The sequence below is a fragment of the Candidatus Thalassolituus haligoni genome (genome assembly GCF_041222825.1).
In the GTDB taxonomy this organism is placed as follows: domain Bacteria; phylum Pseudomonadota; class Gammaproteobacteria; order Pseudomonadales; family Oceanobacteraceae; genus Oceanobacter; species Oceanobacter antarcticus.
This window is the reverse complement of record NZ_CP139482.1, coordinates 57,672-150,000: the sequence shown is the minus strand read 5'-3', so window position 1 is coordinate 150,000 and position 92,329 is coordinate 57,672. Positions and strand designations below refer to the sequence as shown.

Here is a 92,329-nt window from a genome sequence, read left to right as displayed (position 1 = left end):
GCGCGCTCAGCCAGTTCGGCAAAATCGTAGGACTGCAACAACATATAGGTGAATTCGGTGAAGGAAATGCCAGCCCCTTCTCGATCAAGCCGCTGTTTGACTGATTCCTTCTGAATCATGTTGTTCACTGAAAAATGCTTGCCAACATCGCGGAGAAAATCGAGCACTGTCATGTCCCCGACCCAGTCGAGGTTGTTCACCACCTCGGCACTGTTCTCGCCACAATCAAAATCAATAAATTGACTCACCTGGGATTTCAGTTTTTCAACCCATCCGGCGACCACTTCGGGGCCGTTCAGCTTACGTTCCTGCGCCTTGAAGCTGGGGTCACCAATAAGCCCCGTCGCGCCACCAACCAGTGCAAAGGGGCGATGCCCGGCCAGTTGGAAACGTTTCAGCATCAACAAGGGAACCAAACTGCCGATATGCAGACTATCTGCGGTCGGATCGAATCCACAATAAAGTGTACGCATGCCAGATTCGAGATGTTGAATCAGTTCTTCGTCGGCGGTTGCCTGGTTTAGCAACCCACGGGCTTTCAAATCTTCGATCAATGCAGCTGTCATGACGTACTCAAGAGGTGTCTGATAAATAGGGTAAATGAAAATACCTGATCGATGTGCAAAATCAAGCGCACTGGTTAAAATGCCCACAGCCGCTAATATGCAGATATTCGCTCGTACTATCGTTTCAGGAATCATTTACTCGTTATGGCTGAGCCAAGCAGACTTCAATATTTTCCCGCCACCCACCTGGCTGGAGTAGTTATCGCACTTGTTCTTATTCTTTCTATCCTGCTCTGGCCTTCAGGTAACAACCGCCAGATAACCAGTCTTAAAATCGCCCTGCCAGATTCCCCAGCACTGCCCGCCGACGCAGACAGGGAAGACAAGTGGGAACAGGACAAGGTGAAGTCTGGAGACAGCCTGTCGACCTTGTTCAGTCGTAACAACCTGAGTGCATCCGATGTGGTTGATATCGCCAGCAAGGTACCGAAAGAGGCCATTCGGCTTTATCCCGGACAAGAAATACGCTGGGAAAGGAACTGGGACGGTCGCGTCAAGTCCCTGGAAATCCCGCTGTCGGCACTGGCTCACCATCGTATAGATAGAGCTGAAGATGGTGCCGTCAACTACCAGCTGGTCGAACGCGATGCCGAATACATCCCTCACTTCGCCAGCACCACCATCGAAAATTCGCTCTTTTTGGATGGTGAACGGGCCGGGGTGCCGGAGCAAATTCTGATCGAACTGGCAGGTATTTTTGGCTGGGATATCGACTTTGCGCTGGATATCCGCAAGGGCGACTCTTTCAGCCTGATCTATGAGGATGTCTTTCTGGACGGTCTAAAAATAGGTAATGGCAATATTCTGGTTGCCCGTTTCAGCAATCAAGGCAGGGATATAACCGCCATACGCTACGAAGATAAAGACGGCAACGCCAGCTATTACACCCCAGAAGGGTTGAGCATGAGAAAGGAGTTCCTGCGTAACCCCATCGATTTTGCCCGCATCAGTTCACGCTTTAACCTTGGCCGCAAACACCCGGTGCTGAACACTATTCGGGCCCACAAAGGTACCGACTATGCCGCCGCCACAGGCACTCCGATCAAGGCGGCCGGGGACGGCAAAATCATTTTTGCCGGGCGCAAGGGCGGTTACGGCAATGTGGTGATTATTCAGCATGGCACTCGCTACCAGACACTCTACGCGCATATGAACAGTTTCCATCGCAGTGTTCGCAAGGGCCGTTCAGTCAAACAAGGGCAAATCATTGGCTATGTCGGCAGTACCGGGCTGGCTACCGGCCCTCATCTCCACTACGAATTCCGGGTTGATGGCGTCCATCGGGACTCCTTGCGCGTCAAATTACCCAAAGCCCAGTCCATCTCTGCGGTGGAGAAACCCGCATTTCTACAACGATCTCGTGCCATGCTGACCTGGCTTGATGGCTATCGCGTCGGGATGGTGCAGTGATGCCAGCGACCACGGCGCGCTTGTTTATCGGACTAATGTCTGGCACCAGCGCCGACAGCATGGACGCGGTACTGACTCGCAGCGACGTCAGCGGCTTTACCACCTGCGGGTTTGTGTCCCTGCCCTACGCCCGCGATAAACAATACTGGCTCAGACACTGTGCGGTTGCTGAACAGCTGCCGGTAAACGAGATGATGCGTCTCGACCGCTTTATCGCCGCAGCCAGCGTGACGGCCGTGCAACAACTACTGGAAAACTGTCATATTCTCGCCGCTGACATAACCGCGATTGGCAGCCATGGCCACACCCTGAGACATCAGAGCCAGCCCGATGGCATCACCTGGCAAGTGGGAGACCCGTCATGGATCGCAGAACACAGTGGTATTTGCTGTGTTGCGGATTTCAGACGCCGCGACGTCGCCGCAGGAGGACAGGGCGCACCACTGGTGCCGGCATTCCACCAGCTGGTATTTGAACAGCCGGGGCATCGACGTATGGTGCTGAATATTGGTGGTATTGCCAATCTGACCGTTCTCGCCGGAAACAACACCCTCGGATTTGACACCGGGCCAGGCAACGCCTTGATGGATGAATACTGCCAGCGTTACCTGAACCAGCCCTGCGATCAGAATGGTGATATCGCCGCAATCGGCCAGATCAACCAGACATTAGTTGCCGAATGGCTGTCCCACCCCTTCTTTGCCCTATCGCCGCCCAAAAGCACCGGTCGGGAACTGTTCCTGCTACAGCACCTTGAACACCAATTACACACGCTGACCGCTGCCGATGCACTCGCTACCCTGACCGAGTGGACAGCCCGGAGCATTGCGATCGCCGTGCAGCGTTTTGGCCATATGCAAGGAGAACTGCTGGTATGTGGGGGGGGGATTCACAACCGCTGTCTGATGGAACGAATTACAACCCATTTGCCAGACCATCACGTTATCAGTACAGCAGACGCCGGTATTCACCCGGATTGGATAGAAGCCGCAGCTTTTGCCTGGCTGGCCAAACAGACCCTGGATTTGCTGCCAGGCAATCTGCCGTTGGTAACCGGAGCCAGTGGCCCAAGAATTCTGGGGGCCATTTACCCGGCTTGAAGCGCACGATGGACAGTCATTCAGAAAAAGGCGTAACCCGACGACTGCAGACGCTGGACTTCGTGATGGCCATCGGTGACATAGTCAATAAAGGCAGGGAAGTCAGCACGAGTCAGACGATGGCTGCTGAGCCAGGATTCACACACCTTGAGATCAACCACTTCAAAAGCGGCCAGTCGTGCGGCAAGATCGACCATACTGCGGTTAGCTTCATAATTGGCACGAGTAAACAACGCAACCTCTGGCCCTTTTAATACAAAGGCAACTGGCTCGCGTCGAGGATAGACCTTGTTTTCCAGCACCAGCCGTTCAGCCTCCTGTAACAGACGTTCAAGTTCCGCAGCAGAGTGAAGCTCAATATTGGCCTGATACCGGGGGGAAAGAAGAGAATTGGACTGCATCACTGGTTCCTGGACTTCAGCTCCAGGGCCAGCCCAGACCCATGGTGCCGCCAGTAAACCAGCAGCCGACAGCAGTTGGACAAAAAACGTCCGATAGAATGTCAGCATCAGACAGAAAACGACGAACCGCAACCACAGGTTGCCGTTGCAGCCGGGTTGTTAACAACAAACCGGGAGCCTTCCAGACCTTCTTGATAGTCGATAACCGAACCCGCCAGGTAACTGTAACTGAGAGAGTCAACCAGTACACGAACGCCATCCCGCTCGATCAGGCAATCATCCTCGGCCCGCTCATCATCAAACGTAAAGCCATACTGAAATCCGGAACAGCCCCCACCAGTAACAAAGACTCGCAGGCACAGCTGGTCGTCGGCTTCGTCAATCAGCAGCTCTCTGACCTTGCCTTCGGCAGTAGCGGTCAATTCGATGGGATCAGCAGATACGACAGCATTCATGGTAGGACTCTTATTGGTAGGACTCTGGCTCAGCCTGGTGATGCTTTCATTATGCGATTACCCGACCATTTTAGTCAACTTTATCCAGCGAGACAGTCTGTGCTGCTTTGCCTTTTTTGACCGGAGCCTCCGTCGCCTGATGCTTAAGCTGGCCATTCACCGAAGCGCCCAATACCATTTCCATCATCTGGTAATAGACATCACCCGTTACTTGAGCGTCTTTCGCCAGCTCGATGTATTCACCCGCATGTATGTCACCGACCACCGGGCCATTAATAATGACATTCGGAGCGTGTATCTGCCCCTCAACACGGCCTTTGTTACTCACTCGAACCACCGCGCTGCTACCCGCGTCGGCCATCAGATTACCCTTGATGACACCGTCAACATGCAAGCCGCCGGAAAAATGAATATCCCCGCTAATTTCGGTTTTGGAAGAAATCAGCGTGTCGTACTGGACGTTGGAGCTTTTGTCTTTTGCGCTAAACATGCAGGGGTTCCTTATAAGGTCCAATCATAGGTTTGTTCGGTACGGCGGGCTTTTTTGCCAGTCGACTGAGCGACAACGTTCACTTTTTGAGGAGTAAAGCCATCCGGTAACGCCAATTCACCAGACAATTCCTGAAAATAGCGGAAACGGAATTTACCTGTAAATGTGGCATCCAGCTGTACCAAAGGCACGGTCGCACTGACGCCTTTGTCATTCAGGCCGACGACGTTGGCCGTGATGGTTCCGGCAATCGTATCGCCGTTATCGGCCACCTGGGTCAACATCAGTCGGTACTGATAACGACCATCGTTGAGGCCAACCAGCTGCAGATCATGAATTCGCAGCCCTTTCTCGACCGCATCCGGATCCATAATGCTTTTGTAAAACGCGACGTCCTGTTCCAGGTCATCCACCTGTTGCTCCAGGCTACGAATCGAACCACGCACTGAATCGGCAGCGTAACGATCCACTTCCCCGCCTTTTTCGAGAATGCCAACGTGCTGGGTCAGATCCGTAATGGTCTGCTCATTACGCGAGAGATCACTCAACAGCTGATCCCGCTGCGCCTGTAATGACTCCAGCATACGGAGACTGCCAAACCAGCCTCCGGCAAAGCCGCTGCCGACAGCCAATAACAACAGCAACAGCATCCAGAAGCGGGAACGCAGTTCCCGCCCCGGACGACGCCGGGAAATAACCAGCTCATCTTGCAGGCTGCCCAACACCGCAGTCCCTTTATTCAAAGCCATGATGGCTCCTTGCTAACAGCAATTGAATAGATCATGGCATCAACGCAACATGATTCAGACCCGCTGTTTCATCCAGGCCAAACATCAGGTTCATATTTTGTACCGCCTGACCGGAAGCGCCTTTCACCAGGTTGTCGATCACCGACAGCACCACGATCTGGCCGGTATCGGCATGATGGTGCACCGCGATACGGCACATATTACTGCCTTTCACACTACGCGTGGCGGGATGACTGCCTGCGGGCATCACATCCACAAACGGCTCGTTAGCGTAACGCTCTTCATAAAGCGTCTGCAGATCCACACTGGCATCGAGGTCCGGTGCAAAGGCATACAGGGTAGAATGAATGCCCCGTACCATTGGCATCAAGTGCGGCACAAAGGTCAAACTTACCGGCTTGCCCGCAAACCAGGCCAAGCCCTGACGGATTTCCGGCAAATGACGGTGACCCGCAACCCCATACGCCATCACTGATTCACTGGTTTCACACAACAACGAGCCGACCTTGGCGCCACGGCCCGCACCGGAAACACCGGATTTGCAATCGGCAATCAGGGTTTGCTCTGGCAGCAGGTTGTTTTCCAGCAGCGGTAAATAGCCCAACTGCACAGAAGTTGGATAACAACCCGGTACGGCAATCAGCCGCGCGGTACGAATGTCATCGCGTTTCACTTCTGGCAAGCCATAGACGGCTTCCGGCAACAGCTCGCGGGCACCATGAGGCTGGCCGTACCAGGCTTCCCATTCGTCGGCGTCCTGTATACGGAAATCGGCAGACAGATCGATAACACGGGTTCCGGTAGCCAGAATCTCCGCCGCCAGTGAGTGGGCAACGCCGTGTGGTGTGGCAAAAAATACCACGTCACACGCGCCCAGTGTGGCGGTATCGGGCACGGTAAATTTCAGTTCGGTGTGGCCACGCAAATTCGGGTACATGTCTGCAACCGGTGTACCTGCTTCACTTCGAGAGGTAATCACGCGCAGTTCGACGCCTGGATGGTTGACCAGGATGCGTAGCAATTCCACACCTGTATAGCCGGTGCCACCAACAATACCTACTTTGATCACGCGATTACCTCTGTTTAAACCATTTCCTGCCATGAGCGGGGGCAGTTCATCCCGAAGCCGCTTATAATACCGCTTCTTTGTGCACCTTCCAGTCACGTTGCACATTCCTTGCAAACACCAGGGGATTGGTTTGCTATTAAAAGCCCGCAGCCAGCAATGGCTACAGCATCTGGCGTTATCCGACAACCAGCTCGGACTCGCGGTATTGGCACTGTTGGCAGGTATTGCAGCCGCACTGGTGATCACCCTGTTTCGCCTCGCGATTGCCTGGCCACTGGAAGTCTTTTTGCCAATGGCGAGCGAAGATGACTATGAAGCACTCAGTGCCGTCACCCGCGTTGCCCTGCTGTTGGGGGGGGGCCTGTTACTGATTTTGCTGTTTCAACCCATGACTCCCGAACAACGCAGTGTTGGCGTAACCCACGTATTGATGCGAATGGAACGCCACCAGGGCTATATGCCCAAAACCAATCTGCTGCTGCAGTGGTTTGCCGCCGCTATTGCGCTGCTCAGTGGCCACAGCGTTGGCCGTGAAGGTCCGGCGATTCACCTCGGAGCAGGTACGGCTAGCCAATTGGGTCAGGCCGCCGGCGTTGCCCATCACCGACTCAGGATTCTCGCTGGAGCTGGTGTTGCCAGTGCCATCGCGGCGTCCTTCAACACCCCCATGGCCGGGGTGATTTTTGCCATGGAAGTGGTATTACTGGAATACAACCTGCGCGGTTTTATTCCGATTATTCTGGCCTCCGTCGCTGGGGCGGTGATCAGTCAGATGGTATTTGGCGCTGATACCGCGTTCGATGTCCCGCCATTGGCAATGCATTCACTGGTCGAACTGCCCTATGTCATCGCCCTTGGGCTGATTTGCGGCCTCTTGGCGACCGGGTTTATTTATTTGACCACTCGCCTTCAGACCCTCAACCCCTACCCACTCTGGGCCAAATGGGGAGGGTTGACCCTCACCACTGCCGCCATCGCCTGGTGGCTGCCCGGTATTCTGGGGATTGGTTACGATACCGTAAACGCTGCCCTGGCTGGTAATGTCGCTATCGGTCTCTTTGCTGGATTACTGGTCGGTAAACTGGTGCTGGCAGCCTGGGCGGCGGCGGTCGGCTTTCCTGCCGGACTGATTGGCCCAACCCTGTTTATGGGGGCCTTGGTAGGAGGAATTCTGGGTAAGCTGTCGCTGTTGTGGGTGCCCGACTACCCGGTTGAAATCGGTTTTTACGTCATGCTGGGCATGGGTGCCATGATGGGAGCCGTGCTGCGGGCACCGCTGGCGGCGCTGGTTGCCTTGCTGGAGTTAACCGCCAACCCGCATATTATTATGCCCAGCATGTTGGCCATTGTGATCGCGACACTGGTCGCCAGTGAAATTTTTCGCCAGCCGTCCATCTTTCAAGCCCAACTGGGCAATAACGGTTTATATCAGCCGCCCCATCCGGTGCAAATGATGTTACGCAGCACCTGGGTGGCCGAAGCCCTGACCCGATCGATGGCAGTAACCCCTCGTCAGCTCCACCCGACCTCCGCCGAACAGCTGATCGACCAGCACACCGATTGGCTCTACGTTGAAGATGAACAACTCATATTACCGACCGCCGAACTGGCAGAATGTATTCATGGCATCACCGACAACACTGCTGACAGCGCTCCGTCGTCAGCCGCTATCGACCTGCTGAAGATTCCGGCAGAGCGTTTCAGCGTCGGCCGTATTGCACTAAAAGCCAACCTGCAAGATGCCCTCGATCTGATGCAGACCCATGACTTACAGTGGCTGGCGGTGTATCGTCGCGATCCGGATTCACGCAAGGGCCAAGGCCCTTGTGTAGGGTTGGTATCGCGGGAAATGATCGAACGCCACTACCGCTACCGGCCACAAATTATTCGTTAGCGGACAGCCGTTGTGCTGCTGCGCCATTCAGGATGTTACCTATGCTTTGGGTCAAGGCCTTCCATATTATTGCCGTGATCACCTGGTTCGCAGGTATTTTCTATTTGCCACGGCTGTACGTTTACCATGCCGCTGCTGCGGACACGGCTTCCCGTGAGCGTTTCAAGATTATGGAGCGCAAACTGTATCGCGGCATCATGTGGCCTTCCATGGTGGTGGTCATCGTACTGGGCACCTGGCTGATCAGCTTCAACCCCGATTACTACCTGAACAGTGGCTGGATGCACGTCAAGCTGACGCTGGTCGCGCTGCTGGTCGGCTATCACCTGTATTGCGGCAAACTGAACCAGATGTTCAACAACGATCAAAACCACCGCAGTCATGTGTGGTACCGCTGGTTTAACGAACTGCCGGTAATTATTTTGATTGCGGTGGTGATACTGGTGGTGGTGAGGCCGTTTTAACACACTGCCAATTTTTCGATTCCGGTGCCAAATACGAAAACAGCAAGCACCGAAACAGATTCAAGAGAGAACTCCATGAGCTATAGCACAACCAAATCCCAGGCCCTGTTTGAATCCGCCCAGCTGCATATTCCCGGTGGCGTAAACTCCCCGGTACGAGCATTCAAAGGGGTCGGAGGTACGCCGATTTTTTTCGATCACGCGGCGGGTGCCTATGTCTATGACGTCGATGATAACCGCTACGTCGATTATGTCGGTTCCTGGGGGCCAATGATTCTGGGGCACAGTGCGCCGCAGATTCTTGATGCGATCTCTGCACGCATGGTAATGGGCCTGAGTTTTGGCGCTCCTACCGCGATTGAAAGCGATATGGCCAGCGAAGTGTGCAAACTGATTCCGTCGATGGCTATGGTACGCATGGTCAACTCCGGCACCGAAGCCACCATGAGCGCCATTCGCCTGGCCCGTGGCTACACCGGCCGCGACAAGCTGGTGAAATTCGAAGGCTGCTACCACGGCCATTCCGACTCGCTGCTGGTCAAGGCCGGTTCCGGCATGATGACGCTGGGCGTACCGACGTCCCCAGGTGTCCCGGCGTCAGTGGCAGAACACACCATCACGCTGGATTACAACAACCTCGACAGCGTGCGCGAGTGTTTCTCCCGGATGGGCGACCAGATTGCCTGTGTGATCATCGAGCCGGTGGCTGGCAACATGAACTGCATTCCACCGAGCAAATCCTTCCTGCAAGGGCTGCGTGAATTGTGTGATGTCCACGGCATCGTACTGATTTTTGACGAAGTGATGAGCGGTTTCCGCGTCGCACTTGGTGGAGCCCAAGCCTACTACGGCATCGTCCCGGACATGACCTGTCTGGGCAAAGTGATTGGCGGCGGCTTACCTGTGGGTGCCTTTGGCGGCAAACGCGCCATCATGGAGTGCCTGTCACCACTTGGGCCGGTGTATCAGGCCGGCACCCTCTCGGGTAACCCGCTGGCAATGGCCGCCGGGCTGGCGATGCTGAAAGAAATCCAGCGCGACGGCGTGTATGAGCAACTGAACGCTCGTGTAGACCAGCTACTGGAAGGTTTTCAGGCAGCCGCCGACCAACACGGTATTCCGTTCACTTTTAACAAGGCAGGTTCCATGTTTGGCCTGTTCTTTACCGAACTGGACAAGGTAGAGAACTTCCGTCAGGTCGCGGATCAATGCGATAGCGGCCGTTTCGGAAAATTCTTCCACGGCATGCTGGAAGAAGGCGTGTACCTGGCACCCTCGGCGTTTGAAGCCGGATTCATGTCACTGGCCCATACCGAGGCTGACATTGAGTTCACCATTGCCGCTGCCGATAAGGTCATGGCAACACTGTGATGATGCTGGTCGCGCTTTGTCTTCTGGCTGCCGCACTGCTATCAAGCTGGCAGAATCGTCCGGCCACTGCCCGTCAGTGGCCTGGCTCTGCCGCAGGACGCTTTGCTGCCGGGTTGATATTGGTCGGCTATGGTATCGCCTCACTGCTGTCCTATGGGCTGACACCATGGCTGGCTGGCGATGCACTGCAACAAACCGACTTGCTGATGCAACAGCTGAGTCTGTATGCCGCGTTACCCATGCTGGTCTGCAGCCATCTGGCGGAGCGCTTGGGCCACAACTGGAATCGGCAAATCTGGGGGCGAATATTCCTTGGCTGGTGTGTGGTGTTCGAACTGGCCCGCCGTAGCAATACCCTCGATTGGGTGCTGATACTGACCCTTGCCGCTGGCCTGGTGACACTGCTTTTACCCTGGCTGTTACATCAAACCAGCACTAGCACCATCACCAATAACAAGCGCCGCTGGCAAAATGTCTATTTCCCCCTGGCGGCCTGGCTGCTGCTCTGTATTGGTCAGGCAACCCAGTCAACAATCACCCCTGCGGCCCAGATGGCAGGGCTGACCCTGGCATTGATTGCTCTGTATTACGCCCAACCGCTTTCCTATCAGATGGCCAACCACCACTCGCAGAATACAGTCACGGACTGATGACTCAACTGCGCTCCGCCTCCAGGCGGGAGCGCAGTTGAGTGGCTTCTGCCTGTTTGCCTTGCTGTTGCAAAACATCCACCAGCAACCACTGGATTCGACGACTCAAGCCCTCATCATGGCTGAACAGCAACCCCCGCCGCAGTAATTGTTCCGCCGCCGCAGGCTGATTCATTTGCACACTCACCCAGCCCTGACGATAAAAAATCGCCGCATTACGAGGCTGGATCTGGCGCGCCTGATCCAGATAGCTCATGGTTTTCGGCCACTCCCCGGCTTGACGAGCCTGTTCCGCCTGCTGCAACAAGGCATTGACGGCCGGATGGTGCTGGCCCTGATCCAGCGTCGCCAACTCACCCGCTTGCCAATACGGCAACTCCCCGGCTGTTGTTGACGATTCAGGAGCGATCACCGCTGTGCTGCTACATCCGACCAAGCCACCGGCCACGCCCAGCAATAGTGTCGCTGTCAGTAACCCGATCCGGGTGTTCAAAACAACCAATCCAGCCATCCCTTTTTGCCTCTTGAGTTTGCTTTACCCGCCGACTGACAAGGTATTGGAGTTTGCTTTATCGCGCTGGCAGGCATCATCAGCGAACGGCCTTCACAACCGTCCTCCAGAATCTGCCCTTGCGGATCCACCACAACGGGTTGCAAACCGGTCGCTGGCAATGGTTCCACGCCCGCCTGCGCGAAGGTTTGCTGCCAGATCGGCAGGGCTGCTGAACTGCCCGCCAGTGGCATTGGCTGATTGTCATCACGACCCACCCACACCACGCCGAGATGGCGATTATCAAAACCGGCAAACCAGGCGTCACGCTGTTGATCACTGGTACCGGTTTTACCCGCCAAGGGGCCACTAAATTGCGTCAGCAGCTGTTTGGCCGTGCCCTCGTTCACCACCTGTTCAAGTCCGTAGCGCAGCCAGTCAACCTGTTCTGCCGACACTCCCTGACGCCCTTGAATGGCGTACGACGACAAGGTTCTGCCACTGCCGGTCGTCACCGCCTCAACCGCCCGCAGAGGCATCACAAAGCCACGGGCAGCCAGTGTCTGATACACCCCGGCCACTTCGAAAGGCGATAATTCCAGCGAACCCAACAGCACCGAGGGATACGGTGGCACCTGACTGTGCAATCCAAGATCATGAAACGTACGCGCAACCTGCTCCAGCCCCACCCGCATACCAAGACGTGCCGTCGCCTGGTTATAGGAATGGCTCAGGGCATCCACCATGGCCACCTGACCATGGTTTTTACCGTCATAGTTTTGTGGCTGCCAGAGCTGGCCATCCTGACCGGCAACCTGCACCGGACTGTCATCCACCGGCGTCCCCCAGTGGTAGCGACCACTGCGCAGAGCGGCCAGATAAACCACCGGCTTCGCCAGCGAACCGATCGAACGATGCGCATCCAATGCCCGATTAAAGCCAAAATAACCCGCCTGCCGACCACCAATCATGGCACGGATTTCGGCCCCATCAACACTGGTGACCAAGGCTGCGGTTTCCAGCTTGCCGGTTAGTGCCGGGTAGCGGGTTTCCAGCCTGTCCAATTGAGTGGTCGCAGACACTTCCAGCGCATGCTGAATCCAGGGATCCAGAGTGGTGAAAATATTCAGCCCTTCGGTTTCCAGATCCTCACTGCGGTAATCTTCTCGCAGTTGCTTGCGTACCAGTTCAAGAAACGCCGGATACTCGCGCTGGCTAACCCGCTGGCTGTCGGCCGTCTGCATCGGCTGCTGACTGGCCTGCAAATAGCGAGGTTGCGAAATCAGCCCTTGCTCCGCCATCAATGTCAGAATCAGGTTGCGACGCTCCAGCGCCCGTTGCGGATGCCGTTTCGGATTATAAAACGACGCCCCCTTAACCAACCCCACCAGCGTGGCGATTTCAGCCAGATCCAACTCCTGCACCGGCTTGCCGAAATAAAATCGTGACGCCAACCCCACCCCATGAATGGCCCGGCGACCAGCCTGGCCCAGATACACTTCATTCAGATACGCCTGCAAAATCTCAGCCTTGCTGTAGTGCAACTCCAGCAAAATGGCCATCAATGCTTCCTGCACCTTGCGCGTTAAGGTGCGCTCCTGGGTCAGAAAGAAGTTTTTTACCAACTGCTGGGTAAGGGTCGATCCGCCCTGCACCACACCGCCCGCCTGAATATTAGCCACCATGGCACGGGCAATCCCCCGCAACGAAATGCCATGATGCTCAAAAAAACCGTTGTCTTCCGTCACCACCAGCGCAGCCAGCAGTTCGCTGGGCACCTGATCCAGCGTCACCAGTTCGCGGTCTTCGTTATGGGCCGGGAAGATACCGCCAACGTATTGTGGCTCCAGCCGCACCAGTGGCACCTCTTCACCATTGACGGACAGCCGTTTGATACGCTGGTTGCTCAAGGTCAAGTCGATCAATGCATGCGGCTGTGGGCCATCCCAGAAATTCACCTGGCGACGATGAATACGCCAGATTGCGCCGTTATGCTGGTAATGCCCCGGCCCCGCCACCGAGCCCGGCTGATAATCGGTCCATTCCAGCTCCGCCCGCAGTTGCTCAGCGGGCAACAAACGGCCGGGATACAGCAACAGCGGGCGCGCATACACCCGTGCAGGCAGCGTCCACTTTTTGCCGTCGAACTGCCGTTGTACTTGAGCATCAAGAAACACCATCCAGACCCCCAACACCAACAAGCCAGCAAGACCAAGCTGCCAGCTAATACGCCAGGCGATTAACCAACGTGATAGCTTGGCACCGCCGGCCGCCGTTTTACCGCTCGACGCCGAACCCGAGGTGGATCCCGAGCTGGCAGCAGACTTGGGTTTAGCGCTGCTACCCGATTTTGGTTTGGCAGAGGGCTTTGATGACGGCTTTGATGACGGCTTTGATGACGGCTTTGATGACGGCTTTGATGACGACTTTGACGTCGGTCTGGAGCGGGGGTTGGCAGCAGCCGGTTTCGACCGCTTGGGTTTGACCCCGTCAGGTTTGGGTGTGCGTGAAGGTGTATTGTTGGGAGTTTTACCAGCCATAATGATGACAATAATCCGCGCTATAAAAACAAAAAACGACCACGCCATGGCGCAGTCTGAAAAATACGACCGGAAGTCTAGCAGTCAGTGCCCGTCATTGGCCGATATATCGGTTGTCTATGCTCAGGATCACATCCGGGCGACGATGCAGACCGGAATCATGCATACCCAGTCGACAGCGCTTACACTCACAACGTGACACCTGAACAAACAACGGACAACACAACCATGACGGCACTGCTCGAACACCGCTGGCAACAGATTAACCATCAACTGACGGATACCGGTGCCCGATTCAGCTTCGACTGGCCCGGCCTGTGGCAATCACTGACAGCAAAACAGCAGTACCAGCTGCGTACGGTATTACTGATCAGCCAGTACGTCGTCGATGCATTACCCAAAGACGGTGACTACTTCACCCGCCAGCTGCAAACCGACAACATCAGCCAACCCCTTGGCCGGGCTGATATCCGTCATTGGCTGAATGCCCTCAACGAACACACCACTACAGATCCGACCAGCGAAGAACAGTGGTTACATCGGCTGCGCGTATTACGCCGCCGGGTCATGGTGCAAACCATCTGGCGCGACCTGCTGCGGCAGGCCGATACACTGACCACTACCCGCACCGTGTCCGACCTGGCCGATGAAGTGATCTGCCAAAGCATTCACTATTTTGACCAGCAGCTGCAGCAACGCTACGGTACCCCGATGGGCAAAGAATCCGGGCAACCACAGTCGTTGCTGGTACTGGGCATGGGTAAGCTTGGGGCTTACGAACTCAACCTCAGCTCGGATATTGACCTGATCTTCAGCTACCCGGAATCCGGTAACACCAACGGCAAAAAATCCATCAGCAACCAGGAATACTTCGTCAAACTGGGCCAGAAACTGATCGGCGCGCTGGATAAACACACCATCGACGGCTTTGTCTTCCGCACTGATATGCGCTTGCGTCCCTATGGCCAAAGCGGCCCACTGGTGATGAACTTCGATTCGATGGAAGAGTATTACCAGAACCAAGGCCGCGATTGGGAACGCTACGCCATGGTCAAGGCCCGCATCCTGACCGGTGAAAACACCCCGGCAGCACAGCAATTGCTCAATATTCTGCGGCCATTTACCTATCGGGTGTACATCGACTACAGCGCCTTTGAATCCCTGCGCAACATGAAAGCCATGATCAACGCCGAAGTACGTCGCCGCCACCTCGACAACAACGTCAAACTGGGGCCGGGCGGCATTCGCGAAGTGGAATTTACCGTACAGGCGTTTCAACTGATTCGCGGCGGTCAGGAAAAACAGCTGCAGCAACGCCAATTGGTACCGCTGCTTGGCCTGCTCGTGAATGACGGCTACCTGCCAGCCGACGCCGCCAGCGAACTGCGTAATGCCTACCTGTTTCTGCGCGATCTCGAACACACCCTGCAAGCACTCAACGACGAACAAACCCAACAGCTCCCGACAGAACCGGAAGCCAGAGCACGGATTGCGCTGGCCATGAATTACGACAACTGGGCCAGCCTTGAGCACCAGCTTGACCAGCATCGTGAACATGTCAGATACCACTTTGCCGAAATCGTCCGCAGCGACAGCGCCGAACAGCACACCGACACGGCAGACCTTATCTGGATCGACGTCTGGCACGGCGACTTGGCGGCCGAAGCCCATAACTACCTGGCCAGCCACTGCGCAGACATGTTGGCGACAGACTTCAGCCAATGCCTGGCCAACTTCCGTCATTCCCGCGCGGTGAGCAGCATGCAGGCCATCGGCCACGAACGGCTGGACACCCTGATGCCGCTATTGCTGCACGATATCAGCCACAGCAGCACGCCACTGAACACCTTGCAACGACTGATCCCGTTGCTGGAGGCCGTGCTGCGGCGTACCGCCTACCTGGTATTACTGCAAGAAAACCCCCAGGCCCGCACCCAGCTGATACAACTGTGCGGGGCCTCGGAATGGGTCGCCCATTACATTACCCACACACCACTGTTGCTGGACGAACTGCTTGATCCCGCCACCCTCTACCGTCGCCCCGAACGCCGCGAACTAGAGGAAGAACTGCAATTACGTCTGCTCCGCATCGACGCCGACGACCTCGAACAGCAAATGGAAGCCCTGCGCCAGTTTGTTCACGCCCACAAACTCCGTGCTGCCGCCTGCGAAATAATGGACGCCCTGCCACTGATGCGCATCTCCGACTACCTCACCTGGGTCGCCGAAGTGGCGTTGCAAAATGTGATGCAACTGGCCTGGCAACAAATGGTGAGCAAATATGGTTACCCTGCCAACCGTCAGGGCGATGCAGTGACCGAACCGGAATTTGTCGTGATCGGCTACGGCAAGGTCGGCGGCCTGGAAATGAGTTACCGCTCCGACCTCGACCTGGTATTTCTGCACAACAGCTGGAATATGGGTAGCACACTGGCCAACCAACAAACCGACCAGACTGCCGCACAGCGCAGCATCGACAACAGCGTTTTTTACACCCGTATGGGCCAACGCATGATCCACATACTCACCGCTCAGACCCGCTCCGGTGATCTCTACGAAGTGGACATGCGCCTGCGACCCTCCGGTAATTCCGGCATGATCGTCGCCTCCTTCAAAGCCTTCGAAGAGTATCAGACCCGCCACGCCTGGACCTGGGAGCAGCAGGCACTGGTACGCGCCCGCGTACTGTGTGGCAATCCGGAACTGGCATCCGCCTACAACATCATCCGGTGCCAGACTCTGGCTCAACCACGTGAATTGCCCGTGCTCAAGGAAGAAGTCCGTTCCATGCGTCAGAAAATGCGTGAAAACCTGGGCACAGAAGAAAAATCCGCACAGAAATTCCACCTTAAACAGGATGCCGGGGGTATTGTTGACATCGAGTTTCTGGTTCAATACGGAGTTCTGGCCTGGTCACACCAATACCCAGATCTGTTAGCGGTAACCGACAACATGCGCTTGTTGGATTCGTTTGAAACAGTCGGCCTGCTCGATTCACAAGATCGTCAGACCCTGCAGGAAACCTACCTGACCTACCGAGCCGAAACCCACCGGCGCGCGCTACAGAATACAAACCTGATTCTGGACCAAACGCAGAGCCATCAGCTTGGCTTCGACGTGCGCCGCGAGGGTGTGACCCGACTGTGGAAACTCTGGATAGAAAACTAATTACATTTTTTGAGTGAGGTCTTTATGCAACCTTCCATGTCTGACCGCGACGGTCTGATCTGGCTAGACGGCGAGTTGGTAAACTGGCGTGACGCCAAAGTCCACGTACTGACTCATACCCTGCACTACGGCATGGGCGTTTTCGAAGGTGTGCGGGCTTATAATACAGACGAAGGTGCTGCGATTTTCCGCCTGCAGGAGCACACAGACCGACTGTTTAACTCCGCCCACATTCTGGGTATGAAGCTGCCCTACAGCAAAGCAGAAGTAAACGAAGCCCAACGAGCCGCCGTACGCGAAAACAACCTCGACAGCGCCTATATTCGCCCGATGGCGTTTCTCGGCTCTGAAGGCATGGGCTTGCGTGCCGACAACCTGAAAGTACACCTGATGGTTGCCGCCTGGGAATGGCCCGCCTACATGGGCGAAGACGCCAAAACCCAAGGTATTAAAATCCGCACCTCCAGTTATACCCGCCACCACGTCAACATCACCATGTGCAAGGCGAAAGCCAACGGCAACTACATGAACTCCATGCTGGCGCTGCGTGAAGCACTCGACAGCGGTTGTGAAGAAGCCCTGCTGCTGGACAACGAAGGCTACGTTGCCGAAGGTTCCGGCGAGAACTTCTTTCTGGTGAAAGATGGCATCATCTACACCCCGGAACTGACGTCCTGCCTGGACGGCATTACCCGCCGCACCATTATGGAATTCTCCCGCAACCTGGGTTATGAAGTGCGCGAGAAACGCATCACCCGCGACGAAGTATACATCGCCGACGAAGCCTTCTTTACCGGCACCGCCGCCGAAGTACTGCCCATCCAGAGCCTGGATGGCCGCGTGATAGGAGCAGGCCACCGAGGCCCGGTTACCGAACAGCTGCAAAGCATGTACTTTGAACAGGTCACCGGCAAACGCGACTACAAACCAGAGTGGCAAACACCAGTAAAATAACCCGGCCCAGGCCCGCCGACCAATGCGGGCAAACAAGCCAATAAAAAACCCCGTCGGAGTCTCATCCTGCGGGGTTTTTTTACGCGGTAGACGTAGACGGTTCTGACCAGAAAAGATCTGAGGGCAGCTTCCAATTGATGAACGGTTGATCGCGCTTAACAGACACCAGACAGGTTATCCTTGTTACCCATCTTCCCCTGATCCAAAACAGGCGACCGTTATGTGCGAACTGCTTGGCATGAGCGCCAATACCCCCACTGATCTGTGTTTCAGTTTTACAGGCCTGACCCGTCGTGGCGGAGAAACCGGCCCCCACAAAGATGGCTGGGGGGTGGCATTTTATGAAGGCAAGGGCGTAAGAACCTTCCACGACCCGGAACCATCGGCCACCTCACCAATTGCCGAGTTTGTCTCGCAGCTGCCGATCAAAAGCAAAACCGCTATTTGCCATATTCGCCAGGCCAATGTCGGTCACATCAATCTGTCTAACACCCATCCCTTTACCCGCGAACTGTGGGGCCGCTACTGGGTGTTCGCCCACAACGGCCAGATTCCCCATTTCGTACGTCGGGTGGGAATGTACGAAGCGGTTGGGGATACCGACAGCGAAGAAATCTTCTGCGACCTGATGAACCAGCTGCGCCAGAACCTGCCCCGTGATGCCATGCCTGAGCAACTCGCTCGCACACTCGTTAGTCTGGCCGAAGAATACGCCCAACAGGGGGTGTTCAACTGCTTGCTGAGCAACGGCGACTGGCTGTTTACTTTCTGCACCACCAAAATGGCCAGTATTACTCGCCGTGCCCCCTTTGGCCCGGCGCAACTAGCCGATGCGGATGTCACCGTCGACTTTGCGGCAGAAACTACCCCCAATGACGTGGTGAGCGTGATTGCCACTGAGCCGTTGACTGCCGATGAAGACTGGGATGTGTACGAGCAAGGCGAATGGAAACTGTGGCAGCTGGGAGAAGTGATTGTCGCTGGCAAGGTGGAAGTGCCGGGAAACTCTCACGACAGAACGCCAGAAAGCATGTCCTGAAATGATCTTCCAGGATATGAATGTGCTATTGGGGAGATTGTTAAGACAGACGCTGCTGCCTTATAACCTGCTTTATTTTCAGGTCGGCTTGCAGCAAATCTTTTAGAAGATCAAATACCGCCCCCAGAAATATCCTGTAAGAATACGGGGAGCCGATCATAGGCTTAACTGATCGGCGACTGCGGTTTTGATACGATAGCAGCTCAGTATTAATCCAGCTTCGGACCTGCCGCCAGAATGGCATCCGATACATCGTACTTCTTGAAGTTTTCAACAAACTGAGCCGCCAATTGGCGTGCTGCTGCATCAAACTTGTCTGCATCCGCCCAGGCTTTGGTTGGATTCAGCAATTTGGTTTCTACACCTGGCAGTTCGGTTGGAACGCGCAGACCAAATACCGGCAATTCTTCAGTTTCAACGTCGCGCAGAGTACCAGTCTGGATCGCCGCGATGACGGCACGGGTGGTTGGAATGCTGAAGCGTTCGCCACCGGCACCGTTCGGACCGCCAGTCCAGCCAGTGTTAACCAGGTAAACCTGGGAGTCGAATTCCGTTACACGCTTGATCAGCAGTTCAGCGTATTCGCCTGCTGGACGTGGGAAGAAAGGTGCGCCAAAGCAGGTAGAGAAGGTCGACTTGAGACCTTTGACACCGCCCATTTCAGTCGAACCAACCAGTGCGGTATAGCCACTGAGGAAGTGGTAGGCAGCCTGTTCCTTGGTCAGGATCGACACCGGAGGCAGGACGCCAGTCATATCACAGGTCAGGAAGATAACGGCTTTGGGTTCGCCCGCCATGTTCTCTTCAACGCGTTTTTCAACATGGGTCAGCGGGTACGCACAGCGGCCGTTTTCGGTCAGGCTGGTGTCGGTGTAATCGGCAATGCGGGTTTGCTTGTCGATAACAACGTTTTCAACGATGGCACCAAAGCGAATGGCGTCCCAGATAATTGGTTCGTTTTTCTGTGACAGATCGATGGTCTTGGCGTAACAGCCACCTTCGATGTTGAACACTGTGCCCTTGCCCCAACCGTGTTCGTCGTCACCAATCAGGAAACGTTCAGGGTCGGCAGACAAAGTCGTTTTACCAGTACCGGACAGACCGAAGAACAAGCAGACGTCGCCGTCGTCACCGACGTTGGCGGAGCAGTGCATGGGCAGTACATCTTTTTCTGGCAGCAGGAAGTTCTGCACACCAAACATGCCTTTCTTCATTTCACCGGCGTAACGCATGCCAGCGATGAGTACTTTTCGTTGAGCGAAGTTGACAATGACACAACCATCGGAGTTGGTACCGTCGCGTTCAGGCACGCATTCAAAGCCAGCAACGTTAAGTATCTGCCATTCTTCCTTGGAAGAAGGGTTGTAGCTTTCAGGCAGAATAAACAGGTTGCGGCCAAACAGGTTCTGCCAGGCAGTCTGTGTGGACATCTTGACCGGCAAATAATGTTGCGGGTCGGAGCCAACGTGGACGTGGGAAACAAAGCTGTCGTGTTGGGCCAGGTACTCTTCCACGCGGTCCCACAAGGCATCGAATTTGTCGGCATCAAAAGGACGGTTGATATTGCCCCAGTCAATGGCGTCTTTGCTGCTAGGCTCTTCTACAATGTACTTGTCCATTGGAGAGCGGCCAGTACGGACACCGGTTTCCACTACCAGGGCGCCGTTATCTTGCAGTTGGCCCTCACCGCGGGCAATGGCTTGTTCTACCAGAAATGGCGTAGATAAATCCGTGAATACAGTGGTCATATCGATACCCTGGAGGGTCCTCGCAGTTGTGGACGGCCATATGAGCCGTTACCAAAAATTCGTACACCCGTCTGTGTGCTGCAGACGATACTCGATCAATGAGACGCGCAAGTATGCCAGAAAATGCTGTGTGCGCTAAGTCTCCTGCTATTGGTCAGATCAATAACCCGGATAACCCGGCGCTATATTCGCTGATTTTTTATACTGATGGTGCGCTTTCTGATTATTGTAACAATTGTAACAGCGACCGGGGCGGAAGTAACCTAATGCAAATTGTTCTCAGGGAACAGCTCCGTCAGGTCATGTTGGCCGAATTCGTAGTGTTGTTGGCAAAACTCGCAGTTGATGGAAATACTGCCAGATTCTTCCAGCATCTCGGTCAATGCCTGGTAACCGACCTGATGCAGGGCATTGGCCAGCCGGGCACGCGAGCAAGTACAGGCAAATGACAGCACAGTGGCAGGATATACGCGGACGTCTTCTTCGTGATACAGGCGTTGCAGTAACTGGTCATTTTCCAGCGTCAGCAACTCCTCATCCTTGATCGTGGCGGCAAGATGCGCCACCCGATCCCAGGCGTCCTGATCGATCTCTTGCTGGTTATCACTGTTGTGTTGGCTGGCCGGTAGTTTTTGCAGCATGAATCCGGCGGCCTGATTGCCATCGCTGGTGAGCCAGAAGCGGCTGGGTAGTTGTTCAGACTGGTTAAAATAATCTTCCAGGGCGGTGGCGATATTGCCTTCTGTTATCGAGGTGATGCCTTGGTAACGCTGTCCTTGGTCAGGTTCAAGGGTAATCACCAATTGTCCTTCGTGGTCAAAGCCCAATGCATCTGACGACTGTTCGGTATCGTAGCGGGCAATCGCCCGTAGCTGGCCTTGCTCATTGGTTTCGGCTTGCAGCAACGAGATGTTACCGCTCAGGCGCATTTGCAAGGTCAGTCGTCCCTTGAATTTTAGACTGGCACTCATCAATGCGGTCGCAGCCAGTAACTGCCCCAGGGCGATCCGAATGGGTAGCGGATACGACTGGCGGCTCAGAATATCCTGGTAGGTGGTGTTGACGTGGGCAACTTCTCCGCGGATCGGAGCGGCATCAAAGGAAAATCGCTGCAGTTGGTCAGCGCTGCGGTATGACATATCGGTGTACCTGTAACGTTCAGCCGAGATCCTGATGGACCTGTTCAAAACGACGCATATCGCGACGTTCTTTTTTGTTGGGTTTGTGGTCGGGCATAGGCATTGAGGCATTCAGTACCCGACGTTGTTCTGAATTGTCCATCCGTTGCTTGATACTGGCAGGGGTTTCTTCATAGAGCAGCCGTGCTTCGGGGGCACCACGGCGCTGATCAGACAGTGCGGTGATGATGATTTCCTTTTCATCAAAACCCTGCCGGATGGTCAGTTTGGCGCCAACATCGGCTAACTTGCTGACTTTGCAGCGTTGACCGTCGTAGTGCACCTTGCCGCCTTCAATCGCGTGTTTGGCTAGCGCTCTGGTTTTGAAAAAGCGCGCCGCCCAGAGCCACTTGTCGAGGCGGATTTTGATGGAGTTATCAGTCATCACGGTCAGCAGCGTCCTGTGAGTCAAATATCAGTTCGTCAAAATGATGGATGCCGGGAAACTGATCCTGGCTGATTGGCTCGCGTTCACTGTCTGGGTGGTGAATTGCCAACAGGTAGTGAATGCCCCAGCGTTGGGCAGATTCTAGCACAGCGAGACTGTCATCTATCAGCAAGGTGCGTTGCCGGTCGAAGGGTTCGTCCTGTAACAGATGGTTCCAGAACGCTTGTTGCTCTTTCGGTTCACGGTAGTCGTGGGAACTGATGATGCGATCAACGTATTGATCCAGGCCGGTGTGATGCAGCTTGAGATCAACGCTGTCACGATGGGCGTTGGTGACGATTACCCGACGTTTGCCGAGTTGCGCCAGAGTGTTGAGAAATTCGCGCACATAAGGCCGAAAACCGATTTTGTCGGCAACATCTTTTTTCAGTTCGACAATAGGCAAGCCGGTCAGCTCGCTCCAGAAATCCAGGCAGTACCAGTTCAGGGTGCCACGCAGGCCAACAAAACTGCTGCTCAGCTCGGCCAGTGCGTCGGCCTTGTTGAGTCCTTTGTGACGGGCGTATTGCTCTGGCAGGTGCTCTAGCCAGAAGTAATTGTCAAAATGCAGATCCAGCAGGGTGCCGTCCATATCCAGCAGCACAGTGTCGATTTGTTGCCAGTCGATCGGGCGCATAGGGTTATACTCAACAGGTTTTCAGCTATTTAAACAGGCCTGACATGGATAAAAAACCTCAGATCCTGCATCGCTCCATCGTCGCCCAGAGTCGTTTGTTCCGTGTCGAGTCGTTGGAGCTACGCTTCAGTAACGGCGTGGAGCGCACTTATGAGCGCTTGATGCCGGGCGGCCCTGGTGCCGTCATGATGGTGGCGTTGCTGGATGACGATACGGTAGCGTTGATTCGGGAGTACGGTGGCGGTATTGAGGATTATACGCTGACGCTGCCCAAAGGGGCCGTCGATCTGGGCGAATCGATGCGTGATGCCTGCCACCGGGAGTTACAGGAAGAGATTGGTTATGGCGCCCGCGAGTTTGTATTTCTCAAACGCTTGAGTCTGTCACCCAGCTATATGAGTGGTGGTATTGACGTGGTGCTTGCCCGTGACCTGTTTCCTTCTCGCCTTGAAGGTGATGAGCCGGAGCCGTTGGAGTTGATTCCCTGGAAATTAAACGATCTGTTGTCGCTGTATCAGCGTGCCGATTTTTCAGAAGGCCGAGCAGTGGCTGCACTGGCACTGGCGCAGGCGTATCTGGCCGGGCATTACAAGGGTGAGGTACTACCTGGCTGAGGCGACGCCTGGGTGGGGAGCAGTTCTACCAAAGCGGTGCGCAGAGTTTCCATGCGAATGGGTTTACTGACAAAACCGTTCATGCCCGCTGACAGGCAGCGCTGTCGGTCTTCCATCATGGCATTGGCCGTCAGAGCCAGAATGGGAATCTGACTGATATCTGCCGACAGCTGTCGTATTTCCCGAGTGGCCTGAATTCCGTCCAATACCGGCATGTTGATGTCCATCAGAATCAGATCGAAAGTGTCCTGCTGCAGCGCCTGCAACGCCTCGCGGCCATCACTGACGACAGTGCATTCAAGGCCGAGCTTTTCCAGCATGCGGGAAGCAACACGCTGATTGACCTCGTTGTCTTCGGCCAGCAATATTCGGCCCACCAGCGCGGTGCTCTGTAACAAAGGACGTTGTTTAACCGCTGGCTGGCTGGCGGCTCGCAGCGGCAGCTGCAGGGTAAATGTGCTACCCACCCCTGGACTGGATTGTAATGCCACCTCTCCCTGCATCGCAGATGCCAGGTGCCGACAAATAGTGAGACCGAGGCCGGTGCCTCCATAACGTCGACTGGTACTGCTGTCTGCCTGGCGGAAGGCCGAAAAGACCTGTTCCTGCTTGCTTTTGGCAATGCCGATACCGGTATCCGCGACGGCAATATGGATATCGTAGCGAGGGCCTTCCGCTTGGCTGCCGGTAACCCGCACCTCAATCTGGCCATGTTCGGTAAATTTCATCGCATTACTGATCAGGTTGGTGATGATCTGGCGAATACGCTTGGGGTCGCCATTCCAGTACTGAGGAATATCACCGTCGTAATAATAGATAAACGCCAGTCCCTTGCGTCGGATGGGTTCATCAAACAGTTGTTTGAGATCACTGAGTTGCTGGTTCAGGTCAAAATCAATATGTTCCAGTTCCAGATTGCCCGATTCGATTTTTGACAGATCCAGAATATCATTGAGGATTTCCAGCAGGGTTTGCGATGAGTTATAGATAATGTCGAGATAGTGGCGTTGCTCTGTGCTCAGGCTGGAATCAAGAATTAATTCGGTCGCACCCAGAATACCGTTCATGGGCGTGCGAATTTCGTGGCTCATGTTAGCGAGAAAAATGGACTTTGAGTGGTTCGCCTGCTCTGCCTGGGTCAGCGCTTCGCGGATTCGGCTATTGGCCGTTTCGAGGGCGAGGCGGTTGGCTACGGATTCGGTGATGTCCAGGCCTGCCAGCAAGACCTCTCCCTGAATGGCATTGGCGCTGGTCAGACGCGTCATACGCCAGCTGATAGTGTGCTCTTTACCCGTCGAGGACAGTACCGGAAACTCCAGCGACAAACTGCCATTGTGACGGCTGAGCAGATTTTGCCATTCGCGTTCAACAGCAAGAGTGGCTTGCCTCGGGATCAGGTAGCTAAGCGGATAGCCATTAATCTGTTCATCCGGTATTTGTAGCAGTTGCTGTGCTTGCGGGTTAATACGCGTCACGTGACCATTTTCATCACAAATGATCAGCAGGGTTTGCATGGTGTTGAGATAAGTCGACAGCCGTTGCTGCTCTTCGCGCAACTGAGCTTCCATAAAATAACGCTGGGTAATGTCATCACCGGTCACCAGTAGCCATATCTGATGATTGTCGTCTTGTTGCCAGGGACGAACCTGCAGCGCCCAGCGGCCCCATTCGCCGTAACGGTCAAGCAGGCTGGCCTCGAAATCAACCATCGACTGGCTGCTCAGAGACTGATTGATCCTTTGTTGAATTAACTCTCGCTCATTACGCCGCTGAATGCTGGGAAGGTAAGAGCCAGGGCGAAGATCGAACAGCTGCTGGAAGTTCGGATTGGCATCCAGAATCAGCTGCTGCACATTGACGCGCAGCACAATGCCGCTGACGTGTTCCCAGGTAAAACCCTGCTGCAGTAGCTGCTGTTTATAGTGATCGGTAACCGGGCGGGTCAGGTGGTAGCTGATAACACTCACCAAGGCACCGACAAACACCAATGCCAGAATGGCCACGCCTGCCAGTATTTTCAGCGCGCTGACGTCCGGAGCACCCCTGGCAAGCAAGAAAGCCGTTACACCCATGATGCCGCCGGCTCCCACAATCAGGGCGGTGGCAGTCAGAATCAGCTGTTGGCGAGAGCTAAACGACATCGATATTCCTTGAGCGATCATGCGCCCGCGAGTAGCAATGACGTAGGTTCAAACGCCAAGCGTCAGGCCGACAGAATCGGGAGCACCTGGTCGCAGTACACCCATTCGCCCAGTATAGGGTGCATCGAAACATGTCGCGAGCGAAGAAAGGTATCCTCGTCATTTCGAGCGCCGTCATTGATAAATGCGCCCTCTGGCTAGAGCAGACCGGCCACCAGGGGTAATACAATCGCATGCAGCGTGGCAGTCAGGGTCATGGCGGTTACCGCGTAGGCCGCTTCCCGCTCACCCAGCTCCAGTGCCCGGCTGGTGCCAATCGCATGAGCACAGACTCCCAGTGTTATCCCGATGGCCTCGGGCTGGCGTATGCGTAGCAAGGTCATAGTCGGCAATATCAAAATCACTCCCAGCAACCCCGTCAGAATAACGAAGGCAGCCGCCAGCGACGGATCACCACCCAGCTGACTGGTAATAGCAACCGCAACCGGGGTCGTAATAGACTTGGTCAGAATCGTCTGCGCCAGCATCGGATCACCAATCCACCAGATCGTCAGCCCCCAAGCACAGGCCAACGTCGTAGCACTGCCCAGCGTGACCGCCAGAGCAATACGGATAGCATCCTGGCGCAGCGCTTTTAATTGCTGGAATAGCGGCACCGCAAGCATCACGATAACTGGCCCCAGCATATCGTGCAGATACCGTCCACCTTCCATATATACAGAGTACGGCGTGTCGGTCAGCTTCAAGGTCATAATCACCAGACCAAAGCCAGTCAGAATCGGAGGCAGCAGCACCAGGTTACCGGTCAGCCGGTACACATGCTGGCCCAGTAAAAAACAGCCAATGGTTAATGCCGTCCAGAACAACGGAGTATGCAGCAACACCGTCATGAGCGCTTGCCTTGCGACATGATCCAACCACACACCAGCGTACCAGGTATCAGACTGATCGCTAGAATGAGCAACAGCACCAGGCCGTGCTCCTTAACCAACTGTTCATGGGTGACAATGCCGACGCTCACCGGGATTAAAAACAGCGGCAAAATAGGGGCAAGTACTTTGGTGATACCTTCCAGCGCGGCAGGAACCTTGCGCCGGATCATCAGAAAAACCAGCAACAACAGCATGCCAATAATCGCAGCGGGAATCGGAGCTGACGTCCAATATTGAATAAGAGTGCCACCCATCAGAAAGGCAAGCAGGATCAGCAAGCCGGACATGGGCAGGTTCCTGAACAGATGGAGAGGATAAATTGTTTTTTCAGAAACGCTTTTAAGCAGGAAATCATGGGGGAATATGCCGGTCAGCAACACCTAGGGGGTATAAACAGTACCATCAACCACCAGAATTCGGCAATGGTTTGTTGCCTCGTCACAATGCCTCACAACACAACAGCATCAAATGCAGGCAGATGGCTACGCATGATGAGAATGGCGTTGCATCAAGCTGGCGAATCCCGTCCAGAGCGGGAGGATTAATGTATATAAGGCGGCAGTCCGCTCAACGTTGAGCCGTTTTTACTGCCGCGTTCCTTGTTTCACGCCAATCCGAGATGACTCTTTTGATGTCTCAGTTTTTATGTAACGGAATCATACGGCCGGAACCAAGGCCCCACCCATCGCATTTTTAAGTTTTTTCATCGCATTCTTTTCCAGCTGACGAATACGTTCAGCAGATACGTTGTACATGGCAGCCAGCTCGTGCAGTGTGGCTTTATCGTCACTCAGCCAGCGTTGTTGAAGAATAGCCCGGCTCCGGTCGTCCAGGTCACTCAGTGCCGAGGCCAGACGCTCACTGGCATCCTGCTCAAAATTCTCGGTTTCTACCGTCAGTGCCGGGTCAGCACTTTTGTCTTCCAGATAATAAGCTGGAGCCTGATAGGCCGATTCGTCGTCGTCATCAACGCCAGCGTCAAACGCAGCGTCATAAGCATTCAAACGACCTTCCATTTCGAAAACTGTACGGGTTTCAACACCCAGATCGGCTGCTATGGATTTGGCTTCATCCTGACTCAACCAGCCCAGACGCTTTTTCTGGCTACGCAGGTTAAAGAACAGTTTGCGCTGTGACTTGGTGGTTGCCACTTTAACAATGCGCCAGTTGCGCAAGATAAACTCGTGAATCTCGGCCTTGATCCAGTGCACAGCAAACGACACAAGTCGAACACCAACTTCCGGATTAAAACGCTTAACCGCTTTCATCAAGCCAACGTTACCTTCCTGGATCAGATCAGACTGGTTCAGTCCGTAACCGGAATAACTGCGGGCAATATGAACAACGAAGCGCAGATGAGCCATAACCAGACGGCGCGCAGCTTCCAGATCTTCCTGATAGTGCAGGCGATTGGCCAACTCACGTTCTTCTTCAATACTCAGAATAGGAATCGCATTAACCGTTGAGATGTAAGCCTCGAGATTGGCTCCCGGAGACAGCGCATCGACGGCTTGCAAGCCTTTGTTCATTACATACTCCATAAGCGACAAGGTAGCGAATCAATTGACCACGCAAACTGCAGTGGGGTCGCTACAAAATCTGAATTTACAGGGCAGTGTAGCACCCGGTTTCTCCGACATCCAAGCCAGCACTGAGTTCCATTGCAGGAACAATCTCACCACAAACCCGTACATCAGGGTTCTATCTCATGTAAATGGCGACTGACCGACCACCACGCGCCTAACCAGCCCAGTAACATGGCCCCGAGCAACAGTGTCAGAGCGGCACTGGCAGACAAGGGTTGTAACTCAAATCCGGAACCGTATAAGGATGACAGCTCCGCCACCGGATTTCTGAGCAGTAGCCAGCAACCAATCAACATCAACCAGGCCAGCAGCCCTCCAACCATGCCATACCACAAACCGGTATAAAGGAAGGGACGGCGCACATAGGCATCGGTTCCCCCCACCAGCTTGATCACTCGAATTTCATCTACTCGTGCAGCAATAGATAAACGGATGGTATTGCCCACCACCAGCAAAATAGCCAGCGCCAGCATAATACCCAACACCCAGATCAATCTTTGCCCTAACGCCAGAATGGAACGCAGTCGCTCCAACCAGGCCATATCCAGCTGTGCTCTTGCTACAATTTGGAACGATTCCAGCTGTTCCAGCAAGCGTTGCAACTGCTCGGCTGGCAGCCCTAGTGGTGGCTCGACCAGAATGGTCGCTGGCAAGGGATTTTCTGAGAGCATATCCAGGGCATTCGACAGTCCGCTGGCTTCGCTGAATTGTGCCAGGGCCTGATCGGCACTGACATATTCAGTCTCAACAACAGACCCCAACTGCTGGATCCGTTGCTCCAATGCCAGCCCGTCTGCGGTGGTTGTGCCCGACTGTAAATACAAGGTGATGCGCCCAGACTGCTGAAAATTGCCGCTTAACTGTTCAACATTGGTTAACGACATCCACAACGCTCCGGGCAACGTCAAGGCGATGGCAACAACCAGCCAAGTGAGTAGACTGGAGGCAGGACGGGCCAGTAATGTCAGCAGCGTCTCCACTGCCACCAGCTGGTTATGGGCCAGCCAGGCAACAACACGATGTCCGATGCCGATTTTCTGTGCCGATGCCCCCGAGGAGGTACCGGCCGATCGGGCTGTTTGATTGCCAACTGCGGTTCGACGGGAAGAGGCTACCGCTCCGCGCTTTTTATCCGGCGTTGCCGACATGGAGATCACCTCCCATCTGACCGTGATCAAGAATCAGGCGGCGCTTGCCCATACGCTCGATCAGGGCGATATCGTGAGTCGCTATCAATACCGTCACGCCGACTTGCTGGAAGCGTACAAACAGATTCATGATTTCTGCTGATAACTCCGGGTCGAGGTTACCTGTCGGCTCATCGGCCAGTAATAACGATGGTTTATTGACAACCGCACGGGCGATACCGACGCGCTGCTGCTCACCACCAGATAATTCAATGGGATTACGCTGCTCCAGATGCAACAGTCCAACGGAATCCAGCGCGGCACGTACTCGCCTGGCGCAGTCGAGTGGTGAATAGCCCGCAATCTGCAAGGGTAATGCAACGTTGTCGTAAACCGGTCGATCAAACAGCAACTGATGGTTCTGGAAGACCACACCAACCTTGCGACGATGATAGGGTACCTGCCCCTGGCGCAATCGATTGAGATTCTGGCCATCAACAAACACCTGACCACGAGACGGACGTTCCATCAACATCATCAGCTTCAGTAAGGTGCTTTTACCGGCCCCGCTGTGGCCAGTAAGAAAAGCCAGCTCACCGCGTTCCAGTTCAAAACTGACACCACTGAGCGCTTCCTTTCCCCCAGCGTAGCGTTTGCTCACCTGATCAAAGCGAACCATGCTCATCGATCAGTCTCCGCTGCTGTCGCGCTGAAACAGGGCGTCGATAAACTGGCCCGCATGAAACGGACGCAGATCCTCAATGCCTTCACCGACACCAATAAAGCGCACCGGTATCCCAAACTGCTTCGCCAACGCGAAGATAACCCCGCCCTTGGCGGTACCGTCCAGTTTGGTCAGGGTCAGCCCCGTTACACCGACCGTCTGGAGGAATTGCCGGGTCTGGTTAATCGCATTCTGGCCGGTACCGGCATCCAGTACCAACATGACTTCATGAGGGGCTGCCGGATCCAGTTTTTTCATCACCCGAACGACCTTTTCCAGCTCCTGCATCAGGTTGTCTTTGTTGTGCAGTCGCCCCGCTGTATCCGCAATCAGTACATCTACCTTGCGGCTTTGAGCAGCTTGCAGGGCATCAAAAATCACCGAGGCAGAATCAGCCCCGGTATGTTGGGCAATCACCGGCACCTGGTTGCGTTCACCCCAGACCTGTAATTGTTCCACCGCAGCAGCCCGAAAGGTATCGCCGGCGGCCAGCATCACACTTTTGCCTTCACTCTGGAATTGACGGGCCAACTTGCCAATGGTGGTGGTTTTACCGACACCATTAATACCCACCATCAGAATCACAAAGGGAGCCTTACTGGTCGTCACGGTCAGCGGTGCTTCGACCGGTGACAGTGCGCCTTTCAATTCATCGATCAGGGCATCGTACAGGGCATCAGAGTCTTTCAGTTCCTTGCGGCTAACGCGCTCCGTCAGGCGGGCCATAATATCGGCCGTCGCTTCCACACCGACATCCGCCATGATCAACTGGGTTTCCAGCTCTTCCAGCAAATCATCGTCGATGGCCTTTTTACCCAACAGCAAGTTAGCCAGACCATCGGTCAGGTTGCTGCGAGTGCGACTCAGGCCAGCCTTGATACGGGCAAAAAAGCCCTGTTTAGGTGCCACCTCTACTTCAACAACAGAACTGGGCTGACTGCCCGTATCGATCGGGTCGCTCTCCGGCTCATCAGCATCCGGTGCGAGGGCCGCTTTCGTGCCGGCAGCAACCGGTTCAGGCATAACCTCTTCGGGGCTTTCGTCATGGCTTGCAAGCACTGATTCAGTGCTGCTGTCATTTTCGGTGGCATTGGCAGGCGACTCAACATCCATTGCCTTTCCAATCGTCGCTTTTGCATCGGCAGCAGCCGGTTCTGGCGCTGGGGCGCTGTCGACAACGTCGGCTTCACTATCTATCCCGGTCAATTCCGGATCAGCAACAACGTCCGGGCTGGTGATCTGCTCGGCCTCTGCCGATGATTCGGTGACTTGCGGGTTTTTCTTTTTGCGCTTAAAAAAATCAAACATGGCGTTCACTGTCAGCGTGGCTGGGGGAGGAGCCGGAAACGGCTGAAATTGGCGGCTATGCTACCACTATTCCAGCGTTTTTGATGTGTCTGGTTGCAATATGGATGTCGACATTCAGGCTGTGCTTGATACCATCCGCCGATATCCGTAGTCATTGATGAGATTCCGCGTGAGCAAGTCACCCACCCAACAACTGAGAATTATTGGCGGCGAATGGCGTTCCCGTCGGCTGCGTTTTCCGGCAGTGGATGGCCTGCGCCCAACCATGGACAGAGTGCGTGAAACCATCTTTAACTGGTTGCAGTTTGACGTGGCAGGCGCACGCGTACTGGACGCTTTTGCCGGGAGTGGTGCGCTCGGTATCGAGGCGCTGTCCCGAGGTGCCAAAGATGTCGTTTTTCTGGAAAAGCACCCGAAGGCTGCTATTCAACTGAAAGATAACCTTGGGACGCTGAACGCAACCCATGCCCAGGTGTGGGCTGGTGATGCCTTACTCTGGTTGCAGCAGAATCCACAACCTTTTGATCTGGTTTTTTTGGATCCACCGTTCGGCAAAAACCTGCTGCAGCCCGCCATTGACGCTCTTACGCTCCTCCCTGGCGCCTTGATCTACACCGAATACGAGACGGTGCTAGCGCCAGCCTGGCCCGCCAACTGGCAAGAGCGTAAAAGCAAAACCACCAAAGAGTTCTGTTTCCGGCTGTTTGTGGTAACTGACTGATTGTTTCAGATACGGATACAGCACGGCCACCCTGCACCTGCGTGGCCTTACAACACTTCACATTGTCCGCTCGAATCAGCCTTATGGTTGCACAATATCCAGCCGGTCAACGCTCTGGAAACCCCGTGGCAGCTTGTTGCCTCGCCGCCCGCGTTCACCCAGATAATGCTCCAGATCGCTGAACTTCAATTTCAGATGGCGCTTGCCGGAATACACCAGCAGGATATCTGTCGTGTGGAATGCCCGCACCGATACCATCAGCTCTTCTGCCGCAGAGGCGCGAGCAGCACTGATATTGATCAGTCGATTGCCCTTGCCCTTGCCCAGCCGAGGTAAATCGGCAGCCGGGAAGACCAGTAATCGGCCTTCATTCGTCACCGTCGCGATCCATACATCACTACCCGCAGGCAGCAGACCTGGTGCCAGCACACGGGCATTCGGAGGCAATGTGATCAATGCCTTGCCAGCCTTGTTCTTGCTTTGCATATCGGCAAAGCGGGTAATGAATCCGTAGCCCGCATCACTGCATAACAGGTATTCGTCACTGTCCTGCCCCATGAGCATGTGCTCAAATACCGCACCCGCCGGAGGGTTCAAATGCCCAGTCAAGGGTTCTCCCTGGCCACGAGCACTCGGCAACGTATGGGCAATCAGGCTATAGCTGCGGCCAGTGTCGTCCAGTAACACAACGGGCTCATTACTCTTGCCCGGAATGGCTTGAAGAAACGCATCCCCTGACTTGTAACTCAGCTTTTCTGGATCCACATCATGGCCTTTCGCCGCCCGTATCCAGCCTTTTTGAGACAGTACCACCACGATGGGGTCAGAGCTCAGTAGCTCAGCTTCCGTCAGCGCTCTGGCTTCCGAGCGCAGCACCAGCGGGGAGCGACGATCATCGCCGTATTTCTCGGCATCGGCACTGATCTCTTTTTTAATCAGGGTTTTCAACCGCCGCTCGGAGCCAAGCGTCTTCTCCAACTGCTGGCGTTCCTTTTCCAGTTCATCCTGCTCACCACGAATGTTCATCTCTTCGAGCTTGGCCAGGTGTCGCAGTTTTAATTCCAGAATCGCTTCGGCCTGTATGTCCGAAATGCCAAAACGTTGCATCAGCGCCGGCTTGGGCTGCTCTTCTTGACGAATAATCTCGATCACTTCATCGATATTAAGGAAGGCAACCAGCAAACCTTCGAGGATATGCAGCCGGGCAAGTACCTTGTCGAGACGAAACTGGAGCCGACGACGGACGGTTGCTGTTCGATAGGTCAGCCATTCGTTCAGCATGGTGAGCAGGTTTTTTACCTGCGGTCGACCATCCAGACCGATAACGTTCATATTGACACGGTAGTTACGCTCCAGATCGGTGGTCGCAAACAAGTGCGCCATCACGGCTTCCGCATCCACTTTGCGAGTACGCGGCACAATCACCAGCCGGGTCGGATTTTCATGATCGGATTCATCCCGCAGATCAGCCACCATCGGCAGCTTTTTCGCCTGCATCTGGGCGGCGATCTGCTCCATGATTTTGGAACCGGAAGCCTGATGTGGCAGGGCGGTAATCACAATATCACCGTCTTCACGGGTGTAGACCGCTCGCATTCTGATACTGCCACGGCCCGATTGGTAAAGTTTGCGCAACTCGTCACGCGGGGTAATGATTTCCGCCTCGGTGGGAAAATCAGGCCCTTGTACCAGCTGGCACAAATCGTCACTGCTGGCGCCCGGATTATCCAGCAGGTGAATGCAGGCACTGGCCACTTCGCGAATGTTGTGCGGAGGAATATCCGTTGCCATACCAACGGCAATGCCGGTTGTTCCATTCAACAGCACATGGGGCAAACGCGCCGGCAGGGTGGTCGGCTCGTCCATGGTGCCATCAAAGTTGGGCTGCCAATTCACCGTCCCCTGACCAAGTTCGGATAACAATACGTCCGCAAAGGGGGACAATTTGGCCTCGGTATAACGCATCGCCGCAAAGGATTTCGGATCGTCGGGTGCACCCCAGTTACCCTGGCCATCAATCAGCGGGTAACGATAGGAAAACGGCTGCGCCATCAACACCATCGCTTCGTAGCAGGCGCTATCACCATGCGGGTGGTATTTGCCCAGCACATCCCCCACGGTTCTGGCGGATTTTTTGTACTTGGCCGTTGCTTTCAGGCCCAGCTCGCTCATTGCATAAATAATACGACGCTGTACCGGTTTGAGTCCGTCTCCTACATGGGGCAAGGCACGATCAAGAATGACGTACATGGAGTAGTTGAGGTAGGCATTCTCGGTGTACTGTCGCAGCGACTGGCGTTCTACGCCATCATCGGTATAGCTGGTTTGCGTCATTGGAATTGGATACGACTGAGTTCAGGTAGGGCGATTGTGACTGAGGCCTGCAAGATGGGCAATCACTCTGCAGCTATTCGATCCCGACCACAGAGGGTCGACGGAGTGCACTGTCGGCGTATCGATTTAAAAAATCGTCGCCCGTTAAGGGTGGACTGAACAGAAACCCCTGCCCCCAGTCACATCCCAGCCGCTGAAGAATCGCAGCTTGCGCACGCGATTCCACCCCTTCAGCCACCACCGTTAAGCCAAGGCTTTTGGCCATCAGAATAATGGCCCGGGCGATTTCATAATCACTGATATCGTCGTTGATATCCCGCACAAACGACTGATCTATCTTCAGCACCGTCACCGGCATGGATTTGAGTTTGCTTAAAGATGAGTAGCCGGTGCCAAAGTCATCAATCGAGAATTCGACCCCCTGATTACGCAGCAAGCTGATCTGACGGGTGACTTCCGTAATACCACTCATCATCGCCGTCTCAGTAATTTCCAACTCCAACCAGGCCGGATCAAATGCCATGTCTGCCAGCGACGCCATCAGCCGTGAGGCAAATCCGGCGTTGATCTGAATCGCCGACACGTTAATGGCGATTTTTTCCAGCAATAACCCCTGTTCACGCCAGGCCAAAAACTGCTTACAAGCCTGCTCCAGTGCCCACTGGCCCATGCTGTGAATCTGGCCAGTCGTTTCTGCGATAGGAATAAATTCCACCGGTGACACATTACCCAGCTGCGGATGCAACCATCGCATCAGCGCCTCGACCCGTCGCGGCTGGTTGTCACCAAAACGAAATTGTGGCTGATACATCATCGCCAGCTGACTGAGGCTGACCGCATCACGCAAATCATGATCCAGGGTCGATCGATCGTTTAGAGTTTCAAGCATCGACGGTTCATAGAAGCAAAATCCATTGCGGCCATTTTGCTTGGCTTGGTGCAAGGCGGCGTCGGCATGACGAACCAGCATCGTAAAATTGTCGCCATCTTGAGGAAATTGGCTGATGCCAACACTACTACTAAGGGAAAGCAGATGACCATTCAGTTGGTACGGTTCGGAAATAACTGATAACAGCTGTTCAGCCTTGGAAGTCAGGCTGGCACGCGTTCCTGACTCCGGTAGCACAAGAATAAATTCATCGCCGCCAAGACGGGCGCACAGATCAGAATCTCTCAGATTACTGCAGAAACGACGGGCAACGTCCTGTAGCAGCAGATCCCCGACATCGTGGCCAAAGGTGTCATTGATCCCCTTGAACTGATCGAGATCAAAAAACAGCACCGCCAGATTTCCTCCCTGTCGTCGTGCCAGACGTAACGCATAATCGAATTTTTTCGACAACAGGGTACGATTGGCCAACCCAGTGAGGGCATCATGATGAGCAATAAATTCAAGGTTGTTCTGAATCTTGCGTAACTCGGTCACATCACGACTTACACCGAGCACCCCCAGACATTGCCCCTGACGGTCAAAAAGTGGCGACTTGCTGATTTCCATCAGAATACGCTCACCATTTGCCGACGTTACCCATTCCTCATTACGGTAACGAGCACCTTGATGAATCGTTTCCTCATCAACACTCTGGTGCCGCCGGGCAACATCGGCATCAAACAGCTCAAAGTCTGTTTTACCCACAGGGTCGCGGCCAATTCCTTGAGATATTTGTTCATTAACGTAGCAGTACACCCCGCGACGATCCTTGAAAAACACCCCATCGGGCAGGCCATCACAAATGGCCTGCAACAACTCGCTTTGCTGCTGCAAATGACTCTGGGTACGCTGTAACAGCCGGGCACGATAAGTCACTAGCAGCGCTGTCGTCAGCCCCCAGAACATCAGCCAATACCGCACACCTGCCCCACTCATCAAGGGCATAGCCAAGATAATTCCGACCATTAGCAGTAAAATCAGCTGGCTGTAGTTTTCCAGCCAACCATAATTATCAGTAATACGCGATGAGGTGAAAGACATCCATTTTCCCGCCACAGAAGCACATGAACCGATCCCGCTCGGAACCCTGTTACCGCATAATATCCCCGTTTATGTAAATTTATGTAACAACTTTTTCAGATTGATTGGATATCGGCCGCGACTGTCCTTATTGCCATTGCCGCTAACCGTGTTTCAGCCAGATAGCGCGCTATCACGCCGCCAACGCGGCTTTTTGGATCGGCAAGCAATCCGACAATTTATCTATATTCTGACGACTCAAGAGAGCAAAGGCATGCCCACTGAACCGGAATCAATTCACATTTTGTGAAATTAATCCGTTCAGATAATCGCTTTTGTTAGCTCAAAAACAGATAGCAACGCCCAATATTCCAGCCTCAACTCATATTTAGTTGTCTTTGTTGAATACAAGCAAATGACCAGCAGCTCTGATCACCGCAGGGATTAATATTATTGGGGTGCGAACGCGCTTGCCTGCCTTCAGGGCAGCAACGGTGCCATAAAATGAGCATTTGTCAGGAAATTTGCTCTGAATCGCCATGTCGGACAATCACCGCTGCCCCTTCTATTTGTATTCCAACTGACATAAAACCGTCCAATTAGGCTGCTAGGCTCGCCACCTCGTCATCTGCCCATTATTTTTATTTTGGTCGACGAAGTGCACAAAACGTGTCTGAATTAACGTGATGTAACATAATTGATACACTGTGTTGACGAGCACTAACTGGCTAAGCATACTGCCCGCCGTTGTGCCACCGCCACGAATACTGGTAACTCACACAAGGAACTAGTGCCGATATGCAGGCGAATCCAGAAACAAAGCAGCGTCCGATGTTCCATCTCGGCAGACTGCTCATGCTGACCAAGGCTCTGGCACTGAGTGTCGGCCTCGTTTCTGTTGCGACCGCAGCACCCATTCAGTTAAGAATGGGTCCAGCAGATACCTATCCGGTTTCGACGGACATACCGTCTGATACGGCGCTTATCCCCCTGAAACGCCAGCTCGACTGGTTGTATGTACAGGCTGGAGAGTATCAGGGCTGGATCAGTATCGACTCGCTCGAAGCGTTGCCAGAAAACATCAAGCGCCTGGAGCCACTGCAGTTTCGTGACAATAGTGACGAAAACAATCCCCAGTTTGAACTGGCTGCAACCTCTGAAACCGCTCTGACACTCGGTGCCAACTTTATTTTGTTTGATCAGGCAGCGGCTGTACGCATTACCCGTTCTACCGACACGAATGATGACTGGTACTCTCTGGAGGCAGGAAAGCGCTTTCCTTTCGCCGAGAACGGTCGCTGGTCATGGGATGGATATTTGGGAGTTGGTGTTGGCAAGAGTTCAGGCGGTTCAACCCGCTGGGACGACGAGGGTGACGACACAACCGTGCCGCTGCTTTCAGCCACAACCGATATCAACTGGAATATAGCTTACAACGTCAGTATCGGCGGCCGGGTTCAAGTCCAGCAAGCCTTGTCTGGCAATAGTGCAAATCATGGAGCGTTGGCCCTAGTATGGAAAATTCGTTTCTGAAAAGATCCAGTCTTGCACTGGGTTTCCTCCTGGCAGCGTCGTCAATTGCAGCTGCCGAGACTTCTCCATCGACCTTTGACGACCCTGCCGTATTGCAAAAGCTGCTGGGTATGGTCGCCGACAAGGCCAAATCTGACGCCAAACTGGCTCCGGGCAATGCCGAGGCTCTGAACGATCCGAAAGTGCTCGAAAAGCTGTTGCACATGGTTCAAAAGGAAACGCCTCCGGCATCGTCTGCCTTTGACAACCCGGCGATGATGGAAAAACTGTTGTCCCGAATGGCGCAAATGGGCACAGAAAAGAGCTATATGGCAGACGAAGTAGCCGTCAATACCAGCTCGGCTCTGGACGGAGCCAGCGTGATGCAAGGGTTGCTGCCCCTCGTTGGCGTATCTGCGGTTCCCCGAACGGCAGAGATCTTTGAACCGATCCCCCGCACATTTGATTTTTCCGATGGTATTCCGGAACAGAAAGCTCTGATTGGCATGTCACTGGGTCAGCAAACGTCTGCGGAATATGGCGACAGCCTGTTGTTTGGCGGCTCTGTCCGTTATCACCTGACCGACCGTATGGATGCCCTGGCCAGTATCGATTTGGGCCTGACCTCGTTTGGCAACCAGACCATCAAGGATGATAACGGTAATACCGAGTTGAAGGAGCATGCAGCCTTCCGTGTCATTACCGCCGGAATCGGCTATTCACTGCTCAAAGGTATTACCAGTGTTGATGGCGAAACGTTTCTGCCATGGCAGTTGAACGTAGATGGCGTTATCGGTGAACAGTTCACTGGCAGCAGCCATGGCATGTACCTCGGCGTAGGGACATCTCTTCAGGTGATGATGGGCGACTACTGGATTGGTACCGATACCCGCTACTACCACGTCGATGACGAAGTACTTAACCAAGAAGGTTCGCACCGAGGTCTGCAATGGAGCATAGCAGTCGGATTTTACTACTAGTCCTGGCCGCTCTGATCGCCAGTTTTTCCGTTGCTGACACAGCCTCGAGCAAACTGTCGATTGGAGACACGCTGGCCGAGCTGGCGCTTCCTCCGGTCATGGGCGGCTACGCAAAAAGCTTGAATGAGCAGCGCGGCAAGCCGGTAATGCTGATTTGGGTCGGCCCATGTCACCAATGCCGGGAAGCACTGGAGCAGTATGAGCAACTGGCACGTCAGTACAGCAAAAACGGCCTGGTTACCTGGGTGATATGGGATACCGATGATCAGTTGGTCAAGGATGCTCCCCATACAAGTCTGCCGTTACTGGCATACAACCAGAAACTGACCAGGGCATGGCAAATCAACCCATTGCCCGCCGTAATGCTGGTTAGCCCTGACGGAACACTGGATTACCTGTACGCAGGTAGCCTTTTCAGAAATATGGAATTCACTCGCCGCGCCCTGAGTCACTGGTTATCCGGGGACGGCGTAGTACATCAACGTTGATGAGGTGGTTATGAAGTTTTTAGTTGCAGGGATGCTATGGTTCTTCGGTATTTTCCAAGCCGTGGCAGCGACCCCAGAAGACATTCAGCTTGAAATCGATTCAGCCAAACGCTCGGTGATTGAGTTGAGCAGCGAGCTCTCGGCCATCGAAAAGCAACTGATCAGCCCGATTAGTACCAAGGCGTCACTGTATTTGGCACTCAGTAACGGTAAATTCTTTACCCCCATGTCAATCACAGTGTCTGGCAATGGTATTACTCCCGTTAACTATCTTTATACGGAAAAAGAAATCCAGGCCCTTCAGTTTGGTGCTGTCCAGCCGCTGGCCGACCTTGAAGTGGCACCCGGCAATCACCTGTTGAAAGTTGTCGTGCGTGGACGTGACGAAAACAAGCGTGTTCGTGATCTGGTCTATGAGGGGGTTTTCCGTAAAAACGGCGACCATCTCAAACTCTTGCTTTCTATTACGGACAACACCGCCCAACGCAGCGCAGTTGCTACTCTGAAGGCTTGGTAAGTCATGCAAAAGTCAGGATTACTCGCTCTGGCCGTAGCGGCTACCGCTTGGGTAAGCAGTACTACCTGTGCAGCGCAGCCTACGGCGTCAGATAACAGCATTGTATCTGCGCTAAGTGCCACAGCTCCGGTACTGAAAACCCCAATCGATGTGCTGAATCACGAGCTGGGCAAGCGTGTGTATTTCTTCCACTATCTGACCAGCAACCCTCTGGTTGCCATGTCAGACAGTGACGCAGAACCAACGCTCGCCGATATGGACATCATGTACACACTACCCGCCGGGTTGTCAGACTTGGGCATGGATTCCTACGCCAGTGCGTTGCTCCGTGATCCGTCACTCAGTCACTCTCCAGGAATGGGAAATACCTGGTTCATGCTGGCCCGTAACGCCTCCGACCGAAGTAACTGGCTGCAAGCTGGCCAACTGGTCAGTAAGGCGATGGCCGGCGACGCTTTGCTGAACCCGGCAGATGAAGCCGAAGCAGCCTTTATAGCCACCACCTCATACGCCAATCGAGATCAGACCCCGCAAGCTGAAGAGGCTTTTAGTCAGATTGATGAGGATAGCCACTGGTACCGGTTTGCCGGTTATAACCTGATGCTGACAAAAATGCGCCAGGGAATATCTGCTGACGACTTGCAGCAGTGGGTGTCCGATTTTCTGGTCAATGATCCGGAAAATGAACAGCAAACTGCGCTGAATGATCGCTTCCGTTTAACGGCGGGAAAATACGAGTTACGCAACAAACATTATGACGAAGCCATTGGTTATTTGCGTCAGGTATCCAAGGATGGCCCCTACACCTCCGATGCATTGCTGCAATATGGCTGGGCATTGTCAAAGCGCTGGCAATACGACCAGGCATTACAGCCATGGCGGGTATTGCAGGAGCACTTCCCCCTGCTGGACATTCATGCACTCGAATCATTGATGGCAACATCCTACCTTGCCGAACTAATGAATGGTGGGGTGCCCTCCCTGCCCGTCTACGAATACACAGAAAACCGTATGACGTTGGCACTTGAGCAGCTCAATAATCTCAACAATCCGGCAACCTTACTTCAGTGGGTAGCGCGCTGGGAAGCTCGCCAGTCGGCAACCTCTGACAATATACTCAGTGCTGACCCTCAGGGCGTCACCGAATCACCCACTAGCCGCAACCTTGAAGGATTGCTCAGTACCAGCGCCTTCATCCAGGAGCAGCAGCGTCTGCTGGACATTCGCAGCATGCTGGACTGGGTTCAACGGCAACAACAACAGCTGTCTCTTGCACAGGCTGAGAAGCTCGCCAATCTGGCGGCTTATGTTCAGGTCGCACAGTCCGGCAGACTGGAGCAGGTAGAAAGCAGCTCCAGGCAGCTGCAACAACAGATCGCACTGATCGACCAGCGCATTCAGGAACAGCGGCGCCAAGCGTTTGGTTTTGCCAATGAATCAGAGTTACAGCAGCTGAATAAGCTGGTCGCTATTGCCAAGGAATCCAGTGGCGAAACGCCCATGGAACAAGATATCCGTGAGCAGGCCGCGCTCCTGCAAGGCATTTCCCAGTGGCAGCTGAGCAAGTCTTTACCACAAAGGGCATGGACACTCAAAAAACAGCAACTTCTATTGCAGCAGCAATATCAGGATTTAAATACCCAGCTGACCAATGTCAATGGACTACGGGAACAGGTGGGTACCTTTCACGCCCACTCTGAAGCGCACCTGGCAACCATCGAAGCCGCCGCCAGCAAACTCAGCCAGCTGGAACAAACACTGACAGCACTCCACACCAAACAGCAGCAGCAAATTGTCACCGTTGCTCAGAGCCATATCGGCATGTTGAAAGACCGACTCAAGGATTACCTCGCGACCACTCGCCTGTCTATTGCCCGACTTTACGACAACGAGCTGCGTCGCAACACCAACAGCGGAGGCCTGGGTGAATATGAATGACCGGCGCTCACTGATATGGTCCTCTGTCGTGTCCTGTCTGCTTGTAACTGCTGGCTGCGCCCAGGTACAACCACACCAGGCTGGCACCATATCGGATCTCACATATTACGGACTGAAAGCGCCTTCCAATGAGCCACTGATTGTCACCAATGAAGACGTCGTGGCACGTTATCGGGCTTACATTGAAGTCGCAGATCACCACCAATACGCAATGCTGGCTTCCCGCCGTATTGCTGCGCTGCGCCTGAACGAGCAAGAAGCAGCTTGGACCGGCGACAGCTTTACTTCCGATGAAGAAGAAGCCGTTGATCCGGAGGTGCTTGCCGCCTCCATTCGTGATTTCGAATCATTACTGGCCGATCATCCAGACAACGCCAGCAATGATGAAATACTCTATCAGCTAGCCAAAGCTTACAACATCGCAGCTGAGCCGGAAGAAACCGCCAGGGTTCTTGAACAGCTGGTCGAACGCTACCCGGACTCCCTCTATTATCTTGATGCCGAATTCCGCCTTGGTGAACTGCGCTATGCCATGAGCGACTATGTCGCAGCAGAACAATCGTTCCAGCGCCTGGTAAAACATGGTCGTATTGGCAATAAATACTACAGCAATGCTGGCTACATGCTGGGCTGGTCGCTGTTTAAACAAAGCCGTTACGATGACAGCCTGCTGGCGTTTGCTCGGCTGATTGACGAAGACTACCCAACCCAGAGTGCGATTGATAACGCCAGTGGTGCCGACCTTGAAATCCTCAAGGACAGCGTTTACACCATGGCAGTCGCTTTCAGTTACCGTGGTGAATGGGAAGAGGTCGGCGAATTCTTTGATCACTACGGTCGTCGCCACTACGAATACCTGATTTATGATCGCCTGGCTGACTTCTACTACGAGCAAAAATACTACCAGAGTGGCGCGTCGACGCTGGCCGCCTATGTCGAGCGCTACCCCGATAGTGACCGGGCACCGGTTTATTACCAGCACATGGTTGACCAGTACGCTGCTGCAGGCTACCCCGTACTGCAACGTCAAAGCGAAGCAGACTATATAGACCGTTTCGGTATCGACAGTGAGTATTGGGCTAACCATGGTGAAGAAGTACACGCCACGATTCGCGAACCCCTCGCTGGCTATATTATGGATTTAGCCAAGTTTAATCACGGCTGGGCACAACAGACCAAAGACAGTGCGGAAAAAGCAGCACGTTATGCCGAAGCGGCGAAGTGGTACGACATTTATTTACGTAGTGTCCCGGATGCCGCCGATGCCGCCGAAGCGCATTTCTTGCTGGCAGAGATCGCCTACGAGCTCGGCAACTACAAGCAAGCCCGTGATCATTACGAAATCGTAGCCTATCAATACCCCGATCATCCGCGAGCCTCGGAGGCTGCCTATGCAACGGTATTGGCTTATAACAAATACAAACCAACCAACGAAGATGAAGCAGCAGAATGGCGTCAGCAAAGTGCTGAAAACTCCATGCGCTTTATCAATACCTTCCCCGAGCATGAAGAGCGTGGCAAGGTTCTGGTAAGTACTTCCGAGCTGTTCCTGGCTGACAAAAACTATGAAGAGGCACTGTCTGTTTCCCGCATGGCCTGGGGCATTCAGGATAATCTGTCAGACAAACATCGCTATGGTGCTGCACTGGTTCGAGGACACTCGGCATTTGAGCTGGGATATTACACCGAAGCAGAAGAAGCGTTTCAGCAAGCACTGAAGTACAACAAGATTGATGGCAAAACCCGCAAGGATATTCGCGAAAAACTCGCGGCGGCGATCTACAAACAAGGTGAGCAGGCCCGCGAAGCCGGTGATTACGAGTTGGCAGCCGCCAGCTGGAATCGCATTGGTGATGTCACTCCTGGCAGCGAAAACTCCATCATTGCCGAATACGATGCCGCCACCATGCTGTTTGAAATAGAGGACTATGCCGGGGCAGAGAAAGCGCTAAAAGCATTCCAGCGTAAATATCCCAACCATAAACTCAGTCAGGATATTCCCACCAAGCTGATTTTCACCTATGAAAAGCAGGAAAAATGGGCGACGGCAGCCAATGCTCTGGCGGATGTATGGCGTACATCCAAAGACAAGAAAGAACAGCGCATCGCCTGTTTCCAATCCGGTGAATATTATGAAAAAGCCGGTGACATTGGCAGCGCCATCGTCATGTTCAAGCGCTATGCCAACAACTACTCGGAACCTTTCGATCCCGCCATCGAAGCCCACTACAAGCTGGAGCAACTGTATGGCATGGAAGGCAATGAAAAGGACGAAGACAAGCGTCGTTTCTGGCTTGATAAAATCATTACCCTGAATGCCAATGCCGGGGACAAGCAAACCGAACGCTCGAAGTACTTGGCTGCTGGTGCCTCCTACGAGTTGGCAGAGTTTTCACGACTGAAATACGAGAGTCTGCCGCTGACCTTGCCACTCAACAAGAGTATTCCGATCAAGAACAAGGCCATGCAAGAAGCTCAGGAGTTGTATACCCAATCCGTCGAGATGGGCGTGCTCGAATTTACCACCTCCTCGACCTATCGTATTGGTCAGCTCTATACCCAACTGAGCAAGGCGCTATTGGACTCAGAACGACCAAAAGGACTGGATGAGCTGGAACTCGAGGAATACCAATTCCTGCTTGAAGACCAGGCCTACCCGTTTGAGCAGGCCGCGATGGACGTGCAGATGAAAAACATCAATCGTACCTACGACGGCATTTACGATGAATGGATCAAAAAGAGCTTCGATGTCATGGCTGACCTGGCACCGACCCAATACCGTAAGGACGAAAAGGAATTGAGCTATGTTAGTGAGATTCGCTAGTTTTCTCTTGGTGATGGTGCTGGCAGGCTGTAGCTCGTTGATGAAGAGCGACGGCGAGGATAACGCCGACCAACCAGAAGAAACACAACAACAAGTAGCTGCAGAGACAGAAGCAGAAACCGGGCCGGATGACTCTGCTGATGCTGACCTTGATGCAGAAACCAAGGGGCTGTTCAAGCATGGCCTGATTTTGCTCAAATCAAAACGCTATGACCAGGCTTTGAAGCACTGGATCATCATGTCTGAGCGTTTTCCGGAATATCCGGGCGTCTGGGTCAATCTGGGTTTATCCCAATACCAGACCGGGGATTTTGAAGGCAGTAAATCCAGCATTGATCAGGCCTTGGTATTGAATAGCGAATTTTGTCCTGCGTTTCAGGCTATGGGGCCAGTAGCACGGGAACTTGGTGATTTTACCCTGGCAGAACAAAGCTATTCCAAAGCCATTCAGTGCTCAGTGCCCAACCCCGATCTGCACTATAACCTGGGCATATTGTACGATCTGTATATGAGGCAGTACGGGAAAGCATTGCTCCAGTACCGCACAGCACAGCAGCTGAACAAGAAAGAAGATCCACTACTGACAATCTGGATACAGGATCTCGACAAACGCATCAAAAACACCCAGGCACAAGAAGCTGCCGCTGCCGCCGAAGCAGCCAGCCAGCCTAGTGAAGCGCCAACCCAGCAGCCTGCGGCTGCTGCAGATTCGGAAGGAGACTCCTGATGAAAACATGGTTATTCGCACTGCTGGCCTTGCTTTCTCCGGTAACCGCTATTGCAGCAGATGTTATTCAACTGGAAGGGATCTCCATCCTTGGCAGTACGGAAGACGCCGGCATCATGACAATTACTTCATGGAAAAGCCCACCCGACGTGGAAATACCGTTCGAACCTATTAATGGCTATGAGGAAGAACGCTTCGAGCCGCTGCAACCGAAACAATTTCAGCTAGAAGTTGAATATGCCAAACGTTTCAGAGACGGTTTCGGAAATCAGGCAACGGAAAGGAAAGCGAATTAGTTCACACAAGGATCGCGTAGGCTGACAAATCAGTGAAATTAGCTGTATTTGCATGGCCGGTTGTCGATTAAATGCAATTTTCCTGCTGTTGAATACCAACAACAGCTTGAAAGCTAACAGTAAAATACTATCTACCACGTAATAAATCTGGGGGAAATTCTATGGATTCCATCGTACGTTTTTTTCAAGAAGGCGGCGTATTTATGTACCCGATTGCCATTATCATGGCTGTGGGTATTGCCATTGCGCTGGAGCGTTTGCTCTACCTGACCAAGGAAAAGTCGAGTAACCGCAAGGCTTTTGACGAAATCCTGCCAATGCTGGAAAGCCGTGATATGCGCGCAGCCCTGAACTATGCCAACGAATCCAGTACCAAACTGGGCGATATTTTCTCTGCCGCCATTGCCCGAATTCCAGGCAGCCAGCGTCGCGAAGAAATTGAATACGCTCTTGAAGAAGGTCTGATGGAAGCGGTACCCCAGCTTGAAAAACGCACCCAGTACGTCGCCACTTTGGCGAACATTGCCACCCTGATGGGGCTGCTTGGAACTATCATGGGTCTTATTGCTGCTTTTACCGCTGTTGCCAACGCCGCACCAGCAGAAAAAGCCACCCTGCTGTCGCAGAGTATTTCGGTTGCGATGAACACCACCGCATTTGGTTTGATGGCAGCGATTCCACTGTTGTTACTGCATACTTATCTGCAGACCAAAACCAATGAGATTGTCGACAGCATTGAAATGGCCGGAGTGAAGTTTTTGAACATCATTACCGAGCGCAAGCAAGGCCAATCCACTCCCGGCAACAAGTGAGATGTAATTTCCAATGAGACGCCAACGCAATCAAGAACAGGCGGAGCTCAACGTTACATCTTTTATGAACCTGATGATCGTACTGGTACCAGTACTGCTGATGAACATGGTGTTCTCACAGCTGTCCGTAATCGATCTCAAGTTGCCGGCGGGCGATCAGCCTAGTGTTGTAGACCCAAAAGATGTGACGCTCGAGGTCATCATCCGCTCAGACAGCATACAAGTTTCTCATAGCTATCTGTTGCAAACGGTGGTGCATGCGACGTTCCCGAAGGAAGGCGAAAGCTACGACTTCGAAGGACTGTCGACCATCCTGCAAGAGATCAAAAAAGATCCCGTATTTGCTGAGAAAACCGACATCAATCTGCTCCCAGAGCCAGGTATTGATTACCAGACCCTGGTATCAGTGATGGATACGGTTCGTATATACCCTGCCGTTGTTGTGACGTCAGTGGTTGATGCAGCCCTGTTTCCGGACATTTCCCTCGGAGCAGCGCCTGATCTGGCGACCGCAACGGAGGTGACACCATGAAAAAAACGTCCCGCCGCGCCAAGCGCATGGCTCGCAGCCACAAGCGTAACAAAGGTGGCAGCACGCTGAACCTGACCGCATTGATGGATATTTTCACCATCCTGGTGTTTTTCCTTATGGTTAACCAGAACGATGTGAAAGTTGAAGACAGTGAACAAATCGAGTTACCCGCTTCGATTGCCGAAAACATGCCAGAAGAAAATCTGGTCGTGATGGTCAACAAGCAGGAAATTCTGGTTCAGGGTCGTGCCGTTATAGGCATACCGCAGGCTGAAGCGACAGAAGGCGAAACCATTGATGCACTTCTTACCGAACTGCAATACATGGCTGAGCGCTCACCACTGTCGCCAGAAATGTTGGAGTTGGGTCGTTTTATTACCATCGTCGGTGATAAAGACACCCCCTACCAGCTGCTGAAAAAAGTGATGAACACCTGTTCAAAAGCGACGTTCAGTAATATTTCACTGGCGGTTAACAAAGTCGATGAGGGAGGTACGCCATGAGCGAAGCACTCATAAATCGACATATCCCTGTCTTGCCCTGGGTTGATACAGGTGAAAAGCGTTACATCCCCATCCTGATTGGAGCCCTGTTGCTAACCGCAATCCTCGGAGTTTTGATCCCGATGATGGATGTACCCGAGCCGGATCGGAGTGAGTTGGAAAAAATTCCGCCCACCCTGGCCAAGCTGCTGGAACAGAAAAAACCGGTTCCGCCACCTCCGCCACCTCCTCCGCCAAAGGAAGAGAAAAAAGAGGAACCCAAACCGGAAGTTCCAAAACCGGAAGAAAAACCGAAGCCAAAACCGAAACCCAAGGTAGAAGCGAAGCCAGAAGAGCGTAAAAAAGCTCAGGATAAGGTCAAGGAAGCTTTGGGAGCAGACGCTCTGAACTCGTTGGCAGCCTTGGCTGCGGCGATCCCGAACGTCAAGTTGGATACCAACAGTGCAGCACTGAGCAATAATGGTAAAGCCTCGGTCGGTGCTGGCAGCGTTGTGGATCCAAATGCAGTAGTTGCCTTGAACGGTATTGATGAGTCAACCCTGACAGCAGCCACCAGTGGCGAGCAATTGGGTGAACGTGCGACAACGGCCGTCGAAGTCTCCAGCGAAGAAATTCGCAAGACCGAGGAAGCCGCCACCAAACGGACTCAGGAAGAAATGCGTCTGGTGTTCGAAACCAGCAAGCAAAGCTTCTTCAATGCCTATCGCCGCGCCCAGCAGAAAAACCCGACTCTGGCAGGTACAGTGGTACTGGCTTTGAAAATTGCGCCAACCGGTGCGGTTGAGTCTTGCGAGATTGGTCGCAGTGAGCTGAACGATGATGATCTTCACAAGCGCCTGCTGTCACAATGCCGTCGCATGCGATTCAAAGATCGTCCAGAAGTGGATACGGCCAGTGTTGAGTTCCCCATCAACTTTGTACCGTAACCTGATACTGATTGAGGCATAAGAATAAGGGCTGCATTAGCAGCCCTTATTTCTTTACGGAGATTATGACAACAGCACGGCAAACCATGGCTAACGTCCAGCTCCCCCACCCCTCCAAAAACCCTGACTGGACAACTTAAACGAGTCAGCTCTGTATATCCCGTCATGGCATCATCTACCCCAGAGACGAAAGCAGCTCAATTATCGGCATCTGAAGTCATGAAATGCCTTTTTACTGAGATCCTTGTATTTACACCCGCTGAACACGCGGTATATTGCAGTAAATGTGCTGAATATTGACGTTACACTATGCAGTTAACCCGATTTACTGACTACGGCCTTCGTATTTTGGTGTATTTATGCCAAACACCGGCGAATGAAAAAGTATCGCTCTCCATCCTTGCGCATCGATTTAACATGAATCATAACCACGTCAACAAGGTCAGCCAAAAGCTGGCCGGGCTTGGCTGGATACACAGCACAAGAGGCAAGATGGGCGGCATTACTCTGGCGGCGACTACCCGACAATTAAGTATTGCCGATATTGTCAGGGAGCTGGAACTCCAGCTGGATCCTATTGATTGTGGCGGCATTGACTGTCCTATGACAGGTCACTGCCGCTTACAAGGCGTTCTGGCCGATGCAGCGGCGGCCTTCATGCAGGTGCTAGAGCAGTACTGCCTGGAAGATATCAGCCAGCAGGATATTCACTGGTTGCTCGTCCCATTGCCAGAGCACGCCAGCTGATTCAAGCCAGTTCAGCCTCATTACCACGCCGTTCAAGCCATAACTTACGATCCCCTGAACGTTTTTTGGCCAGCAGCATATCCATCAACTCCAGCGTCTCCGAAGTTTGCTGGATCTCAGATCCAGGATCGTCAGCTTCCAGCACCAGTTGCACCAGACGGCGAGTATTCGGATCCATGGTGGTTTCACGCAACTGCATCGGATTCATCTCGCCCAGCCCCTTGAAACGCTGCACGTTAATTTTGCCACGCTTTTTCTCCGCTTCGATACGTTCAACAATCCCGCTGCGCTCCGCTTCGTCCAGTGCATAATAAACATCCTTGCCGATATCGATCCGGTACAGGGGTGGCATGGCAACATACACGTGACCGTTTGCTACCAGCGCCGGGAAGTGACGGAGGAACAGTGCGCACAACAAGGTAGCGATGTGCAATCCATCAGAATCTGCATCGGCAAGAATACACACCTTGCCGTAACGTAATCCGGAGAGATCATCCGAGCCAGGATCAATCCCCAGGGCAATGGCAATATGGTGGACTTCCTGCGACGCCAGGATCTGATCTGAATCGATTTCCCAGGTGTTGAGGATTTTGCCCCGTAGCGGCATGATCGCCTGAAACTCACGATCACGCGCTTGTTTGGCGGAACCGCCAGCCGAGTCTCCCTCGACCAGGAACAATTCCGTCCGCTCACCATCCTGGCCGGTACAATCAGCCAGTTTTCCAGGCAGCGCCGGCCCCTGGGTGATTTTCTTGCGGGCCACTTTTTTCGATTTGCGCAAGCGGGTCTGGGCACTCGTTATCGCCAATTCAGCAAGTTGTTCTGCAGCGGAAATATGATCATTCAGCCACAATGCAAAAGCATCTTTTACAACACCGGAGATAAAGGCCGATGCTTCTCGTGACGACAACCGTTCTTTTGTCTGGCCAGCAAACTGGGGGTCGGAGAGCTTGGCGGAGACGACGTAAGAACATCGCTCCCAGAGGTCGTCCGGTGTCAGTTTGATGCCTCTAGGCAGCAAATTACGAAACTCACAAAACTCCCGCAACGCATCCAGCAACCCGGATCGGAAACCATTCACATGCGTCCCACCCTGGGCCGTAGGAATCAGGTTAACGTAACTCTCCTGCAACAGCTCGCCGCCATCCGGTAACCAGTGCACCGCCCAATCCACACCCTCACTGGGCCCGGACATCGAACCGGTAAATGGCGTTGCAGGCACGACTTCATAACCACTGGCAGCATTAACCAGATAATCCTTGAGGCCGTCTTCGTAATACCACTCATCACTATCGGCGCTGTCAGGCGCAACAAAAACAATCCGCAGCCCAGGACAAAGCACCGCTTTGGCACGCAACACGTGTTTCAGGCGAACCACGGAAAAGCGCGGGCTATCGAAATACGATTCATCCGGCAAAAACCGTACACTGCTGCCGGTTTTTTTCTTGCCACAACTATCAATAATCTGCAGGTCGGCAACCTTGTAGCCATCCTTGAAACCGATACGGTGCACCTGGCCATCACGCCAGATAGTCACCTCCAGCGCCTTGGACAAAGCGTTAACAACAGATACCCCAACGCCGTGTAAACCACCAGAAAACTGGTAACTGTCATTAGAAAATTTGCCACCCGCATGCAGTTGGCTAAGAATCAGCTCGACGCCAGAGACGCCATGCTCCGGGTGAATATCCGTTGGCATACCACGGCCATCATCCAGCACGGTCATGGAGCCATCCGCATGCAACGTGACATCAATACGGGAAGCATGGCCAGCCAGAGCCTCATCCACCGAGTTATCAATTACTTCCTGGGCAAGATGGTTAGGGCGGGTTGTATCCGTGTACATACCCGGACGTTTGCGCACCGGGTCAAGTCCACTAAGAACTTCAATTGACGCTGCGGTGTATTGACCAGGTGTTTTGCGGGTGTCGGACATGATGACCTCTGTGAACGATACGGCAGGCACGGAGTATACCCAGCCAGCAGGCCAACAGCATCCGGATGGTGTGCTCTCTCGTCAGTGAAATAGCTGGCGACTGGCAACAAATGCCATGATGCGTGGCAAAAACTGGCCATAGCCTTCAAAGCTATGCGTTCCACCAGCCTGGCTCCAGCCAGGGCAATGACGATACAGTTGCGCAGCATGACGATAGTCCAGCGTCTCATCCGCCGTTTGCAGCAGTACCAGCAGATCCTCCGGGCGGGCGACGGAGGTAACATCCAATGCCGCCAATTGATCCAGGTGGATATCCGTCAGCTCAAATGACTGGCCAGAATAATAGTGCCGGTTAGGACCAACATAATGACGGAACAGTTTATGTGGCTGAACCGCAGGATTAACCAGCACGGCCGGAACCCGATAGGCCTCAGCCAGCCAGGTCGCATAAAAGCCCCCGAGCGAGCTGCCAATGACACATACACGCTCATAACGCTGCTGTAATTGTTGTAATTGATCCGCTGCCAGCGTAATGGCATCAGCCGGAGCGAAGGGTAATTCGGGTAGACGCAACGCCGACTCCAGTCCTTGCCGACGGAAATAGGCCAGAGTTTCCTGAGCCTTGAGCGACTGGGGGGAGCTGAGAAATCCATGCAAGTACAAGCAGCCGAGGCCGTCGAGGTGAGTCACCGTCAGGTAGGTTCCTTAAATCAGTATCCCTTAACGGAATAATCAACTTCAAATTCAATATGCTCAACCCGCTTGATATCGGTTTCGATACGGCCATCGGGCAGCAGATTCAACCAGCGAAATCCGGGACTGAGACGATCAATCGTAAATTCATCGGTAGTGGGTGCAAACTGAACGCAGGTTGAAGGCGTCGACAGCAGGCGCAGATCGCCGACCATCTGATCGCTCTGCTGATGTACGTGGCCCCAAAGCAGACCTCGTACATTAGCAAACCGGGAGACAACAGACATCAGTTCAGCTGAATTACGGAGGCCGATATTATCAATCCAGCGACACTGCATGGAAACCGGATGATGATGAAAGCACACAAGCGTGTGCAATTCGGGGGCTTCGGACAGCGCGGATTCGAGCCGGGCGAGCTCCGTATCAGGTAATTCACCGTACACCTTGCCCGCAACACGGCTGTCAAGCATCACCACCTGCCAATGAGGGGTGCGCAATATTCGATCCTGCAGGCCAGTGCCATCAGTCACTGCCGCCATATTGTCCAGGTCATCGTGATTGCCGGGGATCCAGAAACTGGGGGCTGCGAAGGGCTCCAGTTCAGCTTTCAAATAACGGTAAGACTCGCTGCTCCCATCCTGGGAAAGGTCACCGGTCACCAGCATGGCATCCATATCCTGATGATCAGCACGAATGATATCCAGCACACAACGCAAGCTGTCCAGCGTATTCATACCCAGCAAGTGTCCATCCTTCGTCGCACTCAGGTGGGTATCTGTAATCTGGATCAACCGGAAGGTTGATGTTCTATCAAAAAAGACCAAACGCCACTCCCATCAAATACCAGGCTACCTGCCAGCCGGAAATTTCCTTATACGCCGTCAGCTGGCGAATGCCTGCCAGGACTCAATACGACTTCCTGATCAATATGTCCGAATTTAATACAATGTTCCAGCCAGTCAGCCAGAAAGCGATTTAACTGGGTTTTTTCATCCGGCAAACGCATCCTGTCATTCGGATAGTCGTAGCGTCCTTCACGGACACGCTCGTTCTGAAACCCAATCACTTCCGCGAGGCGCACATCGTGGTACATGCGCACACTCATAACCGGCGGAGCCACCCAATTGGCCGTTTCATCAAACTGGGCAACTTTCAGCATAGTGGTGTATCGGTGACTTGCCTCAATTTTAACGGATATTCTGAGCGCGGGTTGCGAGCCATTACTCATGCTGTACGTATGTTGTACACCGACAGTGTGATCTGGCACCAGTTTTTGCAGACGTGCATAATTGGCCTGTCCAAGAGAGGATAAGACAGACAGGTCAGGAACATAACGTTGTCGTGTGCGGTTGCTCATAATCACAATCAAGGTTGCACAATGAATCAGCACTGCAGCAGTCGCTCAGCACTGGCGTAATTCACTGTGATGAATTTTCATCCACTGCAGCGCAATAATAGTGGCTGCATTGTTAATTTTGCCTGTTTCAAACGCCTGCCAGGCGGCTTCAAAACTCATCAGGCGCAAACGGATATCTTCATGCTCGTCTGGCAAACCATGAATACCGCCAACGCCACTGCTATCCAGTAACCCGCAATAGAGATGGACCCTTTCGCTCGTTCCCCCAGGAGAAGACCAATAACGGCAGATCGGCAGTAACTGATCAAACTGACAACCGGCCTCTTCCATCGTCTCGCGGGCAGCCACTTGCTCCACCGACTCTCCGGGTTCGATCATCCCTGCTACCAGCTCAGTCAACCAGGGTGTCTCATCATCAGCGAGGGCACCAACCCGAAACTGTTCGGTTAATACCAGTAAATCCTGTTTGGGGTCATACAACAGCACGCACACCACTTCTCCACGTTCAAATAACTCGCGGCAAAAAGTGTCGGTCCAGCCACCCGCAAAGGTCTTGTGACGCAGCCACAGGCGTTCGATACGAAAGAAGCCCTGATAAGCCACATCCTTGCGTGTTAGTACCCAATCTTCATGACCTGGCGTCGTATCTTCGTAATCCATACTTGACCTGACTATATTACTGGACAAGAATATTTGTAATTAGCCACATGCACGCACTGTTCTGAACGCGTGCACAATGCCACTGCGGGCCACCGGTTTTTTTCTGATAGACTCGTTGGCACGTCTACTTTCCAGGATTCAGCAAAGGTTTTGCCATGAAAAAACTGCTTTCCATCTCAGCCCTGGTACTGGCATCCAGTGTCGCTACAGCGAGTGACCTTAGCACCATTTACCGCCAGGCGGCCAGCAACGACGCGGAAATTGCCGCCGCCAGAGCAACGCGGGAAGCAAATAGCTATAACGTGATGATTGCTCGCGGTGCTATCTTGCCCCAAGCACAGGCGTCTTATAGTTACACCCACTATGACGTTGAAGCCGATAGTGCCAGCATCGTTAATATCATCCAGAATAACGACTATTCAGTATCGACCAACAAGGCCGATTACGAGCTCGGTTCACTCCAACTGTCAGCCTCCCAAACGCTGTTTAACCTCAACAGCTGGTATACCTATCAAGCTGCCAAAACCGTGGATAACAGCTACGAATCACAGCTGCAACTGGCGGAGCAACAACTGCTGGTACGTACTGCCCAAGCCTATTTTGATATCCTGCGGGCGGCCGACAACCTTGAAACCGGCAAAGCCGAAGAACGTGCTGTCAAGCGCTCACTGGAACAAACCCGCCAGCGTTTTGATGTCGGCCTGATTGCCATTACCGACGTTCATGAAGCACAGGCCAGCTACGACCTGTCTGCCGTCAACCTGCTGAGCCTGCAGGCGGCCCTGGACGTCAGCTATGAAGCTCTGGAAGTCCTGACTGGCCAGCGTTACGACGACATTGCCAGCTTGCAGAGCGATGTCAAAATGCAGATGCCTGCTCCTGCGGATGTCTCCTCCTGGGTCGAATCAGGTCTGGAGAAATACGCCGGTATTCGCATGGCGATCGCACAAAAAGAAGGCGTACGTCTGCAGCGTAATGCAACCCGCTCCAATCGGCTGCCAACCGTCAATCTCAGCGCCAGCTATACTACTGGCGACAGTGCACCAGCACCAGCCTATACGCCTGACCCGACCGATTCAACGGTCAGCACCATTGGCCTGACGGTTTCCATGCCATTGTTTACCGGTGGTTCCCTGTACGCGCAGAGTAAACAGTCCGCCAGCAACCTGGCTACCGCCGACTACCAACTGGAACAACAGCGTCGCGGCGTAAAACAGAACATCCGCAGCCTGTTCCGCCAATTGCAAACCAGCGTCCAGAACATCAACGCCCGCAAGCAAGTCATCACCTCAGCACAAAGTGCCCTGAAAGCCACTGAAACCGGCTATCAGGTCGGCACCCGTAACATCGTCGAGGTACTGAACGCACAGAAAAACCTGTTCAGTGCCCAACGTGATTACGCCAATGCCCGTTATGACTACATCATTAACTTGCTCAATCTGAAGTTTTACGCCGGAACCCTGAGTGAACAGGATATTGATGTGTTAAACAGCTGGCTGAAGGTCTAAACAGCGCAAGGCAAGGTGGGCGGGGAATAAAGCCCGCCCTACGCCTACGCGGATCCGTAGTCTGATTTCCATCAGTTCAGTGTTTTCAGCACTTTTTCACCGGCCGCTGCCAGCCATCGATATTTCGTTGCTTGCCGCGCGCAATCGCCAGTTGGTGATCAGCGACCGGGCTGACAATCACAGATCCCGCGCCGATGGTGACATTGGCTCCAATAGCAACCGGCGCCACCAGCGCCGAGTTGGAACCAATAAAGGCGTTGTCACCAATACGGGTTAATGCCTTGTTCACGCCATCGTAGTTACAAGTGATGGTGCCAGCGCCAATATTGACGTTGGTACCAACCTCGGCATCACCAATATAGCTAAGGTGATTCACCTTCGAGCCCGCCCCGATGTGGGCTTTTTTTACTTCGCAGAAATTACCGACCCTTGCGCCATTAGCCAGATCTGCCCCTGGCCGCAAGCGGGCATAAGGGCCAACCACACAGGCTTGCGCCACGGCGGCTTCATCAATATGGCAATAGGCTTCAACTCGTGTTGCTGCTGCCAGCTGGCTATTGCGTATCACACAGTAAGGACCAATCGTCACCCCATCGCCCAGGATGACATCGCCTTCAAAGATACAGCCTACATCTATCGCCACATCGTGCCCCACCGTCAGTGAACCCCGAATATCCAGCCGGGCTGGATCTGCCAATGCGACGCCGAGTCGCAGCAGATCATCCGCCTGCTGCCGTTGAAACACCCGTTCCAGTCCGGCCAATTGCAGTCGGTCATTCACACCCTGAACCTCGTGCTCATGCTGTGGATGGATTGCCCGCACCGCAATACCTTCTGCCACGGCCAGCGCCACAATATCGGTCAGGTAATATTCGCCCTGCACATTGTTGGCCGACAACAACGGCAGCCAGCGTCGCAGATGCCTGGCTGCCACCGCCAGAATACCGGTGTTCACCTCCCGAATAATACGCTGCTCCGGGGTCGCCTCTTTATGTTCCACGATCGCCTGAATGTTGCCGCTTTCGTCGCGCACAATACGGCCATACCCGGTGGCATCAACCAGCTCAATCGTCAGTAATGCCAAGCCGCCGTCCTGTCCTTTGGAGGCATGGGTTTGTTGCAGCAGCGCCGACAACGTTGCGGGGGTGATCAAGGGGACGTCACCGTATAACACCAGCACCAGCGCATCGTCCGGCACCTCCGGCAGCGCTTGGGCAACCGCGTGGCCAGTCCCTTGTTGTTGTTGCTGTATGGCCCAGCAAACGTCCTGCGCAATGGCCGCTTGCACCTGTTCGGCACCGTGACCAATAACCACATACTGACGAGCACCGGCGAGCTGACTGGCGCTGTCCAGCACGTGTTGCAGCATGGGCTTGCCAGCCAGCGTGTGCAGCACTTTGGGCAAGTCGGATCGCATCCGCGAACCTTTGCCTGCGGCCAGAGTGATAATCGCTAACGGGAGATCGAAGGAAGGAGATGGCTGAGACATGAAGGGTGCTCGCTTACCGGATAGCTGCCTGAATTGGGCGTCATTCTAACAGGCTGGCATCTTGCAGCCAGCCTGGGTGTCCCGCTTCGCTAGATTATACTGGCCGATCTGTTAATGGCTGTTCGTTAATGGCTGTGGCCAGCTTCATGGGTATGGCTGTGAAGTGGCAAATCGATACTGTCATCCTGCTCTTGCAAGATCAGTGACGCCTTGTCGAGTTCGGTGTCCGGTAAGCCAGCAGCATTCACCGCTACGGCTTCCAGACAGGTTTTGGCGCGTTGGGCCATATCAGCAATCAGCGCCGGATAGGCATCGCTGGCAATATCAATTTGCAACGCCATCGGATCCAGCTCACCACGACCAACGTTAATCCCCTCAACAATCCGATCTACCAGCGCCGGGGAGAATTCCGGCTCACTGAAAACACACACCACTTCACCGCTCAATAACTGTGAACGCATGGTCTGCAGTGTGCGGATGCCCGGCTTTTGTTCTGGGCTGAGAGTAAAGGAACCCACCTGATTCAGGCCCATGGCGGCGACCCAGTGGTCGTAGGCGCGGTGAAAGACAAAAAAGCCTCGCTGCTGCACCGGCTGCAGTAATTGCCGCGCCGCCGCTACCGCCAGATCCACCGCGTTGGCAAACACCGCAGGATCACGACCCACCCGCTGCGCCAACTGCTGCTGAGCCTGCTTCATGATGTCGGGCGACAGCCACCAGTGTGGATCTTGAATCGGACTCTGCTGGCCCAGCTCGGCAACATTAATCCACACTTTATCAGGCCAGCGGGTGGCAAAGCCTTTCAGATAAGGCTCGGTCACTGGCCCGGCCCAGAGAATGATATCGGCGCTCTGGATCAGATCAATGTCGGAAGGACGCAGGGCAAAATCGTGCGGTGTCATACCGGGTGGCACCAGTACCCGCAGCCGCTCAGCCGGAATCACCGAGGCGGCGACCAGCGCCAACGGATGCACACTGGCCAGTACCATCGGCACCGGTTTGGCAGTTTGCCCGGATGAGCTGGCTATGACGGTATCGGCAAACGCTGGCGTAGTGGCACCAAGAAGTACCAATAACAGCAAAAATATCACTTTCTTCATTGTGTCTCGTTCAGTCTTTCGTAAAATTGCAACATTATAACCTAAGGTTGCCCGTCCATGAGCCAGAATGTGTACCAACCCCACAATCATACGCACTGCGTCACAAAGGCACTGAGTCAGGCCCAGGCACTGTGCGACGACAAAGGGGCGCGCCTGACCCGAGTACGGCAACGGGTACTGGAACTGATCTGGCAAAGCCACAAACCGGTTGGCGCTTATGAATTGTTGCCCGCACTGGCCAGTGATGGCTTTAATTCCGCGCCACCCACTGTCTATCGGGCACTGGATTTCCTGCTCGATCTGGGGTTGGTGCATCGCCTGCATTCACTCAATGCCTATGTCGGTTGCAGCCATCCGGGTTCAAGCCATCCCGTTTGTTTTTTTATTTGCGAACGCTGCGGCCGGGCGCAGGAATTACCGGACGACAAACTGCAGGCTCTGACCCGACAGGTGGAGCAAGTCCTCGGAGTGCAGGTCCGCCACCAGCTGACCGAGCTGACCGGCCTCTGCCCCGGCTGCCAGGCCGAATCCGGACAGGCGGATGCCCCTCATGCCTGAAGCGACCCTGCTGTTAAAAGCAACCGGACTAAACCTCAAACGCCGCCACAAACAAGTATTAACCGATATTGACCTGGAGTTGCATGCTGGTCAGATCCTGACGCTGATTGGCCCCAACGGCTGTGGCAAGTCGACGCTGATCCGCGTCTTGCTGGGACTGGAAAGCATCGATTCCGGCTCGGTCTGGCGCCGCAAACCCCTCACCGTCGGTTATATGCCGCAACAATTACAACTGGAACCACGACTGCCCCTGACCGTGCTCGGATTTTTGCGGCTGGCTCGGGGAGCGCGTGACAGCGCCATCCACGGCTGGATCCAGCGACTGGGCATCCAACGACTGACCGATCAGGATATTCAGGATTTATCCGGTGGCGAATGGCAACGGGTGTTACTGGCCAGGGCGCTGTTACTCAAGCCCGACCTGCTGGTGCTGGATGAACCCGTCCAGGGTGTCGATGTTCAGGGTCAGCACGAACTTTACCAGCTGATCCCTACCCTGCGTGACGAACTCGGTTGCGGCGTATTAATGGTCTCTCACGATCTGCATCTGGTGATGGCGGCCACCGACGAAGTGATCTGCATGAATGGCCATATCTGCTGTTCTGGTCACCCGGATCATGTCTCCGGCAGTGAGGCGTACCAACAACTGTTTGGCCAACGTACCGCGCCGATTGCCCACTACACCCACCATCACGACCACCAGCACTGTCTGGATGGCCATATCGATCACGACCAGACTGCGGAAACCGGCCAGCCATGAACGCTCTGATGATGTCTTACTGGTGGCTGATGCCACTCTTCAGTGGTTTGCTGCTGGCTTGCGTCACCGGGCCACTGGGCAGCTTTGTTGTATGGCGACGGATGGCGTTTTTTGGCGATACGCTGGCACACGGAGCGCTGCTGGGGATTACCCTGGGGGTAATTTCCGATATTCACCCAACCCTGGCGCTGCTGCTCAGCTCGCTGGTACTGGCGCTATTGCTGTATCCGATGCAACGTGTCGCGTCGCTCTCTTCCGATACCTTGCTGGGGATTATTTCCCACAGCATGCTGGCTGTCGGGCTGGTGGTACTGAGCCTGGCGCAGGATGTGCGGGTTGATCTGATGGGTTACCTGTTTGGCGATTTGCTGGCGGTGACCAGTAACGATACCTTGCTGGTCGCGCTAGCGGCGGTGGTCTGTATCGGCCTGATTATCTGGCAATGGCGCGGTTTGCTGGCGACCACCGTCAGCCCGGAATTGGCCACTATTGACGGCTATCCGGTGGCACGATTGCAGTTATTGCTGATTCTGATGTTGGCGTTGGTGATTGCCCTGGCGATGAAAATTGTCGGCATCCTGCTGGTCAGCGCCATGCTGATTATTCCCCCGGCGGCAGCCCGTAGCCTGTCACGCACCCCCGAGCAGATGGCCCTGTTCGCCAGCCTGGTCGGCATTCTGTCGGTACTGATGGGCATGACGGCTTCGTTCTGGTGGGATACCCCGGCCGGGCCAAGTGTGGTGGTCGCCGCCACACTGCTGTTTGTCGCCAGCATGGCGGTTACCAGACGCTGATCAGGTTCGGGGCAACTGCGGTACTGGGCGTGCTTACTGACCCTCACTGATCGTCGACAGCAGCACCGGTGTGTCATCCGACAGGTTCACCAGCAACACGCCAGATCGGTAAAATCACCGGTTTCAACCGCAGACCAGCTACCGGAGACATCAAAACGTTTCAAGCCACCCGCATAACAGACAAACAGGTTATCTCCGTCAAGCGCCACTCCTCCCGGGTCAGCACAATCGCCGTGCTGCACTGGCTGCTGTCATCGCTACTACAGGGGTTGTCGTCGAGACCCCAACGCCAGGAGTGAAACAGGCAGTACTGCCAGGCGGGTATCAAACGGAAGCGGCGGAGCGCTGCCATGCAATCCCTGCCTTCCCTGTTGGGGTTAATGTATGCCCGTGCAATCCATTGGTTACATTCCGGCCAGCGCGGCCAGAATAGGCGTCAAACGCCCAGGACGAAACGGAGGCTCGATATAACCTCTGAATTGCCACTGTGCATCCACCAACATCAAGTTGGCCGAATGATCCATCAAATATGGCGCCTCGCCGCGATCAACCCTGGCGTAGAAGCCATTGATCTCCTGCGCCAGCTGCGCCAGCGCCTGGGGATTGCCGGTCAGACCGACAAACGCCGGGTTAAAATATTGTAGATAAGGCGCCAGGCTGGCGGGTCGATCCCGTTGTGGATCCACCGACACAAACACCACGTCCAGACGTTGACGAGCCTCATCCGGCAGCGCTTTCCAGACCCGGTTCAGATCCGCCAGCGTGGTTGGGCAGATATCCGGGCAAAAGGTATAGCCAAAAAACACCAGCTTCCAGCCCGAGGAGAAACTGGCCTGATCACGGTGTTCGCCATGCTGGTCAATAAATTTGAAGTCACTGACCGGACTGCTGTGATTAAACAACATCACCCCACTGGTGGAGCCCAGTCGCGCTGCCGGATCGGCCAGATGAGCCATCAACATCCCCACGGCAGCCGATACAGCCAGCACCACGAAGAGTAAGATAGCGCCGACGCGGGACGCTGCAGACACCCGATTGTTCATTTACGTTCTCCTGTTGCTGATTCGTGAGTATACCAGCCATGTCGTTTACATCCGCTGTGCCAGCCCCCGGCTGGGCCGCGACACAAGGTCGCATCCTCGCCATTGCCTGGCCGGTGATGCTGAGCAATATCACCGTTCCACTGCTGGGTCTGGTCGACAGCGCGATTCTCGGCCATCTGCCCGACGCCGCCTACCTCGGCGCCGTCTCAATTGGTGCCCAGCTGTTTACCCTGCTGTGCTGGAGCTTCGGCTTTTTACGGATGGGTACAACCGCGCTGACTGCGCGCAGCCGCTCGACCGCCGAACAGACCGGGGTATTGGGCCATGCATTCTGGCTGGCTCTTCCCCTGAGCGCCATTATTGGCTGCTGTGGCTGGCTGCTGTTACCTCAGGTAATCCCCTGGATGGGGGCGACGCAAGCGGTCTCTGACGGTGCCCAACTGTACCTCAGTATTCGAGTCATTTCGGTGCCGGCAGTCTTCGCCCAGTATGCGCTGTTGGGCTGGTTTATCGGCCGTGGCCAAACCCGTGTACCACTGATCATTATGACCGTCACCAACCTGGCGAATGGTGGCCTGGATGCCTTGTTTGTCTATGGTATGGACATGACCACTGACGGGGTTGCCCTCGGCAGCGTTATTGCCGACTACCTCGGTCTCGTCACCGGGTTGTGGTTTGTCTGGCGGCAACAGAGTGGCGTTGAGGCTCTCGCTGACCAGCACTGCCTGATTCACAAAGTCCTACAGCGTTGGCACCGCCGCCCGTCCTGGCAGCAACTACAGCCCATGATCCGCATCAACCGCCAGCTGTTTGTAAGAACGCTGACGCTGCTCTTGGTGTTTGCCTTTTTTAACGCCCAGGGTGCACGTCAAGGCGAGCTGATTCTGGCGGCCAACAGCCTGATGATCACCTTGCTGTTGCTGATTTCCAACGCCCTGGACGGCATTGCCCATGCGGCAGAAAGTCTGACTGGACAAGCACTGGCGCAGACCGGTCAAACCGCACACCAGCGACGCAGCCGCGATGCTATCGAACGCCTGTCTGTTAACGTTCAACGCATCGTTATTATTACTGGCGTCAATTCTCTGACATTGGCAATCCTGCTGAGCCTGACCTTTACCGCTGCGGGCAACTGGTTATGGCCACTGTTTACGAACAACCCGGCGCTGTTACCACTATTGGATGAGTATCAAATCTGGCTGATTGGTTTGCCTCTGGTGGGCTTCTGGAGCTACTGGCTGGATGGGTTGTGTATCGGTGCCGGTGCCGCCAGTACCATGCGTAATGCCATGTTAACTGCCGCATTACTGGTCTTCATGCCGCTTTGGTGGCTCACCAGCGAGCTGGGCAACACCGGTTTATGGCTGAGTTTTTATGCGTTTTTATTGGCCAGGGCGGTATTTGTGATGCGCTTCACACTTCAGCTTTATCGCGAACCTGTCTCTTTTGCACCAGAGCACTAATCGACTGGCCAGTCCGTCAATATTTACTATACTTTTTTGATCAGCACCTACATCTATTAGTAAATCATTGATTTTACTACAATAACTAAAAATACAGAGGTAATAATGACGCCTATGGCCGTAACCAGCCCGCGTGTACAGAACGATCTGCAACAAGGATCTGATCTGGAAGCGCGCATCACCGCGAGCCTCAACAGCCTGAGCCGTATCGTTCATTTGGCCAGTGAAGCCGCCGTCAGCCAGCTTTGTCAGTACACCCTGGCCTATTGCGTCTATCAGCGTCTGGTTCTGCCACCGCTCAAGAACAGTGCGCCGCGTCTGCACCGGCGCATTGAAAACACTCTGCCACTGCTCGAACTTTCGATACCTGCCGGTGCCTCTGGCAGCCTGATCGCCTTGCGGCAGGCCTATTTCACCCTGAGGATCTTGGAAACCTGCAATGACGCCTTTATTAGCCGTTATGGCCAACCATTGATCGATCATGACCCCGCCACCGCTAACATCGTTATACAGACACTGCTGGGTGACGATGCAATACGTATTGACGAGCAGATTGAAGCCCTGATCCACAACCCGGATGCCCTGATCAATCATTATCCTTCCGGCGCGAGCGCAACCACAGTGACCCGGATCTGTCAGCCATGGCCCTGTCTGTCGGCCAGCCTGGGACTGTCGAGCCAGTTACTGTAGGGCACATCTATAAATGACTGCACTCGAAATGACAGTGTTAAATATCGACTCAAAATGCTCATTTATCACTCATCAACTCGGCGTTGGCTTCCTGTGTCGCTCTAACGCCGGCATCCGTGCAGGCGTGCGCTTTTTCGCCGATTTTTGCCTTGTCCTTTCAGCGTTCGCTGCATTTTCAGATGCCCTGTAGCCTCGGACCGACTACTGACCCACTACGCCCGGCATCATGGCTGACACATGCTCCAGCACAAAACTCTGCAGAGCCTTGATTCTGCCGCTGCCTCGCATGTCCTTGTGATACACAAACCACATATAAGAAGGCTCCGCATGGAGACCAAACTCAACCAACTGCAGCGCTTCATGACTATTGCCCGAGCGCTGTAACATGCCGATCGGACCAATGCCCATTCCCGCAGAGACTGCTGAATAAATATCGGTAAAGCTGTTGCTCTCAAATACGATCTGATGAGGGTCAAGGCGTTCCAGCAATTGCCAGATACCGGAAATCTGACGCTTGTTACCCGACGGCAGCACCCACTGATGACGATTCACATCCGCCAGCGACCTCGGCGTACCATAACGCTGGATATAACGTTTGGCGGCATAGTACTCCATAGTGGCAGGCAGCAACCGGCGTGCAATCAGATCCGGCTCCTGCGGTTGGCTGCCCATGCGGATGGCCACATGCACATCACCACTGACCAGCGACATCCGGTCATCGGTGGCTACCACCTGCACCCGGATGTGCGGATACTGCTCCCGAAAGGTATGTAACAAGGGAGCAAAAAACAGCGAAAAATCAGACACCGTCGAAATCCGCAGCGTGCCGGACGGCGATGCCTCAAATGACGTCAGGCCGGAATATAACCGCAGCATTTCATCCGCAATCGGTTGCATCCGTTGCAGCATCAACTGACCGGCATCCGTTAACCGATAACCACGCTGATGGCGGATAAACAGCTTCACTCCCAACTGCTGCTCCAGCCGGGAGATACGCCGCAGCACAGTGGAATGGTTCAGCCCCAAGCGTTCTCCGGTCTTGCTCAGGGTGCCCAGTTCCGCCACCCGGTAAGCAACATAGAGATCATCCCAGCTGAAATCGTCGTTTTGCACAATTGGACTCTCGAGCCACCATATCAATGTGCATTTTTGCACAATAATTGTCGAGTAATCGCTATTTTTACCACATTCAATATTGCGTAATGTAGGCGGCGTACAACGAGTGAATACCATTCACCGCTTTTGCTTTGATAGTGAGCCGAGCCACACAGCAATGAGACAAGCAAGGCAACAATACAAGCGGAAAGGACAAGAGGGAGCGTTATGATCACCAACACCTCCAGTCGCTACGGACTGATCGCCATCGCCTTGCATTGGCTAATGGCAGTGGGCATTTTTGGCATGTTCGGCCTTGGCCTGTACATGGTTGAACTGACCTACTACGACAGCTGGTATCACGGCTCGCTGGAATTTCACAAGGCCTCTGGTGTGCTGCTGGCACTGGTATTTTTAGCCCGACTGCTGTGGCGGCAAATCAACACCGTACCGACCGGCCTGTCGGACAAAAAAATCGAGAATCAGGCTGCCCACCTGGTTCATTTAGGCCTGTATCTGGTGATGGCGGCCCTGTTTGTCAGCGGCTATCTGATTTCTACCGCCGATGGCCGCGCCGTCGATGTGTTTGGTGTGTTTTCTGTCCCCGCCACCCTGACCGACCGTGGCAGCCAGGAAGAAATTGCTGGCAAGGTGCACGAGCTACTCGCCTGGTTACTGATCGGAATGGTGGCTTTACACGCCCTCGCGGCGTTAAAACACCAGCTTATTAACCGGGATAACACCCTGAAGCGTATGCTCCGGCCGTAAACCCGGCCACTGGCTATCTTTTTAACAAATTGATCAACCGATCAAACAACGATTTAACCAACCATTAATTATCAGACCCCCAAGGAGCTCGACCATGAAAAAACTGCTGATAGCCCTGTCTGTTGCTGCCGCAGCCATGACGGCCACTGTCGCCAACGCCGCTGACTATGTAGTGGATACCAAAGGTGCCCATGCCTCCATCAACTTCAAGGTCAAGCATCTGGGTTACAGCTGGCTGACAGGCCGCTTCAATACTTTTGAAGGCAAATTCGACTGGGACAAGGCCAAGCCAGCCGCTTCCGACATCGAGATCAAGATTGATACCACCTCGATCGACTCCAACCATGCGGAACGTGACAAACACCTGCGCAGTAAAGACTTCCTCGCCGTCGACAAATACCCGACTGCGACGTTCAAAAGCACCAGCTACAAGCCAACAGGAGACGGCAAGGGTGAGCTGAGCGGTGAATTCAACCTGCGCGGCGTGACCAAAACCATTACCTTCCCGGTTAGCCAGATCGGTGAAGGCGACGACCCATGGGGCGGCTATCGCGCTGGATTTACCGGTACCACCACCATCATGCTGAAGGACTACAACATGGATGGTTACCTGGGTAACTTGCCGGTCGAACTGGAATTAAACGTGGAAGGTGTTCGCCAGTAACTCTTCGAACTTTTTAGAACTTCCACCGCCTCTGGCCCAGCCTCGCGGCTGGCCAGAGGCTGATCTGGCTCCCACACGGGAGCCAGAATTCCGGCTTATTGCAACCGCTCTGCCAGGGTTTGCGCTAGCTCCTGCTGGAGTTTGTCGGCCACCGCCTCGGCCGCCCCTTGCCAGGCATTAGCCTCTAGACCCGAGACCCCACGGGCCGTGTCACTGAATGACGACAATACCCGACCATCGCGATCCGCTATGGTGATCCGCGCCTGCACAAACGCATAAAAACGACCACCTTGCTGGCGCGAACTGCGTTCGGCACTGACGCCAAACACCAAGTCAACATTGTTTTGTGGCTGCCCAGGTGTCTGCATGCGCAATCCCTGTGACGTCAGCGTTTCGATCAACGCGCCCTGCATCAGCCGGGCATCATCATTGTCAAACGACAAGCGCACTGTTAACTGATCCAGCAGCATGTAAACCCGCTGCTGCAAAGCCTTGTGCTCAGCGGATAACGCCGGTATCCGATGCTGCACACTGACCAGACCCAGCTTCTCCGCAAACGCCTGCCGTTCGGCAATCAGGCCCAGGATTGGCAGCATCACACGCAGTTGTTGCAAGGTATCACCCTGAGGCTGGACATTGCCGTACTGATCCAGTTGTTGCTCTACTTCGGCCATTTGCTGGCGCAAACGGGCAGATGCCGCTGTACGATCCAGCTCCGCCAGCGCATAGGCGTAGCCATTGGCCACGCTGGCATCGGTAATGCTGACCTCATCGAGCTGTACTTCGGCAACCTGACTGCGAGCGTATTGGCTGACGCTCCGCTGCACACGGGTTGCTGTACCGGTCGCAGCGGTTTCCGTGACGGTGGAAGAAAAATCACCACTGATGGTCACCCGTAACTGACTGACCAGATCCACTCGCGCCAGCTCGCTGGCACGCTTGACCGCACTGGCCGGATCACCGTACACCTCGATACTGCCTACGCCGTAAGCCATTCCAGCAGCAGAGGGCGGCGTCACCGCCCAAACGGGAGTACCGTCCCGCGACAAGCGGGTGTCGTTATCCGCCATGCTGTTGTCCGGCTGGCTCGGTGAGGAGGCACAGGCCGCCAGCAACAGGCAACACCCGGCGACGACCAGGTTTTTGAGCGTATGGCAGTGTGCTTGATGAATCATGCGTTACAACCCGAACGACGACTTTTTCTGGTACTTCTGAATCTTCTTCTGGCCATTCCAGACTTCGATATTGGATTCCATATCGATCAGCTTCAGATCCACCTGATAAAAAGTAACGCGTTCCTTGTCGGCCTGATCCACAATCGAATTCAGCGTCCCGGACAGGGCATAATCGGCGGCTTTTTCCTGCCCCTGTGCCTTGGCATCCTTGGCATTCAGCTCCTGATCAGAACGTTCATCCCGTACTGATTCACGTTCTTCGCCACCAGCAACAAAGCTGGCTTTGCCAGAACGAATAATGCTGCGCTTGATATCATTGATAAAGGTATCCACCGCGATATGCTCATGGGACTTATTGCTGATGCGCTGGATAATCACCGTAGGCTTGCGGCCGTTGTTCATCTCGAACTCGGTCGCCCAAGGGAATGACACCATATCGGCGACCATTTCTTCAGCAACCAGGCGTGAATCAGTAGCATTCCAGCGATCCGACAGGGCAATTTCTTCATTGCTGTCAACACGCTTGACCTGAGTACTACAACCCGTCACGGCCACGGTAGCAAGTACCACACAGCCAATCAGCAGCGTCTGCGGTGCTTTTACAAACGGTGCTTTGATAAACGGTGCTTTGATAAACGGTGCTTTGATAAACGCAGACTTTCGCAACATATGCATAAACATGGTCATCCTCTCCCTTTCCAATAAATATTTACCGATCAGTATTTTGCAACAGAAGCCGCAACACCCGCACACCAACCATAGCAGGCACGGATTATCTGGTTGTTGATATATTCCCCAGCGAGCGTACCTGCCACAGAGCAATCTGGCCCGGCTGCAACGTCATCCGGGTTTGATGGGTATCGACCACGCCGGGTTCCAGCGTTGACGTCAAGGTCAGTTCATTGTCGCCCGCTGGCAAGGTCAAGCGCCGGATACGAATATCACTGGGCAACAGAATCCAGCTGCGGGTTTCAGCGGCTTCGCTCAGTTGCGCCGCCAGCTTGCCAATAAACGACATCACTCCCTGGGAATCAACACTGTTACCCAGCGCTTGAGCCGACACGGCTTTTAGTGCCGAGCGCGCCAATGCTTGCTGGATATCAGACGATGACTTCAGCAGCCGCTCCTGAATCGCCAGCTGTGCCGGGCTGGCCGCTTTGTCCAGCGGCAACGACCGTGCTTGACCCGGCGTATTCACCACCAGTGTCGATTCACCCAGCAAGGTTGGCGGCCGATAGTAGGGCACCGTTACGCGTAACGAAGTGCCAATGGCCTTGTCGAGGCCCAGATCTTCGATCTGTTTCCAGGCTGGCCCCAGTAAAATGGTTTTGGTAAAAGGACTGAAAACAAAGCCATTACGGGTGCCATCCAGATAAGCCGTAAGGATGTTGTAGATACCCTTGTCAGCGTAAAGCAAATAAAACCAGGCCCAGGCATCGCGATCATTCGCACCAAGGTAGGGCTGCAACTTGATGGAACGGGTATTGGGGTCGGCCCACATATTCACATTCAGCTCTTCCAGTTCCGGAGCCAGTCCCTTGTGTTCAATCACCACAACTTGCGCCTGCTGCGGGTCGAGCTGATCCAACTGCTGGCGCTGGGAGGCGGTCAGCTTGTCTTGCGTCAGGCGAGTCAGTTCCGCACCGTAGCCACCGGCCAACGTCATCATGCGCACGGTATCAAACCAGGCCTGCTGCGCCATTCCACCCCCTAACCGATACTGTTTGGCATAACCCTGTTCGTAGGTTTCAGCGGCTTTCTGGTAGCTGATGCGGGCATCATCGTACTCCCGGTTCATTTCAAAACTGAGGCCGGTAAGATAGTGCGCCAGGGCATCGTCGCGATAGGTCAGATTATCCTTGTTGATCACGCTGCCAGACAACACCCGGAACAGGCTTTTCAACTCGCCATAAGTACTGTCAGCCTGCTCATTTTTGTCGGCGTAACTGCCTTTCTGGTCACGCATATCATTCAGTTTGATCACCAGCCGACGGGCTTCGACACGGGCGTCGTCCAACGCATCCAGACGCTTGTCACGGCTGCTTTGAGCCGCTGCCATTGAGAGATAATTCAACGCTTTATAATAATTGATCAGCAGTTTTTCATGGGGTTGTCCGGCATAGTCAGCCTGACGGGCATTGGTAAACATCGCCAGCGTACTATTAACCACACTGGTGGTTTCCAGCTGCTCGCTGATACGCTCAGCCTCTTCAAAGGCCTGGTTACTGCCGGGATAATCGGCATTCAGATGGCGGATAACACCCAGTTCGAGATAATAGAGCAAGCGGTCACTGCCGCTGGGAGAGAGCGCCTGTTTGAGTTGCGCTTCGGAGGTGGCGAAGTTGCCTTGTTTGACATCCTGCAATACGGCACTCAAACCCGCCCCATAGGTGGCGCAGCCCTGAAGTAACAGCAAGAGAATAACTGGCAAAACATTGCGCGCCTGACACCTGATCACAACAAACAACTCCATGTTGGCAAGAGCGCCAGTCTAACGACCGAAGCCGCCGCGACCAAGTTAAAATGTGCTCCAGCGGTCGGATGTCGGGCGTCAGACCTAACGCCCAACGTTCAGCAGCAGACGTACGTCAGACCTTGACGACAATCAGGCGTCAGGCGTCAGGCGTCAGGCCGATAATTTTCAGCGGCTGCTCTTCCTCATCCAGCAGCGCCTTGCCATCCAGCGGTGTTACCCGAGTGGCAAGTTCGGTGGCGAGGTTATTCTGCTCATCTTCAACAGCCTGTTCCGAGGTGGTTTGCGTGTAACCGCAGCTCACGCATTCACGCACTTCTTCCCCGGCTTCATTGCTGAACATCACCAGCCGATCCATCTCGGCGCATTTGGGACAGACCGCACCGGCAATAAAACGGCGCGGACGTTGACGTTGGATGACTGTCATCAGGCAATCTCGTCTTCAGTGGTGGATTGTGGCAGGTCGATACCGCAGTGGCGCAACAGTGGCTCGACCGATGGCGCACGGCCGCGGAAGTTCTCGAACAACTGCGCCGCTTCGCGACTGCCGCCCTGGCTGAGGATCTCATCAAGAAAGCTCAAGCCCGTCTGCTTGTTAAAAATACCTTCGTCTTCAAAGCGCGAAAAGGCATCGGCACTCAACACCTCGGCCCACTTGTAGGAGTAATAACCCGCCGCGTAGCCACCCGCAAAAATATGGGTAAAGCTGTGCTGGAAACGGCTGAACGGCACAATCGGCACGACGGTTACCTGGCTGCGTACATCATTCAGCAACGCCTGAACATCCGCACCCTGATCACGGAATTCGTGATGCAGGCGGAAATCAAACAACGAAAATTCGATCTGCCGCATGGTGCCCATGGCGCTCTGGAAATTCTTCGCGGCCAGCAACTTGTCGAGCAGCGCTTTTGGCAGCGGCTCGCCAGGTTGCCCGTTTTTATGCAAATAGTGTCCAGAAATAAACGCCAGCGCCTCCGGCTCGTAACACCAGTTTTCCAGAAACTGGCTTGGCAGCTCCACCGCATCCCAGGCAACGCCGGAAATACCACTCACCGCCGCGACGTCCATACGGGTCAGCATATGGTGCAAGCCATGGCCAAATTCGTGGAACAAGGTGGTCAGCTCGTCATGGGTTAGCAGCGCTGGCTGTTCACCCACCGGCGGGGTGAAGTTACACACCAGATAAGCGACCGGCAGTTGCAGTCCCGCTGCAGTCTGGCGGCGCGTCCGGCAAACATCCATCCAGGCACCCCCGCGTTTTTTCGCACGGGCGTAAAGATCGAGATAGAAAGACGCCAGATGCTGGCCATCTTTGTGAATTTCAAAAAAACGCACATCTGGATGATAGCTGTCAAAATCCTGCTGCTCGACAAACTCCAGGTCGAACAAACGCGAGACCGTTTCAAACATCCCCTTGATCACGGTATTAACCGGCAAGTACGGGCGAATGTCTTCCTGCGAAATGGCGTAACGCTGTTGCCGCAACTTTTCGGCGTAATAGCCCACATCCCAGGGCTGCAGATCGTCGGCGTTGTAGTCGTCTTTGGCAAATTGCTTCAGTTCCGCTATTTCGCGCTCCGCCTGCGGCTTGGCTTTTTTCGCCAGATCATCAAGAAATTCCAGTACCTGAGCGGGTGACTCAGCCATTTTACTCGCCAACGACAACGCCGCATAACTCTCGTAGCCCAGCAGCTGCGCCTGCTCATAACGCAATTGCAGGATTTCCAGCATCAGCCCGGAGTTATCAAATTCACCGGCATTCGGGCCAACGTCTGAGGCTCGGGTGACGTTGGCGGTATACACCTCTTTACGCAGCTCACGGTTATCGGCATAGGTCAGCACCGGATAGAAAGACGGAAAATCCAGTGTAATCAGGTAACCGTCCAGCTCTTTCTGCTGCGCCAGTTGCGCCAGCAGGGATTTGGCGCTGTCGGGCAAGCCCGCCAACTCGGCTTCATCGGTGATGTGTTTGTGCCAGGCATGGGTCGCATCCAGCACATTCTCGCTGAACTTGCTGGTAATTTCCGACAGCCGCTGGCTGATGTCGCCAAAACGCTGCTTTTTCTCGGCGGGTAAATCGACACCGGCAAGGTGGAAATCACGCAGTTCATTATTGATCGTGGTTTGCTGCTGCACACTCAACGACGCAAATTCCGCTGACGCCTTCAGCGCTTTGTAGGCATTGCACAACTCGGCATTTTGACCGATTTCGGTGCTGTACTGGCTCAATAACGGCAAACAGGCGTTGTAGGCTGCGCGTAACTCATCCGAGTTTTGCACGCCATTCAAATGCCCGACGGGCGACCAGGCCTTGTTCAGCTCGTCATCCCACTGCTCCAGCGGAGCCGCCAGATTATCCCAACCCGGTGCCGCACCCGACGCTTTGAGATCGGCCAGTAATTGTGCCAGACGCTCGCGATTACGGTTCAACAGGGATTCAATAGCAGGCTGTATATGCTCAGGCTGAATCGCCGAAAACGCTGGCAACAGCTGATCTTCAAGCAAAGGATTGGTCATGAATAGTCATCCGTAATCGAAGGGGCAATAGACAGAGTATTTGGGGCAATACGCGACAATTCAAGGAGAATCCTGCAACGATACATTTTCGCTATCAGTGTTGCAGGGTTCAATCCAGCGGGAGCCTGCATGGCAGCAGGCACTCCCAGGATACGCGCCTCCATGAACCTGTCGGTATAACGCCTCGGACTCAGGCGTTCATAAACGGATAGTCGGTATAACCTTCCACCCCGGAGCTGTAAAAAGTGTCCGGGTTGGGTGTGTTCAACTCGGCACCCGCCTTGACGCGCTCAGGCAAATCCGGATTGGCCAGCAGACCAGTACCAAATGCCACCACATCAGCCTTGTTGGCCGCTACAGTCGCCGCCGCTTCTTCCGGGCTGTAACCCATATTGACCATCAGTTGGCCGTTATAGTACTCACGGGCAACCGTCAGCACGTCGCCACTTTGTATGCCAAAAAAATCCGCCCGCATAACATGCAAATACGCCAGATCAAAACGATTCAACTCGGTGGCCAGATATTGCATCCAGCCCATCGGGTCGCTGTCGGCCATGCTGTTAAAACTGTTTAGCGGCGACAAGCGTAAACCCACCCGGCGACTGCCAATTTCAGCCGTCACCGCTTCCAGTACTTCAAACAGCAAACGCGCGCGATTTTCCAACGGGCCGCCGTATTCATCGGTACGCTGGTTGGCCTTGTCGCGCAGGAACTGGTCGATCAGATAGCCATTGGCGCCATGCACTTCGATACCATCAAAACCGGCGCTGATCGCATTCGCGGCGGCGCGGCGAAAATCTTGCACGATGCTGGCGATTTCATCTTTTGTCAGTGCACGCGGTACGGTATAAGGCTTTTTGCCTTCCGGCGTGTGGACTTCATCTTCAATCGCAATTGCGCTGGCAGAGACTGCTTCCTTGCCACCGTTCAACAAAGGATGCGCAGCCCGGCCAGCGTGCCATATCTGCATAAAAATCTTGCCGCCTTTGGCGTGTACCGCAGCGGCTGTTTGCTTCCAGCCTTCTACTTGCTCGGCAGAATACACGCCAGGGTCATTACCAAACGCCGACGTTGCTTCCGTGACCATCGTGCATTCGGTAATCACCAGACCGGCGCTGGCACGTTGGGAATAATATTCTGCCATCAATGCGTTAGGCAGGTGGTCAATTGCCCGGCAGCGGGTCAGTGGCGCCATTACAAACCGGTTGGCAATTTCAACGTCACCCAATGACACAGGAGTAAACAACACATCCAGATTCGACATAAACAGATCTCTAGCAAGTGAATGGTGGGGAAGCTCTAATATGAGTACAGTAACGACGGATTTCACCCGCCCGACTCGAGACACATTGTTGCACCAGCAGATCAGCCAGCGGGTAATTGACAACACAATATTCACAATACCGCCTCCACAACATCCGACCAACAACACAGGAGTACCGCGCGATGAAAAGCGTACGCAGCTATCAGGGTCAGATCCCCACACTCGGCCAACGCGCCTTTGTCGACATCAGTGCCGTAGTGATTGGCGACGTACAACTGGGCGATGACAGTTCGGTTTGGCCACTGGCGGTGATTCGTGGCGATATGCACCACATCCGCATTGGTGCCCGCACCAGCGTGCAGGATGGCGCAGTGCTCCACATCACCCACGCCAGCGACTACAACCCCGGAGGCTACCCGCTAATCATCGGTGACGACGTCACCATCGGCCACCAAGCCATGCTGCACGGCTGTACCATCGGTAACCGCGTTCTGGTCGGGATGAAATCCATGATCATGGACGGTGCCATAGTGGAAGACGACGTTATCGTTGGTGCCGGTGCCACCGTCACCCCCGGCAAGGTACTCAAAAGTGGTTGGGTCTACATGGGAACGCCCGCCAAACCGGTACGGGAAATCACCGCCAAGGAACGCAGTTTTTTCACTTACGGAGCCGGGAACTACGTAAAACTGAAGGACAAACACCTGGCCGAGGGTTATGACCAAGCGTAGGGAAATAATTTGACACTGGAGTTCGCCAAGCCGCCAAGTTCCGCCATATTGCATCCATGAATTAGCCATGATCACAGAGCAATTTCGAGGAACCCCAACCTGAACAAAGAGCTCAGCGTTGAGGATATATCAGCAGACCTACACCTCCCTCGAAGACATACACTGATGGCTGCCTCCGGCTACTGGTTGGGTCGGTTTGGGTCACTGTGTTCAGAGATCAGACTGAAGTGATCAATGCCCTGTGCACCCTGGAAGCATACCCCAATACCAGAGTTCCTGATTTATCCCGCCATAGCGATCCTTAATCGTCCAACCGCAGTCATCAGGATATAAAGAGAGATTGCCATAGAGTCACACTTGCCCACACCCGCTCCGGAGGCCACCCATGACTGAGATTTGTATCTTCCCCATCCCGGACTGCGTTACCTTCCCCGGCACCGTATTCCCCTTGCATGTGTTCGAACCGCGCTACCGCAACATGATTCAACACTGCCTCGACAGCCACACCCCCGTTGCCATCTGCCATACCCAAAAACTACTCAGCCCGGCCAAACCCAACCAAGATCTGGAAACAGCGCTGCATAGCAACCAAGCCACCTACAAACCCTACCCGATATTTTCGGCCGGCCAACCACAACTGCTCGAAACCCTCGACGACGGCCGAATGCTGCTGAACATTCATATTCGCCAGCGTTACCGAGCCATCACCGAAAAACAAACACTGCCCTACATGATCTACGACTGCGAACCCTTCCTCGACCGCACAATCGACCCGGAAGACCTCGACTACCATGAAGAACTCAAACAACGCATTCTCAAACGACTGGACGCCCTCGCTTTCCAGCAACCGGAATTCCTCGACGTCTATAAAGCCAACGACTGGCAGGTCAAACCCGTCAACGAATTCAGCTTCCAATTGTTCGGACTGATTGCTTTCGGAGCAGACATCCAGCAACACATACTGGAAATGGACAACATCACCGACCGGCTCGAACAAGCACTGGAACTGCTGATCCGTATTGGATAACGGCCAAACACAAAGATGAGCCGAATACATGCGGCATTCGGCTTGAATTTTGAGCCGAATACCCGTAATAATTGGCTCACCGACTAAAAAACGAACACACTCAATGGACACCACCTGGATCTGGCAACAGCCAACATGGCCACACTTTTTATGGGATGACAGCCGGATACAGCCGCGTCTACGCCAAGTACGTCTGCAGCTTGGCATCCTGTTAGGCAAGACAACAATGCACCCAGGAGAGCAACAAACCCTCGACACCTTGCTGAACAACATCCTGTCATCCTCGGCGATTGAAAATGAAACCCTCAACGCCAGCTCCGTACGCTCTTCGCTGGCCCGGCGGCTGGGCGTCGACGAAGCACAACCGTACCCGGTAACCGACCAATCCGAAGGCATCAGTCAAATGCTGCTTGATGCCATCCAGAACGTGCAATTACCGTTAACACTAAAACGTTTGTGCCAATGGCACCGGTGGTTATTTCCGGCGCCAGAATCGGTACTCACAAGCAGACCGGTACTGGTCGGAACACTACGCGGCGACGAACCGATGCAAGTGGTATCTGGCCGCATTGACCAGCCAGTCGTCCACTTCGAAGCGCCCCCCCGCACCACCCTGAACGCAGAAGTCGACGCCTTCCTGCAATGGTTTCAAAACAGCCAGACCGATCCATTGCTCGACCCACTGCTGCGCGCAGCGCTGGCACACCTATGGTTTGTCACCCTGCACCCCTTCGACGACGGTAACGGTCGCATTACCCGCGCCCTCACGGACATGGCACTGGCGCAAGCCGACCAGCAAAGCATTCGTCTGTACGCCATGTCGGCGGCCATACTGACTCATCGCACCGAATACTACGACAGACTGGAAACCACCCAGCGCGGCGATATGGACATCACTGAATGGCTGATGTGGTTTCTCGATATTCTGCAACACACCCTCGACCAAGCCTTGAACGATATTGAACACACGCTGGCCAAAGCCCAATATTGGCAACAATTCCGCCACACAGGGCTAAGCCCGGAACAAATAAAAGTCCTGAACCGTCTGCTGGATGGAGGAGAAAAAGGCTTTGAAAACGGCATCAGTGCCAGCCAGTATCAGAAAGTCGCCAAGGTGAGCAAAGCCACGGCCACCCGCCATCTGGCCGACCTGTTGGTTAAAGGGTGTATTAAAAAACTGCCTGGTGGTGGGCGGAGTACGAGATATAGAACTAGTTAATACTCTTATATGGCATCCGAAGAATAGATTGAGCAACGATGATACCGAAGTAACTCGGCATCCGGCTGAAACTTCCCTGGTAATTCAAGTCGTTTACCTTCGTACGCCAACACGGTTGCTTTTATAAAATTATCTGGCGCTTTTTTGAGCTGCGTTGATACGATCACGGTCAAATTATCTGTAATAGCAATCAAGCCTTGATCAAATGCCCGATCGTGCAACACAGACAAGCACAGTCCGTTATGAGGATTTAAACGATTTTTTGGGTCATCGCGCCAGGGAACAATATGGCTCGCGATCAAAAATTTAGGATGCGATAACCCACTGATGCAGCAGCGGCTTTGGTAGGCACTCAGTACAGCTTGGCGAAACAGCGACTGGCCTACTCGGGCTTTAGTCGCGACTATTCGATCGTCGCCTGCATAACTGACCGGCTCACCTTGTACTTCACAGCCCTCTTCTATTTCTACATTCAGTTCGTTAACCAACTCATGAGTCTGATCCAACTGCTCTATCGCTTGCCGAGAACCGAGTGCGAAAGCCTCCCAGTCGGCATTCATCTCGTCCCACATCGCTCTATCGGCTTTGGATGTATTCGACATCCCTTTGCGGCCAGAACGCCGAATGGCAGGATCAAGACTAGCAAGATTCGTCAGCTTCAAAACAAGCGCATCAGGAGTCCGGCTAATCAGCTGGGCGTAACGGATAATTTCTGTGTTACGTGCATGAAATTTCCCGAATGGAATCCGACAGTAAAGGAAAAAGGCGACCAGCAGTTGTTCACGAGTCCAGAGATTAACAGCAGCCACGGCAAAGTCCTTTCAAGGTGATGAATCAGGCTAACACCACCACTCGATGGAGAAAATAATTTGTGGTGACGCTTTCTTCCCCACCCCCTCAATCAGCACGTCAGACCTTAACGTTGAAGATAGCTTGACCCCTGTCTGGGAGGGCGGGCCACTGTGCCCGACGCGCTGGCTACTACCCCAGCACTTCCACAAACATCTCGGCGGCTTCTTCGGTCACCACATAGCCTTTGCTGTTTAGCGCGGTAAAACCGTTGTTCAGTACCGGTAAGCCATCGCTGCCTTCCAGGCAGGTCCAGACGCATTCCGGGGATTCTTGCATAATCAGCAGCACTCGTTGGTATTCCTGCCCGGTGGTCGCCATCAGGCAACCGTTGTAGTCGGCCTGTTGGTTAAAGACGTTGGTTATCGGGCGGTATTCGTCAAAAAATTCCTGGCGGGTAATGGTACTCATACGGCTCTCCGGTCATTTGGTTCAGTGTGCCTTGCGGCATGCGGGCTTGGCCATCAAAACCGTACTGACATTCCCTGTCAGTACCCCTGCCCCAGACTTATTTGCGTCCACTGGACATTTATTTTGCTGATTTTTACCTTTTGAAGGAGTCACCGGATGGAAGTAGTCAATCCTGTTCGCCAGGCTGTAGAGCTGGTGTTGTTTTCACTGAAGCCAGATACCGATGAAGTCGCTTTTCTGGCATTAAATGCAACCGTTCAAACCTATATCAATACCTTGCCTGGTTTTGTCTATCGAGCGTTATGTAAACAATCCGATGGTATTTGGCAGGATATCGTATTCTGGCAAGACCGAGTGGCAGCACTACATGCCCAGCAGTTGTTTATGAAAAGTGAGGCCTGTGTGACCTGGCTGGCGATGATTGATCCAGCCAGCATTAATATGCAACACAGTGAGGTAATGTTTGCCAAGCTGGCAGAGCGGTTAGCCAGTTAGCCTGTTAGGGTTTATCAACAGTGAGAATCACCTGTGCGAGTATCAGGGAATTTTGAGGTGTCATTGCAGCCGCTGGATTGCAGTACGGTGTCCGGTGAAGGTAAAGATAGCCATTTAACGCTGGAGGTAGTGCCCGATTCTGCCACGGGAGAGTTGTGTGGGATAACCGGGCAGATGTCTATCGAGATGATGGACAACCAACATCTCTATGAATTTGTCTATCAGTTGTAAGGTGTATGCAGGAGTGGTATGACCCTGGTGGTCATCCGCTGCTGGCACTGGGTTTTCTGCAGGAATTGAGTATGAATAAGGCCGAACGGCTGTTTTTATTAACCAATTTGCTGCGCAGTAAACGTACGGTGATCACCGCACGTGAGTTAGCAGAACGGTTGGGAGTCAGTGAGCGCACGATTTACCGGGATATCCAGTCGCTGGAGCTATCGGGCATTCCGATCGAGGGGGAAGCCGGGGTCGGCTATCGCATTCGTCATAACTTCGAGTTGCCGCCATTGATGTTCGATGCCGAGGAAATTCTGGCGTTGTTACTGGGCAGCCGTATGGTTCGAGCTTGGGCAGATGCCGGTCTGGCCGCTGGTGCCAGCCGGGCGTTGGCAAAAATTCAGTCGATATTGCCGGATTCCCTCAAGCAAATCGCCGAGCAGCAAAGCCTGATTGTGCCGAATTTCAGTAGTGAGCCAGAAGCCGCTGCGCGAGCGCTGATATTACGCAAAGCCATTGAACGACAATTGCAGGTGCGCATTCAGTATATTCGCGCCGATGGTGAGTTCTCTGAACGGACGTTAGAGCCGCTGGGCCAGATCTTTTGGGGTGGCAAATGGACGCTGATTGCCTGGTGTTGCTTACGTGATAGTTATCGGGAATTCCGGCTTGATCGGATTCAGCAGCTGGAGCCGCTGGAGCAACACTTCACAACCGATGCCAGTAAAAGCTTGCCTCATTATCTTGAATTAGTGAAAGCCCAGTATCACAACAAGCAGACGCAAGGCTGATAGCTGGTGTTTTGGCCAGCATGGCAGCTGGCACTCCCAGAGGACGGTGTCCGCCAGCGGCTGCGATAAATACGCGAGGCTGATAGCCGTTTGGCCAGCGTGGCAGCTGGCACTCCCAGAGGACGGTATCCGCCAGCGGCTGCGAAAATACGCAAGGCTGATAGCCGTTTGGCCAGCGTGGCAGCTGGCACTCCCAGAGGACGGTGTCCGCCAGCGGCTGCGATAAATACGCGAGGCTGATAGCCGACGTTAAGGCCAGCGTGGCAGCTGGCACTCCCAGGCATCCGGGAAGGCGGGCCGCTGCGCCCGCCCATGGCTGAGAGCCGTTCTTCGCCACCATGCTATTCAAGCGGGCTGTTTACCTTCCATGGCCAATCCTCCGCATGATCCACCAATCCGGCTTTTAGCGGATTTTCCTGGATATACCGCATGGCGGCATCAAGGTGCTGTTGGCTACGGATATATCGGTCCCAGTAGTCACGCTGCCAAATGCCGGGGGGATATTGAATACCGTTTGCAGTGAGGTACTCACGAATGTGCTTGCCACTCCATGTTTTCCAGCTATGAACAATGGTTGTTAACGACACGTCGTCGATGACTTCAATCAGCACATGTACGTGGTTCGGCATGATCACGCCGCCAAGCAGTCGATAACGTTGGCCGTGAAAATATTGCCAGTTATTGAGAATAGTGGTCGCGATTGAGGGAATTTTGAGGAGGCATGAGCCATAACCAGCATCCAACTGCCGTTCGATATATTGGCGATAAGCAGGAGTATTTTTCGGGGCAAGGTTGAGGGTTTTCAGTGGCAGCGAGTCAGCCAGGCGGTAAGTGATCATTTGATGGATTGGCCCATCCAGATGCGGCAGGCTCGTACGATAGTGTGTTCGACTCATGGCATCGTCCTTGATTCATGGTACGCACAATATAGCGTTGGAAAGCATGGCAGGCCAGAGTTACAAGTGGCACATTGATACAAACGCAACATTTTGGCCAGCGTGGCAGCTGGCACTCCCAGAGGACGGTTTTGGCCAGCGTGGCAGCTGGCACTCCCGGACTCATGTGTTTGTGCGGTGCGGTTAAAATCCTATCTGTACGCTGGCTCCGGCCAGATCGAGTTGTTGGCGGTCGAACAGGAAGCGCTGGTAGCGTATGCCAATGCCCACTTCAGTGTTGAGCTGGTAGTCGAGCCCCAGCCCTCCCATCGGGGCGGTGCCGGAGTCGAGGTGGCTGTTGAGGTCATCGCGACGGGTATCCACTTCGCCACTCCAGCGATACAGCCCCAGTTCAAACGAGAGTGTCAGCTGGTTATTGATGGCGTCGCTAAAGCGCTGGCTAAGTACGATGCCGGAGCCGCCCACCGGGTGATGTCGGCGCAGGCTGGTTTTGAGGTCGTTGGGGGCGGCGTTGGCACTGAGATCCGTGCTGGCTGCTCCCATGTCGAGATAACGAATTTCTGCGGCATACCCCGGTAAGTAGCGATAGCCGATACCCATATCAAAGGCGGTGCGCTTGGCGTCGTAGTCGGTCACGGTGGCATCAAGGCCATCGGTCTGTAGCTGACTTTGCAGTTCGCCGCCGCTTTGGCTGCTATGCGCCCGGTAAAGGCCAATGGTGACGTAACCCTTGTCTTTGTCGAGGCCAAGGTCTTCAAGCCAGTGGCTGTCGTACTCGCTCGCCGGTGTGGCTGCCTCAACCGTTGCAGTTGGCATCAGTAACGCCAATCCCAACACGCCTGCCAACGGCAATATCACCGCAGGCAACGCGGATCGGTGAGTCCCTGGACGACGGCGGTAACCACAACTGGCAACAGCAGCCAGCAGCAGTAATCCTAGCCCGCCCAAACTACCGCCACTGCGGTCGGCTCGGGTGCTGATGTCTGCCAGCGCTTGGGTCTGGTCCGCGCGTAATATCGACACGGCTCCCGGATCTTCTACTGCACCGTTCACTTCGTTATCGGCGTCGTTCGGGCCACCGTCTTCAATGGTCAGCTGCACACAGAAATCTCCTTCGGTCAGTCCTGCCACCCAGCTGCTATCTCCCGGAGGTGGGCAATAGCCAAGGCTGCCGGCGCTGGAGTAAATGTGGTTATTGGTATCGCTGACAAAGCTGTTCCAGCGACCATTCTGGAACTTGCGATAGACGGCATTGGCCGGAATTTGCTGAGTTTGTGGTACGACTATGCTGACGCTCTGGCCCATGGTCGGCAGGTCGTGGATTTCGAAATCGAAGACACCGCCTTTCGGTTCAAAATCGTCGTCTGCACCCAGATCCTGTTGCGCCGCAACATCGTCATCGCTCAATCGAGCACCACCGCTGCTGCCCATGATGGCGAACTGACCCAGTCGGCACAGCACGCCAGGGTCACATTCCACCAGGAAGCCGTCGGTTTCGCTGGCAGTTTCTGGCAGCAGGTTGCTCTGGGCAATGTTGTCGAGGTAGTCCGGAATGCCGTCATCATCGCTGTCGGCGGTGCCTTCGTCGGCATCGACGATACCGTCACCATCGCTGTCATCACTGCCAGATAGTACCGGTGCCGATGCTTCGACCCGGAAGTAGATGCGGGCGATATCGGCAGCACCCTGGCTGTCATCGACCCGTACCTGCACGTTGTAACGACCACTGCTTAATTCGGACGGATCAAAAACCAGTGTGGTGTTGGTCAGGCTGCCATCGGTATCCACCAAGGCGCTGTGGCTGCTGGCCCAGTCGAAACGGTGGGTATCTTGCAGGTTGGCGTCGGTCACACGGACCGTCGCCGTCACCATACCGCCATCACGTGCCACCAATACGGTATTGCTACCGCCCTGCTGCAACACCATGCTGGCCGCTGGCGCGAGGTTTTGCTCGCCTATCGTTATGGTCACGCGGTGGCTGGCTCCAGCGTTAATGTCGTGAATATCAGGGGCACTTGGGTCGTAACCACCACCGAGGTCGTCGCTCTCGGTGGTGTCGTCATCCAGGGCCAGTACCAGAATCTCTGCTCCTTCGGAGATGCCATCATCGGTGAGCTGGAAGCTGATCCGGGCCTCGGTACTGTCTGCTGTGAAAATGACGCTGCCAGCACTGAGATTATGGTCGGCGCTGTCCGCCGTACTGCTGGCACTGTCAATCCGATAAGGCACTTCGAACGGGTAATCCGGTGCACTGCCGTTCAGTACTACGTCGACCTCGACATTACCGCCTTCGACACTGGCGATATCGCGGCTGAAGGACACCAGCGGGCGTACCCGCAAGGTCTGGGTCGTGGTACTGGTATTACCCTTGGCATCGGTGGCGCTGTAGGTCACCGTGTGAATACCCGGACGCATCCGTAAACTGCCACCTTTCAGGCCCAGTACGCTGGTGTTGCAGCAACCAGGGCCGTCGACGTTGTCGCTGGTCATTGCTGCCAGGGCTGCACTGGTATCACTCACACCGAGCAGGTCCGCCACACTAACGCGAGTGAAGACTCCGGTCGCATCGACAATGGCATCCGCTGGTGGTGTGATCATTGGCGGCGTGGTATCGAGGTAGTCACTGCTGTTGCTCGGGTCAGTGCCGTCTTGCTGTTCCTGGCCATTGGGGATGGTATCGCCATCACTGTCGGCCAAGGCATCACTGTCATCGAACGGATCAAAACCGTAGCGGGTTTCATAGTCGTCCGACATGCCGTCGTTATCGTCATCACTGTCGTCAGCGTTGGCAATGCCATCGCTATCGTTATCACCGATCACGACAAGGCTGAAGGCGGGCAATGAGCCGGTAGGATTCACCGTACCACGGTCATCTGCCGTCATCACGATACCGCTGTAGCTGCCTTCATCGCCAACCGCCGGGGTGCCGGTCAGCTTACCGGTAGTCGAATTGATCACTAGCCAGGCCGGTGCGCCACTGAGTGTGAAGTTAAAGCTGCTGCTGTCGCTATCCACCACGGTGGGGGTAAAGCTGAAGGTACTTCCTTCCAGAACGCTGCTGGCCGGTGTACCGGATAGCAGCGGCGCATCGTTCACCGCCGCAACGCTCAGGCTGACGCTGGCAACGGCGGAGGTGCCAGCTTCGTTATCTGACAGCTGGTAGGTAAAGCTGTCACTGCCGTAGTAGTCGCTATCCGGTGTGTAGGTCAAGCTGCCATCGGCGTTGTCGACCAGGGTTCCGTGGCTGACATCCGTAGCAATCACGATACTGCTGAGGTCGAGGCTACCATCGATATCGCTGTCGTTTGCAGCCACGTCGATCACCACCGCACTGTCTTCGCTGGTGCTGGCGCTGTCGTTATTGGCCAGTGGCTCGTCGTTGACAGCAGTGATTGTCATCACAACCGTCGCCGTATTTGACCAGGCACCACTGTCATCCTGCACCCGGTAGCTGAGGCTGTCGGCACCGTTAAAGTCGGCATCTGGGGTATAGTTGATCACGCCGCTGAGCACGCTTGCGATGCCCTGGGCTGGTGGTTCCACCAGCACCAGAGTCGCAGCCTGTATTGAGCCATCTACATCGCTGTCGTTGCCCAAGGCGTTGATGTTGAGGCTGGCGTCTTCCAGCAGGGTCACGTTGTCGTTGCTGGCGACAGGGGCATCGTTCACGGCAGTAATCGTCAGGCTGACGGTCGCGACATTGGAAGTGGCATCGCTATCGTCTTTCACCACATAGGTAAAGCTGTCGCTGCCGTTGAAATCTGCCGCAGGGCGATACGTGATTTCACCGCTGCTGGCATCCACGGTGATAGTGCCGTGTGCCGGAGAACTAACAACCGTTACCTTCGAGCTGTCCAGCGTACCGTCGATATCCGTGTCGTTGCCGATAACGTCAATCACCAGCTCGGTGTCCTCGGCGGTCGAGCCGGTATCGGCAGCCGCCACTGGCGCATCGTTCACGCCACTGACGTTGATGATCAGAGTCGCGACATTAGAGGTTGCACCGTGCTGGTCTTTGATCTGGTAAGTCAGTGAATCAGAGCCGTTAAAGTTGGCAGCTGGTGTGTACTCAATCTGGCCAGACACCACGCTGGCACTACCTTCCGCAGCTGCACTGACAATGGTCAGGGTAGTGGTATCAACACTGTCACTGTTATCAACATCGGTGTCGTTATTAGCAACGTTGATGGTCACTGCGGTGTCTTCCGCTGTCGTTGCCACATCGGCGACAGCGACGGGGGCGTCATTGACAGCCGCAACGGCGATGCTGACGGTTATATCACCCGAACTGCCACTGTAAATATCATCCACCGCGTAGGTGAAAGAATCCACACCGTTAAAGTCGGCTAACGGTGTATAGGTAATCACACCGTTGGCGGTGTTGACACTGGCCGAACCATGAGCCGGAGCATGAGTAACGGTTACACTGGCAGCGTTGAGCGTGGAATCCACATCGCCATCGTTGGCCAACACGTTAATGTCTACCGCAGTATCTTCCTGGGTACTGCCGCTGTCGGCCCCTCCGGTCGGGTTGTTGTTGGCCACCGTAAAGTTGAGTTCGCTGGCGACACTCAATCCGGCCCAGCCATTAAGCGCGGCATCCACCAGCAGGCCACTGTCAGCCAGCAGGTAATAACGATGGGTTGGCGTCCAGTTAGCCGCCGGGGTAATGGTCACTTGTGTGCCACTGATAACCACCTGCCCAGAGCCAACGGCAATGGCTTCCACCAGCGTATCGCCATCCGCATCGTACAGCTGGAAGTTGCCCGTGGTTGCGCTCACCGCCTCGCTCAGAGTCAGCACAATGCGGCTATTGTACTGCACACTGCTGGCGTCATCCGCCGGGGTTGAACTGCTGAGAACCGGATCAGCGACATCCAGCGTACTGGTATCGGTAACCGCCGTCGCGCTGTTACCCGCAACATCGGTCAGTATCACGCTGAGGGTCAGGGTGCCGTCATTCAGGCCTGACAGGTCGATACCGCTAACCTGTTCAGCAGCACTGCTGACGGTGCCAGAGCCAGTGACGGCGGTACCGCCACCACTGGAGCTGATGGAGTAGCTATAACTGCCAGCGACTTCGGCGCTGGCAAAGGTGAAGCTGACGGCGCTGTATTCACCAGAGCCAATCAGAGAGTCGTCGAACGCTACGCTGTGGCCGGAGGGTGCGCTGGTGTCCAGAGTACTGGTTGCCGTGACGGCACCAGCCGCGTTGTCAGCGCTGTCGGTTAAGAACAGCGAGACCGTCAGAGTGCCGTCAGCAAGGCCGGAAACATCGATTGCGGTGAGTGGTTCGCTGGCACTGGTTACCGTACCGCTGCCGGTTACTGCAGTACCGCCGCCGCTGGATGAGATCGAATAACGGTAAGCCGCTCCGACTTCGGCGCTGGCCATGGTCACACTGATCGAGCTGGCTTCAGTGCTGTTGATCAGACTGTCGTCGAAGCTGATGCTGTGACCGGAAGGTACTGTGGTATCCACCGTCGCCGTATCGGTCACAGCCGTGGCCGGATTCCCGGCGCTGTCGGTCAGAATGACAGACAGGGTCAGGGTGCCATCACCAAAGGATGCCAGATTAGTACTGCTGCTCTGCTCCGCTGCAGTGCTGACGGTTCCGGTAAGACCATCCAGGGTGATGCCATTCAAGGTATAGCTGTATTCATAGTCGGTACCTGTTTCGGCATTGGCGAAACTGAAGGATACCGAACCCACTTCGGTCGCGTTGTACACCGTATCGTTCAGGCTGACGCTATGGCCTGTTGGCACAGCGACATCCAGCGTACTGGTATCGGTAACCGCCGTCGCGCTATTACCCGCAACGTCGGTCAGTATCACGCGGAGGGTCAGGGTGCCGTCATTCAGGCCTGACAGGTCGATACCGCTAACCTGTTCAGCAGCGCTGCTGACGGTGCCAGAGCCAGTGACGGCGGTACCGCCACCACTGGAGCTGATGGAGTAGCTATAACTGCCAGCGACTTCGGCGCTGGCAAAGGTGAAGCTGACGGCGCTGTATTCACCAGAGCCAATCAGAGAGTCGTCGAACGCTACGCTGTGGCCGGAGGGTGCGCTGGTGTCGACCGTGGCATTACTGCTGTCTGTCGCGCTGGCGTTATTACCGGCGTTGTCGGTCGCGGTGGCGCTGATATTCAGCAGCGTGCCATCGGTTGAGCTGCTGGTAATGCTGTAGCTGGCGCTCCAGATACCGCTGTTGTTTGATGCCACCACGGCAGAACCACCACCAAAGGCGACGAAATTCATCGTCACACTGCTGATGGTGTCGCTGTTGTTGTCGCCAGCGGCGGTATTGTTCCAGCGGGCGGTCAGGGTATCTCCGGCAATAAATACACCACCGCTACCGGATGCACCGGAGATCGACAGGTTGCCGTCCGTTATGGTGGGAGCCATGTTATCCACTGTGGCATTGGTGCTGTCGGCGCTGGTGGTGCTGTTACCGGCATTGTCGATCGCCGTCAGGGAAATATTGCGGTTACTGCTGTCAATGGCACCACTGACAAGTGTGTAAGTCGCGCTCCAGCTACCGGCGCTGTTTGATGCCACTACGGCGGCACCACCAAAGGCGGAGAAATTGACACTGACGCTGCTGATGGTGTCGCTGTTGTTGTCACCACCGGCGGTGTTGTTCCAGCGGGCGGTAACGGTATCGCCCGCACGGAAAGCGCCGCCGATACCGGAGGCGCCAGAGATCGACAGGTTAGTGTCGGTGACGATGGGAGCAATATTATCTACGCTGGCGTTGGTCGTATCCGCTGTCGTGGCATGACCGCTGCTGTTGGTCGCTGTCACTGAGACATTACGATTGCTGCTGTCGATGGCTCCGGCGGTGAGGGTATAAGTGGCAATCCAGCTGCCCGATGACTCACTCGCACTGATGGCAGCGCCACCGCCAAACGGGCTGAAGTCGACCGTCACAGCGCTGACGCCGGTATTGTTGTCGCCACTGCTGGTGTTGTTCCAGCTGGCGGAAATGGTATCGCCAATGACGTAAGTTCCGCCGGTACCGGAGGCACCCGAGATGCTGATATGAGCATCTGTTAACGTCGGCACATTGGTCGCCGTCAGCTGGCTGCTGTTGGTGGTTGTCAAGCTGCCGGAACTGGCCTGCAGGTTAAAGGTTTCGCTACTGCTGCCCGAGGTGGTGTAGGTAATTTGCATCGCTGTAAAGGTAGCGACCCCGGACGACGGGGTCAGGCTAACCGTGGCAGCACTGCCATCGGTATCGCCAGTGGTCGTCATCAGCGCTGAGCCAGCGCCGTTCACTTCCGCCAAACGGATATCGCTGCTATAGCCGGTATCGACATAACCGTTGGCATCGACGGCTTTCACCACCGGCACGGTCGTCAGGCTTTTGGCTTCGCCACTGCTGACCGTTAACGGCGCAGGCTGAGTGGTCAATTGCAGTTGCGTGGCCACCACATCGGTAAACAGCAGGCTGGTACTCACGGTGCTTAAATTACTGCCGATACCATCCTGATCATTAAACGTTACGATCAGCGCCTGGCCATCGGTGGCGGTGGTATTGGTCAGACTGGTGAATGTCGCTACCCCGGCCACTGCCGTGACGCTGTTATTGGTGAGCACATTACCGGGGTTTATGCCTTCGTCGGCGCCTGTTACCACTTCGGTAAAATCGCTATCGATATTGCCGAACGCATCTTCCGCAGCGACAACCGGCTGGGTGGTCATGGCCATACCGGACACCAGCCCCGCAGCCTGGGTTGTGAGCCTCAAGCCGGTGGCGGTGACATCAACTGTGGTGCCGGAGCTGTTGGAAACGGCACTGGTGGCCCCCATGGAGGTCCCGCCGGATATGGTGACGTCGGTGTCGCCATCCATACTGAGGATCATGGTGTGATCTTCGGTCAAGCCGGTGTTGTCGTTGTAATAGCCATTAATTGTGTAGATCTCGCTGCCACCATCGGCAATCGAAAGACTCAGACCTGAAAAGGTAATGGTGTCGTTCGCGCTGCTATAAACCCCAGTGACGTTGCTGGCATCTGCGCCGTTCAAACGCCAAGTGACCTTAGCCCGTTCGGCATCGCTACTGGTGCCCGATACATTGACCACCAGCTGGCTGATTTCCATTGCCAGACCGTCACTGCTGGCGCCATCGGAGAGCGTAAAGTCGAACAGATCCACTGCTTCGCCAACGCTATCCACAGTGGTATCCAGCCCCACCGGCTCAGTCACTCCGGCGGCGGGTGTCAGACTGCCATCGCTGTCGGCCGGGCTGGTAGGGGTCACATAGCCAGCAATAGTGCCTGTGTGGTAGTGGATTTCCCAGTCACTGGAATTTTCCGACACCAGCATGATGCGATCGGCGGTGCTGTTCACCGCAAAGCGGTCGTTCATCCAACCGTCGAGTTCAAAATCAAAACCATCGACCCAGTCGCTGCCGTTGTAGCTGTTGATGAAGTATTTGCTATCGCCGTAGTTGGCGAAGTAATACACACCGTTGTCATACTCCATGCCATAGACCCACGGCGTACTGTGCCCTGCATGGGTGATCGCCGTACTGACCCAGCTGCCAGAGGCATTGGTAACATAGTAGGAAGCACCACCGGTTTGGTCTGAATACGCGTAGTGAATCTTGTTGCTGCTGTCGATCAGCACATTCGCCATACGATAGACTTTGGCATCGTCCTTACCGTTGAGGATTTTGGTCGAAGCGCTGAAGCCATCGCTGGATGACTCCATGTAATAGTTGTCCTCACCATTGTTCTGCGAGTCTTCACGGCGGTAGAACACGGTCGCGGTGCCACTGCTGTCGGCCACGACATAGGTATCGTGAGCCTCATCCGTGCCATTGCCAGCAACCACGACATTGGTTTTAACCCAGCTACCACTCTTGTTGGTGGCGTAATCCACCTGATAGCCAGAGCCGTTGTAGACTTTCCAGGAGACGTGAACGTCATCGTTGGCGTCGACAAACACATCCACTTCATCCACCGAATTGCCGGTCTCGGCTATTTTGGTGAAGCTCCAGCTGCTGCCATTGTAATAGCCATAGAAGGGATCGCCGGTGTTGGCATAGTTGGTTTCGGTGGCGCTGAAAACGGCGTGAATATGGCCGTTACTGTCGAAGTCATAATCAACGCGCTGTTCATTGCCCCAGCTGACGTAAGCGCGACCCGAGATGGCACTGGCATTAAACGAGGTGTAATTGGAGAAACCGGCACCGTTCCAGAGCAGGAAGGTAATGTCGTCACCGCTGCTGCCATCTTTGGAATAGCCGAGGTAATAATTACCGCTGTCATCCACACGGATTTTGGGAAATTTCCAGGTGCCATCAGCCGAGATCAGGCCGGTCTCATAGGCCGGATTGACCTGAGTCGAGGCAGAAGTGACTTCACTGCTGCCATCCACGGCCGCCAGATAAACCAGATAATACTTGCTGGCATCCAGGCCACTAAAACTCAGCGTGGTGCTGTTGGCCGCCGCCCCGCTGGTCGTTTGCAGCGCCGCATTATTGTCGCCATCGGTTCCGGCAATCACCTGGGCAGGTGTCGGGGCGGTTTTATTGCTCTCCACCAGCACAGCGTACACGGTGGCCGATTCACTCATGCTGACACTGACATCAAAACTGCTGCTGGTTTTGTTCAGGATACTGGTGGCCATCACCACCGGCGCGCTCACCCCGGTGTGCCAGGTGCCACTCCAACTTATTTCACAACTGGCCTGATTCAGGGATGTATAAGTGTTGGTGTAATACACACTGCCCCAGGTGAAATGACAGTGATCGAATGGGCTGTCGCTGGCAAAATATTTGCGTCCCAACAAGGTGCCAGACAACGCCGCCGTAGCCTTGGGTTGTGACCCAAGCCGTTGGTTTTGCTGTAAAAAAGCCAGTATTCCGGCGTCGTCAGACAACGTATTCTCTGACAACGTATTCTCTGACAACGTAGCGCCAGTATTATCCAGTGCCCTGCCAGATGTCTGGCCACGTCGAAAGGCATCAAACGCGCTCCGTGGCATCTCGTACTGCTCGGAAGCAGCGGCGTCGATCTGCAACGCTTGATCAGCCACCACAATGGTCGCCCCCCGTGCCAATCGGCGACTGCTGCTGTGACTGGCAGAGCGGCTCATGCTCGCCGGTGCCGCAAAGGCTCCGGCCATGGCAATCAACGGTAATGCCAAGGCGGCCTTGCGTAACGGCTGCGAAGTGGAAGACGGTTCTCGGGATACGGGTTTGTTGGTATTCATATACACGCCTCAGGACGCAGCGGTTGCATCGGGGGATGACAAAAATGGTTACGCATCCGTGGATGTGACGGCTCAATAATTTCGGGGAAGCAACAGCCGGTAAGTACTGCTACGTCGTAGATTTGCTCAACGTTGCCGGTAAAGCGGATCTGGCCAATTTCAGACAGGTCATCGAGATTGAAGAACCACAAGCCCGACAGAGTTTCATCATACTTTTGTGCCAGTGGCGCTGGCCGAGAAACATCCGTCTGTCGCACGCGGGATAGCCCCATCACCAGAATCGGGCCATGGAAATCCATGCCTCGGGTAAAACCAGGGACTTCCGCCAACACCCGGTTCTCACCGCTGGCCGGGTCGTAACAACACAGCTGGCCCAGACCGGAATGGCAGTAGTACACCTTGCCGCGATACCAGCGCGGGGAGTGCGGCATGGCCAGGCCAGCGACCAGAATTTCGTTCCGTTGCACATCCATCAAGGTGCCATTAAAGCCCTCGCCATCGCGCCATTTACCGCGTTCATCGGCGGTCGAAAAGGTGGTCACGTAGGCGGGTTGGCCGTCTTTCAGGGTCATACCGTTCAGATGACAGCGATCTTCCGCAACCAGCGCACTGATAAAAGGCGGCTTCCAGCGCGGTACAAAGCTGTAGCGGGGATCGAGTGAACTGAGACAGGAAAAGCTCGAGTTCACCACCCATAAGCCGTCGTTGCCCCACTCCACATCGTGGATATTGATCATGCCGGTGTAATGGCTGGAGCGAGCGATAAAACAGGCATCGACACGGCTGTCGACCGGCTCATACAGCGAGGTTTGATAAGCCTCGAACGCCTCCTCCTCTGACGATTTTGCCGCACCCGCAGCAGGCTGGGGCGCGGCAACCTGGCCATTGTTTTGCAGCAGCAGTCGCGGGGCCGTCACATCGTCTTCAATGCGCTTCAGCGGCTGTTTGATCTGTGGCAGCAAGCCGTCTTCACGCTGGAATTGCAGTACCTGGGTGAAGATCCCCAATGTCAGGCCGTTACTATCGGCCGTTAGCCCCATTGGCCGGGGGAAGTGTTTAAAATTGACATCCAGTGTGACGCCGTCAGTGCGCACCAGCATCAGCCGTTGCGCCTGATAGGAAGTAAATGCCAGCGAGATATTCAGGTGCTTGAGCAGGGCCGGCAAGTTGGCGGAATATTCACAGCCAAAATCTGCTTCCGGCTCAGCAGCAGCGCCAGTAGCAAGCGGTGATTCCAGCGCCGGATTGATAAACGTCATGGGTACTTCCTGACTAGGGGTGTAAGTGACAAGCCGAACTCAGGTAAGCCGGAAACAGAGGCAACCGCAGTAGCAACGCCTGCCGGTTCAGAAATAACAGCGGGGTCAGGCGTACCAGCAGAGGAAGCAACAGGCATGGGAGCAGGCAATAAATCCGCCAGCCGCTGCTGCAGCGCGGACAACGGCATGTCCGGTTCCGTGGCAATAATCAGCGCCGCCAGTCCTGACACAATGGCGGCCGCCAGCGAGGTGCCACCAAAGGCCTGGTAGCCGCCCGCAATATCCGTACTGTCGAGCGGCAGGCCGAAGGCATAAAAATCCACCGTCGGCCCATAATTACTGTGTGGCAGCCGTTGCTGTCGAAGACCAAGCGCCCCCACCACAATCGCCTCAGGAATAGCCGCTTCCGAGCTATGAGGTGTAATCAACCGACCTTCGTTACCGGCCGCAAACACCACCGGCAACCCTCTGCCAGCGCGCCCCCAACGAGCCAGGTCGCGCACCACATCCTGCACTGGCTCCAGCAACAAACGGGTGGTCCAGCTGCAATTAATGACATCGGCGCGAGACATGGCCGCCAGCTGAAAAGCCAGCAAGGTATTGGAAGTCCAGCTGTCGGGCTGGCGAATGCCAATCAAACCGGCATTCGGCACCAGCCCCTTCAGGCCATGACCGTCGTGGGCGGCAAACAACACCCCGGCAACCCGAGTGCCGTGAGTATCCTGGGAGTTCTGCGGAGCTACGTTTAGCTGCTGCGATGCGGTATCGTATAAAAACGTCGGTGACAGCTGTACAAACTGTGGGTGGTTCAACGCAAAGCCGTCGTCAATCACCGCGACCTTGACGCCCTGACCCTGAGTGAATTGCCACAACGCCGCCAATCCATTGACCTGGTAATGACCGGATGAGTGAAGATCCGTCGTCTCGTCGCCAGCCTTGTCGCGCAACTGCAAGAGATCGGGCTGTACCCGTTCAACACCGGGAATGTCGGCCACCGCAGCCAGCATCTCCGCGATGTCCACACCCGGACTTAACGCCACCAGCCAATACTGATAATCGTGACCCAAAAACAGCGCACTGACGTTATCAATACCCGCTGCCGCTGCAATACGTTGCTTGGGGAAATCTGCGGCTACCCGTACGACCAAACGCCGAGCCACCATG

Annotated in this window: 82 protein-coding genes (2 of these 82 only partly in view); 39 read left to right on the top strand and 43 right to left on the bottom strand. The window is 54.5% G+C overall.

Annotation, left to right across the window (positions count from 1 at the left end; genetic code table 11):
- A protein-coding gene (tyrS, locus tag SOJ49_RS00715; RefSeq protein WP_369856328.1) for a tyrosine--tRNA ligase crosses the window boundary here: on the bottom strand, positions 1–566 show its beginning. It extends 733 nt beyond the left edge of the window; 566 of the gene's 1,299 nt are visible here — the first part of the coding sequence; its start codon is at positions 564–566; its stop codon lies off the left edge, out of view.
- Positions 567–710: 144 nt separating this feature from the next.
- Between tyrS and SOJ49_RS00710 the strand changes: the two genes are divergently transcribed.
- A complete protein-coding gene (locus tag SOJ49_RS00710) occupies positions 711–1,976 on the top strand; it encodes an OapA family protein (protein WP_369856327.1) in 1,266 nt (421 codons plus the stop codon).
- A complete protein-coding gene (locus SOJ49_RS00705; RefSeq protein ID WP_369856326.1) occupies positions 1,976–3,076 on the top strand; it encodes an anhydro-N-acetylmuramic acid kinase in 1,101 nt (366 codons plus the stop codon). Before SOJ49_RS00710 ends, SOJ49_RS00705 begins: the two co-directional genes overlap by 1 nt.
- A gap of 20 nt (positions 3,077–3,096) precedes the next feature.
- Here SOJ49_RS00705 and SOJ49_RS00700 read toward each other — a convergent pair whose 3' ends face one another.
- The 5 genes from SOJ49_RS00700 to argC form a co-directional block, all read right to left on the bottom strand.
- Positions 3,097–3,477, bottom strand: a complete 381-nt coding sequence (locus tag SOJ49_RS00700) for a hypothetical protein (RefSeq protein ID WP_369856325.1) — start codon at positions 3,475–3,477, stop codon at positions 3,097–3,099.
- A gap of 107 nt (positions 3,478–3,584) precedes the next feature.
- Positions 3,585–3,932, bottom strand: a complete 348-nt coding sequence (gene erpA, locus SOJ49_RS00695; protein ID WP_369856324.1) for an iron-sulfur cluster insertion protein ErpA — start codon at positions 3,930–3,932, stop codon at positions 3,585–3,587.
- A 70-nt stretch (positions 3,933–4,002) separates the two neighbouring features.
- The gene (locus SOJ49_RS00690) at positions 4,003–4,422 is read right to left on the bottom strand and encodes a polymer-forming cytoskeletal protein (RefSeq protein ID WP_369856323.1); all 420 of its coding nucleotides are present in this window, start codon (positions 4,420–4,422) and stop codon (positions 4,003–4,005) included.
- 11 nt (positions 4,423–4,433) lie between these two features.
- On the bottom strand, positions 4,434–5,171 hold the full coding sequence (locus SOJ49_RS00685; RefSeq protein ID WP_369856322.1) for a DUF6776 family protein: 738 nt from the start codon (positions 5,169–5,171) through the stop codon (positions 4,434–4,436).
- Between the two features lie 31 nt (positions 5,172–5,202).
- Positions 5,203–6,240 carry an N-acetyl-gamma-glutamyl-phosphate reductase gene (gene argC, locus SOJ49_RS00680; protein WP_369856321.1) on the bottom strand — a complete coding sequence of 346 codons (1,038 nt, stop codon included), beginning with the start codon at positions 6,238–6,240 and terminating at the stop codon, positions 5,203–5,205.
- A 130-nt stretch (positions 6,241–6,370) separates the two neighbouring features.
- Between argC and SOJ49_RS00675 the strand changes: the two genes are divergently transcribed.
- The 4 genes from SOJ49_RS00675 (at position 6,371) to SOJ49_RS00660 (ending at position 10,619) form a co-directional block, all read left to right on the top strand.
- Positions 6,371–8,134, top strand: a complete 1,764-nt coding sequence (locus SOJ49_RS00675) for a chloride channel protein (protein WP_369856320.1) — start codon at positions 6,371–6,373, stop codon at positions 8,132–8,134.
- 41 nt (positions 8,135–8,175) lie between these two features.
- Positions 8,176–8,598 (top strand): protoporphyrinogen oxidase HemJ, encoded by a 423-nt coding sequence (gene hemJ / locus SOJ49_RS00670; RefSeq protein WP_369856319.1) that lies wholly within the window; start codon positions 8,176–8,178, stop codon positions 8,596–8,598.
- Between the two features lie 75 nt (positions 8,599–8,673).
- Positions 8,674–9,969: a glutamate-1-semialdehyde 2,1-aminomutase gene (gene hemL / locus SOJ49_RS00665; RefSeq protein WP_369856318.1), complete on the top strand. Its 1,296-nt coding sequence runs from the start codon at positions 8,674–8,676 to the stop codon at positions 9,967–9,969.
- Positions 9,966–10,619, top strand: coding sequence for a hypothetical protein (locus tag SOJ49_RS00660; protein ID WP_369856317.1), 654 nt, complete (start codon positions 9,966–9,968; stop codon positions 10,617–10,619). The genes hemL and SOJ49_RS00660 overlap by 4 nt, the downstream gene beginning before the upstream one ends.
- A 4-nt stretch (positions 10,620–10,623) precedes the next feature.
- On the opposite strand, the gene SOJ49_RS00655 is transcribed toward SOJ49_RS00660, so the two are convergent.
- Complete coding sequence (locus SOJ49_RS00655) at positions 10,624–11,130, bottom strand: tetratricopeptide repeat protein (RefSeq protein ID WP_369856316.1); 507 nt, start codon at positions 11,128–11,130, stop codon at positions 10,624–10,626.
- Positions 11,109–13,289 carry a penicillin-binding protein 1B gene (gene mrcB, locus SOJ49_RS00650; RefSeq protein WP_369856315.1) on the bottom strand — a complete coding sequence of 727 codons (2,181 nt, stop codon included), beginning with the start codon at positions 13,287–13,289 and terminating at the stop codon, positions 11,109–11,111. Before mrcB ends, SOJ49_RS00655 begins: the two co-directional genes overlap by 22 nt.
- A 76-nt stretch (positions 13,290–13,365) precedes the next feature.
- Between mrcB and SOJ49_RS00645 the strand changes: the two genes are divergently transcribed.
- The 4 genes from SOJ49_RS00645 to SOJ49_RS00630 all read left to right on the top strand — a co-directional run bounded on the left by SOJ49_RS00645 (position 13,366) and on the right by SOJ49_RS00630 (position 18,810).
- A complete protein-coding gene (locus SOJ49_RS00645) occupies positions 13,366–13,848 on the top strand; it encodes a hypothetical protein (protein ID WP_369856314.1) in 483 nt (160 codons plus the stop codon).
- Positions 13,849–13,877: 29 nt separating this feature from the next.
- The gene (gene glnE / locus SOJ49_RS00640; RefSeq protein ID WP_369856313.1) at positions 13,878–16,817 is read left to right on the top strand and encodes a bifunctional [glutamate--ammonia ligase]-adenylyl-L-tyrosine phosphorylase/[glutamate--ammonia-ligase] adenylyltransferase; all 2,940 of its coding nucleotides are present in this window, start codon (positions 13,878–13,880) and stop codon (positions 16,815–16,817) included.
- 24 nt (positions 16,818–16,841) lie between these two features.
- The gene (locus SOJ49_RS00635; RefSeq protein WP_369856312.1) at positions 16,842–17,771 is read left to right on the top strand and encodes a branched-chain amino acid transaminase; all 930 of its coding nucleotides are present in this window, start codon (positions 16,842–16,844) and stop codon (positions 17,769–17,771) included.
- 220 nt (positions 17,772–17,991) lie between these two features.
- Positions 17,992–18,810 (top strand): class II glutamine amidotransferase, encoded by an 819-nt coding sequence (locus tag SOJ49_RS00630; RefSeq protein WP_369856311.1) that lies wholly within the window; start codon positions 17,992–17,994, stop codon positions 18,808–18,810.
- Positions 18,811–19,019: 209 nt separating this feature from the next.
- On the opposite strand, the gene SOJ49_RS00625 is transcribed toward SOJ49_RS00630, so the two are convergent.
- The 4 genes from SOJ49_RS00625 to yrfG form a co-directional block, all read right to left on the bottom strand.
- Positions 19,020–20,558 carry a phosphoenolpyruvate carboxykinase gene (locus SOJ49_RS00625; protein WP_369856310.1) on the bottom strand — a complete coding sequence of 513 codons (1,539 nt, stop codon included), beginning with the start codon at positions 20,556–20,558 and terminating at the stop codon, positions 19,020–19,022.
- Positions 20,559–20,821: 263 nt separating this feature from the next.
- Complete coding sequence (gene hslO, locus SOJ49_RS00620) at positions 20,822–21,697, bottom strand: Hsp33 family molecular chaperone HslO (protein ID WP_369856309.1); 876 nt, start codon at positions 21,695–21,697, stop codon at positions 20,822–20,824.
- A 19-nt stretch (positions 21,698–21,716) separates the two neighbouring features.
- A complete protein-coding gene (gene hslR / locus SOJ49_RS00615; protein WP_369858099.1) occupies positions 21,717–22,121 on the bottom strand; it encodes a ribosome-associated heat shock protein Hsp15 in 405 nt (134 codons plus the stop codon).
- Positions 22,114–22,800, bottom strand: coding sequence for a GMP/IMP nucleotidase (gene yrfG / locus SOJ49_RS00610; RefSeq protein ID WP_369856308.1), 687 nt, complete (start codon positions 22,798–22,800; stop codon positions 22,114–22,116). The genes hslR and yrfG overlap by 8 nt, the downstream gene beginning before the upstream one ends.
- Before the next feature lie 44 nt (positions 22,801–22,844).
- Between yrfG and nudE the strand changes: the two genes are divergently transcribed.
- On the top strand, positions 22,845–23,414 hold the full coding sequence (gene nudE, locus SOJ49_RS00605; protein WP_369856307.1) for an ADP compounds hydrolase NudE: 570 nt from the start codon (positions 22,845–22,847) through the stop codon (positions 23,412–23,414).
- On the opposite strand, the gene SOJ49_RS00600 is transcribed toward nudE, so the two are convergent.
- The 7 genes from SOJ49_RS00600 to ftsY all read right to left on the bottom strand — a co-directional run bounded on the left by SOJ49_RS00600 (position 23,387) and on the right by ftsY (position 31,232).
- Entirely contained in the window at positions 23,387–25,555 is a 2,169-nt protein-coding gene (locus SOJ49_RS00600; protein ID WP_369856306.1) for a response regulator, read from the bottom strand. The two genes, nudE and SOJ49_RS00600, sit on opposite strands and share 28 nt — an antisense overlap.
- 197 nt (positions 25,556–25,752) lie before the next feature.
- A complete protein-coding gene (locus SOJ49_RS00595; protein ID WP_369856305.1) occupies positions 25,753–26,445 on the bottom strand; it encodes an LrgB family protein in 693 nt (230 codons plus the stop codon).
- Positions 26,442–26,774 (bottom strand): CidA/LrgA family protein, encoded by a 333-nt coding sequence (locus SOJ49_RS00590; protein ID WP_369856304.1) that lies wholly within the window; start codon positions 26,772–26,774, stop codon positions 26,442–26,444. The genes SOJ49_RS00595 and SOJ49_RS00590 overlap by 4 nt, the downstream gene beginning before the upstream one ends.
- 369 nt (positions 26,775–27,143) lie before the next feature.
- The gene (rpoH, locus tag SOJ49_RS00585) at positions 27,144–28,016 is read right to left on the bottom strand and encodes an RNA polymerase sigma factor RpoH (protein WP_369856303.1); all 873 of its coding nucleotides are present in this window, start codon (positions 28,014–28,016) and stop codon (positions 27,144–27,146) included.
- Positions 28,017–28,180: 164 nt separating this feature from the next.
- Positions 28,181–29,221: a permease-like cell division protein FtsX gene (gene ftsX, locus SOJ49_RS00580; protein WP_369856302.1), complete on the bottom strand. Its 1,041-nt coding sequence runs from the start codon at positions 29,219–29,221 to the stop codon at positions 28,181–28,183.
- Entirely contained in the window at positions 29,202–29,879 is a 678-nt protein-coding gene (gene ftsE / locus SOJ49_RS00575) for a cell division ATP-binding protein FtsE (RefSeq protein ID WP_369858098.1), read from the bottom strand. Before ftsE ends, ftsX begins: the two co-directional genes overlap by 20 nt.
- 9 nt (positions 29,880–29,888) lie before the next feature.
- The gene (gene ftsY / locus SOJ49_RS00570; protein WP_369856301.1) at positions 29,889–31,232 is read right to left on the bottom strand and encodes a signal recognition particle-docking protein FtsY; all 1,344 of its coding nucleotides are present in this window, start codon (positions 31,230–31,232) and stop codon (positions 29,889–29,891) included.
- Between the two features lie 169 nt (positions 31,233–31,401).
- On the opposite strand from ftsY, the gene rsmD reads away from it, so the two are divergent.
- The gene (rsmD, locus tag SOJ49_RS00565; RefSeq protein WP_369856300.1) at positions 31,402–31,953 is read left to right on the top strand and encodes a 16S rRNA (guanine(966)-N(2))-methyltransferase RsmD; all 552 of its coding nucleotides are present in this window, start codon (positions 31,402–31,404) and stop codon (positions 31,951–31,953) included.
- 81 nt (positions 31,954–32,034) lie between these two features.
- Here rsmD and parC read toward each other — a convergent pair whose 3' ends face one another.
- Both parC and SOJ49_RS00555 read right to left on the bottom strand, forming a co-directional pair.
- Positions 32,035–34,287, bottom strand: a complete 2,253-nt coding sequence (gene parC, locus SOJ49_RS00560; protein WP_369856299.1) for a DNA topoisomerase IV subunit A — start codon at positions 34,285–34,287, stop codon at positions 32,035–32,037.
- Between the two features lie 73 nt (positions 34,288–34,360).
- Complete coding sequence (locus SOJ49_RS00555) at positions 34,361–36,259, bottom strand: putative bifunctional diguanylate cyclase/phosphodiesterase (protein WP_369856298.1); 1,899 nt, start codon at positions 36,257–36,259, stop codon at positions 34,361–34,363.
- A gap of 834 nt (positions 36,260–37,093) precedes the next feature.
- Here SOJ49_RS00555 and SOJ49_RS00550 point away from each other — a divergent pair.
- The 13 genes from SOJ49_RS00550 (at position 37,094) to SOJ49_RS00490 (ending at position 49,040) form a co-directional block, all read left to right on the top strand.
- Positions 37,094–37,771, top strand: a complete 678-nt coding sequence (locus SOJ49_RS00550) for a hypothetical protein (protein WP_369856297.1) — start codon at positions 37,094–37,096, stop codon at positions 37,769–37,771.
- Positions 37,753–38,730: a hypothetical protein gene (locus tag SOJ49_RS00545; protein ID WP_369856296.1), complete on the top strand. Its 978-nt coding sequence runs from the start codon at positions 37,753–37,755 to the stop codon at positions 38,728–38,730. The genes SOJ49_RS00550 and SOJ49_RS00545 overlap by 19 nt, the downstream gene beginning before the upstream one ends.
- Positions 38,700–39,218, top strand: a complete 519-nt coding sequence (locus SOJ49_RS00540; protein WP_369856295.1) for a redoxin domain-containing protein — start codon at positions 38,700–38,702, stop codon at positions 39,216–39,218. Before SOJ49_RS00545 ends, SOJ49_RS00540 begins: the two co-directional genes overlap by 31 nt.
- Positions 39,219–39,228: 10 nt before the next feature.
- Entirely contained in the window at positions 39,229–39,735 is a 507-nt protein-coding gene (locus SOJ49_RS00535) for a hypothetical protein (RefSeq protein ID WP_369856294.1), read from the top strand.
- Between the two features lie 3 nt (positions 39,736–39,738).
- Positions 39,739–41,673 carry a hypothetical protein gene (locus SOJ49_RS00530; protein ID WP_369856293.1) on the top strand — a complete coding sequence of 645 codons (1,935 nt, stop codon included), beginning with the start codon at positions 39,739–39,741 and terminating at the stop codon, positions 41,671–41,673.
- On the top strand, positions 41,666–44,497 hold the full coding sequence (locus SOJ49_RS00525) for a tol-pal system YbgF family protein (RefSeq protein ID WP_369858097.1): 2,832 nt from the start codon (positions 41,666–41,668) through the stop codon (positions 44,495–44,497). The genes SOJ49_RS00530 and SOJ49_RS00525 overlap by 8 nt, the downstream gene beginning before the upstream one ends.
- The gene (locus SOJ49_RS00520; RefSeq protein WP_369856292.1) at positions 44,478–45,224 is read left to right on the top strand and encodes a tetratricopeptide repeat protein; all 747 of its coding nucleotides are present in this window, start codon (positions 44,478–44,480) and stop codon (positions 45,222–45,224) included. Before SOJ49_RS00525 ends, SOJ49_RS00520 begins: the two co-directional genes overlap by 20 nt.
- Entirely contained in the window at positions 45,224–45,520 is a 297-nt protein-coding gene (locus tag SOJ49_RS00515) for a hypothetical protein (RefSeq protein ID WP_369856291.1), read from the top strand. Before SOJ49_RS00520 ends, SOJ49_RS00515 begins: the two co-directional genes overlap by 1 nt.
- A gap of 161 nt (positions 45,521–45,681) precedes the next feature.
- The gene (locus SOJ49_RS00510) at positions 45,682–46,332 is read left to right on the top strand and encodes a MotA/TolQ/ExbB proton channel family protein (protein WP_369856290.1); all 651 of its coding nucleotides are present in this window, start codon (positions 45,682–45,684) and stop codon (positions 46,330–46,332) included.
- Between the two features lie 13 nt (positions 46,333–46,345).
- Positions 46,346–46,864, top strand: a complete 519-nt coding sequence (locus tag SOJ49_RS00505; RefSeq protein ID WP_369856289.1) for an ExbD/TolR family protein — start codon at positions 46,346–46,348, stop codon at positions 46,862–46,864.
- On the top strand, positions 46,861–47,367 hold the full coding sequence (locus SOJ49_RS00500) for an ExbD/TolR family protein (protein WP_369856288.1): 507 nt from the start codon (positions 46,861–46,863) through the stop codon (positions 47,365–47,367). The genes SOJ49_RS00505 and SOJ49_RS00500 overlap by 4 nt, the downstream gene beginning before the upstream one ends.
- Positions 47,364–48,293, top strand: a complete 930-nt coding sequence (locus SOJ49_RS00495) for an AgmX/PglI C-terminal domain-containing protein (protein ID WP_369856287.1) — start codon at positions 47,364–47,366, stop codon at positions 48,291–48,293. Before SOJ49_RS00500 ends, SOJ49_RS00495 begins: the two co-directional genes overlap by 4 nt.
- Positions 48,294–48,602: 309 nt before the next feature.
- Entirely contained in the window at positions 48,603–49,040 is a 438-nt protein-coding gene (locus SOJ49_RS00490) for an Rrf2 family transcriptional regulator (RefSeq protein WP_369856286.1), read from the top strand.
- 1 nt (position 49,041) lies between these two features.
- Here SOJ49_RS00490 and parE read toward each other — a convergent pair whose 3' ends face one another.
- The 5 genes from parE to SOJ49_RS00465 all read right to left on the bottom strand — a co-directional run bounded on the left by parE (position 49,042) and on the right by SOJ49_RS00465 (position 53,686).
- Positions 49,042–50,976, bottom strand: a complete 1,935-nt coding sequence (gene parE / locus SOJ49_RS00485; RefSeq protein WP_369856285.1) for a DNA topoisomerase IV subunit B — start codon at positions 50,974–50,976, stop codon at positions 49,042–49,044.
- Positions 50,977–51,057: 81 nt separating this feature from the next.
- The gene (locus SOJ49_RS00480) at positions 51,058–51,666 is read right to left on the bottom strand and encodes a YqiA/YcfP family alpha/beta fold hydrolase (protein WP_369856284.1); all 609 of its coding nucleotides are present in this window, start codon (positions 51,664–51,666) and stop codon (positions 51,058–51,060) included.
- 20 nt (positions 51,667–51,686) lie between these two features.
- Entirely contained in the window at positions 51,687–52,493 is an 807-nt protein-coding gene (cpdA, locus tag SOJ49_RS00475; protein ID WP_369856283.1) for a 3',5'-cyclic-AMP phosphodiesterase, read from the bottom strand.
- A 47-nt stretch (positions 52,494–52,540) separates the two neighbouring features.
- The gene (locus tag SOJ49_RS00470; protein WP_369858096.1) at positions 52,541–52,897 is read right to left on the bottom strand and encodes a DUF1249 domain-containing protein; all 357 of its coding nucleotides are present in this window, start codon (positions 52,895–52,897) and stop codon (positions 52,541–52,543) included.
- A 174-nt stretch (positions 52,898–53,071) separates the two neighbouring features.
- On the bottom strand, positions 53,072–53,686 hold the full coding sequence (locus SOJ49_RS00465; RefSeq protein ID WP_369856282.1) for an NUDIX domain-containing protein: 615 nt from the start codon (positions 53,684–53,686) through the stop codon (positions 53,072–53,074).
- A 155-nt stretch (positions 53,687–53,841) separates the two neighbouring features.
- Here SOJ49_RS00465 and SOJ49_RS00460 point away from each other — a divergent pair, with 155 nt between their 5' ends.
- Positions 53,842–55,194 (top strand): TolC family outer membrane protein, encoded by a 1,353-nt coding sequence (locus SOJ49_RS00460; protein WP_369856281.1) that lies wholly within the window; start codon positions 53,842–53,844, stop codon positions 55,192–55,194.
- An 85-nt stretch (positions 55,195–55,279) separates the two neighbouring features.
- On the opposite strand, the gene glmU is transcribed toward SOJ49_RS00460, so the two are convergent.
- Together glmU and SOJ49_RS00450 are read right to left on the bottom strand one after the other, a co-directional pair.
- The gene (glmU, locus tag SOJ49_RS00455) at positions 55,280–56,683 is read right to left on the bottom strand and encodes a bifunctional UDP-N-acetylglucosamine diphosphorylase/glucosamine-1-phosphate N-acetyltransferase GlmU (RefSeq protein WP_369856280.1); all 1,404 of its coding nucleotides are present in this window, start codon (positions 56,681–56,683) and stop codon (positions 55,280–55,282) included.
- 125 nt (positions 56,684–56,808) lie between these two features.
- Positions 56,809–57,783, bottom strand: coding sequence for a metal ABC transporter solute-binding protein, Zn/Mn family (locus SOJ49_RS00450; protein ID WP_369856279.1), 975 nt, complete (start codon positions 57,781–57,783; stop codon positions 56,809–56,811).
- 57 nt (positions 57,784–57,840) lie between these two features.
- On the opposite strand from SOJ49_RS00450, the gene SOJ49_RS00445 reads away from it, so the two are divergent.
- The 3 genes from SOJ49_RS00445 to znuB are packed head-to-tail and all read left to right on the top strand — an operon-like array spanning position 57,841 to position 59,895.
- The gene (locus SOJ49_RS00445) at positions 57,841–58,341 is read left to right on the top strand and encodes a Fur family transcriptional regulator (protein WP_369856278.1); all 501 of its coding nucleotides are present in this window, start codon (positions 57,841–57,843) and stop codon (positions 58,339–58,341) included.
- Positions 58,334–59,101, top strand: coding sequence for an ATP-binding cassette domain-containing protein (locus SOJ49_RS00440; RefSeq protein WP_369856277.1), 768 nt, complete (start codon positions 58,334–58,336; stop codon positions 59,099–59,101). Before SOJ49_RS00445 ends, SOJ49_RS00440 begins: the two co-directional genes overlap by 8 nt.
- Positions 59,098–59,895: a zinc ABC transporter permease subunit ZnuB gene (gene znuB, locus SOJ49_RS00435; protein WP_369856276.1), complete on the top strand. Its 798-nt coding sequence runs from the start codon at positions 59,098–59,100 to the stop codon at positions 59,893–59,895. Before SOJ49_RS00440 ends, znuB begins: the two co-directional genes overlap by 4 nt.
- A gap of 160 nt (positions 59,896–60,055) precedes the next feature.
- On the opposite strand, the gene SOJ49_RS00430 is transcribed toward znuB, so the two are convergent.
- Together SOJ49_RS00430 and SOJ49_RS00425 are read right to left on the bottom strand one after the other, a co-directional pair.
- Positions 60,056–60,247 carry a hypothetical protein gene (locus tag SOJ49_RS00430; protein WP_369856275.1) on the bottom strand — a complete coding sequence of 64 codons (192 nt, stop codon included), beginning with the start codon at positions 60,245–60,247 and terminating at the stop codon, positions 60,056–60,058.
- Positions 60,248–60,299: 52 nt separating this feature from the next.
- Positions 60,300–60,938, bottom strand: a complete 639-nt coding sequence (locus SOJ49_RS00425; protein WP_369856274.1) for an SCO family protein — start codon at positions 60,936–60,938, stop codon at positions 60,300–60,302.
- Between the two features lie 38 nt (positions 60,939–60,976).
- Between SOJ49_RS00425 and SOJ49_RS00420 the strand changes: the two genes are divergently transcribed.
- A complete protein-coding gene (locus SOJ49_RS00420; protein WP_369856273.1) occupies positions 60,977–62,401 on the top strand; it encodes an MATE family efflux transporter in 1,425 nt (474 codons plus the stop codon).
- 105 nt (positions 62,402–62,506) lie between these two features.
- Positions 62,507–63,091: a hypothetical protein gene (locus SOJ49_RS00415; RefSeq protein ID WP_369856272.1), complete on the top strand. Its 585-nt coding sequence runs from the start codon at positions 62,507–62,509 to the stop codon at positions 63,089–63,091.
- A gap of 201 nt (positions 63,092–63,292) precedes the next feature.
- On the opposite strand, the gene SOJ49_RS00410 is transcribed toward SOJ49_RS00415, so the two are convergent.
- On the bottom strand, positions 63,293–64,204 hold the full coding sequence (locus tag SOJ49_RS00410) for a LysR family transcriptional regulator (RefSeq protein WP_369856271.1): 912 nt from the start codon (positions 64,202–64,204) through the stop codon (positions 63,293–63,295).
- Between the two features lie 210 nt (positions 64,205–64,414).
- Between SOJ49_RS00410 and SOJ49_RS00405 the strand changes: the two genes are divergently transcribed.
- Together SOJ49_RS00405 and SOJ49_RS00400 are read left to right on the top strand one after the other, a co-directional pair.
- A complete protein-coding gene (locus SOJ49_RS00405; protein WP_369856270.1) occupies positions 64,415–64,954 on the top strand; it encodes a cytochrome b in 540 nt (179 codons plus the stop codon).
- 94 nt (positions 64,955–65,048) lie between these two features.
- Positions 65,049–65,618, top strand: a complete 570-nt coding sequence (locus tag SOJ49_RS00400; RefSeq protein WP_369856269.1) for a YceI family protein — start codon at positions 65,049–65,051, stop codon at positions 65,616–65,618.
- A 95-nt stretch (positions 65,619–65,713) separates the two neighbouring features.
- Here SOJ49_RS00400 and SOJ49_RS00395 read toward each other — a convergent pair whose 3' ends face one another.
- The 6 genes from SOJ49_RS00395 to SOJ49_RS00370 form a co-directional block, all read right to left on the bottom strand.
- On the bottom strand, positions 65,714–66,793 hold the full coding sequence (locus SOJ49_RS00395; protein WP_369856268.1) for a hypothetical protein: 1,080 nt from the start codon (positions 66,791–66,793) through the stop codon (positions 65,714–65,716).
- Positions 66,794–66,796: 3 nt separating this feature from the next.
- Entirely contained in the window at positions 66,797–67,474 is a 678-nt protein-coding gene (locus SOJ49_RS00390) for a penicillin-binding protein activator LpoB (protein ID WP_369856267.1), read from the bottom strand.
- Positions 67,475–67,565: 91 nt separating this feature from the next.
- Positions 67,566–69,224, bottom strand: a complete 1,659-nt coding sequence (locus SOJ49_RS00385; RefSeq protein WP_369856266.1) for a hypothetical protein — start codon at positions 69,222–69,224, stop codon at positions 67,566–67,568.
- A 181-nt stretch (positions 69,225–69,405) separates the two neighbouring features.
- On the bottom strand, positions 69,406–69,693 hold the full coding sequence (locus SOJ49_RS00380) for a YheV family putative zinc ribbon protein (protein ID WP_369856265.1): 288 nt from the start codon (positions 69,691–69,693) through the stop codon (positions 69,406–69,408).
- A complete protein-coding gene (prlC, locus tag SOJ49_RS00375) occupies positions 69,693–71,783 on the bottom strand; it encodes an oligopeptidase A (protein WP_369856264.1) in 2,091 nt (696 codons plus the stop codon). Before prlC ends, SOJ49_RS00380 begins: the two co-directional genes overlap by 1 nt.
- Positions 71,784–71,973: 190 nt before the next feature.
- Positions 71,974–73,047: an alkene reductase gene (locus SOJ49_RS00370; RefSeq protein WP_369856263.1), complete on the bottom strand. Its 1,074-nt coding sequence runs from the start codon at positions 73,045–73,047 to the stop codon at positions 71,974–71,976.
- A 182-nt stretch (positions 73,048–73,229) separates the two neighbouring features.
- On the opposite strand from SOJ49_RS00370, the gene SOJ49_RS00365 reads away from it, so the two are divergent.
- The 3 genes from SOJ49_RS00365 (at position 73,230) to SOJ49_RS00355 (ending at position 76,024) form a co-directional block, all read left to right on the top strand.
- Positions 73,230–73,778 (top strand): gamma carbonic anhydrase family protein, encoded by a 549-nt coding sequence (locus tag SOJ49_RS00365; protein ID WP_369856262.1) that lies wholly within the window; start codon positions 73,230–73,232, stop codon positions 73,776–73,778.
- 385 nt (positions 73,779–74,163) lie between these two features.
- Positions 74,164–74,805 (top strand): LON peptidase substrate-binding domain-containing protein, encoded by a 642-nt coding sequence (locus SOJ49_RS00360; protein ID WP_369856261.1) that lies wholly within the window; start codon positions 74,164–74,166, stop codon positions 74,803–74,805.
- Between the two features lie 103 nt (positions 74,806–74,908).
- Entirely contained in the window at positions 74,909–76,024 is a 1,116-nt protein-coding gene (locus SOJ49_RS00355) for a Fic family protein (RefSeq protein WP_369856260.1), read from the top strand.
- A 5-nt stretch (positions 76,025–76,029) separates the two neighbouring features.
- Here SOJ49_RS00355 and SOJ49_RS00350 read toward each other — a convergent pair whose 3' ends face one another.
- Positions 76,030–76,833 (bottom strand): HNH endonuclease, encoded by an 804-nt coding sequence (locus SOJ49_RS00350; RefSeq protein ID WP_369856259.1) that lies wholly within the window; start codon positions 76,831–76,833, stop codon positions 76,030–76,032.
- A 172-nt stretch (positions 76,834–77,005) separates the two neighbouring features.
- Complete coding sequence (locus SOJ49_RS00345) at positions 77,006–77,284, bottom strand: hypothetical protein (protein ID WP_369856258.1); 279 nt, start codon at positions 77,282–77,284, stop codon at positions 77,006–77,008.
- Positions 77,285–77,440: 156 nt separating this feature from the next.
- On the opposite strand from SOJ49_RS00345, the gene SOJ49_RS00340 reads away from it, so the two are divergent.
- From SOJ49_RS00340 to SOJ49_RS00330, 3 genes are read left to right on the top strand one after another with little or no spacing between them, the layout of a single operon-like run.
- Entirely contained in the window at positions 77,441–77,779 is a 339-nt protein-coding gene (locus SOJ49_RS00340) for a hypothetical protein (RefSeq protein ID WP_369856257.1), read from the top strand.
- Between the two features lie 57 nt (positions 77,780–77,836).
- On the top strand, positions 77,837–78,010 hold the full coding sequence (locus SOJ49_RS00335; protein ID WP_369856256.1) for a DUF3224 domain-containing protein: 174 nt from the start codon (positions 77,837–77,839) through the stop codon (positions 78,008–78,010).
- A gap of 5 nt (positions 78,011–78,015) precedes the next feature.
- Complete coding sequence (locus tag SOJ49_RS00330; RefSeq protein WP_369856255.1) at positions 78,016–78,789, top strand: helix-turn-helix transcriptional regulator; 774 nt, start codon at positions 78,016–78,018, stop codon at positions 78,787–78,789.
- 341 nt (positions 78,790–79,130) lie between these two features.
- Here SOJ49_RS00330 and SOJ49_RS00325 read toward each other — a convergent pair whose 3' ends face one another.
- From SOJ49_RS00325 to SOJ49_RS00310, 4 genes are all read right to left on the bottom strand, one after another.
- Positions 79,131–79,685 carry a transposase gene (locus SOJ49_RS00325; protein WP_369856254.1) on the bottom strand — a complete coding sequence of 185 codons (555 nt, stop codon included), beginning with the start codon at positions 79,683–79,685 and terminating at the stop codon, positions 79,131–79,133.
- A gap of 183 nt (positions 79,686–79,868) precedes the next feature.
- Positions 79,869–89,906, bottom strand: coding sequence for a tandem-95 repeat protein (locus SOJ49_RS00320; RefSeq protein WP_369856253.1), 10,038 nt, complete (start codon positions 89,904–89,906; stop codon positions 79,869–79,871).
- Positions 89,903–91,165: a TIGR03032 family protein gene (locus SOJ49_RS00315; protein WP_369856252.1), complete on the bottom strand. Its 1,263-nt coding sequence runs from the start codon at positions 91,163–91,165 to the stop codon at positions 89,903–89,905. Before SOJ49_RS00315 ends, SOJ49_RS00320 begins: the two co-directional genes overlap by 4 nt.
- Positions 91,162–92,329, bottom strand: partial view of a S8 family serine peptidase gene (locus SOJ49_RS00310; protein WP_369856251.1) — the 3' portion only. It continues 116 nt past the right edge of the window; the window shows 1,168 of its 1,284 coding nt (coding positions 117–1,284); its start codon lies off the right edge, out of view; the stop codon is at positions 91,162–91,164. Before SOJ49_RS00310 ends, SOJ49_RS00315 begins: the two co-directional genes overlap by 4 nt.

Bases quoted from the DNA above. Each gene is read 5' to 3' on its own strand.
- SOJ49_RS00710 (WP_369856327.1), top strand. From the start codon at position 711: ATGGCTGAGCCAAGCAGACTTCAATATTTTCCCGCCACCCACCTGGCT.
- SOJ49_RS00705 (WP_369856326.1), top strand. From the start codon at position 1,976: ATGCCAGCGACCACGGCGCGCTTGTTTATCGGACTAATGTCTGGCACC.
- SOJ49_RS00700 (WP_369856325.1), bottom strand. From the start codon at position 3,477: ATGCAGTCCAATTCTCTTCTTTCCCCCCGGTATCAGGCCAATATTGAG.
- erpA (WP_369856324.1), bottom strand. From the start codon at position 3,932: ATGAATGCTGTCGTATCTGCTGATCCCATCGAATTGACCGCTACTGCC.
- SOJ49_RS00690 (WP_369856323.1), bottom strand. From the start codon at position 4,422: ATGTTTAGCGCAAAAGACAAAAGCTCCAACGTCCAGTACGACACGCTG.
- SOJ49_RS00685 (WP_369856322.1), bottom strand. From the start codon at position 5,171: ATGGCTTTGAATAAAGGGACTGCGGTGTTGGGCAGCCTGCAAGATGAG.
- hemJ (WP_369856319.1), top strand. From the start codon at position 8,176: ATGCTTTGGGTCAAGGCCTTCCATATTATTGCCGTGATCACCTGGTTC.
- hemL (WP_369856318.1), top strand. From the start codon at position 8,674: ATGAGCTATAGCACAACCAAATCCCAGGCCCTGTTTGAATCCGCCCAG.
- SOJ49_RS00655 (WP_369856316.1), bottom strand. From the start codon at position 11,130: ATGGCTGGATTGGTTGTTTTGAACACCCGGATCGGGTTACTGACAGCG.
- mrcB (WP_369856315.1), bottom strand. From the start codon at position 13,289: ATGGTGTTTCTTGATGCTCAAGTACAACGGCAGTTCGACGGCAAAAAG.
- glnE (WP_369856313.1), top strand. From the start codon at position 13,878: ATGACGGCACTGCTCGAACACCGCTGGCAACAGATTAACCATCAACTG.
- SOJ49_RS00635 (WP_369856312.1), top strand. From the start codon at position 16,842: ATGCAACCTTCCATGTCTGACCGCGACGGTCTGATCTGGCTAGACGGC.
- SOJ49_RS00630 (WP_369856311.1), top strand. From the start codon at position 17,992: ATGTGCGAACTGCTTGGCATGAGCGCCAATACCCCCACTGATCTGTGT.
- SOJ49_RS00625 (WP_369856310.1), bottom strand. From the start codon at position 20,558: ATGACCACTGTATTCACGGATTTATCTACGCCATTTCTGGTAGAACAA.
- hslO (WP_369856309.1), bottom strand. From the start codon at position 21,697: ATGTCATACCGCAGCGCTGACCAACTGCAGCGATTTTCCTTTGATGCC.
- hslR (WP_369858099.1), bottom strand. From the start codon at position 22,121: ATGACTGATAACTCCATCAAAATCCGCCTCGACAAGTGGCTCTGGGCG.
- yrfG (WP_369856308.1), bottom strand. From the start codon at position 22,800: ATGCGCCCGATCGACTGGCAACAAATCGACACTGTGCTGCTGGATATG.
- nudE (WP_369856307.1), top strand. From the start codon at position 22,845: ATGGATAAAAAACCTCAGATCCTGCATCGCTCCATCGTCGCCCAGAGT.
- SOJ49_RS00600 (WP_369856306.1), bottom strand. From the start codon at position 25,555: ATGTCGTTTAGCTCTCGCCAACAGCTGATTCTGACTGCCACCGCCCTG.
- SOJ49_RS00595 (WP_369856305.1), bottom strand. From the start codon at position 26,445: ATGACGGTGTTGCTGCATACTCCGTTGTTCTGGACGGCATTAACCATT.
- SOJ49_RS00590 (WP_369856304.1), bottom strand. From the start codon at position 26,774: ATGTCCGGCTTGCTGATCCTGCTTGCCTTTCTGATGGGTGGCACTCTT.
- rpoH (WP_369856303.1), bottom strand. From the start codon at position 28,016: ATGAACAAAGGCTTGCAAGCCGTCGATGCGCTGTCTCCGGGAGCCAAT.
- ftsX (WP_369856302.1), bottom strand. From the start codon at position 29,221: ATGTCGGCAACGCCGGATAAAAAGCGCGGAGCGGTAGCCTCTTCCCGT.
- ftsE (WP_369858098.1), bottom strand. From the start codon at position 29,879: ATGGTTCGCTTTGATCAGGTGAGCAAACGCTACGCTGGGGGAAAGGAA.
- ftsY (WP_369856301.1), bottom strand. From the start codon at position 31,232: ATGTTTGATTTTTTTAAGCGCAAAAAGAAAAACCCGCAAGTCACCGAA.
- parC (WP_369856299.1), bottom strand. From the start codon at position 34,287: ATGACGCAAACCAGCTATACCGATGATGGCGTAGAACGCCAGTCGCTG.
- SOJ49_RS00555 (WP_369856298.1), bottom strand. From the start codon at position 36,259: ATGTCTTTCACCTCATCGCGTATTACTGATAATTATGGTTGGCTGGAA.
- SOJ49_RS00550 (WP_369856297.1), top strand. From the start codon at position 37,094: ATGCTGACCAAGGCTCTGGCACTGAGTGTCGGCCTCGTTTCTGTTGCG.
- SOJ49_RS00545 (WP_369856296.1), top strand. From the start codon at position 37,753: ATGGAAAATTCGTTTCTGAAAAGATCCAGTCTTGCACTGGGTTTCCTC.
- SOJ49_RS00540 (WP_369856295.1), top strand. From the start codon at position 38,700: ATGGAGCATAGCAGTCGGATTTTACTACTAGTCCTGGCCGCTCTGATC.
- SOJ49_RS00535 (WP_369856294.1), top strand. From the start codon at position 39,229: ATGAAGTTTTTAGTTGCAGGGATGCTATGGTTCTTCGGTATTTTCCAA.
- SOJ49_RS00530 (WP_369856293.1), top strand. From the start codon at position 39,739: ATGCAAAAGTCAGGATTACTCGCTCTGGCCGTAGCGGCTACCGCTTGG.
- SOJ49_RS00525 (WP_369858097.1), top strand. From the start codon at position 41,666: ATGAATGACCGGCGCTCACTGATATGGTCCTCTGTCGTGTCCTGTCTG.
- SOJ49_RS00520 (WP_369856292.1), top strand. From the start codon at position 44,478: ATGTTAGTGAGATTCGCTAGTTTTCTCTTGGTGATGGTGCTGGCAGGC.
- SOJ49_RS00515 (WP_369856291.1), top strand. From the start codon at position 45,224: ATGAAAACATGGTTATTCGCACTGCTGGCCTTGCTTTCTCCGGTAACC.
- SOJ49_RS00510 (WP_369856290.1), top strand. From the start codon at position 45,682: ATGGATTCCATCGTACGTTTTTTTCAAGAAGGCGGCGTATTTATGTAC.
- SOJ49_RS00505 (WP_369856289.1), top strand. From the start codon at position 46,346: ATGAGACGCCAACGCAATCAAGAACAGGCGGAGCTCAACGTTACATCT.
- SOJ49_RS00500 (WP_369856288.1), top strand. From the start codon at position 46,861: ATGAAAAAAACGTCCCGCCGCGCCAAGCGCATGGCTCGCAGCCACAAG.
- SOJ49_RS00495 (WP_369856287.1), top strand. From the start codon at position 47,364: ATGAGCGAAGCACTCATAAATCGACATATCCCTGTCTTGCCCTGGGTT.
- SOJ49_RS00490 (WP_369856286.1), top strand. From the start codon at position 48,603: ATGCAGTTAACCCGATTTACTGACTACGGCCTTCGTATTTTGGTGTAT.
- parE (WP_369856285.1), bottom strand. From the start codon at position 50,976: ATGTCCGACACCCGCAAAACACCTGGTCAATACACCGCAGCGTCAATT.
- SOJ49_RS00470 (WP_369858096.1), bottom strand. From the start codon at position 52,897: ATGAGTAATGGCTCGCAACCCGCGCTCAGAATATCCGTTAAAATTGAG.
- SOJ49_RS00465 (WP_369856282.1), bottom strand. From the start codon at position 53,686: ATGGATTACGAAGATACGACGCCAGGTCATGAAGATTGGGTACTAACA.
- SOJ49_RS00460 (WP_369856281.1), top strand. From the start codon at position 53,842: ATGAAAAAACTGCTTTCCATCTCAGCCCTGGTACTGGCATCCAGTGTC.
- glmU (WP_369856280.1), bottom strand. From the start codon at position 56,683: ATGTCTCAGCCATCTCCTTCCTTCGATCTCCCGTTAGCGATTATCACT.
- SOJ49_RS00450 (WP_369856279.1), bottom strand. From the start codon at position 57,783: ATGAAGAAAGTGATATTTTTGCTGTTATTGGTACTTCTTGGTGCCACT.
- SOJ49_RS00445 (WP_369856278.1), top strand. From the start codon at position 57,841: ATGAGCCAGAATGTGTACCAACCCCACAATCATACGCACTGCGTCACA.
- SOJ49_RS00440 (WP_369856277.1), top strand. From the start codon at position 58,334: ATGCCTGAAGCGACCCTGCTGTTAAAAGCAACCGGACTAAACCTCAAA.
- znuB (WP_369856276.1), top strand. From the start codon at position 59,098: ATGAACGCTCTGATGATGTCTTACTGGTGGCTGATGCCACTCTTCAGT.
- SOJ49_RS00430 (WP_369856275.1), bottom strand. From the start codon at position 60,247: ATGGCAGCGCTCCGCCGCTTCCGTTTGATACCCGCCTGGCAGTACTGC.
- SOJ49_RS00425 (WP_369856274.1), bottom strand. From the start codon at position 60,938: ATGAACAATCGGGTGTCTGCAGCGTCCCGCGTCGGCGCTATCTTACTC.
- SOJ49_RS00420 (WP_369856273.1), top strand. From the start codon at position 60,977: ATGTCGTTTACATCCGCTGTGCCAGCCCCCGGCTGGGCCGCGACACAA.
- SOJ49_RS00415 (WP_369856272.1), top strand. From the start codon at position 62,507: ATGACGCCTATGGCCGTAACCAGCCCGCGTGTACAGAACGATCTGCAA.
- SOJ49_RS00405 (WP_369856270.1), top strand. From the start codon at position 64,415: ATGATCACCAACACCTCCAGTCGCTACGGACTGATCGCCATCGCCTTG.
- SOJ49_RS00400 (WP_369856269.1), top strand. From the start codon at position 65,049: ATGAAAAAACTGCTGATAGCCCTGTCTGTTGCTGCCGCAGCCATGACG.
- SOJ49_RS00395 (WP_369856268.1), bottom strand. From the start codon at position 66,793: ATGATTCATCAAGCACACTGCCATACGCTCAAAAACCTGGTCGTCGCC.
- SOJ49_RS00390 (WP_369856267.1), bottom strand. From the start codon at position 67,474: ATGTTTATGCATATGTTGCGAAAGTCTGCGTTTATCAAAGCACCGTTT.
- SOJ49_RS00380 (WP_369856265.1), bottom strand. From the start codon at position 69,693: ATGACAGTCATCCAACGTCAACGTCCGCGCCGTTTTATTGCCGGTGCG.
- prlC (WP_369856264.1), bottom strand. From the start codon at position 71,783: ATGACCAATCCTTTGCTTGAAGATCAGCTGTTGCCAGCGTTTTCGGCG.
- SOJ49_RS00370 (WP_369856263.1), bottom strand. From the start codon at position 73,047: ATGTCGAATCTGGATGTGTTGTTTACTCCTGTGTCATTGGGTGACGTT.
- SOJ49_RS00365 (WP_369856262.1), top strand. From the start codon at position 73,230: ATGAAAAGCGTACGCAGCTATCAGGGTCAGATCCCCACACTCGGCCAA.
- SOJ49_RS00360 (WP_369856261.1), top strand. From the start codon at position 74,164: ATGACTGAGATTTGTATCTTCCCCATCCCGGACTGCGTTACCTTCCCC.
- SOJ49_RS00355 (WP_369856260.1), top strand. From the start codon at position 74,909: ATGGACACCACCTGGATCTGGCAACAGCCAACATGGCCACACTTTTTA.
- SOJ49_RS00345 (WP_369856258.1), bottom strand. From the start codon at position 77,284: ATGAGTACCATTACCCGCCAGGAATTTTTTGACGAATACCGCCCGATA.
- SOJ49_RS00340 (WP_369856257.1), top strand. From the start codon at position 77,441: ATGGAAGTAGTCAATCCTGTTCGCCAGGCTGTAGAGCTGGTGTTGTTT.
- SOJ49_RS00330 (WP_369856255.1), top strand. From the start codon at position 78,016: ATGCAGGAGTGGTATGACCCTGGTGGTCATCCGCTGCTGGCACTGGGT.
- SOJ49_RS00325 (WP_369856254.1), bottom strand. From the start codon at position 79,685: ATGAGTCGAACACACTATCGTACGAGCCTGCCGCATCTGGATGGGCCA.
- SOJ49_RS00320 (WP_369856253.1), bottom strand. From the start codon at position 89,906: ATGAATACCAACAAACCCGTATCCCGAGAACCGTCTTCCACTTCGCAG.
- SOJ49_RS00315 (WP_369856252.1), bottom strand. From the start codon at position 91,165: ATGACGTTTATCAATCCGGCGCTGGAATCACCGCTTGCTACTGGCGCT.